This window comes from Pseudomonas brassicacearum (genome assembly GCF_000585995.1).
In the GTDB taxonomy this organism is placed as follows: domain Bacteria; phylum Pseudomonadota; class Gammaproteobacteria; order Pseudomonadales; family Pseudomonadaceae; genus Aquipseudomonas; species Aquipseudomonas brassicacearum_A.
On record NZ_CP007410.1, the window covers coordinates 4,061,958 to 4,177,300 of the forward strand.

Annotated in this window: 93 protein-coding genes and 2 pseudogenes (2 of these 95 cut by a window edge); 36 read left to right on the forward strand and 59 right to left on the reverse strand. The window is 60.6% G+C overall.

The annotated features are described in order from the left end of the window. The 5 genes from CD58_RS17085 to CD58_RS17105 form a co-directional block, all read right to left on the reverse strand. Positions 1-1,049 carry the 5' portion of an NAD(P)/FAD-dependent oxidoreductase gene (locus CD58_RS17085; RefSeq protein ID WP_025214220.1) on the reverse strand. It extends 94 nt beyond the left edge of the window, so only the first 1,049 of its 1,143 coding nucleotides appear in the window; its start codon is at positions 1,047-1,049; its stop codon lies off the left edge, out of view. Further along, positions 1,046-1,843 (reverse strand): ABC transporter permease, encoded by a 798-nt coding sequence (locus tag CD58_RS17090; RefSeq protein ID WP_025214221.1) that lies wholly within the window; start codon positions 1,841-1,843, stop codon positions 1,046-1,048. Before CD58_RS17090 ends, CD58_RS17085 begins: the two co-directional genes overlap by 4 nt. A 6-nt stretch (positions 1,844-1,849) precedes the next feature. Next, entirely contained in the window at positions 1,850-2,722 is an 873-nt protein-coding gene (locus CD58_RS17095; protein WP_025214222.1) for an ABC transporter permease, read from the reverse strand. Beyond that, positions 2,709-3,782 (reverse strand): ABC transporter ATP-binding protein, encoded by a 1,074-nt coding sequence (locus CD58_RS17100; protein WP_025214223.1) that lies wholly within the window; start codon positions 3,780-3,782, stop codon positions 2,709-2,711. The genes CD58_RS17095 and CD58_RS17100 overlap by 14 nt, the downstream gene beginning before the upstream one ends. Before the next feature lie 67 nt (positions 3,783-3,849). Then, on the reverse strand, positions 3,850-4,929 hold the full coding sequence (locus CD58_RS17105) for an ABC transporter substrate-binding protein (protein WP_038436665.1): 1,080 nt from the start codon (positions 4,927-4,929) through the stop codon (positions 3,850-3,852). Between the two features lie 225 nt (positions 4,930-5,154). On the opposite strand from CD58_RS17105, the gene CD58_RS17110 reads away from it, so the two are divergent. Continuing rightward, positions 5,155-6,048: a LysR substrate-binding domain-containing protein gene (locus tag CD58_RS17110; RefSeq protein ID WP_025214224.1), complete on the forward strand. Its 894-nt coding sequence runs from the start codon at positions 5,155-5,157 to the stop codon at positions 6,046-6,048. A gap of 37 nt (positions 6,049-6,085) precedes the next feature. On the opposite strand, the gene CD58_RS17115 is transcribed toward CD58_RS17110, so the two are convergent. From CD58_RS17115 to CD58_RS17125, 3 genes are all read right to left on the reverse strand, one after another. Then, complete coding sequence (locus tag CD58_RS17115) at positions 6,086-6,328, reverse strand: hypothetical protein (RefSeq protein ID WP_025214225.1); 243 nt, start codon at positions 6,326-6,328, stop codon at positions 6,086-6,088. A 110-nt stretch (positions 6,329-6,438) separates the two neighbouring features. Then, the gene (locus CD58_RS17120) at positions 6,439-6,870 is read right to left on the reverse strand and encodes a DUF1810 domain-containing protein (RefSeq protein ID WP_025214226.1); all 432 of its coding nucleotides are present in this window, start codon (positions 6,868-6,870) and stop codon (positions 6,439-6,441) included. A 103-nt stretch (positions 6,871-6,973) separates the two neighbouring features. Beyond that, positions 6,974-7,861 (reverse strand): LysR family transcriptional regulator, encoded by an 888-nt coding sequence (locus CD58_RS17125; protein ID WP_038436667.1) that lies wholly within the window; start codon positions 7,859-7,861, stop codon positions 6,974-6,976. Positions 7,862-7,960: 99 nt separating this feature from the next. Between CD58_RS17125 and CD58_RS17130 the strand changes: the two genes are divergently transcribed. Then, positions 7,961-8,785, forward strand: coding sequence for an SDR family oxidoreductase (locus CD58_RS17130; protein ID WP_025214227.1), 825 nt, complete (start codon positions 7,961-7,963; stop codon positions 8,783-8,785). A gap of 45 nt (positions 8,786-8,830) precedes the next feature. Here the strand turns inward: CD58_RS17130 and CD58_RS17135 are convergent, their stop codons facing one another. The 6 genes from CD58_RS17135 to CD58_RS17160 all read right to left on the reverse strand — a co-directional run bounded on the left by CD58_RS17135 (position 8,831) and on the right by CD58_RS17160 (position 14,519). Continuing rightward, the gene (locus tag CD58_RS17135; protein ID WP_025214228.1) at positions 8,831-10,153 is read right to left on the reverse strand and encodes an NTP/NDP exchange transporter; all 1,323 of its coding nucleotides are present in this window, start codon (positions 10,151-10,153) and stop codon (positions 8,831-8,833) included. A gap of 68 nt (positions 10,154-10,221) precedes the next feature. Beyond that, positions 10,222-11,274, reverse strand: coding sequence for an oxidoreductase (locus tag CD58_RS17140; RefSeq protein WP_025214229.1), 1,053 nt, complete (start codon positions 11,272-11,274; stop codon positions 10,222-10,224). 44 nt (positions 11,275-11,318) lie between these two features. Next, a complete protein-coding gene (locus CD58_RS31465) occupies positions 11,319-11,471 on the reverse strand; it encodes a DUF2790 domain-containing protein (protein WP_235195269.1) in 153 nt (50 codons plus the stop codon). A 276-nt stretch (positions 11,472-11,747) separates the two neighbouring features. Next, positions 11,748-13,121 carry a heavy metal sensor histidine kinase gene (locus tag CD58_RS17150; RefSeq protein WP_049866964.1) on the reverse strand — a complete coding sequence of 458 codons (1,374 nt, stop codon included), beginning with the start codon at positions 13,119-13,121 and terminating at the stop codon, positions 11,748-11,750. Then, on the reverse strand, positions 13,121-13,825 hold the full coding sequence (locus tag CD58_RS17155) for a heavy metal response regulator transcription factor (RefSeq protein WP_025214231.1): 705 nt from the start codon (positions 13,823-13,825) through the stop codon (positions 13,121-13,123). The genes CD58_RS17150 and CD58_RS17155 overlap by 1 nt, the downstream gene beginning before the upstream one ends. A 301-nt stretch (positions 13,826-14,126) precedes the next feature. After that, complete coding sequence (locus CD58_RS17160; RefSeq protein ID WP_025214232.1) at positions 14,127-14,519, reverse strand: VOC family protein; 393 nt, start codon at positions 14,517-14,519, stop codon at positions 14,127-14,129. A gap of 178 nt (positions 14,520-14,697) precedes the next feature. On the opposite strand from CD58_RS17160, the gene yfcF reads away from it, so the two are divergent. Together yfcF and CD58_RS17170 are read left to right on the forward strand one after the other, a co-directional pair. Continuing rightward, positions 14,698-15,330 carry a glutathione transferase gene (yfcF, locus tag CD58_RS17165; protein ID WP_025214233.1) on the forward strand — a complete coding sequence of 211 codons (633 nt, stop codon included), beginning with the start codon at positions 14,698-14,700 and terminating at the stop codon, positions 15,328-15,330. 127 nt (positions 15,331-15,457) lie between these two features. After that, the gene (locus CD58_RS17170) at positions 15,458-17,311 is read left to right on the forward strand and encodes an ABC transporter ATP-binding protein (protein ID WP_025214234.1); all 1,854 of its coding nucleotides are present in this window, start codon (positions 15,458-15,460) and stop codon (positions 17,309-17,311) included. 128 nt (positions 17,312-17,439) lie between these two features. On the opposite strand, the gene CD58_RS17175 is transcribed toward CD58_RS17170, so the two are convergent. Continuing rightward, the gene (locus CD58_RS17175; protein WP_025214235.1) at positions 17,440-18,345 is read right to left on the reverse strand and encodes a tetratricopeptide repeat protein; all 906 of its coding nucleotides are present in this window, start codon (positions 18,343-18,345) and stop codon (positions 17,440-17,442) included. A gap of 118 nt (positions 18,346-18,463) precedes the next feature. Between CD58_RS17175 and gcvA the strand changes: the two genes are divergently transcribed. From gcvA to CD58_RS17200, 5 genes are all read left to right on the forward strand, one after another. Then, positions 18,464-19,369, forward strand: coding sequence for a transcriptional regulator GcvA (gene gcvA, locus CD58_RS17180; RefSeq protein ID WP_025214236.1), 906 nt, complete (start codon positions 18,464-18,466; stop codon positions 19,367-19,369). A gap of 77 nt (positions 19,370-19,446) precedes the next feature. Then, positions 19,447-20,274: a DMT family transporter gene (locus CD58_RS17185; RefSeq protein ID WP_025214237.1), complete on the forward strand. Its 828-nt coding sequence runs from the start codon at positions 19,447-19,449 to the stop codon at positions 20,272-20,274. A 37-nt stretch (positions 20,275-20,311) separates the two neighbouring features. Beyond that, a complete protein-coding gene (locus CD58_RS17190) occupies positions 20,312-21,073 on the forward strand; it encodes an SDR family oxidoreductase (RefSeq protein ID WP_025214238.1) in 762 nt (253 codons plus the stop codon). Between the two features lie 81 nt (positions 21,074-21,154). Further along, positions 21,155-21,400, forward strand: coding sequence for a type II toxin-antitoxin system ParD family antitoxin (locus CD58_RS17195; RefSeq protein WP_025214239.1), 246 nt, complete (start codon positions 21,155-21,157; stop codon positions 21,398-21,400). Then, positions 21,393-21,683, forward strand: a complete 291-nt coding sequence (locus CD58_RS17200; protein WP_025214240.1) for a type II toxin-antitoxin system RelE/ParE family toxin — start codon at positions 21,393-21,395, stop codon at positions 21,681-21,683. The genes CD58_RS17195 and CD58_RS17200 overlap by 8 nt, the downstream gene beginning before the upstream one ends. Positions 21,684-21,824: 141 nt before the next feature. Here the strand turns inward: CD58_RS17200 and CD58_RS17205 are convergent, their stop codons facing one another. Further along, entirely contained in the window at positions 21,825-22,709 is an 885-nt protein-coding gene (locus CD58_RS17205) for a LysR family transcriptional regulator (RefSeq protein ID WP_025214241.1), read from the reverse strand. Positions 22,710-22,860: 151 nt separating this feature from the next. Between CD58_RS17205 and CD58_RS17210 the strand changes: the two genes are divergently transcribed. Continuing rightward, entirely contained in the window at positions 22,861-24,069 is a 1,209-nt protein-coding gene (locus CD58_RS17210) for an MFS transporter (RefSeq protein WP_025214242.1), read from the forward strand. Between the two features lie 79 nt (positions 24,070-24,148). Here CD58_RS17210 and CD58_RS17215 read toward each other — a convergent pair whose 3' ends face one another. Then, positions 24,149-25,519 (reverse strand): PLP-dependent aminotransferase family protein, encoded by a 1,371-nt coding sequence (locus tag CD58_RS17215; RefSeq protein WP_025214243.1) that lies wholly within the window; start codon positions 25,517-25,519, stop codon positions 24,149-24,151. A 137-nt stretch (positions 25,520-25,656) separates the two neighbouring features. Between CD58_RS17215 and CD58_RS17220 the strand changes: the two genes are divergently transcribed. From CD58_RS17220 to CD58_RS17230, 3 genes are all read left to right on the forward strand, one after another. Further along, complete coding sequence (locus CD58_RS17220; protein ID WP_025214244.1) at positions 25,657-26,943, forward strand: hydroxymethylglutaryl-CoA reductase, degradative; 1,287 nt, start codon at positions 25,657-25,659, stop codon at positions 26,941-26,943. Between the two features lie 98 nt (positions 26,944-27,041). Continuing rightward, a complete protein-coding gene (locus CD58_RS17225; protein ID WP_025214245.1) occupies positions 27,042-27,518 on the forward strand; it encodes a hypothetical protein in 477 nt (158 codons plus the stop codon). Next, positions 27,515-28,903, forward strand: a complete 1,389-nt coding sequence (locus CD58_RS17230) for a tripartite tricarboxylate transporter permease (RefSeq protein ID WP_025214246.1) — start codon at positions 27,515-27,517, stop codon at positions 28,901-28,903. The genes CD58_RS17225 and CD58_RS17230 overlap by 4 nt, the downstream gene beginning before the upstream one ends. Positions 28,904-29,048: 145 nt before the next feature. Here the strand turns inward: CD58_RS17230 and CD58_RS17235 are convergent, their stop codons facing one another. Further along, the gene (locus tag CD58_RS17235) at positions 29,049-29,990 is read right to left on the reverse strand and encodes an aromatic alcohol reductase (RefSeq protein WP_025214247.1); all 942 of its coding nucleotides are present in this window, start codon (positions 29,988-29,990) and stop codon (positions 29,049-29,051) included. Between the two features lie 96 nt (positions 29,991-30,086). Here CD58_RS17235 and CD58_RS17240 point away from each other — a divergent pair, with 96 nt between their 5' ends. Beyond that, positions 30,087-30,545 (forward strand): winged helix-turn-helix transcriptional regulator, encoded by a 459-nt coding sequence (locus tag CD58_RS17240; RefSeq protein ID WP_025214248.1) that lies wholly within the window; start codon positions 30,087-30,089, stop codon positions 30,543-30,545. 140 nt (positions 30,546-30,685) lie between these two features. After that, entirely contained in the window at positions 30,686-32,368 is a 1,683-nt protein-coding gene (locus tag CD58_RS17245) for a diguanylate cyclase (protein WP_158482158.1), read from the forward strand. A gap of 89 nt (positions 32,369-32,457) precedes the next feature. Here the strand turns inward: CD58_RS17245 and map are convergent, their stop codons facing one another. Continuing rightward, entirely contained in the window at positions 32,458-33,264 is an 807-nt protein-coding gene (gene map, locus CD58_RS17250; RefSeq protein ID WP_025214250.1) for a type I methionyl aminopeptidase, read from the reverse strand. Between the two features lie 2 nt (positions 33,265-33,266). Continuing rightward, the gene (locus CD58_RS17255; protein ID WP_038436670.1) at positions 33,267-33,473 is read right to left on the reverse strand and encodes a ParD-like family protein; all 207 of its coding nucleotides are present in this window, start codon (positions 33,471-33,473) and stop codon (positions 33,267-33,269) included. Positions 33,474-33,777: 304 nt separating this feature from the next. On the opposite strand from CD58_RS17255, the gene CD58_RS17260 reads away from it, so the two are divergent. Further along, entirely contained in the window at positions 33,778-34,197 is a 420-nt protein-coding gene (locus CD58_RS17260; RefSeq protein WP_025214251.1) for an organic hydroperoxide resistance protein, read from the forward strand. Positions 34,198-34,272: 75 nt separating this feature from the next. Continuing rightward, positions 34,273-35,043 (forward strand): alpha/beta fold hydrolase, encoded by a 771-nt coding sequence (locus CD58_RS17265; RefSeq protein WP_025214252.1) that lies wholly within the window; start codon positions 34,273-34,275, stop codon positions 35,041-35,043. Positions 35,044-35,130: 87 nt separating this feature from the next. Here CD58_RS17265 and CD58_RS17270 read toward each other — a convergent pair whose 3' ends face one another. Continuing rightward, positions 35,131-35,994 carry an alpha/beta fold hydrolase gene (locus tag CD58_RS17270; RefSeq protein ID WP_025214253.1) on the reverse strand — a complete coding sequence of 288 codons (864 nt, stop codon included), beginning with the start codon at positions 35,992-35,994 and terminating at the stop codon, positions 35,131-35,133. A gap of 175 nt (positions 35,995-36,169) precedes the next feature. Between CD58_RS17270 and CD58_RS17275 the strand changes: the two genes are divergently transcribed. Continuing rightward, entirely contained in the window at positions 36,170-36,565 is a 396-nt protein-coding gene (locus CD58_RS17275) for an ester cyclase (protein WP_025214254.1), read from the forward strand. On the opposite strand, the gene CD58_RS29345 is transcribed toward CD58_RS17275, so the two are convergent. After that, positions 36,544-37,188 carry an FUSC family protein gene (locus CD58_RS29345; protein WP_327205548.1) on the reverse strand — a complete coding sequence of 215 codons (645 nt, stop codon included), beginning with the start codon at positions 37,186-37,188 and terminating at the stop codon, positions 36,544-36,546. The genes CD58_RS17275 and CD58_RS29345 overlap by 22 nt on opposite strands. On the opposite strand from CD58_RS29345, the pseudogene CD58_RS17285 reads away from it, so the two are divergent. Together CD58_RS17285 and CD58_RS17290 are read left to right on the forward strand one after the other, a co-directional pair. Further along, positions 37,185-37,487: pseudogene (locus tag CD58_RS17285) on the forward strand (helix-turn-helix domain-containing protein); the annotation flags it as partial. The gene CD58_RS29345 and the pseudogene CD58_RS17285 sit on opposite strands and share 4 nt — an antisense overlap. 87 nt (positions 37,488-37,574) lie before the next feature. Beyond that, on the forward strand, positions 37,575-38,825 hold the full coding sequence (locus tag CD58_RS17290; protein WP_025214257.1) for an MFS transporter: 1,251 nt from the start codon (positions 37,575-37,577) through the stop codon (positions 38,823-38,825). A 154-nt stretch (positions 38,826-38,979) separates the two neighbouring features. Here CD58_RS17290 and CD58_RS17295 read toward each other — a convergent pair whose 3' ends face one another. From CD58_RS17295 to pstS, 6 genes are all read right to left on the reverse strand, one after another. Continuing rightward, positions 38,980-39,612, reverse strand: a complete 633-nt coding sequence (locus tag CD58_RS17295) for a hypothetical protein (RefSeq protein ID WP_038436672.1) — start codon at positions 39,610-39,612, stop codon at positions 38,980-38,982. Beyond that, positions 39,612-40,310 (reverse strand): hypothetical protein, encoded by a 699-nt coding sequence (locus tag CD58_RS17300; RefSeq protein WP_025214259.1) that lies wholly within the window; start codon positions 40,308-40,310, stop codon positions 39,612-39,614. Before CD58_RS17300 ends, CD58_RS17295 begins: the two co-directional genes overlap by 1 nt. Before the next feature lie 93 nt (positions 40,311-40,403). Then, on the reverse strand, positions 40,404-41,165 hold the full coding sequence (gene pstB, locus CD58_RS17305) for a phosphate ABC transporter ATP-binding protein PstB (RefSeq protein WP_025214260.1): 762 nt from the start codon (positions 41,163-41,165) through the stop codon (positions 40,404-40,406). A gap of 75 nt (positions 41,166-41,240) precedes the next feature. After that, complete coding sequence (gene pstA / locus CD58_RS17310; protein ID WP_025214261.1) at positions 41,241-42,152, reverse strand: phosphate ABC transporter permease PstA; 912 nt, start codon at positions 42,150-42,152, stop codon at positions 41,241-41,243. Next, positions 42,152-43,117, reverse strand: a complete 966-nt coding sequence (gene pstC, locus CD58_RS17315; protein WP_025214262.1) for a phosphate ABC transporter permease subunit PstC — start codon at positions 43,115-43,117, stop codon at positions 42,152-42,154. Before pstC ends, pstA begins: the two co-directional genes overlap by 1 nt. Positions 43,118-43,188: 71 nt before the next feature. Beyond that, the gene (gene pstS / locus CD58_RS17320) at positions 43,189-44,217 is read right to left on the reverse strand and encodes a phosphate ABC transporter substrate-binding protein PstS (RefSeq protein ID WP_025214263.1); all 1,029 of its coding nucleotides are present in this window, start codon (positions 44,215-44,217) and stop codon (positions 43,189-43,191) included. Positions 44,218-44,402: 185 nt separating this feature from the next. Between pstS and ppk2 the strand changes: the two genes are divergently transcribed. Then, positions 44,403-45,320, forward strand: coding sequence for a polyphosphate kinase 2 (gene ppk2 / locus CD58_RS17325; protein WP_025214264.1), 918 nt, complete (start codon positions 44,403-44,405; stop codon positions 45,318-45,320). 437 nt (positions 45,321-45,757) lie between these two features. Here ppk2 and CD58_RS17330 read toward each other — a convergent pair whose 3' ends face one another. Continuing rightward, positions 45,758-46,201 carry a PaaI family thioesterase gene (locus tag CD58_RS17330; RefSeq protein WP_025214265.1) on the reverse strand — a complete coding sequence of 148 codons (444 nt, stop codon included), beginning with the start codon at positions 46,199-46,201 and terminating at the stop codon, positions 45,758-45,760. A 420-nt stretch (positions 46,202-46,621) separates the two neighbouring features. Between CD58_RS17330 and CD58_RS17335 the strand changes: the two genes are divergently transcribed. After that, complete coding sequence (locus CD58_RS17335) at positions 46,622-47,920, forward strand: MFS transporter (RefSeq protein WP_025214266.1); 1,299 nt, start codon at positions 46,622-46,624, stop codon at positions 47,918-47,920. Between the two features lie 11 nt (positions 47,921-47,931). Further along, positions 47,932-49,605, forward strand: a complete 1,674-nt coding sequence (locus CD58_RS17340) for a N,N-dimethylformamidase beta subunit family domain-containing protein (RefSeq protein ID WP_025214267.1) — start codon at positions 47,932-47,934, stop codon at positions 49,603-49,605. A gap of 57 nt (positions 49,606-49,662) precedes the next feature. Here CD58_RS17340 and CD58_RS17345 read toward each other — a convergent pair whose 3' ends face one another. Continuing rightward, on the reverse strand, positions 49,663-50,640 hold the full coding sequence (locus CD58_RS17345; RefSeq protein WP_038436674.1) for an AraC family transcriptional regulator: 978 nt from the start codon (positions 50,638-50,640) through the stop codon (positions 49,663-49,665). Positions 50,641-50,741: 101 nt separating this feature from the next. Here CD58_RS17345 and CD58_RS17350 point away from each other — a divergent pair, with 101 nt between their 5' ends. After that, a complete protein-coding gene (locus tag CD58_RS17350) occupies positions 50,742-51,989 on the forward strand; it encodes an MFS transporter (RefSeq protein WP_025214268.1) in 1,248 nt (415 codons plus the stop codon). Between the two features lie 117 nt (positions 51,990-52,106). Here CD58_RS17350 and CD58_RS17355 read toward each other — a convergent pair whose 3' ends face one another. The 9 genes from CD58_RS17355 to CD58_RS17395 form a co-directional block, all read right to left on the reverse strand. Then, on the reverse strand, positions 52,107-52,463 hold the full coding sequence (locus CD58_RS17355) for an L-rhamnose mutarotase (protein WP_038436675.1): 357 nt from the start codon (positions 52,461-52,463) through the stop codon (positions 52,107-52,109). Next, the gene (locus tag CD58_RS17360) at positions 52,460-53,359 is read right to left on the reverse strand and encodes an amidohydrolase family protein (RefSeq protein WP_025214270.1); all 900 of its coding nucleotides are present in this window, start codon (positions 53,357-53,359) and stop codon (positions 52,460-52,462) included. Before CD58_RS17360 ends, CD58_RS17355 begins: the two co-directional genes overlap by 4 nt. Beyond that, entirely contained in the window at positions 53,356-54,372 is a 1,017-nt protein-coding gene (locus tag CD58_RS17365; RefSeq protein WP_025214271.1) for an aldo/keto reductase, read from the reverse strand. Before CD58_RS17365 ends, CD58_RS17360 begins: the two co-directional genes overlap by 4 nt. A gap of 19 nt (positions 54,373-54,391) precedes the next feature. Continuing rightward, entirely contained in the window at positions 54,392-55,336 is a 945-nt protein-coding gene (locus CD58_RS17370; protein WP_025214272.1) for an ABC transporter substrate-binding protein, read from the reverse strand. A gap of 35 nt (positions 55,337-55,371) precedes the next feature. Continuing rightward, positions 55,372-56,412 (reverse strand): ABC transporter permease, encoded by a 1,041-nt coding sequence (locus CD58_RS17375; RefSeq protein WP_025214273.1) that lies wholly within the window; start codon positions 56,410-56,412, stop codon positions 55,372-55,374. Then, on the reverse strand, positions 56,409-57,953 hold the full coding sequence (locus CD58_RS17380; RefSeq protein WP_025214274.1) for a sugar ABC transporter ATP-binding protein: 1,545 nt from the start codon (positions 57,951-57,953) through the stop codon (positions 56,409-56,411). The genes CD58_RS17375 and CD58_RS17380 overlap by 4 nt, the downstream gene beginning before the upstream one ends. Before the next feature lie 66 nt (positions 57,954-58,019). After that, positions 58,020-58,238: a hypothetical protein gene (locus tag CD58_RS17385; protein ID WP_025214275.1), complete on the reverse strand. Its 219-nt coding sequence runs from the start codon at positions 58,236-58,238 to the stop codon at positions 58,020-58,022. Positions 58,239-58,449: 211 nt separating this feature from the next. Then, positions 58,450-59,199, reverse strand: a complete 750-nt coding sequence (locus CD58_RS17390; protein ID WP_025214276.1) for a creatininase family protein — start codon at positions 59,197-59,199, stop codon at positions 58,450-58,452. Positions 59,200-59,250: 51 nt separating this feature from the next. Continuing rightward, positions 59,251-60,576, reverse strand: coding sequence for an MFS transporter (locus tag CD58_RS17395; protein ID WP_025214277.1), 1,326 nt, complete (start codon positions 60,574-60,576; stop codon positions 59,251-59,253). Positions 60,577-60,708: 132 nt separating this feature from the next. Here CD58_RS17395 and CD58_RS17400 point away from each other — a divergent pair. The 7 genes and pseudogenes from CD58_RS17400 to CD58_RS17430 all read left to right on the forward strand — a co-directional run bounded on the left by CD58_RS17400 (position 60,709) and on the right by CD58_RS17430 (position 92,906). Further along, positions 60,709-61,658: pseudogene (locus tag CD58_RS17400) on the forward strand (LysR family transcriptional regulator). Between the two features lie 182 nt (positions 61,659-61,840). After that, positions 61,841-62,536: a hypothetical protein gene (locus tag CD58_RS17405; protein WP_025214278.1), complete on the forward strand. Its 696-nt coding sequence runs from the start codon at positions 61,841-61,843 to the stop codon at positions 62,534-62,536. 648 nt (positions 62,537-63,184) lie between these two features. Further along, a complete protein-coding gene (locus CD58_RS17415) occupies positions 63,185-72,748 on the forward strand; it encodes a non-ribosomal peptide synthetase (protein ID WP_025214280.1) in 9,564 nt (3,187 codons plus the stop codon). Beyond that, positions 72,745-85,299 carry a non-ribosomal peptide synthetase gene (locus CD58_RS31470; protein WP_049866965.1) on the forward strand — a complete coding sequence of 4,185 codons (12,555 nt, stop codon included), beginning with the start codon at positions 72,745-72,747 and terminating at the stop codon, positions 85,297-85,299. Before CD58_RS17415 ends, CD58_RS31470 begins: the two co-directional genes overlap by 4 nt. Beyond that, positions 85,221-90,557: a non-ribosomal peptide synthetase gene (locus CD58_RS29350; RefSeq protein WP_235195327.1), complete on the forward strand. Its 5,337-nt coding sequence runs from the start codon at positions 85,221-85,223 to the stop codon at positions 90,555-90,557. The genes CD58_RS31470 and CD58_RS29350 overlap by 79 nt, the downstream gene beginning before the upstream one ends. Beyond that, positions 90,547-91,893: an MFS transporter gene (locus CD58_RS17425; protein ID WP_025214281.1), complete on the forward strand. Its 1,347-nt coding sequence runs from the start codon at positions 90,547-90,549 to the stop codon at positions 91,891-91,893. Before CD58_RS29350 ends, CD58_RS17425 begins: the two co-directional genes overlap by 11 nt. 203 nt (positions 91,894-92,096) lie before the next feature. Then, complete coding sequence (locus CD58_RS17430; RefSeq protein ID WP_025214282.1) at positions 92,097-92,906, forward strand: isocitrate lyase/PEP mutase family protein; 810 nt, start codon at positions 92,097-92,099, stop codon at positions 92,904-92,906. A 211-nt stretch (positions 92,907-93,117) separates the two neighbouring features. On the opposite strand, the gene CD58_RS17435 is transcribed toward CD58_RS17430, so the two are convergent. Together CD58_RS17435 and CD58_RS17440 are read right to left on the reverse strand one after the other, a co-directional pair. Further along, the gene (locus CD58_RS17435; protein ID WP_038436678.1) at positions 93,118-93,573 is read right to left on the reverse strand and encodes a hypothetical protein; all 456 of its coding nucleotides are present in this window, start codon (positions 93,571-93,573) and stop codon (positions 93,118-93,120) included. A gap of 373 nt (positions 93,574-93,946) precedes the next feature. Then, on the reverse strand, positions 93,947-94,702 hold the full coding sequence (locus tag CD58_RS17440) for an SDR family oxidoreductase (RefSeq protein WP_025214284.1): 756 nt from the start codon (positions 94,700-94,702) through the stop codon (positions 93,947-93,949). A gap of 99 nt (positions 94,703-94,801) precedes the next feature. Here CD58_RS17440 and CD58_RS17445 point away from each other — a divergent pair, with 99 nt between their 5' ends. Next, on the forward strand, positions 94,802-95,710 hold the full coding sequence (locus CD58_RS17445; RefSeq protein WP_025214285.1) for an AraC family transcriptional regulator: 909 nt from the start codon (positions 94,802-94,804) through the stop codon (positions 95,708-95,710). A gap of 52 nt (positions 95,711-95,762) precedes the next feature. On the opposite strand, the gene CD58_RS17450 is transcribed toward CD58_RS17445, so the two are convergent. Then, complete coding sequence (locus CD58_RS17450; protein WP_025214286.1) at positions 95,763-96,656, reverse strand: LysR family transcriptional regulator; 894 nt, start codon at positions 96,654-96,656, stop codon at positions 95,763-95,765. Positions 96,657-96,777: 121 nt separating this feature from the next. On the opposite strand from CD58_RS17450, the gene CD58_RS17455 reads away from it, so the two are divergent. After that, a complete protein-coding gene (locus CD58_RS17455; protein WP_025214287.1) occupies positions 96,778-97,221 on the forward strand; it encodes a GFA family protein in 444 nt (147 codons plus the stop codon). Positions 97,222-97,343: 122 nt separating this feature from the next. Here CD58_RS17455 and CD58_RS17460 read toward each other — a convergent pair whose 3' ends face one another. The 6 genes from CD58_RS17460 to CD58_RS17485 form a co-directional block, all read right to left on the reverse strand. Then, entirely contained in the window at positions 97,344-97,811 is a 468-nt protein-coding gene (locus CD58_RS17460) for a hypothetical protein (RefSeq protein ID WP_025214288.1), read from the reverse strand. Positions 97,812-97,945: 134 nt separating this feature from the next. Continuing rightward, entirely contained in the window at positions 97,946-98,728 is a 783-nt protein-coding gene (locus CD58_RS17465; protein WP_038436679.1) for a DUF4253 domain-containing protein, read from the reverse strand. A 284-nt stretch (positions 98,729-99,012) separates the two neighbouring features. Then, positions 99,013-99,813, reverse strand: coding sequence for a 4-hydroxy-2-oxoheptanedioate aldolase (hpaI, locus tag CD58_RS17470; protein WP_025214290.1), 801 nt, complete (start codon positions 99,811-99,813; stop codon positions 99,013-99,015). A gap of 34 nt (positions 99,814-99,847) precedes the next feature. Then, complete coding sequence (locus CD58_RS17475) at positions 99,848-101,329, reverse strand: NAD-dependent succinate-semialdehyde dehydrogenase (RefSeq protein WP_025214291.1); 1,482 nt, start codon at positions 101,327-101,329, stop codon at positions 99,848-99,850. A 35-nt stretch (positions 101,330-101,364) separates the two neighbouring features. After that, positions 101,365-102,906 (reverse strand): UxaA family hydrolase, encoded by a 1,542-nt coding sequence (locus CD58_RS17480; RefSeq protein ID WP_025214292.1) that lies wholly within the window; start codon positions 102,904-102,906, stop codon positions 101,365-101,367. Positions 102,907-102,984: 78 nt separating this feature from the next. Further along, complete coding sequence (locus tag CD58_RS17485; RefSeq protein ID WP_144238584.1) at positions 102,985-104,367, reverse strand: MFS transporter; 1,383 nt, start codon at positions 104,365-104,367, stop codon at positions 102,985-102,987. A 127-nt stretch (positions 104,368-104,494) separates the two neighbouring features. Between CD58_RS17485 and CD58_RS17490 the strand changes: the two genes are divergently transcribed. Further along, the gene (locus CD58_RS17490) at positions 104,495-105,448 is read left to right on the forward strand and encodes a LysR substrate-binding domain-containing protein (RefSeq protein ID WP_025214294.1); all 954 of its coding nucleotides are present in this window, start codon (positions 104,495-104,497) and stop codon (positions 105,446-105,448) included. Between the two features lie 100 nt (positions 105,449-105,548). On the opposite strand, the gene CD58_RS17495 is transcribed toward CD58_RS17490, so the two are convergent. After that, positions 105,549-106,628 (reverse strand): tartrate dehydrogenase, encoded by a 1,080-nt coding sequence (locus tag CD58_RS17495; protein WP_025214295.1) that lies wholly within the window; start codon positions 106,626-106,628, stop codon positions 105,549-105,551. Between the two features lie 108 nt (positions 106,629-106,736). Between CD58_RS17495 and CD58_RS17500 the strand changes: the two genes are divergently transcribed. Then, positions 106,737-107,648 (forward strand): LysR substrate-binding domain-containing protein, encoded by a 912-nt coding sequence (locus CD58_RS17500; protein WP_025214296.1) that lies wholly within the window; start codon positions 106,737-106,739, stop codon positions 107,646-107,648. Positions 107,649-107,727: 79 nt separating this feature from the next. Here the strand turns inward: CD58_RS17500 and CD58_RS17505 are convergent, their stop codons facing one another. The 3 genes from CD58_RS17505 to CD58_RS17515 are packed head-to-tail and all read right to left on the reverse strand — an operon-like array spanning position 107,728 to position 110,072. Beyond that, entirely contained in the window at positions 107,728-108,675 is a 948-nt protein-coding gene (locus tag CD58_RS17505; RefSeq protein WP_025214297.1) for an SDR family NAD(P)-dependent oxidoreductase, read from the reverse strand. Between the two features lie 15 nt (positions 108,676-108,690). Beyond that, positions 108,691-109,611: an NADP-dependent oxidoreductase gene (locus CD58_RS17510; protein WP_025214298.1), complete on the reverse strand. Its 921-nt coding sequence runs from the start codon at positions 109,609-109,611 to the stop codon at positions 108,691-108,693. Positions 109,612-109,631: 20 nt separating this feature from the next. Further along, positions 109,632-110,072: an ester cyclase gene (locus CD58_RS17515; protein ID WP_025214299.1), complete on the reverse strand. Its 441-nt coding sequence runs from the start codon at positions 110,070-110,072 to the stop codon at positions 109,632-109,634. 91 nt (positions 110,073-110,163) lie between these two features. On the opposite strand from CD58_RS17515, the gene CD58_RS17520 reads away from it, so the two are divergent. Continuing rightward, entirely contained in the window at positions 110,164-111,075 is a 912-nt protein-coding gene (locus CD58_RS17520) for a LysR family transcriptional regulator (RefSeq protein WP_025214300.1), read from the forward strand. A 30-nt stretch (positions 111,076-111,105) separates the two neighbouring features. Here the strand turns inward: CD58_RS17520 and CD58_RS31920 are convergent, their stop codons facing one another. The 7 genes from CD58_RS31920 to CD58_RS17555 all read right to left on the reverse strand — a co-directional run. Then, positions 111,106-111,615, reverse strand: a complete 510-nt coding sequence (locus CD58_RS31920; protein WP_025214301.1) for a hypothetical protein — start codon at positions 111,613-111,615, stop codon at positions 111,106-111,108. 592 nt (positions 111,616-112,207) lie between these two features. Beyond that, entirely contained in the window at positions 112,208-113,059 is an 852-nt protein-coding gene (locus tag CD58_RS17535) for a DNA cytosine methyltransferase (protein WP_025214303.1), read from the reverse strand. Next, positions 113,020-113,247, reverse strand: coding sequence for a Com family DNA-binding transcriptional regulator (locus CD58_RS29355; protein WP_327205549.1), 228 nt, complete (start codon positions 113,245-113,247; stop codon positions 113,020-113,022). The genes CD58_RS17535 and CD58_RS29355 overlap by 40 nt, the downstream gene beginning before the upstream one ends. Continuing rightward, positions 113,223-113,732: a DUF4376 domain-containing protein gene (locus tag CD58_RS17540; RefSeq protein WP_025214304.1), complete on the reverse strand. Its 510-nt coding sequence runs from the start codon at positions 113,730-113,732 to the stop codon at positions 113,223-113,225. Before CD58_RS17540 ends, CD58_RS29355 begins: the two co-directional genes overlap by 25 nt. Continuing rightward, on the reverse strand, positions 113,726-114,667 hold the full coding sequence (locus tag CD58_RS31255) for a glycine-rich domain-containing protein (protein ID WP_200868886.1): 942 nt from the start codon (positions 114,665-114,667) through the stop codon (positions 113,726-113,728). Before CD58_RS31255 ends, CD58_RS17540 begins: the two co-directional genes overlap by 7 nt. Beyond that, on the reverse strand, positions 114,667-115,212 hold the full coding sequence (locus CD58_RS17550; protein ID WP_025214305.1) for a phage tail protein I: 546 nt from the start codon (positions 115,210-115,212) through the stop codon (positions 114,667-114,669). Before CD58_RS17550 ends, CD58_RS31255 begins: the two co-directional genes overlap by 1 nt. Further along, a protein-coding gene (locus CD58_RS17555; RefSeq protein ID WP_025214306.1) for a baseplate assembly protein crosses the window boundary here: on the reverse strand, positions 115,205-115,343 show its 3' end. 983 nt of this gene lie beyond the right edge of the window; the window shows 139 of its 1,122 coding nt (coding positions 984-1,122); the start codon falls outside the window, past its right edge; the stop codon is at positions 115,205-115,207. Before CD58_RS17555 ends, CD58_RS17550 begins: the two co-directional genes overlap by 8 nt.

Here is a 115,343-nt window from a genome sequence, read left to right on the forward strand (position 1 = left end):
GCGATGCGCAGGGCATGGGCGGCCGCCAAGGTCACGCCGCTGTGGCACGTGACCACGAAGGCACCCGGGTGGGCGCTTGATTGCTGGTAAATGGGCAAACCGTCCGGGCTCATCACCCGCAATGCGCCCCAGGCCCGGACCAGCCCCACGTCGCGCAACAAGGGGAAGGTCGTGACACCGCGTTTGGCGATGGCGGCCAACACCTCGGTGGAAGTGCCGTCATCAAAGCCCACCTCCTCCATGGAATCGCCAAGCTGCACGGTGCCTTCATCGGTCTGGCGCACGTTGAGCGTCGGATATTGAAGAAAGGGCTGGACCCGCTCACTGACCAACACTTGTCCGCGGTTGGGCGCAACCGGCGCATACAGGCCCACCTGCCGAGCCAGCGCCGCGTTGCCCAGGCCGGCGGCCAGGACGATCCTTGGCGCGACGAAGCAGCGTTGACCGGCTCTCACACGAAATTCGCCGGGGGCACAATCAATGCGCTCGACCTGCACGCCGCCCTGCAGTCGTACACCCTTGGCCTGCGCCGAGGCGTGCAAGGCGCGCAGCAATTTCAGTGGATTGACGTGACCATCCTGGGGCGTATAGCTGGCACCGATCACCGCAGGACCGATCAACGGCAGGCGCGCTTTCAGTTCGGCGGCGTCCAACATCTCGAAAGGATAATCGCCCAACGCATCCCGCAAGGCTTGCAGTCGCGACTGGCGCTCCAACAGCTCTTCGTCGTTGAAACACATATGGAAGCCACCCGGCTGCCTGAGCTGGACATCGATACCGCTGTCGGCCATCAGCGCCTGGGCAAGCGCCGGCCAGCGAGTGGCCGAAGAACGGGTCCAGCGCGAGTAATCCGGGACGTCATGGCCCTTGCCCTGGACCCAAACCAGGCCGAAATTGCCCCGAGAGGCACGAAACGCATCATCGCCCTGATCGAGCACCTGGATGTCGACACCGTCGCGTGCCAAGCCGTAGGCCACCGCCATTCCCACCAACCCGCCGCCGATCACGATCACTTGCGACTGCACGGGATTGTGCCTGTCCTGGCTCATTTACTTTCTCCGATCAATACCCGATCCAGCCCGACCATGCGGTCGAGCACCAGCATCAATAACAGGGTGCCAATGATCAGCACCGTGGAAACCGCAGTGATCAACGGGTCAATGGTCTGGGAGATCTGGTTGTACATGGCCACCGGCAAGGTCGTGGTGCCTGGCGTGGCAACGAATACGGTCATGGTCAACTCATCGAAGCTCTGGATGAATGCCAACATCCAGCCGCCAATCACCCCCGTGCGAATACGCGGCAGCACCACCCGGTAAAAAGCGGTCCAGCGCCGTGCCCCTAGCGACAAGGCGGCTTGTTCGATGTCGCGCTCCAGGCCGATGGTCGAAGCCAGCGTCAGCCGCAAGGCATAGGGCAACACCACAATCACATGAGTGATGCTCAGCGCCCAGAACGATCCGCCAATCTGGGCCATGGAGAAAAACCGCAGAAACGCAATGCCCAACACCACGGAAGGAATCATCAGCGGCGACAGCAGAAAACCCGTCAGCGTGCTGCGCCCGGCAAACTCGTAGCGGCTGATCGCCAATGCCGCCGGGACCGCCAGCAGCGTCGCGACAGTGGCCGAAAACAGGCCCAGCTTCAACGACAGGAAGAATGCGTCGAGCATCTCCTGGTTCTCCAGCAGCGCGCGGAACCAGCGCAACGACAAGCCGTCGGTAGGCAACGACAGGTAGCCCTTATCGGTAAAGGCGATCGCCATCACCACCACCAGCGGCGCGACGATGAAAGTGATGAACAGCAGGTGGTACAGCAGCGAGAAAAATCCGTTCTTGTGCATGGCCGACTACTCGAAGACTTGCTTGAAACGACGCTCGGCCAGCTTGCTGCAACCCAGGATGATGATCAGGTTGGCGGCGAGCAGGAGCATCGCGATGGCGGCGCCGAGGGGCCAGTTGAGGGTGCCGAGGAATTCGTCGTAGGCCGCTGTCGCCACCACTTTGAGACGTCGACCGCCGATGATCGCCGGGGTGGCGAAGGCGGATGCCGCCAAGGCGAAGACAATGATCGAACCAGAAAGAATGCCGGGCATGATTTGCGGCAGGATGATTCGACGGAACACCGTCAGCCGCGAGGCCCCCAGGGACAACCCGGCCCATTCCACCTGCAAGTCCAGGCGCTGCAAGGTGGCCCACACGGCAATCACCATGAACGGCACCAGCACATGGGTCAGCGCGATGATCACGCCCAGTTGGGTGAACAACATTTTCACCGGTTGGTCAGTGATGCCCAGCGCCTGCAAGGCATCGTTGATCAACCCGTTGTTGCCGAGCAGGATCGCCCAGCCGAGCGTGCGCACCACCACCGAAATCAGCAGCGGCCCCAACACCACCAGCAGGAACAACGAGCGCCAGCGCGGCGCCATGCGCGCAATGATGATGGTTTCCGGTACCCCCAACAGTACGCAAAGGACCGTCACGGCCAGTGCCAGGCCCCCCGTGCGCAGGAAGATGTCGTGGAAGTAACCGTCCTTGAACACCTCCAGGTAATTGCCGAGGCTATAGGCCGGCAACACGCCCTCGGTGTCGCTGAACAGGTTGAGCGAGAGCACGGCGGTCAGCAGCAGCGGCACCAGCAGCAACGCGATGAACACCAGTAACGCCGGGCCGCTGAGCAACCAGGGCGCGGCACCGACGTGCTCGGCATCATACCTGGCCATGGGCAGCCTCCCGATCCAGCAGGCGTAGATCGTCGTCGGACCAGTCCAGGCCGACTTCATGACCTTCGTCGGGCGGCGGAGTGCCCAGGTTCGGCTGGGTCATGTGCACCAGGCCAAAGTGGCTTTCAACCGCGATCAACCATAGGTTGCCAAGGAATACGCGCAAGCGGATGCGCCCGTTCAAACGGCCCCTGCCGGCCTCCGTCAGGCGAATCTTTTCCGGGCGGATGTAGACATTGACTTCATTGCCCAACGCCCGGTCTTCATGGGGGACATGCAGCAGCGTGTCCTTGACCTGCACGTTGCAACACCGTTCGTTGCGGGCCTGCACGGCGCCAGCGAAAGCGTTGGTCTTGCCCAGGAACGCCGAGGCGAAAGGTGAATGTGGGCGCTCGTAGGCTTCATACGGTGTGTCGATCTGCACGATCCGACCTTTTTGCATCACGGCAATCCGGTCGCTCATGGTCATGGCTTCGACCTGATCATGGGTCACCAGGATGGTGGTGATGCCCAGGTCGCGCTGGATCGCCCGCAATTCGATGTGCATCTCTTCGCGCAGCTTGGCGTCGAGGTTGGACATGGGTTCGTCGAGCAGCAACAAGTTCGGGCGAATGGCCAGGGCCCGGGCAATGGCCACCCGCTGCCGTTGACCGCCCGACAATGCCTTGGGGTAACGCTCGCCCAGACCGTCGAGGCGCACCAGCGCCAGCGCCTCTTCGACGCGCTGGCGGCGTTCGGCCTTGGGCACGCCACGCATTTCCAGGCCGAAACTGATGTTCTGCGCGACACTCATGTGCGGAAATAACGCGTAGCTCTGGAAGACGATCCCCAGCCCTCGTTGCTCAGGCCGTACATGGGTGATGTCGCGGCCGTCCAGAACGATGCGCCCTTGTGTGGGCTGAACGAAGCCGGCAATGGATTGCAGCGTGGTGGTCTTGCCGCAGCCGGAGGGTCCGAGCAGAGCGATGAACTCACCGTGCCGCACCTCCAGGTCCAAGCCGTCAATGGCTTTGAAACTGCCATAGGTCTTGACGAGGCCTTCAAGCGTAAGAAATGCCATTGGCTTGCCACGCAGGCCGGGCCTGCGCCTCCAGAAAGGTTTCGGGAAGGATCGGAGCCCGTGGACGCTAGCGTTCGACCGTGCGGTTCCAGCGCGTCGTCCATTCGCTGCGCTGCTGGTTGATCGTCTCCCAGTCGACCTTGATCAACGCATTGACCTTATCCGGACCGTAGGGCATACGCGCGGCGACATCCGGCTCAAGGCTGACGGTTTTGTTGACCGGTGCGAAACCGTTTTCCCGCGCCTGGATTTCCTGCACTTGCGGTGACAGCACATATTGGATGAATTGCTGCGACAGCTCAGGCTGCGCGTTGGGTGTGATACCACAGGCGGCAATCTGCAGGGCGATGCCGCCCTCCTTGGGATAGATAAACTTGAGTGGAAAGCCGGTGCTCTGCAAAGCCACCGCACGACCGCTGCCATACACGGCCATGACCACATCGCCGTTCTGCATCATGCCGTCCATTTCACCTGGCGCCGATACCCACGCCAGGACGTTGGGGCCGATTTCGTCCTTCAGCGCCTTGAAGCCAGGATCGATATTCTTTTCACCCCCGCCGCGCAAACGGGCCATCTGCACCAGCGTATGCAAGCCATAGGTGTTGGTCACGGGCGGCATGCCCAGCAGTTGCCTGTAGCGGGTATTGGTGAGGTCTTCCCAGGAATCCGGCGGGGCCCAGCCACGCTTCTTGAAGGCCTCTTCGTTGTAACCGATACCGGTGGCGACCACGCCGATCCCAGTCGCTTCGGGACTGATTCGCGCCAGCGGATAGAGGTCTTGATAGACCGGCGCATCGCTGAGTTTTGCACACAGTCCCATTTGCAACGCCTGGTACATCGGCCCATCGTCCATCATCGCCACGTTGATCTGCTGGCGACCTTTCTGGGCCTGCAATTTGGCCAGGGTTTCAGTCGAGTTACCCGCAACGTAGATCACTTTGACGTTGTGCTGCTTCTCGAAGGCTGGAATGACCTTGGTCTTGTACATCTGCTCGGTTGACCCGCCCACACCGGCGACATACAGCGTCGGCTCAGCGAAAACGGCACCACTACTGCCCAACCCCAAGAGGGTCACGGTGACAACAATGGCCATGCGGGCCAAGGGACTAAACGGCGGAATTGCTGAGGTCGAATTATGGCTATTCACAGACTATCTCCGAAGTGCGTGGGGGCAGATCGAACAATGCGTCAGTTGCTTCGGCGTCAATCGAAGCCATGCAGCGCGCTGCATGTTGTCGGCGAAAACCTCACGCCGATGGCGCATCTTCAGGTGCGCTATGGGGTTGCTGTATTGGAGTATTGCGATGCACTATCCATATGGTCAAATCAGAATATTCGGGTTAGTTATTCATATTTGATATGGAAGGCAGGCATGAATCTCAGGCAAATCGAAGCATTCCGCAGCGTCATGCGACTGGGCTCGATGACTGCGGCAGCCGAGGTGCTGTATACCTCGCAACCCAATGTCAGCCGGCTGATAGCGCAGTTGGAACTGAGCACTGGACTGACCCTGTTCAAGCGCGCAGGCGTGCGGCTGGTCCCCACGCAAGAAGGCCAGGCGTTCTTTCATGAAGTGGAACGCGCCTATGTCGGCCTCGACAGCCTCAAGCATTCGGCGAAGAACATTCGCAACCTGGGCACCGGGCGTTTGCGTGTAGCAGCGATACCGTCGACTGGCCTGAGCCTGCTCCCCGCAGTGATCAAGACCTTCACCGCCACGCGCCCCGAACTCACGGTGTCACTGCACGTGAATTCCTCGCCCACGGTGGAACAATGGGTCAAGTCGCAGTTTTGTGACATTGGCATCGTGGTTCATCCCGGCGACGTCAACAGCGAGCAAATCGAATTGCTCGCCGAAAAAGCGGCCGTGTGCGTATTGCCTCGCGCCCACGCACTGGCGGCAAAATCACAGATCACCTTCCAGGACCTCGAAGGGCAGCCGTTCGTTTCACTCTGCCACGGCGACGGCACACGATCATTGGTGGACGGTTTGTTCGAGCAGGCAGGCGTCGAGCGAATAATGGCCGTCGAAGCGCAGTACAGCGCGATCAACTGCGAGATGGTCGCGCTCGGCATGGGCATCACCCTCGCCCATCCGCTGGTCGCCAAGGACTATCTGCATCGGGACATCGTGGTCAGGCCGTTCACACCGGACATCCTCTTTCCGACCTACGTGATATGGCCGACCGCACCCACACGGACGCGATTGGTCGAGGAATTCGTCGATACGTTGAAGGCGTATTATCGAGACGTGGAAGGTGCGTGATCCGGTGTCCTGGCGTTGGAGAACGCCCAACGTACCGTCACAGCTTGGGAATATCTCCCGTGGCTTCCGCAATCGTTGCCAGCAACTCTTCCATCGCGGCGACGTTGTCCAACAGCCTCGCAAACGATTGGTGAACGGCACCGTCAACATCCAAGGTTTGCTGTCCCCGAAGCTCTGTCACGTTGCCCGACTCCATTTTTTCAAGCGCCAACACGCTTTCACGCAAAATGCGAAGCTGGCCGAATATCACGGCGACTTGGTCTCTGCTTTCCATAATCATCACCCTCGCTCCAGCATCATGATGATTTCCCGCCCACCCCGTTTGGGGCGCTGGCCGAACAGCTTGAGCACGTGCTGACAGACCAGGCGAAATGTTCTTTTACTCTCCCCTCACCCTGAGTGCCCTAGCAGCAAAAGCGTTCTGCGATCTGGCTCACCGGAATAAAATTGATCGAGCGCCTGTTGGTACAGGGCGGACCCGGTCTGTGCACGCATGAACAGTGTGAGACAGGAGCGAAACTTAAGGTCGTCGGGCGAACCGAATATCTGCTTGGCACTCATGCCGCGGTGTTCCAGAACAGTTCTCACGCATTGTTCCAGCCGGGGACCGAGTAAATCGTGCTCCAGATACGCCTGGGCCTCGTCAAGGGTTGAAATGGCAAAGCGATCGGCCATCTCGGAATGACCGAGCCCCCGCAACTGCGGAAATATGAACCACATCCAGTGACTCGTCTTGCGACCTGCACGCAGCTCGTCCATGACCCGATCGAACAGCGGACGCTGGGCTTCGACGAAACGGGACAGATTGAAAGAATCGTGCATGATTGGTTTTCCTCAGCCAGTCAGTGCGCAGGGTGTCTGCCGGATAACATCATTTTGGCTTCTGGTCCCTGATCAGCAGCAACGCCACAGCCGAAGGTCGCATTCATGATTGCCTCAGGATCTTGATCAGGGCGCCAAGCGCTGCCGGGATCTGACGATGTCCCGAATAATACAGAGCAAGTCCCGGCTCCGGAGGGCACCAATCCAACAATACCGTTATCAGTCGACCCTCCCTGATCGCCGCTTCAGCATACTGTTCGGGAACGTAGGCAACACCCAACCCATCGATTGCTGCCTGGACCATCAAGGCGTTGTCATTCAGAGTCAGTTGGCCTGGCACATCGACTGTCATCGCGCAGCCGGCACGGACAAACTCCCAGCGATAACGCTTGCCACTGGGCAACCTTTGCCGGATGCAGCAATGCTGGCGGAGCATCTCCGGCTCGGTGATAGGACTATGACGGGCCAGGTACCCTGGCGATGCCACCACGACAAACCTTACGGGCGCTCCAATCGGCACCGCGATCATGTCACGCGGAACTCTGTCCATCAGGCGAATACCTGCGTCAAACCCACGCTCAATGATGTCCACCAAGGCCCCGTCGACAACCAGATCCAATTCCACACGCGGGTGCAGTTCGACGAAGCGCGGCACGGCTGTGGATAGCAATTCACGTATCCCCGACTCGTTGCCATTGATACGCAAAATGCCACGTAGCTGGCCGTCAGCATGAGCAAAATCAGACAGCACCTCATCCATGGCCCCCATGAGCGGCAGCATGCCGTTGACCAGACGCTCACCCTCTGGCGTAGGCGAAACACTGCGCGTCGTGCGGTGAAGCAAGCGCACCCCCAAGTCCCGCTCGAGTGTACGAACGGCGTGGCTGAGGGAAGACCGACTCACGCCGAGCGAATCCGCCGCTTCGCGAAAGCTGCGTCGGGCGATGATTTCGGCGAGTGCGTTCAGGTCTCCCCAAGAAGGTCTCTTCATTGGTGAAGTTTCCTCACCAGCACGTTCCGTTTATGGGGGTTTTTCCCACCTGCGATCGAACCTAGCATGAGCTCAACACCAACGAGAGGAAAAAACGACATGGCTAAGACATGGTTTATCACCGGTACATCCTCTGGGCTCGGACGCGCGCTTGCCGAACACGCCCTGCAACGCGGCGACCGCGTCATCGCGACGGTGCGCAAGCTTCGTGCCCTGGATGAGCTGAAGGCACGTTTCCCAGAGCGATTATCGGTATTGGTACTTGACCTCACCGACACGGCAAACGTTCGCCAAACCGTCGATGCCGCTTTTGGACAAGCAGGCCAAGTGGATTATGTCATCAGTAACGCGGGTTATGGGTTAGTGGGAGCCGCCGAGGAGTTGAGCGACGAACAGATTGCCCGGCAACTGGCAACCAATCTCACGGGTAGCATCCAGCTGATCCGTGCCGTGCTTCCTCATTTGCGCCGCCAAGGCGGTGGCCGAATCATGCAGGTCTCCTCGGAAGGAGGACAGGTCGCTTATCCCGGCTTCAGCCTTTATCACGCCAGCAAATGGGGCATTGAAGGATTCGTGGAGGCCGTTGCGCAAGAAGTCGCTGGCTTCGGTATTGACTTCATCCTGGCTGAACCAGGGCCGACGGATACTGGCTTCGGCGCAGGCGTCGACTATGCCCAGGCATCGCCTGCCTATGCCGATACGCCGGCCGACAAGATTCGCTTGACGTTGCAGTCAGGAATGTTTCCAGTGAAAGGTGACCCGCAGCGCACGGTGGAAACGATGATGCAGGCATTGGATCAGCCTCTTCCGCCCTTTCGCCTGGCGCTCGGCAGTACGGCCTACAACAACATTCATGCCGCACTGACGAAGCGCTTGCAGGTGCTTGACGCTCACAAGCATGAAGCCTTCGCGGCCGACAAGTGATGGTCGCTCGAACAGTCAGGCAAGCTCCGGCGCCTCATCAAGTCGTTAAGTTTCGGCGGCGCTCGCCTGCATTGGGACCGACTCGCCCTGCAAGTGATCGGCCTGCCGCCCCAACTGAAAGCCCAGGTACCCCCACAGCAATGCGCAACCGGCGCCGATCACTGCTGTCATGCCGGCCCCCTGCCCCAGCATGTCGAGCAGGCTCTTGGCCCAGCCGCTGACGGCATCCCCTGCGCGGTAAACGACGGTGTCGATCAGGTTCTTGGCCTTGTACTTGCTCTCGGCATCCAGCGGTGCAAAGAGCATTTCCCGGCCCGGTCGGACGAATGCATACTCGCCGATCCGCCGCACGATCATCAATGCCGCCAGCACCGCGAAACCCGGCGCCAGGGCGAGGCCCAGGAAGCCGATGCACATCAACAGCGGTACAACTGCCAGCAACGCCCCCACGCCCAGCTTCGGTGCGATGCGTCCGGTGATGAATAACTGAGAGAGCAATGCACCGGCTTGCACGATGAAATCAAGGGTGCCAAAGACGCGCACCTGCGTCTCGCGATCAGGAAACAACTCAGCCACCAAACGAGCCTGCTCGAAATAGAGAAAAGTGCTCACCGTCGCCAACAACACCACGAAACCTGCAATCCCCAGTAAGTAAGGCGACTTGAGCACGGCGGTCAAGCCGCTGAATGGATTGCCACCCAGTGGTTGGCGGGGGCTTTGTGTCGGCGCGGCACCGGGTCGACCGGCCCCACCCGTGGCGCGCCAGCGCATCAATGTCTGTTTCAACCCCAGGGCAGCACCTAACAGCAAGGCTGCCAGAAACATCAACCCTGACGCGCCGAGCGTTTCGATGAGCATCGCACTCAATGCTGGCCCCAGCAGGCCACCCACACTGGCCCCCGCGGCAATGAAAGCGAATAGACGTCTGGCCTGCTCACCGTCGAAGACATCCGCCATCAGGCTCCAGGCCACAGACACAACAAACAGGTTGTACACCGAGATCCATACGTAAAAGGTACGGGCTAGCCACACACTGTCCGGCTGGAACTCAAACAGCTCGACGAACATCAGCAAGTTGATGGCGAAGAACCCGTATACCCAATCAACGAGGCGCAGGCGCGGAACCCGAGAACTGAGCCAGGCAAACATCGGGACGGCCGCCAACATGACCAGAAAGGTTGCGGTGAACAGCCATTGCAAATTCTCCACGCCCGCCGTGATCCCCATGGATTCACGGATCGGGCGCAGCATGAAATAGCCAGTGAAAAGGCAGAGGAACAGCACAAACCCGCACAGTGCCGGACACAGTTCATCGTCTTGTGCGTTAAGCGCCAGACTCAGACGATGCAGGAAGGAAGGCGTACTCATGGGAACTCCTGGGAGACGACGACAAGCCAAAAGGCGGGCACGGGACGGATTCCCGCGCCCCAGGTGCATCAGCGATAGGCCACGCCGGTCAGTCGCTCAGAGACAGCCCAAAGCCGTTCGGCGTCCGCCTCCTCGGTTGCGGCGGCGGGCGTCTTGGCGAAGCCCAGCGGACCACGTTTTTCTTCGTCACCGGTCGGACCGTAATAAGCGCCGCCGACGGCTTCCGGTGCGGTGGCGGCGTACAGCGTGGGCAACGCCCCTTGTGCCGAGGAGTGGTACGCGTCGCGGTCTTCTGCCCAGCGCTGGCCGAACGCACTGTTGAGGCCGGGACCCCGCGCGACCAACTCGGTCACGGCGACGCCGGGGTGCGCAGCGATGCTGCGAATGCCCCAACGTTCGGCGTCACTGCGCCGCTGCAACGCGAATGCCCAATTCAGGATGGCCAGTTTCGATTGTGCGTAGGCCGCATACGGGTCGTACTTCTGCTCGGCCTGAAGGTCATCGAAGTTCAGGGTGCCACGCGCGGCGGCAATGCTTGAAAGGCTCACCACGCGGGCGTCCTGGCTTTGACGCAAGAGCGGCATCAACAGGCCGGTGAGCGCGAAATGCCCCAGGTAATTGGTCGCCAATTGAAGCTCGAGATCATCCGCAGACGTACCTCGTTCGGGCGGCGCCATGATCGCGGCATTGTTGATTAACACGTCAAGGCGCGACAGCTTCTGATTGAGGCGCTGGGCCAGACCGCTCACAGAGGAAAGGTTGGCCAGGTCCACGGCCTCGAACCGCACCTTGGCATCGGGCACCGACATCTGGATGCGTGCGATGGCCTCCGCGCCGCGCTCAGGATTGCGCGCGGCGATAATCACTTCGGCGCCGGCACGCGCCAGTGCCAGCGCATCCTCATAGCCCATGCCACTGGTGCCGCCGGTGATCAAGACGATTCGGCCCTTCTGGGAGGGTATATCGCCGGTCGACCAGTCGGGTTTCGGTGCAACACGAGCAGACGCTTCGATGCTCATGGCGCTCAGCAGCAAGACACCCGCGGCAAGGGTACGAGCCAACGTCCCAAATCGGCTGATGTTGTTCTCAAGGTTCATTACCGGTGTTGTTTTATTCCACATGACTGAGTTCCCTATTGGAATGATGAGTTGCAATGACAGGCTGCTCACTGGAGCACGCACGCCTCGGCCAATTTCAGAAAGCTGATGCGCTGCGTCACCCCTTGGGTATCGACGTACGTCATCTTTGCTCGCACGACCTCGCACACCTGCGATCTCGGCTCATCGATGCGAACAACCTGGGCGATGTCCAGCGGCATGCCGTATTCGTATTCAGGGGGGGGGCGATTGTTCTTCGGCGAACAGAGGCGAACCGCTCAAGGCGATCACTGCCAGCAAACCGGTGATCGATACGTTTTGAATGTTCATAGTGGACTCCACGACTGTCCTTACCGGGACGGTCGTAGCACTCTAGGAGGGGGACACTGACGTCAAGGTGACTGCTGACTGACAGGAAGATGTCAAACGCCGGCGCAGGAGAAACGCCGACGTTCACTCAGGCATGGCAATGTCTGGGTGGGAGTGGGCAGCGGCGGCTAGCGCGCGGCTTGGCTCGCCAGGGAAAATCCAAAAGTGTTGAGCCCGTCCTTGCTGTGGGCGAACACACGTCCGCCATGCATGGACGCCACCGCCCGCACGATGGAGAGTCCCAGGCCATGGTGCGCGTCGCTTCGCGCCCTGGCGGCATCAGCCCGATAGAAACGCTCGAACAAGCGCTCCAGGTGCACGTTATCGATGGGTTCCCCGGCATTGGAAACACTCACCGTGGCCTGCACTCCACGGTTTTCCAGGCTCACCGTGATGGTGCTCGCCGGCACTGCGTAGCGCGCCGCGTTTTGCAGCAGATTGGCCAGGGAACGGTGGAAAAGACGCCGGTCGATACATACGCGCATGTCGCCGTCGATCACCACACTCAACTGTTTGTCGAGCAAAACGGGCTCCAGGTATTCCACGGTCTTCGAGGCTTCTTCATAAAGCGAGACATCACTCAACTCGGTTGCCCGCTGACCGCTTTCGGCGCCCGCCAGGAACAGCATGTCATTGACGATGGTGCCCATCCGTTCCAGCTCTTCGAGGTTCGACTGCAACAGATCCTGAAGCTCATTCACGTCCCGTCCGTGGGCCAACGCGACCTGGGTCTGCCCGATCAGGTTGGTCAGGGGCGTTCGCAGTTCGTGGGCCACATTGGCATTGAATCCTTCGAGCTGGCACCAGGCGGCTTCCTGGCGAGCCAGGGCGCCGTTGAACGACACCGCCATTTCCTGCAACTCGCTTGGCAGCGCCTCGGTGTCCAGTCGTTGTTTTGAATCGCCCGGCGGCAGACTGTTGGCCTGACGGCTCAGCCGCCTGACCGGGCCCAGGCCGAAACGCGCGATCCAGTAACCCAGCAGCGTAACCAACACAACGCCCACCGCCGACGTCAGGATCAGCGTTCTGGTGAAATGGTCCAGGGTCTTCATGAATGGCGTTGAATCGAGTCCCACGATAAAGCGCAGCTCCGGACGGTTCCCCATGGGGGCGATGGTCTTGATCGACAGCACCATGGGACGATCTCGCTCCGGTATCTCAACGGTGAAAAATCCATCCGGACGCTTCGACCAATCCTGGCCGTCCGGCATCGGCCCACCATATGTGTAGTCAGGGTCTTCAACCAGAATCCAATAACGCACCCGCTCATCCGCGGGCGTCAGGCCATCGAGTTTCTGACGCAAACCGACCCAGAATGCCGGGGAATCGTATTTTGCAAGCACGGGGTCGAGGACAGAATGGCGCAGGATCAACTCGTTTTGCATCTGGACTTCAAGCGATTGCTTCAAAGAGCAGCGCAACAGTGTCGCGCTGATCGCGGTGATCAGCATGACGGCAAGGGCAAACATCAGGGCGAGTCGCTTGGCTATCGATCCTTTCATCATGGCGCCCCATTTTGCCTGCTTTCGGCTTCACGACTTTCCAGTACATAACCCATGCCACGGACGGTATGCAGCAGCTTGCGTGGATAAGGTGCATCCACCTTGGATCGCACGCGCTTGATCGCCACTTCGACCACATTGGCGTCACTGTCGAAATTCATGTCCCAGACCTGCTCGGCAATCATCAATTTGGAAAGAATCTCACCCTGGTGTCGCGCCAGCAGGCTCAAAAGGCAGAACTCCTTGGCCGTCAGATCCAGCCGCAGCCCGGCCCGGGTGACCTTGCGTGCCTGCAGGTCGACCTCCAGGTCATCGATGCGCAAGTGCGTCGGGTCGGCGGTGTCATCGGCGCGACGCCGGATCAATGCCTGGACGCGCGCGACCAGTTCGGCGAAGGAAAAGGGTTTGGCCAGGTAATCATCGGCGCCCTCTCGCAGCCCCCGGACACGATCATCCACCGTGCCCCTTGCCGACAACATGATGACCGGGGTTTTCTTGTGCAGGCGCAAGCCCTGCAGCACGCCGTAACCGTCCTTGCCCGGCAACATGACATCCAGGATCACGACGTCGTAATCCATCTCCAGCGCGTAGTGCAGGCCATCGATGCCATTCGTCGCGACATCGACAATGTAGCCGAGCTCGCTCAAGCCACGATGCACATAAGAGGACGTCTTTTCTTCGTCCTCAATGATGAGCAAACGCATCGGGTAACTCCTCTGTGGAAGCAGCGCGGGTCCTGACAGTCCCTGATTTATGTCTCAAGCGATCCGAGCAGGCGTGTAGACCATCCACCAGCCTATAGGACAAAGGTGTCCTGGGGCTGACCGCTTCCTGACATTCTTGTCAGAATTGACCGGGCGCCCGTCTGGGCCGACCAACTGCAGGTGAACGCAGCGATGGCGAATTCCTTCCTGTTGAATAGTTGCCTTTAAGCCCCACACACTTTATCGATTAAGTTTCTCTTAACGTTTAATTGATCATGTGCCGACAACAATGTGCAGTGCATCATTCCGCCTCGTGGCAACAAACGCATATTTTATTGCCTTCGGGATCTCGAAAGTACGCACCATAATAATCCGGGTGGTATTCCGGCCTCAGGCCTGGAGCCCCTTCGCAAGTTCCGTCCAATGTCAACGCCAAGGCATAAGCCGTGTTTACGCTCTGCCGATCAGGCGCCAACAAAGCAATCATTTGCCCGTTGCCTGGAGATGCTGATTCGCCATTGAAAGGCTTGCCCACCACGATCAGAGGACGTGGGGTGTCTGGGTGTTTCCAGGCCGCCCAGGGTCGCTCAAGGTCGGTGAACTTGGACTCGAGCCCCAGGGTTTGCAGGACCCCTTGATAAAACACAAGCGCTCGCCTGAAGTCATTCACTCCGATGAATACGTGTGAAATCATTTTTCTTCCTATAAGGATATTCAGTTCTACCTAATATCACTTCCAGCTCTCCGTCAAGGATGCGCAAGGCGAGCAATAAGGTATTCCGATCAGGAATACGCCCATAAAAATCATGCATTTTATTTATCGCCGGGGAACTCGTAGGGTGTGCCCTTCAATGCATATGGAGATGACCGCCGTGAGTAATTCCCGCCTGCGCCTTTACGTTGACTCTCAATTCACCAGCCCGTATGCCATGTCGGTTTTCGTGGTGCTACGCGAAAAGGGCATCGAATTTGAAATGAGCCCGATAGATCTCGAAGTCTCCGAAAACCAGACAGAGGGCTATGCCAACCTTTCGCTGACTCAGCGCGTACCTACACTCGTGCATGGCGACTTTGCCCTGTCTGAATCTTCGGCGATCACTGAGTATCTGGAAGAGGTATTTCCTCTGCCGCCGGTTTACCCACAAGACCGCCTGCAGCGGGCGAAGGCACGACAAGTCCAGGCCTGGTTGCGCAGTGACCTGTTGCCGATCCGACAGGAGCGTTCCACATTGGTGGTGTTTTATGGCCTCAAATCAGCGCCCTTGTCGTCCCTTGCCGAATCGGCAGCACGCAAGTTGATCGGTGCCGCACAAACGCTGCTGGCCGACAGCCCAGAGTACCTGTTCGGTCAATGGTCGATTGCCGATGTGGACCTGGCGTTGATGCTCAACCGACTGATACTCAATGGTGACCCAGTGCCCACGGCGTTGGTGGAATACGCGCAGCGCCAATGGCAACGACCAGCCGTCCAGGAGTGGGTCCATCTGCAGCGTCCGGCGCTGTAGCCTGCCCCCTTATCATTTCAAGCAGAGCGACTCAGCGCCAATCCCGCAGCCCTCTCCTCTGCGCAAAACCCTCAAAGCAGCCATTAAATGGCAGAATCCTCCAATCATGAATCTTTTGGAGGCCACAATGCTTCGTGTGTTTGAACGAAGACTCGACCCTTTCCCACCCGATGAAGCACCACCGCCCCCTGTCGGCCTGGTACGGTTCCTGTGGGCCTGCACCCGAGGCGCCCGTGGCTACATGCTCGCGTTCGCGCTGCTCAGTGCCAGTGTGTCGATTTATGAAGCCTGGTTGTTTTCCTTCCTCGGGCAGGTCGTGGACCTGCTCTCGACCTGGAAAGCGGGTGGCGATGCGCAAGGGCAGGAAAGTCGAGTGTTGTGGGGCATCGGCATCGTGTTGCTCACCAGCATCGGGCTGGTGGCGCTGCGCACGATGGTGCAGCACCAGGTATTGGCGATCAATCTGCCGCTGCGCCTGCGCTGGGATTTCCATCGCCTCATGCTGCGGCAAAGCCTTTCATTTTTTTCCGACGAATTCTCCGGCCGGGTGACGACCAAGGTGATGCAAACAGCGCTCGCCGTGCGCGAAGTCCTGTTCACCCTCATCGAAATCGCACCCGGAATCGGGGTGTACTTCATCGCGATCATTGCACTGGCCGGCGGCTTCGCCCTGAAATTGATGCTGCCGTTCCTTGCCTGGATCGCATTGTTCGGCCTGGCCATGCTGTACTTCGTGCCACGCCTGGGGCAAGTCGGCCAGGAACAGGCCCACGCGCGGTCATCGATGACCGGGCGCATCTCGGACGCCTACACCAACATCACCACCGTGAAGCTGTTTTCGCACTCCAAACGTGAGGCGCATTTCGCGCGCGCGGCCATGGAGGATTTCAAGCTCACCGGCTTTCGCCAGATGCGCCTGGTCAGCCAGTTCGAAATCGTCAACCAGGCACTGGTGGTCGCGTTGATCATTGGTGCCGGCGGCTATGCCCTGTGGCTGTGGCACCAGGGCCAAGTCGGCACCGGGGCCGTGGCGGCGATTACTGCCATGGCGTTGCGTATCAACGGCATGTCGCACTGGATCATGTGGCAAATGACCGCGCTGTTCGAAAGCATCGGCACCGTGCAGGATGGCATGGCGACGTTGACCCTTGGCCCCAAGGTGGTGGATGCGCCCGATGCCCGCGTGCTGGTGCCCACTGGCGGCGCGGTGACCTTCGACAATGTCAGCTTCAACTACAACGGTGAACGCCAGGTGCTCGATGGCCTGAGCCTGGATATCCGCCCAGGCGAAAAGATCGGCCTGGTGGGCCGCTCCGGTGCCGGCAAGTCCACGCTGATCAACCTGCTGCTGCGCTTCTACGACGTGGACAGCGGTGAGATTCGCATCGACGGTCAAAACATCGCCCAGGTGACGCAGGACAGCCTGCGCAGCGCCATCGGCATGGTCACCCAGGACACCTCCCTGCTGCACCGTTCCATACGCGACAACATCGCCTACGGCCGTCCGGATGCGACCGACGAGCAGATCCGCAGGGCCGCGGCCAACGCCCAGGCCGATGGCTTCATCAGTCAACTGAGCGACCGCCAAGGTCATAACGGCTATGACACCTTGGTGGGCGAGCGCGGCATCAAGCTGTCGGGCGGCCAGCGTCAACGCATTGCCATCGCCCGGGTGATGCTCAAGAACGCCCCTATCCTGTTGCTTGACGAGGCCACCAGTGCCCTGGATTCGGAAGTCGAAGTCGCCATCCAGGAAAGCCTCGATGAAATGATGGAAGGCAAGACCGTCATCGCCATCGCCCATCGACTGTCAACGATCGCAGCCATGGACCGACTGATTGTCATGGATGAGGGACGTATCATCGAACAAGGTACCCATGCCGAGCTGCTGGCGAGAAACGGCATTTACGCGCGGCTGTGGCATCACCAGAGCGGTGGGTTTCTGGGCGAGGATCGGGGGGTGGTCGAGGCGGTGGAATAGTCACGCTTGCCGATAGCGTGGTTGCAACGACAGTTCATGTGCCCTGCCACTGCAGGGCATGCTCGATATCGCGCTATGTCCTGTGTTGCTGGAGCTACTCTCCCGACGTGTTCGATCGATAAGCGCCATCAGCTACAGGACTTCTTGCCACATATTCCATTCATGCGTCGGGTGTCTCGAGGCGAAAATATGAGCGGCGCCTGGATATCCTGCACGCCCGAACTGTCAGTCAGCGGCGCGGAGTCGCCCATCGTGATCTGTTGCGCTGCCTCCATGATCCACTTGTCCACATTGGTATCGCCCGAACCCTTGATCATCGTCACCTGAGGTACGCCGCTGTCTGATTTGAAGCGATAGGACAACGTGACTTTTTTCACTTCGCCCGTGGCATTGACCGCCTCGAACACCTCACGAACAGCCAGACGGCGGCGTTGATGATTGATGAACCCTGTAAGCCATATTTGCTGATAACGCTTTTCCTGCGCTTCATTGAGCGGCTGCCCTGCTTTGCGCAATCGGTTCATGGCTTCCCACGCGTCATCACGAAAGGACTCGGTCGAATCCAGATACAACGCCAAAGCTCCAGGCAGGTCCTGCGGGCCACCCTTGCCTTCCTCCATCAATCGGCCAAGGGGCAGCGCGGCGTTCTTACCCGAGAGGCGATAGAACTCACGCGCCTTGGCGTAATCCACGGGCTCGCCTTCACCAAGCTCGGCCATCCGCCCCAGTAGAATATTGCTGCTCGGGCTCAGCTTGGCGGACTCAACGAACAGAGCCCGGGCCTTGCTGAAATCCTGATCAACGCCGTTTCCGCCCTCTTGATACAACTTGCCCAGCATGGCCTGGCACGTGGCATTGCCATAATCGGCATATCGCTCGATGTAAAGCAGATGGTCCTGTTCGAAGGGCCTCGCACCGACGAACAACATGCAGCGTAAGTTGACGAGCGAGGAGTCGAAATCATCAGGCCGGGTAAGGCTCTGGCAACCTGTGACCGCGGTGACAAGCAATAGGAGAAAGGCAATTTTGAACATGCTTCCATGCGTCCAATGAATGAGAAAGAAAACATTATGCCGTCAACCAGGCGGACGATCTATCATGAGCCAACGTTCATGACACACATTTCTGACGACTCGCCGGGAAACCGTATCCATGAGAGACCTGCCGCCGACCGCCACATTGCGTGCCTTTGAAGTCGCCACCCGGCACGCGACCTTTACCTCTGCTGCCCAAGAGCTGCACGTTACGCAAAGCGCGGTCAGTCACCAGCTCAAGCATCTCGAGGACCTTTGGGGATTGCAATTGTTCGAGCGTGGCAAGTCCTTAAGCCTCACGGCAGCCGGGGCTACGCTGGCGCCCATCGTGCGGGAATTCTTCATGAGCCTGGAGGCGACCCTGGGCGATCTGCGCGAGCAAAAAGGCAGGGTCCGACTCGAAGTCAGCACCACGTATTCCTTCGCACTGAAGTGGCTGCTGCCACGCTTGCCGAGTCTCTCCCGCCTGCATCCCGAGCTGTTGGTCTCATTGGACACCACGGACAAGATCATCCACTTCTCCAACGCCCAAGCCGATGTCGCGATCCGGCTCGGCAAGGGCATTTACCCGGGCCTGCATTCAGAGTTTCTGTTCGGCGAGCAGGTGTTTCCGGTGGCAAGTCCCGATCTTTTGCAGCGCTTCGGAACACCGCGCAGCCCTGCCGACTTGTTGCACTACCCGCTGCTGACCCGAGATGGCGCCGAGCTGGTGCCGAAATGGGAGGTCTGGTTTCAAAAGGTCGGGCTGGAGTTTTTGCCACTCAAGGAAAGCGTCAGGTTTGGGGATACCAACATGACGGTCGAGGCCGCGTTGCTCGGCCAGGGCGTCGCCTTGGTGCGCAGCGGGCATGTTGAAAGCGAAATCAGCGATGGTCGCCTGGTGCGGCTGTTCGATGTGCAGTTCCCATCACCGCTTGCCTACTATTTCGTCTGCCCAAGGGGCACCGAATCGCAGCCGCACATCGTCAACTTTCGCCAGTGGCTGATAGGTGAAGCGCTGAAAGTCCAACGAGCTTATGGGTAATGTGCATGAGGTTTAACTCATGACGTAATGAGGAGACTTCGCTGTAGTCCGGGCATCTGGGCTGCTTAAAATGGTGCATGCCTATCCATATCACCTTGCTGGTTCTTTTCGCCGCGCTCCTGCATGCCAGCTGGAATGCGCTACTGCGTGGCGGCGCCGATCGGCTGTGGTCAATGACGATCATGTGCATCGCAGTCGCCATCGCCAGTGCCGTCGCCGCGGCGTTCATGGTGCCGCCAGCGGCTGCCAGTTGGGGCTATGCGGTGCTTTCGGCGTTGCTGCATGTCGGCTACAACCTGTTTCTGGTGCGCAGCTACCGGGTCGGTGACCTGGGGCAGACCTATCCGATTGCGCGTGGATCGTCACCGGTGTTGATCACCCTGGGCGCCGCCGTCTTTGCCGGAGAAAGCATCGTCCCCGGCGCGCTACTCGGTATTGCGCTGGTGTCGGGCGGAATCATTTCGCTGGCCTTCAGGGGGCGCCAGCTATCGGTGCCCGGCCTGCCCTATGCCTTGGGAACGGGCTGCTTCATCGCTGCCTACAGCGTCACCGACGGCATTGGCACCCGGCTTTCCGGCGCGCCGCTCGCCTACACGGTGTGGATGTGCGCCTTGTGGGGCGTGCTGATGCCTGCGGTGTACATCGGCCTGCGCGACGCCCGCAGTTTATTCGCCGTCCGGCCCGGTACATTGACCGCCTTGTTCGGCGGGTTGGTCTCGTTGCTGGCCTATGGAATCGTCATCTACGCCATGAACGAAGCGCCCTTGGGCGCGGTATCGGCATTGCGCGAAACCAGCGTGCTGTTCGCGGCGTTGATTGGCTACGTGTTCCTCGGCGAGACACTCACCGCTCGCCGGCTCCTGGCGTGCGCAGTGATCGCCAGCGGCACCCTCATCATCGGCTGACACAACTCATTTCTCACCGTTGCAGGAGGTACTCTCGATGGAAAACGTCTCGCAGGCACCGCTGATTCTAATAACCGGTGGCAGTCGCGGAGTGGGTGCCGCCACTGCGCGCCTGGCCGCCGAACAAGGCTATGACGTCGCGATCAGCTACGTTGCCAACGAGCCCGCGGCGCTGGCTGTGGTGGCGGATGTGGAGGCCTTGGGACGCCGGGCGCTGGCCATCCGGGCCGACAGCGCGGACCCCGGGCAGGTCGCGGATTTGTTCGCGGCCATCGATCGCTCGTTCGGGCGCATCGACGTATTGGTCAATAACGCTGGGGTACTGGCGCTGCAATCACGCCTCGAGGACCTCGGCTTCGAGCGCATGCAGCGCATCTTCGCGGTCAACGCCATTGGCCCGATGCTCTGCGCACAGCAGGCGGTGAAGCGCATGTCTAACCGGCACAACGGTCCGGGTGGAGTGGTGATCAACATTTCTTCGGCATCCGCGCGCCTGGGCAGCCCCAATGAATATGTCGACTACGCGGCGTCCAAGGGAGCCCTGGAGACCTTCACCATCGGCTTGGCCAAAGAGGTGGCCCGGGAAGGAATACGCGTCAACTGTATTCGCCCCGGCCACATCTACACCGAAATGCATGCCAGCGGCGGCGAGCCGGGGCGGGTCGATCGCGTCAAGGACTCGATCCCCATGGGCCGCGGTGGCCAGCCGGAGGAAGTGGCGCGGGCCATCCTGTGGCTGGCCAGCGCGCAGGCGTCGTTCGTGACCGGTACGTTCCTCGATGTCACCGGTGGTAAGTGAGTGGTGGCCAGACCCGCTTGCACAAAATCGCACCAATAGTATGATAAAAATCACATCGACATAGTTTCTTAGGAGCAATCCATGGCCACTGTACGAAAAACTATCACCGTGACTGACCAGCAGGATAGCTGGATAAAATCGCAGATCGACGCGGGTCATTACACCAATGACAGCGAGTACATTCGCGACTTGATCCGTCGTGAGCAGGAACGTAGCGCCGAGGTAGACGCCATCCGCGCAGCGTTGCTTGAGGGAGAAGCCAGTGGCAGAGCTCGCCCTTTCGACCCCGAGGTATTCAAACAGAGGATGCTGAAGGTTCATGGCTGAATACCGTCTTACTCCCGCCGCCGAGCGTGACCTTGAAGATATCTGGGTTTACACGGCTGAGCAGTGGGGCCAGAAACAGGCCAATCACTACATCGATATCTTGGCAACGACACTTTCAGATCTGGCGCAGCATCCTAAAACAGCGCCCGCCTGCGACCATATTCGACTTGGCTACCGAAGACGAAGCATTGAGCAACACATGATTTACTTCCGTATTGCTACGTATGGGGTTTCTATCATTCGTATCCTGCATGACAGGATGGATGCATCACGTAAGCTATAACAGTTAACTATTGGCCGCGACGATGGTTGACGCAATCCAGGCCACAGGTCGTCGGTATATCCATCAGTGGCAACCTGGGGCATATGACATGAATCCCCTTGCGCAGTGCCGCCCCTGCACTGATCCGAGCGAGTAGCAGGCTCAACGCTTGAACAGCTCAGCGTTCATGAAATCAATGAACACCCGCAGCTTCGGTGCCAGATGCTTGCTGGAAGGCCAAAGCATTCGGAAGGTGCTCTGGTGCTGATTGAAATCGTCCAGGACGGTGACCAGCTCACCAGCAGCGAGAGCCTCGCGCACGGTGAAATCCGGTACACAGGCAATCCCCAATGCATCCCGCACCACATGAAGCAGAGCCTCGGTGGTGTTACAGAGCAGGGTCGCCGGAAGATTGAGCTCAGCCTCGCCTTCTTGCCTGACCGGCCAGACCTGCAGCCGGCCGGTGCTGGGGAATTTATAGAGCAAGCAGGCATGCTGCAGCAGATCAGTCGGCACCTGCGGCGTACCGTGTTCGGCGAAGTACCGGGGCGAACCCACCACCAACAGCTTGAACGGGCCCAATGGACGGGACATCAGCCGCGAGTCGTTCGGCTCACCGGTACGGATGACCACATCGAACCCTTCCTCGATGATGTCCACTAACCGATCGGAAAAATCCAGGTCCAGTTCAATGCTCGGGTAGCGACGCATGAAGGCGATCAGCGTCGGCATGATCAAATCCGCCACCAGCGGCACACTCACCCGCAGCTTGCCCCGTGGCGCTTTCCGGGTTTCGGACAACTCCAATTCCGCGGCTTCCACTTCGCTGAGAATGCGCCGACAACGCTCGAGAAAAAGCGCGCCCTCTGCCGTCAGCGTGATGCTCCGCGTGCTGCGATGAAACAGCCGTACGCCCAGGCGTTCCTCCAGTCGGGCGACGCTTTTGCCCACCGCTGAGGACGAAATCCCCAGCGCTCGTCCGGCCTCCGAAAAGCTGCGGGTTTCAGCGGCCCGGACAAAAAAATCAATCCCGCTTAGCGATTCCATACCCGCCCCATTACGGACATTTATTCCGATGTGTTTCGCACTCTAGCATTCTTGTCTCATCCAAGGTGGGCCCCTACCGTAGTCGGCACGTATCGCCCCCCCTGCTGACGACACCGGCGGGGGCGTCAACTGCACCACCAAAAGGTGAACCATGACGATTGCCAATACCCACATCGAGCTCCCTCCAGACGTTGCGCAAAACCCTGCGCCACTGCCTCTCGGATCACTGTTTGCCCTGGCATTGGCGGCATTCATTACGATCCTGACCGAAGCATTGCCCGCCGGCCTGCTGACCCAGATCAGCGAAGGGCTGGCCATTTCCGAAGCGCTTGCAGGCCAGTGGGTGACTGTCTATGCCATCGGCTCGTTACTGGCGGCCATTCCACTGACGGCAGCCACCCAAGGCATGCGGCGACGCTCGCTTCTGTTGTTCGCGATCGCAGGTTTTGCCGTTGCCAATACGGTCACGGCGATTTCAACCAGCTACGGCTTGACGATCATTGCTCGGATGTTGGGCGGTGTTGCAGCCGGGCTGCTCTGGGCATTGTTGGCAGGCTATGCCTCCCGCCTGGTGCCAGAGAGCCAAAAAGGCCGGGCCATTGCGATCGCCATGGTCGGTGCGCCACTGGCGTTATCCCTGGGTGTGCCCGCCGGGACCCTGCTCGGCAACCTGATCGGTTGGCGGATGAGCTTCGCGATCATGAGCTTGTTTGCGCTAGCCTTGATGGTCTGGGTGCGCCTGAAAGTACCTGACTTCCCAGGGCAAGCCGCGAACAAACGCTTTGGCTTGGGCCACGTTTTCGCGCTGCCGGGCGTTCGGCCGGTCCTGCTCGTGGTGCTTTCGTTCGTGCTGGCACACAACATTCTCTTCACCTACATCGCCCCATTCTTAAGCGCGGCCGGACTGGCCGACCGCACCGAGCAAGTCCTATTGGTTTTCGGCGTCACGTCGCTACTGGGCATCTGGATCGTCGGCGTACTGATCGACCGGCATCTTCGGCCATTGACGCTGGCCGGCACGATCCTGTTCGCCATTGCGGCGCTGCTGCTGTGGGTGATGAACGACAGCCTGGCTGCGGTCTATTTCGCGGTGGGTGCCTGGGGGATCGCTTTCGGCGGCGCGGGAACGTTGTTCCAGACTGCACTGGCCAAGACGGCGGGAGATGCGGCGGATGTCGCCCAGTCCATGTTGGTCACAGCCTGGAACCTGGCTATTGCGGGCGGCGGGATCATTGGCGGCGTGCTGCTGGATCACCTGGGTGTCGCCGCGTTTGCGCCTGCCCTCATCGCGCTCCTGGTGATCACGTTAACGGTGGTGTGGTCCGCCAGGCGCCATGGTTTTCCTGGATCCGCCAGGTAAAAAAGCGCATCGAGATCACGGGCCAGGATCTCCTCAAGAAAATCGATGAACACACTAATGCGGCTGAAGCCCGGTAATCTCAACCGCTCAATACGGCCTTGAGCAATGGATCATTCAGATACGCGACATTCAATCTCGTCCATGGATTTATACGCGACTGTTCCGGAGAAAAAATGTGTCCAGGGGCAATCATGAAGCCCTTCGGAAGCAGTCGACGGGTGAGTTCCCTTGCATCGTCAATGTGAGCAAACCTGGCCCACAAATAGAGGCTTTGCTCCGGTCTGACGAAGACTTCGGCGCCAATGTCATCCAGCATCTGCAAACCTGCCGTGGTGGCGATTTTTAGCCGCTCTTGTAAGCGGATCAGATGGCGCAGGAAATGCCCTTCCGTCAGGATGACGTCAACGGTTCGCTCACAAAGCTCCGAAGTGCTGGTGTGCAGCAGCATTTTCAGGTCGCCCAGTTCATCTATGACGTCTTTACTGCCTGCGATGAACCCAACCCTCAATGCCGCAGACACCGACTTTGAGAAGCTCCCTACGTACAGCGAGCATCGCAACTGATCCAGCGCCGACACCTTGATGGCCGATGCCGGTTTGAAATCTGCCAAAGCGTCGTCGTCCACCAGGATGAAGTTGTGCTCTTGCGCTAACTGAACCAACCGATGGGCTTTGCCGGGTGAAATATCGGAGCCCGTCGGGTTGTGCCCGACAGACTGCATGAAAAATAACTTGGGCTTATGCGCAAGCAGATGCTGCTCCAGCACGTCCATGTCCGGCCCATCGGGCAATCTGGGTACGGATAGCATCCGAGCGCCTTGTAATTGCAGCTTGCCGAATAGCGGGTAATAGCCTGGATCCTCGACAAAAACGTAGTCCCCGGGCGCTATGAACCGACGAATTATCAGGTCCAGTGCGTGATTGGCCCCATGGGCGGTGACGATCTGGCGAGGGTTTGCGGTAATTGAGTAGGTCGCCAGTTTTTGCACCAGATGTTGCCGAAGCGCTGCATTCCCCAGCCGGTTGCCGTAGCGGAAAAGCGTCGTTACGCCGATACGCATGACCTGCCGGGTGAACTTGTCCAAGCGCAAATCCATCAGCCACTCTACCGGTGGAAAACCCTCACCGAGTGGCGAGTGACCGGGCTCACGGACAAACTGCTGGCGCATGAGCCAGATGGTGTCCATCGCCCGGGTGAACGGTAGCGGCTCTTCCGGTTCGTGACTGCTCGGGGCTCCCTGCTTGACGAAGAAGCCCTGGCCATGGCGCGCTTCGACAAGTCCTTGGGAGGCCAGCGATTCATAAGCGTTGATCACCGTGTTTTTCGAATGGCCAAACAGCCGCATGCACTCGCGCAGGGAGGGCAATCGGTCACCCACCCGGTAAGTGCCGTTGCCGATTTGCTCGACTAATGAGGCCGTCAGTTGCTGGGCAAGTGTCAGCCGCGCCATCGTATGGAACCCTGGACGAATGAGTTACAGAGGGTACAGCTTAGGTACTGTCTGTCCAAACTGTACCTTTTTTACTCTGGCACATGTGAATAGGGTGACAGCCATTCAATAACAATAACTGCGCCAGGACCCTTCACATGAGTATCGACTCCCGCCTCCCCATGTTCCGCAACCTGTCGCCCGCCGAACGCCTGGGCCATTTGCAGGCGCTGCTTGAGCTTCCAGAAGCGGATGTTGCCCTTCTACGCGATGCCGGCGCCCTCCCCTTGGAAATTGCCGACGGCATGATTGAGAACGTGATTGGCAAGTTCGAATTGCCCTACGCCGTCGCGAGTAACTTCCAAATCAATGGTCGTGACGTCATCGTGCCGTTGGTGGTTGAAGAGCCGTCAGTGGTCGCAGCGGCTTCGTTCATGGCCAAGCTGGCACGCGATGCCGGTGGTTTCCAGACCTCCAGTTCTCTGCCGCTGATGCGAGCCCAGGTGCAGATTGTCGAGGTCGAAGATCCCTTCAATGCACGTCTGAGCCTTTTGCGGCGCAAAGACGAAATCATCGAACTCGCCAACCGCAGGGATCAACTGCTTAACACACTGGGCGGCGGCTGCCGCGACATTGAAGTACACACCTTTGCCCAGAGCCCTCGCGGGCCGATGCTGGTAGCCCACCTGATCGTGGATGTGCGCGATGCCATGGGCGCCAACACCGTGAACACCATGGCTGAAGCGGTTGCCCCGCTGATGGAAGAAATTACCGGAGGCAAGGTACGACTGCGCATTCTGTCCAACCTGGCGGATCTGCGTCTTGCCAGGGCCCAGATCCGCATTGCCCCTGAGCTGCTCACGACCGCAGCCTATAAAGGCGAAGACGTCATTGAGGGGATCCTCGATGCTTACAACTTTGCTGTCATCGACCCCTATCGTGCAGCCACCCACAACAAGGGCATCATGAATGGCATCGACCCCCTTATCGTCGCCACGGGTAACGACTGGCGCGCGGTGGAAGCCGGCGCTCACGCCTATGCCTGCCGTAATGGCCATTACGGTTCGCTGACCACGTGGGAAAAAGATGGCAAGGGTCATCTGGTGGGCACCCTGGAAATGCCCATGCCTGTTGGCCTGGTCGGCGGCGCCACGAAGACTCACCCACTGGCACAACTGTCGCTCCGCATCCTGGGTGTGAAGACGGCGCAGGAACTCGCCGAAATCGCGGTGGCAGTGGGCCTGGCTCAAAACCTGGGCGCACTGCGTGCATTGTCGACGGAAGGAATACAACGCGGACACATGGCTTTGCATGCGCGCAACATTGCGCTTTCCGCAGGTGCCAAAGGCGAAGAGCTCAATTGGCTGGTCAAGCAGATGGTTGAGGCGGGGGATGTGCGTTCAGACAAAGCGGCTGAATTACTCAAGCAAAAGCGCGCGCAGTGATGCCCTTCTCGCGACACATGACCTTGTAGAAACGAACCAAACCGCATCTCTTCACGTTCATAACAATAAAAGCCCGCAGGGGCAGTGGGAGAATCCTAATGAAATCCGAACTGTTTGAAGTATGGGGCGACACGGTAGACGGTCGCCACTTGATCTACTCCATTGGCATCGGCGCAATCGTCAGCCTCGGCACGTTCTTCCTGGCGCAGTATCTGTTTGTCGGCTGGGTAGACTCTCAGCAGATGGCCCGTGCATACGCGATGCTGGTGGGTATCGTGGGTTGCCTCGCAGGCGGAGCCATCAGTGCGTCGCTTTTCAAACCCAAGCGCAATGTCGTGGAACATCTGGCCGATCCGGCGTGGCGTTCAAAAATCCTGATCGAGTTGGAGAATGAATACGGCCCCCTCGGCAATCTGACTGACCTGCCGCCAGCCACGATAGCGGAGCTGCGTGAAATGGATCTTTATGATCTGTTCTCGGATTACGAGAAAGGTCAAAGCAATTGCGCAAAAAGCTTCGATGCCCCTCCCATCGCCGCTGTCAGCGCGGGAAGCCTCAAGGGTGACCGACCATGATCGCCCCCCTGCTGGATCAGATCCTGATTGCGTTGGGCATGGGTATCCTGGGGGCGGTGATTTTTGCCGGGATCGGGCTCATTTCGGGTAGCGATGAAACCACGACGCTCGCCCCGCTGACGTTGCTGGTGGTTCTGCTGGGCGTTCCTGCCGCGGGTGTGCTGACATTCTTCCTGGCGGGCGCCGTGGCCAAACATATGACCCACGCCGTACCGACGGCGCTACTGGGTATTCCGGGCGACACCATGGCAACGCCACTCATGCGCGAAGCCAACTATTTGCGCAATCTGGGCGTCCCCCACATCGCACTGCGCAAGATGATTTCGGGCGCGGTCATTGCTGCGTTGATTGCTGTTCCGATGGCGGTACTGTTCGCCGTGATGCTTGCGCCGTTCGGTGACATGATCAAGCGTGCTGCACCCTGGGTATTCCTGTGCGCAGCGGTTGCTATTGCATGGTTTTCCAAAGGTCGCATGGCGGCGGTGCTGACGCTGATCCCTTTCGTCATGGTGATCGTGGCCCTGCAAAGCATCACCGGTCAGTATGGGGTCAAGCTCAGTGTCAGCTACTTCCTCGGCATCGCCATCGGCCCATTGATCGCCGCCCTGTTCTCCACGCTCGCGCCGGCCGAGCGAGAAACAATGCGACGCCAGGAGGTGCGCACTTTCTCCTTGTCTCCCGACGTAAAAAGCGGGGGTGGATTTTTCCCTAATCCACTCAAGGTATTGGACAGCAGGCAAAGCCTGTGGACGGCCATCACTGCGGTAATCTCCAGCGCCACCTTTGTGTTCAGCCCGGTTGCCATGACCGTCATCATGGGCGAAGTCGTCGGCTCGAGGGTCAAGCACGTTTACCATCGGTTGACCACAGTCATCACCGCTCGAAACGGGGTGACCGAATCGACTTATCTCGCCGAAGCGTTAATCCCGCTGATCGCGTTTGGCCTGCCACTTAGCCCTGTCGCCGCAGGCCCGGCGGCGCCGCTCTTCAATGCTCCCCCACGCTTTAGCGTCGACAACGCAACGGGTCAGGTGCACAACCTGCACTCTCTGCTCAGCACGTGGGAGTTTCTGGGGTACGGCATGTTGGCAGTGGTCATTGCCATTCTGATTGCCTATCCATTCACCATGAGCTACGCCCACAGAGCTGCCTCCTATGTGTCGCGCAACATCAGCCACGAAGCCGTGATCTCGACATTTGTTGGCCTGATCCTGGTAATCGGCATCTGGGAAGGTGGCCTCCTGGGCCTGCTGGTTATCATCACCATCGGCCTGCTTGGCGGATTTCTCTCACGCTTTCTGGGCTTCAACATTGGCGTCCAATTCATGGGCTATTACACCGCCGTGCTCACGGTGCCGGCCCTCGTCGCCCTGGCACACCCATGATCTCCAGCAAGCACGACAATCCTCGCATCCCTGCTGTTGGTGTTGGGATGGCGATGAAGCTCGGCGCTTGAACAGCTTCGTGTTCATGCAATCAATGAACACCCGCAGCTTCGGCGCCAGAGGCTTGCTGGAAGGGCTTTTACGCTCATTTGCCTGCGAGGTTTTGCCTTGCCCACTGCTCGGCCGTGGTGACTTGAATCGAGTGCCGCTCGTTGAAAGTGTCAGCTTTAGGCCAAGCCACGCCTCTGCCTTGGGCAAACACAGCGCGGTACTTCTTGATGTGGTGAGTGGGGTCTTTTTCCAATTCCTGGATCAGGTACGGAACAGTCCACACGTTACGTTTGAATGGACGTCCCAGCACCCGCTCAAGGATGCTCGCAACCTGCCCATATGTCACAGTATCCCCAGAAAGGTAGACGATTTCATTGCGCAAGCGAGGCTCGAAGAAGACGATTTCCGCCGTCAGAGTACCGATGTCGTCGGGTGTCGTGAGCGTCACGCTGTTCTCCAGACTACCCAGGGCGTTCACTGTGTCATTTTCGAAGTCAATCACCTCAAATACAGGCTCGAAGAGAAAGCTGGTGAACATACCCGTCGAGATGATGACCCATTCAGTTTTGTCTTGGGCGCGAAGCAACTCGCGCACATCGAGCTGAGCATCGAATAGATCCTGAGGACTGCCCCGCCCAATCACCTCGAAATCGACGCCAAACTGCCACGGGAAGTAGCGCTTCACGCCGGACTCGAGAGCTGCTGTTGCCAACTTCATCGGGGTTTCTCGACCCGCGACCATGCCTGCGCAGCCTATTACGGTATCGAAACGTGCGAAGACTTCAGCCAGCTGATCGATCGAATCGTTCACCAAGTCTGCCGCAACCATCTGGATACCCAGACCACGGAGCTCCTCGATTTCCAACTTCTTATCGGGCAACTGAGTGTTGATGGTCGAGTCCCTGAGCAGGACACTGATTCGGGAACCGGGCGCACGCTTTGCCACTTGCGCAAGATTGCGCAAAACCGGGAGGCCAAGTTCTCCGGCGCCTAGAACGAGGATCGATTGGGGGGAAAACTGAGTCACTGCGGTCATCATTACTCCTGAAACCCGTTGCCTGTAAGATGAACAGATGCTGGCACGATTCGGCAGCGCTCATAAGAAGGCACACGTGTGATACCAGGGGGAGAAATGACCGATCATGAAACTCTTAGCCAGGCAGAAGCTATCTGCCAAACGCTTAGAGAAGATGATGATGGCGTCAGGCGCGAAGTCCTTGCTCACGCAGGTAGCCGCTGGTCATTGGGCATCCTGCATGCCTTGGGTGTGTACGGCAGCATGCGCCATGCCGAAATAAAAAGGCAGCTGGCCGGTGTAACACAGCGAATGTTGACCAAGACGCTACGCTCCCTGGAGCGTGATGGTCTACTGATTCGGCGAGCGTTCGATGAGATTCCGCCCCGTGTCGAGTACGAGCTGACTCCGCTGGGCATGGGGCTGTTGATCCGCATGTCCCCTATTTGGACTTGGGTCGTCGAAAACGTCGACGACTTCCGCAAGGCGCGTCGCACATTCGACAGCCAGGAGGGCAATAAACCTTCATGGCAAATCCCCACGCCGATTCCGGCAGCTCCAGAAGCGCCGGAGTAATCGTCAGCGTTGAACAGCATTGGTCGTTAGGTCCTTCAGCGGATAGGCCAATCTTTTGACCGTCTAACGGTTTTAGCGTAATACACCTACGCCATTAACCTTACTCGCCGATAACAATGAGAATCACATTGGAGCTGACGATGCCCCACCGCACGCCCAAACTTCTCATCGCGGCAGCCACTGCCACCTTGGTCATGTCCGTCACGGCTGCCGTAGGTCCGTTTACCCTGTTTTGGACGAACGAGACGCGCAACGAACGCAACCTGGTAGAAAAGCAGCTGGACAGCATTCGCACGGTGCAAGGTTTGCTCGTGGATGCGGAGACAGGTGAACGCGGGTATGCATTGACAGGGATGGAGACATTTCTTCGCCCTTATTACGTCGCCACGTCGCAGCTTCCGGGCGCGATCAAGATCCTTCGTGAAAACTATCGAAACGATCCATCCGATGAAATTTCCAAAGTGGAGGACTTCATCGAGAAGTCCACACTAAAGCTGGACCACCTGGACATGGTGATCAAGCTGCGCAGCACCCAAGGAGCTGCTGCGACGGTGGCCGAAATCGCGACGGGTAACGGCAAACAACTCATGGACCAGGTTCGCGACCTCGGGGGCGAGCTGATTCAAGCAGAAGTTGAGGAAGTTGGCGTTCTGGACAACCGGCTTAACGCCAACCTGCGTTGGGCCGTCGCCGTTTCCATTGCAAGCTTCCTGCTTACGCTTGTGCTGGGCCGTTTCATTTACGTGTCCATGCGTCAGACCATAAAACGCCAAGCCGAATCGACGGCTAGCGCGCTTTCTTCAAGCACCCAACTCAGCAAAAGCCTGAAAAACCTTGAGCGGCGCAATGCAGAGATAGGCTTGCTCGCAGAAATGGCCCGTCTACTCCAGACCGAGATGAGCCAAGAGGAAACACTTCAGCTGGTGAGCACTTATTGCCAGCAGTTACTGGAGGGCAGTAGCGGAACGCTGTACCTGTACCGCAATTCGGCTGATGCCCTGCAACCGGCCGCAAGCTGGGGCCACGTCGAGGCTCAACTAGACGCTCTCATCGGTCCCAAAGACTGTTGGGCCATACGTCGAGGCCATTCCCATGTGGTTGAACATCGCCATGAGCTGCGCTGCGCTCACTACTCAGATAAATCAGAGTTCGACGATGGCGACATTCACTGGTGCCTGCCGCTGATAGCCTATGGAGAAACACTGGGACTCTTACACATCCAGCATGCTGGCGGAAATGGCGATAAGGAAATCAGCCGCCAGTTTGCGGAAGCTGCCGCGGAGCAAACCGCGCTAGCGCTGGCGAACGGCAGGATGCGCCAGGTCCTGGAAGTCCAGTCGATTAAAGACCCGCTGACGGGTTTGTATAACCGTCGCTTCATGGAAGAGACACTCAAGCGCGAGCTCTCCAAAGCCACTCGAGACGCAGTGGACCTGAGTGTCATCATGCTCGACCTGGACAACTTCAAACAATTGAACGACATCCATGGTCATTCTGCTGGCGACGCGGTGCTGCGAAGCACTGCATCCTTGATCATGAAGTCAATCAGAGCCACCGATGTCGCCTGCCGGTTTGGTGGAGAAGAACTGATCATCATATTGCCGGATTGCTCCATTGAAGACGCTCTCCTGCGAGCCGAATCCATCCGAGATTCGCTGGAAAGCATGAGCCCTACGGATGGAATACAGACATTCAGCGTTACCGCATCCTTTGGCGTTGCCTCGACGACACGTAGCGGGACCGATCAAACCATATTGATGCAAACAGCGGACGCCGCACTGTATAAGGCCAAGCGCGAGGGGAAGAATCGCGTAGCCTCGTAGTCAGTCATACAGAGGTGAGAACATAAGCCGCCTCATAGCAACGAGCAGTCAAGCGGCAGGCCATCTTTCTCCGATCGCCGTCGCAACGCCTATATGCCCTTAGACAAAGCGCCCCTGACGCCCTCGCCTCGCACCCTCCCCAGCTCATCCGGGCGCAACGTCAACACCGAAACACCCAATGAAGTCACTGCCACGGTGTGTTCGAATTGCGCGGAAAGCGCTCCGTCCCGAGTCACGACAGTCCAACCATCAGCCTCGGTCCTGACATGACTCGTGCCTTGATTGAGCATGGGTTCGATGGTGAACACCATACCCTCACGCAGCACCAGGCCAGTTCCGGGCTTGCCGAAATGCAGTACCTGGGGTTCCTCATGCATCTCCTGGCCGATCCCATGGCCGCAGTATTCGCGCACCACAGAATAACCATTGCGCTTGGCATGGCGCTCGATGGCCGCCCCAATGTCACCCAGCCGCGCGCCTGGCCGCACCGCGCGGATACCCCGCCACATCGCATCGTAAGTGACCTCGACCAGGCGCCGGGCAGCGGCGCTGACCTCACCGATAAGGTAGGTCTTGCTGGAGTCGGCGATATAACCATTCTTTTCCAGGGTGATGTCGAGATTGACGATGTCGCCATCACGCAGAATTTTGGAAGGCGATGGCACACCGTGACAAACCACCTCGTTCACTGAGCAATTGAGTACGAACCCGTAGCCATATTGGCCTTTGCTCGCCGGTCGAGCCTTGAGGTCCTCGACGATATACCGCTCCACCATGGCATCGACCTGGAGTGTCGACATCCCCTTGAGCGCGGTTTTATCCAGCCGTTCGAACACAGACGCCAGGAGTCGGCCGGACTCCGCTAGCAGGGCTACCTGCTCCGGACTCTTGATCATGCTCAACTCACCACCAGTGGCTGGGCGCGCACGCCCGCGCTGTCGAGTTCACGGCGGATGACCTCGTTGAAGGTCAGTTCAGGATTCATCTCGCACAACATGCCTACCTTGATCCAGAAAGCGGCCTGCGCGTTGATGGAACGACAAGACACCTTCGTGGCCCGGCGCAGTTGGTCATGCAGTTCGTCGTCGATGTTCACGATGCCCATGGCTTTCACTCCATACGTTTCATATATGAATAGCATATGCTTCGCATATATAAAAACCAAGCGTAAATGTTCAATAGGGAGAGGCAAACCCGAAGCAGTAGCGGTTTTGGGTTCGGTACCGGCGAACGAGAACAAAAAAAACCTTTTAAAAAACAATTATTTATCTACCCCATAATTTATTTTTCAAAAATATCTTGCGCACTAACATTTTAGGCGATAACTTTATCTCAACTTCTTAGTGCGCAAACATTTAATGCGCACCCAAACACCCCAGCAGCATCTGGATCAATATCAGGAGCGAATCATGAAAGCACTCTATACCGCAGTAGCAACCGCCACCGGTGGCCGTGACGGCCGCGCTGTTTCGAGCGACGGCATCCTCGACGTGAAGCTGACCACGCCAAAAGAACTCGGTGGTGCTGGCGGCGAAGCCACCAACCCTGAACAGCTGTTCGCTGCTGGTTACTCGGCCTGCTTTATCGGCGCGCTGAAATTCGTCGCCAGCCAAAGCAAGCGCAGCATCCCCGCGGACGCCTCGATCACCGCCCATGTCGGCATCGGCCAGATCCCCGGTGGTTTCGGCCTCGACATCGACCTGCACATCAGCCTGCCCGGACTGGACCAAGCCGATGCCCAAGCGCTGGTCGACGCGGCCCATCAGGTCTGCCCTTACTCCAACGCCACCCGCGGCAATGTCGATGTGCGCCTGCACGTCGCCGTCTAACCCCGCTGGCCGCGTAGAACTCACTAATCACCAAACTTGGCAACCGCCCTTTTCTTCTCTTACAGGTAGTGACTCATGAAAAAGATTCTTTCTGGCTTGGCCTTCGCCACCGCTTTCGCAGCCGCTGGTTTTGCAAACGCTGCTGACGTCAAACCCACTGTGATCTTGGTACATGGCGCTTTCGCCGACTCGTCGAGCTGGAACGGCGTGGTCAAGATTCTGGAAAAGGACGGCTATCCAGTCATTGCGGCGGCGAACCCGCTGCGTGGCGTCAGCAGTGATGCACAATCGGTGGCAAGCATCGTCAAGAACATCAAGACACCGGTGGTTCTGGTCGGCCATTCCTATGGCGGTGCGGTGATCAGCGAGGCGGCATACGGCAATCAGAACGTGAAGGGCCTGGTGTATGTGGCGGCTTTCACCCCGGAAGCTGGCGAGACCGCGGCAGAACTGTCTGGACGATTCCCGGGCGGCACCCTCGCCTCGGCCTTGTCGGCGCCGGTCGAGTTGGCCGATGGCGGCAAGGATCTCTACATCCAGCAGGATAAATTCCACGACCAGTTCGCAGCCGATGTGCCTGAGGCTGAAGCGCGTCTGATGGCGGCTGGTCAACGTCCCATTACCGTCGCTGCGCTGAACGAAGCCGCCACGGATCCAGCATGGAAAACCATTCCGTCCTGGTTCGTGTACGGCGACAAGGATAAGAACATTCCCCCTCAGGCCATGGCGTTCATGGCGGAGCGTGCGCACTCCAAGCAGACCGTCGTGGTTAAAGGCGCCTCCCATGTGGTGATGGTTTCCAACCCGAAAGTGGTGGCTAATCTGATCGAGAAAGCTGCGCAATAATGCAATTGGCAACACGAGGCTCGCGCATGCGGGCCTTTTGCCGTTGCCTAAGTCACATTGAGCTTTTCGCCGGCCCGGTCGCAACGATCATCGCCCGGAGAAGAAAGCCTCCAATGCGCAAGCCAACTCGACCGGCGCCTCTTCAGCGATGTGATGACCGCTGTCAATGCCGGCGCCAGTGACTTTCTGTTCTGCCCACGGCGCCCAAACCGCAAGCACATCGCCATAGAGCTCCTCGAGGTCATCCTGCAACGACCACATAACGTGGAGCGGACATTGAAGCTTACGACCAGCCTTACGATCTTCCCTGTCATGCAGGTGGTCCAGCTCGATTCCTGCGCGGTAATCACCGAGCATCCCGATCACGGTTTCGGGATCGTGGATCGCAGCCTGAAAGTCCTCATAATTCTCTCGCCCCATCGCCTCTGCGTCTCCTCCGTACCAAGCCTTTGGGTTCGCGAGAATGGCCCTTTCTGGCTTGTCAGGTTGGGCATAGAAAAACCAGTGCCACCATTTGGATGCGAACCGCGCCCCACATCGTTCAAGCGCTTCCAGGATGGGCACGCCATCCAGGATGGCCAACTTCAGCACACGTGACGGATGGTCTAGCGCTGTACGAAAAGCAGCGTAACTGCCGCGGTCATGGCCCGCTAAGTAGAATTCATCGAACCCCAGGCTCTCCATGAGCGCGACGCAGTCCCGGCCCTTTGCTCGCTTCGAAAAAGCTTCGTAGTCATGAGGGTTCGTCGGCTTACTGGACCTGCCAAACCCTCTCAAGTCCGGGCAGACCACCGTAAAAGATCTAGCCAGCAGCGGTGCAACCTTATGCCAGGTGGTGTGCGTACGGGGGTGACCATGAAGCAACAATAATGGCGGGCCAGTACCACCGTAGCGAACGCGCAAGGTCGCCTCAGGCAAGCTGATCATTTCTAGCTGGAAACCTTCGAACATAATCACCCCGTGATGAGTGCTTTTCACTACACACAATAGATCAGGGTAGTGTTCAGGTACCGTTTACGCGGATATCTCTGCGTTTCGTCCCAAGGGTGAGCCTGACTTTGCTGTCAGCCTGACACTCGCTAAGATCGCAGAAGGCAAGAACAGACATGCAACGGAGAATCAGTCCATGACCTCGAACCTTGCAGAGCTTTATCGCGATTACATTGCCTGCCTGAACGCACAGGACTGGGGAAACCTAGCTCGTTTTGTGCACCCAGATGTAGTTCACAACGCGAGACCATTAGGGTTGCACGGCTATCGAAGCATGCTGGAAGCGGATTATCGGGCTATCCCCGACTTGCGCTTTGAAATCGAATTCTTGGTGACCGACCCACCTAGGTTGGCGGCTCGCCTGGCCTTCAATTGCACGCCGGTTGGGGAGTTCCTGGGCCTTGCGGTGAATGGGACACGGATCTCCTTCGCGGAAAACGTCTTCTACGCGTTCGAGGACGGCAGGATCCGCGAGGTCTGGTCGGTCATCGACAAGGTAGCGATCGAAGCTCAGCTCCAATCAGCGGCTTGATTGGCGAAATCGACGAAATTGTAAGAGGCGGTATCGCCGGTGCCCACCAAGGTATTGAACCCGATCAGGAATGTGCAGCACGGGCCCAGCACCGCCAGTAGCACGGGCCGTTGATCCCAACCGCTCAGATACCAGACCGCACCCGCGGCCAACGTGGCGAGCAGCGCCCTGATGCCGTTTCGCGCCGCATCTGCGTAATTGCGATGATATCCCACGGCACGTACCTGCTCCCGGCGAGCGTGATCGAGGCTGGAGAAGTTCAGCAAGGCCTCGCCCAAGTCCGCCAGTTGTTCGTCCAAGCATTCATTGAGCAACCGCGAGGGGTGGTTTGAGCCAGCGAGTTCATCCACCAAGCTACGCAGTTGCTCCACCGTATCGGCGGCGGCGCGAAAGTCGCAACGGACGTCGTTCATCCGTTCACTCAGTTGCCGCAATGCCGTGCTTATTCGAGCGAGCAACGTGGGGTCGATTCCGGGGTATGGGTCGTCGCTGTGCACATCGAGCACAGCGGACTGCAAATGCGCCAGGCCGGCCTGAATCGCCAACTGCCGGGAGCGAATCAGCGACGATTCCCCCCGCCCTATCCCCAGTTGGTCGTCCACCTTACCGATATCTAATTGCACGGCTGGCCAACGTGCTGCTCGAAGAGCTTGAACTGGCTCCCACGGAACAGCTTTACCTGCCTTTGCCCGCCTCAAACCAGCTTCGCACAATCGCCCGGGCGCTGGCGCAAGCCCCCTCCAACCGCGCCACCATGGCGAGCTGGGCACGGCATGTGGCCATGAGCGAACGCTCGCTGGCCCGACTGATAAAAAGCGAAACCGGACTTACCTTCGGTCAATGGCGCAAGCAATGGCAGATCATCGTCGCGTTGCAAAGCCTGGCCGAGGGGCAGTCGGTGCAGAGAACCGCTGAAGCGCTCGCCTGCTCGACATCCATAGTTCGACGCACCTCGAAGTGAGGAATGTGTCGAGCGAATAATCTATGGGCCAACATGGAGGAGATGGCGATGACACACACCCGCTTTTTTGGAAAAACCGTACTGGCCTGCACGTTCATCCTGGCGATTATCGGGTGGGGGGTCGGCTTCTATGGGCCGCCGATCTATATGCAAGCGGTCATGGAGCGCACGGGGTGGCCGATCGCCCAGGTCTCGACAGCCGTTACCTTGCACTTTCTCAGCGGCACGATTGTCATCGCCAACCTGCCACGACTTTACGCACGCTTCGGGATACCCGCCATCACCCTGCTGGGCAGCATCGTCCTGGGCATCGGCGTGAACATCTGGGCTCAAGCCAACCAACTATGGGTGCTGTATGCCGGCGCCGTCTGCTCGGGTATCGGCTGGGTGACACTGGGTGCCGCGGCCGTTAACACCCTGATCGCTCCGTGGTACGTCAAGGAAAGACCCAAGGCCCTGGGCAAGGCCTACAACGGTGCCAGCATGGGTGGCGTGATCTTTTCGCCGCTGTGGGTGTGGCTGATCGAGCGTTTCGGCTTTGCCACGGCGGCGCTGGTGATCAGCGTCGTTGCTGTGCTGCTCATCGGTGCCTTCGCCTTTCTGGTCTTCAACAAAAGCCCGGAAAGCGTGGGACAACATCCCGACAATGCAGACCAGCCGGAACCCGTGCCGATCAGCGCCAATGCCATGCCGTGGACCGCCATGCAGACGCTCCAGTCGGCCAGTTTCCGTACCCTGGCGGCCGGCATGTCCTTGGGGCTGTTCGCCCAGATCGGCTTGATTGCGCACCTGTACTCGATCCTGGCGGGACGCATGGGGGCGCATGACGCCTCATTCGCCATGGGCCTGGCCACCGCCAGTGCGATGGGCGGGCGATACGTCGCCGCACGCCTGATGATCCAAGGTATGAACCGCCGACAACTGGCGTGCCTCGGTTATGCTATCCAGATGCTGGGTACGCTGATGCTTCTTGGCCTGGACCTTCACCCGACAGTGGCCTGGGCGGCCGTGGTGTTGATCGGTTCGGGCATTGGCAATGCCACCTCCCTGCCGCCACTGATTGCACAGACCGAGTTCAGCCGTGAACAAACCGCCAGGGTGATCGCCCTGATGGTCGCGATCAGCCAGGCCACCTACGCCTTCGCCCCGGCATTTTTCGGCCTGGTGCGCTCTGCCTTCAGCGATCCGAATCACGCCATCGTCGCCGTCGTAACGGGAGCGGTCGTCGTGCAGGGGCTCGCCATTTTGTCGTTCTATCGGGGGGTAGCCGCTCGCCCTTTCAAGAGAACCGTTTTCTGACCTTATTGGCAACGTCGAGGTATTTCTCAGGCACAAAAAAGCCACTCATCCGAGTGGCTTTTTTCTGAATCTTAGAGCAGGAAACGAGACTCGTATCTGACGTCCGACTCGTTGAAACTCAGGGTATTTCTTTGCTTGCCGGTGCAGGAAAAGTCTAATTGAAAGCCTCCTCCCGTTGTTGCACCGACTCTTTCTGTCTGAACATTTGCTGCCAAGCGAGCTGCGCCTGGACAATGGCGACCGCATCCAGGACTTTCCGTGCCCAACGTTCATCCTCAGGATGCACCACGACAACGCGAAACCCGTGATCATGGCCTTCAATCCGCACGCCCTCGGAATCATCGACGTGCAGGTCGATATCGAATGCCGGCGGATACTTCGAAGGTGCATTCGACAGCCCATGCACCGTCAGGGCGCGGTTGTGCAGTACGCTGTTGACAACACCGTCGACGCGGATGCCGTACAGCAACAGCCAACGACGGATGTAGGACGGCGTGCGCCCGGACGACGTGTAGACCCAGATACTGCATCCCTGGCGACGTAACTCGCTGGTCAGCGAGCGGGTTCCCATACGCAACGGCTCACCCAACCAACGAAGGATACAGGCCGGCAGCTTGCTGTGTTCCACAGCGCAATGATGCAGTTGGCAAGCGAGCGTGTCGTCGATATCAAACGAAATCCGTATGCGCGGACGCCTGGACACCGACACCGGTACGACACCCCGGATGGCCTGCCCTACCCTGCTGCCGAAGGTTCGGTATTTGGCTAACGCTGGATGTTCGCTCATCAATGGCCACCTTGATAAATGGGCAAAGATTTGCCTTTGAGAAAAAAATTCATTTGATCGGGTGCCTGTTCCTCTAGGAACGCTGCGTATTTTTTCTTGATTTTGGGCAACTCGTACAATGCCTTGACTCCGTGCTTGGCGGAGTTGCGGATGACCGAAGACGGGTTGAAGTAGCCCTTGGCGTTTTCCAGCGTCAACACAAAAGGAGGCAAACCGGCGCGCATAAGCAGATAGCTGACGATGAGCGACCCAGTGCGGTTATTGCCTTCAATGAACAACTGCGGCTTGCTGAGGATACGTACATAGACGCCGGCTGCACGCTTCCAGACTGAATCGCTGCGATACGCGCAATACCAGTTGTACAAGTCCTTGATGCCCCCCTCAACGTTGTTGAAGAAATGCGCCTCGGTCGCTGCCAGGTGCTGGGTGTACTCCAATCGGCGGACCGGATCCCGGCCACAGAGCACCGTGGCATTGATCTCCAGCATCAGGTTCAGTTGCTGAAGGTCAAACAGGTCAACGCCGCGTGCAACATAGTCGTCAACCAATGCATAACCTTCAAGCACATTGTGTAGTACTTCGTCAGTCAGGGGATCGCGAGGCTCCGTGAAATGCCGGCTAAGCTCGGCGAAGCGGCTCTGCACTTCTCGCAATGCGCGTTCAATCGCTGGCAAATCAAGGCGATGCGTTACAGGCATTGATGCTCCTTGGAAACACTTGGTAAAAAGTCTACCGATGCCCGCCAAATCCGTTTGGCTTCTGCAGGTATACGGCCTTGACCAGGGTGTTGCTTAGCTGAACTTGCCGCTGATGTAATCGCCGGTCATCTGTTCTCGCGGGTTGTCGAAAATCTGCGTCGTCGGCCCCATCTCGACCAGATAACCGGTGCGCGTGCCTTGGGAAATATCCACGGAAAAAAACGCCGTGGTGTCAGCAACACGGATGGCTTGCTGCATATTGTGGGTGACCAGCGCGATGGTGTAGTCCTTCTTCAACTCGACCATCAATTCCTCGACCCGCCGGGTAGCGATCGGATCGAGTGCCGAACACGGCTCATCCAGCAGCAGCACTTCCGGCTCGGTCGCGATGGCACGGGCGATACACAGTCGTTGTTGCTGGCCACCGGAAAGAGACAGGCCGCTGACCTTGAGCTTGTCCTTGACTTCGTCCCACAGCGCGGCGCCTTGCAGCGCATGCTTGACCCGGTCCCCTATATCGCCCTTGTAGCGATTGAGGCGCAGGCCAAACGCGACGTTGTCGAAGATGCTCATCGAAAACGGGTTCGGCTGTTGAAACACCATGCCGATGTAGCGGCGCACGACAACCGGATCAACGCCCTTGCCGTAGACGTCCTGTCCAAGGAAATGCACGTGCCCCTCAAAACGGAAACCTTTCACCAGATCGTTCATCCGGTTGAGGCTGCGCAGCACGGTGCTTTTGCCACAGCCGGAAGGACCGATGAACCCGGTGATCTTGTTTTTCTCGATCGGCACATGGCTGTCACGTACGGCCATGAAGTTGCCGTAGAAAATCTTGTCCAGTTTGCAGTCCATGACTACAGGCGCCTGGGTGATAAACGGAGCTGCTATTTGCGCAGTGGATACGTTCAAGATCAGATGCTCCCGTTCTTAATACTTTGGCTTGCCGAAAATACGGCTGATGATGTTCACGAACAGCACGATCATCACCAGCACCAGTGAGGCCGCCCATGCGAGCTCGAGCTGGTTGTCGAAAGGCATGCCGGAGAAGTTGTAGATCAGCACCGCCAGTGAGGCAGTCGGGTTCATGACCTCGAGATTGCCCTGGTGGTAAATCCAGTAGTTGCTGAACAGCGCGGTAAACAGCAGCGGCGCGGTCTCGCCCGCGGCACGTGCCACAGCCAGCATGACGCCGGTCAGGATGGCCGGCATGCCCGTCGGCAAGACGATTTTCCAGATCACCTGCGAGCGGGTGCAGCCCATGCCATAGGCGGCATCCTTCATGATCTTGGGCACCATGCGCATCGACTCTTCCGCCGTCAGCACGACGATCGGCAGCATCAGCACGGCCAGCGCCACGCCACCCGCCGGCGCCGAATAGGTACCGGTGGTCATCACCACCAGGGCGTAAGCGAAAACCCCAGCCAGAATCGAAGGCAGCCCGGTGAGCATCTTGGCGGCAAAACGCGCGGCGTTCGCCAACTTGCTGTCCGGCCCCAACTCAGCCAGGAATATCGCTGCCATGATGCCGACCGGCACCGCGATCGCTGCCGCGATACCGACCATCACGAAGGTACCTGCCATCGCGTTGCCAAAGCCGCCGCCCATTTCGAAACCTGTCGGCGGCAGTTCGGTGAAGACTTCCAGGTTCAGGCGAGCACCGCCACGGGTGATCAGCATGTAGAGCACGGAAATCAGCGGCACGCTGGCCAGCAGCGCCCCCGCCCAGACCAGGGTGGTCAGGATCAGGCTGCGCAGCGCGCGGCCTTCGAACTTGCGCTGCAAGCTGGGCATCGCGCCCGCTGGCGCCGTCAAGTCTGTTGCTGCGGTGAGATCAGTCATCACTTATTACCCCGTTGGGCATACATCATGATCAACGAGCCGAAGATGTTCACGATGAGCGTAATCAACATCAGCACCAATGCGGCATACATCAACACCTCAATCTCGTTCGGCCCGGCTTCGGGGAAATTCAGCGCCAGCAAGGCCGCCAGTGTGTTGGCCGGTGCGAACAGAGAAAGGGAGATGTTGTTCGCGTTGCCTACCAGCATGGCCAACGCCATCGTTTCACCCAACGCGCGCCCCAAGCCCAGCACCAGGGAGCCGAAAATACCGGTGGCGGCGGATGGCACCATCACTTTGAGAATCGCTTCCCAGTGGGTTGTCCCCATACCGTAGGCGGCTTGCTTGGTTTTCATCGGTACGCCCGTGAGAGCGTCCTGCGAAACAGCGGCAATGGTCGGCAAAATCATGATGGCAAGCACCAGCGCCGCAGGGAGCAGCCCCGGCCCGCTCAGGGACGTGCCGAAGAACGGTATCCAGCCGAGCTCGCTGTTCAACCAGGTCGTCAGTGGACGAATCGCCGGGATCACCACGTAGATTCCCCACAGGCCATAGACAACGCTCGGGATGGCCGCGAGTAATTCGACAATGGTGCGAAAGATGGCTGCGAGCTTGGGCGGCAGGAAGTCCTGGGTCAGGAAGATCGCCATGCTGACGCCGAAAAACCCAGCGATCAACAACGCGATCAGTGCGCTGTAGAGCGTGCCCCAGATAGCCGGCAGGATGCCGTATTTGCCCTGGTTAACGTCCCAGACGGTTCCGAAAACCACGTCGAACCCGTGTTTCTCCATGCCGGGAAGCGCCTTGCGCCCCACCTCGAAGACAAGCGCAAATACCAGCGCAAGAATCAGGACCACCCCGATGCGCGCAAGCGCACGAAAGAGGCGATCAACCAGGAAATCCTTTGTCGAGGGTGGCTGGCAGGCAGAATCCGGATTAACCGGTACGACAAATGGTTTGTTCATTGGCTAGGTCCGGAGTGGGAGCTCTCTCTCGGCGTGGCTGATATGCACACACCGAGAGAGACCTCACGGCGTTACTGAATGTTGGCGGAGGCTTTGCGAACCTGCTCGACGACCGATTTCGGCAATGGGATATACCCCATCGAATCGGCGATTTTCTGCCCCTCGGTCAAGCTGTATTCGACCATTTCGCGCATGGCCTTGGCCTTGGCCGGATTGCCGTTGTCCTTGCGGAAAATCATCCAGGTGTAGGACGTGATCGGGTAGGACTTGGCACCGTCCGGATCAGGCAACCAGGCCACCAGGTTTTCCGGCATCTTCACCGCCGCCAGGGCCTCGGCACCGCTTTCGGCATTTGGCACGACGTACTGGCCGGCCTTGTTCTGCAGTTGGGCGAAGTCAACCTTGGCGAGCTTGGCGAAGCCGTATTCGATATAGCCAATCGCGCCCGGGGTCTGGCGCACGGTAGCCGTGACACCGTCGTTCTTCGGCGACTTGATGAACTTGTCGCTGGCCGGCCAGTTGACGGTGTTGCCCTCGCCCAGCGCCTGTTTGAAGTCTGGATTGATGGTTGCCAGGTGCTTGGTGAAGACTGCGGTCGTACCGCTGGAGTCCGCCCGCACGACAACCGTGATCGGCGTATCGGACAGTTTCAGGTCCGGGTTGGCAGCGACGATCTGCGGATCGTTCCAGCGCGTGATCTTGCCCAGGAAAATATTGGAATACACGTCGCGTGGCAGTTTGAGCCCCTTCGGATTACCCGGCAGGTTATAGGCCAGCACGATTTCCCCGGCGGTCATCGGCAACAACTGCACGCCTTCGGCGACCTTGGCGATATCTTCGTCTTTCATTGCCGAGTCGCTGGCGGCGAAATCCACGGTTTTGTTCAGGAAGTCCTGTACCCCCGCGCCACTGCCCTTGGATTGGTAGTCCACAGTCACACCGTCAGATTTCTTACTGAAATCCTTGAACCAGGTGAGGTAGATCGGTGCCGGGAAGCTGGCGCCGGAACCTGTCAGACGGACGTTCTCGGCAGCAAATACCGAGGTGGCACTTAGAGTAACCGCAGCGGCGAGTGCGGCAGACTTCATGAGACGTTTCATTCAGGGAATCCTTGTGATTGCGGGCTCCCGGAACTTTGCAGCAGCTTTGTTACACCTTTATGAAAGTTGAATGTCAAACAGCACGTTCGTCCCTCCTTTTCCCCGCAACAACCCATTTCGATGCAATGCCTTTGTAACAACTTGCGACTAAGACTTTGCCATCCCCCACGATGCGAGCTCCGCCCATGCCCTCTACCGCAGACAATTTGATACAGCGCATCCACCGAGAGCTGCTTGATCACAGTGACGAAGAGCTGGAACTGGAATTATCCGAAGACGGGCACGATCTGAATGCGCTTCTTGATGAGCATGTTGGGGAAAGCAGCGAGAAGGCTGCTCGAAGGCTCTACTTCAGCGAACTGTTCCGCCTGCAAGGCGAACTGGTAAAACTGCAGAGCTGGGTGGTCAAGACAGGCCACAAAGTCGTGATCCTGTTTGAAGGGCGTGATGCAGCCGGTAAAGGAGGGGTTATCAAGCGTATCACCCAACGACTCAACCCCCGGGTCTGTCGGGTCGCCGCCCTGCCCGCCCCCAACGACCGCGAACGGACGCAGTGGTACTTCCAGCGCTATGTCTCGCACCTGCCGGCAGCCGGTGAAATCGTTCTGTTCGACCGCAGCTGGTACAACCGCGCAGGCGTCGAACAAGTCATGGGTTTTTGCAATGAGGATCAGTACGAGGAGTTCTTCCGCAGCGTACCGGAGTTCGAGCGGATGCTCGCCCGCTCAGGCATCCAGCTGATCAAATACTGGTTCTCCATTTCCGATCAGGAACAGCACCTGCGCTTCCTCAGCCGTATCCACGACCCGCTCAAGCAATGGAAACTCAGCCCTATGGACCTGGAATCCCGCCGGCGCTGGGAGGCGTATACAAAGGCCAAGGAAATCATGCTTGAGCGCACCCATATCGCCGAGGCGCCATGGTGGGTGATACAAGCCGACGACAAGAAGAAGGCCAGACTCAACTGTATCCATCACCTGCTCGGCCAGATGGCCTATGAGGAAGTTGAACTCCCGGTGATTGAGCTACCGGAACGCGTCAGGCAAGAAGACTACTTCCGCAGTCCTACGCCGCCGGAAATCATCGTTCCTCAGGTTTATTGAGATACGCCAGGGGCGCCCAGCGCCAAGCGCCCCCTTTTCGCCTGACATGTTCCTGTCAGCCTCCCGTCACCCTGACGTCAGATCGTTCCGCCTAAAGTAACGCCAGGATTGCTCCTGCGGCGCCAGCGTGAACCTGCGGGAGCGAGCCTGCTCGCGCGGTAGAAAACCCCGGTCGCCTACGCGCTCAACTTCAAGGCGCGTGCCTGATGGGGGTCGCATTCGTGGCATCTGCTGAATTTGGTGTGACGGCGGCTGATCTGTGCCCGACGATCGCCCAACGACCCCGTTGGCCACTCGTCTCATGGCTGCCAGGGCACATCGCAGTACACTTGATCAACCCAACGGGCTGCATCGACGCAAGACCACCAAAAAATGCCAACTGGACATTGTTGGGCATCTGGACGCTACCGTCTTACGGTGCTTCTAAAATAGCAATTTCATACTTTCAGGGGGATATTTCGCATCGTAACCAGAGCGGTGGCGCAGAGGGTTTCCTTGCCTTGTTTCACGGCAAACAAATCGGCAGCCGCAATCGTGGTGGTGTTTGATGCATTGATGACTCTTCCCCTGGCCAGTAGTTTTTCACCATCAGCAGGGGCAATGAGTTTGACGGTGAAATCCGTAGTCATATTTATCCAGTCTGGAGGCAGAAGGGTTCCGGCGGCCGAACCTCCGGCGAAATCTGCCAATGCTCCGACGATACCACCTTGAAAGTAGCCATTATGCTGAGTGAGCTCTTTTCGCGCTGGTTGTTCGATTTCACAATGACCTGGCTTCAGATAATTGTAATGAAATCCCAGTAGTTTGGCCGCTGGCATACTGAGCACTGCGCCTTGGACGTGCTTATCAAAGTCGGGATTGCTTGCAGCGAAATCTTCCATGGTATTCACCTTCACCGCCTGCATTTATGAACGACTAACCTAGCCATCGCTTGAGTTTTTTATCGATAGATCCAAGGTTTCGATACTTAAATAAAGCGGTTGAATGCCTCCTGATAAACGATTGGCAAAGGGCACAAGCGTTGCCTCAGTAAGATTCATACCAACGCCCATTATGAGCGCATGTTCGTTCCGTTTTATTCAGTGGTAGTCAACCATTCATCTTTGTCTCTGAACACAACTACCGTCTCTCGGCGACAGCGAAGCTGTCAGTCAGCAACGCTCAATATGTTCAACGAGCACGCTGCGGGGTTTCGGACAAAACATCAAGACGATGGATCATAGATTGCCAGGATTCACCCGCCTAGACTCCGGTTTTGCAGCCCTTCTCTATCTTCGCCGATATCCATAATTGGAGATTACATGAATAATTCGACGTCCCATCAAGGACGCCTTAGGTCTTTACGCGCGGCCGCCGTGGGAAATGCTCTGGAGTGGTTCGACTGGACGCTCTATGCAACTTTCTCTGTCTATCTCGCGCGCAATTTGTTCGACAAGACCGACTCCCGCTCCGCGATGCTCGCCACTCTTGCAGTGTTCGCTGCTGGATTCATAGCCCGGCCTCTGGGCGGTTTTTTCTTTGGACGCCTCAGCGATGTCCTTGGACGTCGGGCCATTATGGTCATCACCATGATGCTGCTGGCGGCCAGTAGCCTGGGTATCGCACTCATTCCGAACTATCAGGACATTGGCCTCTACGCTTCGTCGGCACTGCTCGTCTTTAGACTTATACAAGGCCTTGCCCACGGGGGCGAAACGGGCGTTTCCTACACTTATGTGGCGGAGATTGCCCCTGCCAAGCACCGTGGTTTGTGGTCAAGTTCAGTGTACGTAGGCGTCACGCTGGGCGTCATGGGCGCGACGGCAGTCGCCGCCGCCCTAACCTGGCTACTGGGTGCCCAAGCCATGGGAGACTACGGCTGGCGTTTCGGTTTTGCCATCGGCGGGGTACTGGGTATTTATGCGCTGTTCCTGCGCCGCAGTGCCCAGGAGTCGCATGTATTCGAGCAGCAACGACAGCAGGCCCAACCACCCCGCAAGTTATCCAAGGGGGAAGTACTGCGGATGACTCGCAACATCGTGATGCTGGCTGCGGCCGCTAACGTGACCTATTACGCCTGGGTCACTTTTGGCGCTGCATCGGCCATCGCCCAGGGCATGGACGCGACCGGAGCATACATCGCCAGTTTGCTCGCACAGGTCATCTGCGTGTTCTGGTTGCCGGTTTGCGGAATGCTCTCTGATCGGGTAGGTCGCAAACCCATGGTGATCGCCTGGGGGGTCGGAGTGGTCGTGCTGACCTACCCCATCTCGATCATAGTCAACACCGAACCTTACACCTTGTTTCTTGCACAGGCGCTGGCGCTACTGGCCTGGGCTTCGATTGCAGCGATCTTTCCCGCCGTGCTTTCGGAACAAGTGCCAACGCAAACGCGGGCACAAAGTGTCGGGTTTGTCTCATCTGTATCGGTAGCCATTTTCGGCGGCACCGCTCCCTATCTGCATAGCTATCTCGTTGGCGTCGACCTTGAGTATCTGTACATCGGCTACCTGATAAGCCTGGGCCTGATCACCATCGCGGCAGGATATTTCATCGAAGAAACCGCGGGGATCGATCTCGCTGAAATCCGGGCACCAGGCGCTGGGTCAGCGGCGGTCTAGTGGAACAACCCATGCATTCAGGGCAATCTATGAATTCCAATAACTCCAAGCGAACTGCCGCTCGCGGCGAACGACCTGGCGCCGATATAACCGCCGCGGTGGCCTCTGGCCCACGCCAAGGCGCCAGGGAGATCTGGGTCGAAATTCCCGATGAGAAAGGCTCGGCCGCCGCGTGGTGCTATTCCGATCGCCGCGCCTACAGACCAGGCGAAACGGTGAGCCTGCATATGTCCTCGAACACCCCCTGGGTTGCGCTGAAGATCTATCGTGACGGCGCGGTGCCTCACACCGTTCATGAAACCGATCCACTCGCTGCAAGCTTTCATCCGGTGCCCGAACGTGCCTACGAGGTCGGCTGCCAATGGCCAGTATTTGCCCTATGGTCCATACCCTTGGACACCAAGCCAGGTGCCTATGTGGTGGAAGTGCGGGACAGTGCTGATGCCGTGCTCGGCCATCACCTATTCATCGTGAGGGCGATGCGCAAATGCCCCGAAGCATTGGTGCTGGTCGCAGCAACCTCCACTTGGGCCGCCTACAACGACTGGGGGGGCGCCAACCATTACTTCGGCATCCACCCCGGCACACCCCGCGGCCGCTCGCCTCTACTGTCAGCGCAACGCCCTTGGGCCCGCGGACAAGTCTGGCTGCCTGAAGACGCACCGCGCTCGATCAATGCATCGAGGCCGAGCAAACCGGGACCGGCGCGCTATGAATTCATCGAGTGGGCCTCTCTGCATGGCTTCAGCAAGTATTACGCCCTGGCCGGATGGGCGTCCTACGAACGCCCGTTTGTAGCATGGGCCGAAGGACTGGGCTATACGGTCGACATCGTGACTCAGGATGATCTGCATCACGACCCCGAGGCCTTGGACGGGTACGCCTGCGCGGTCTTTGTCGGTCACGATGAGTACTGGACGCGGGAAATGCGCGACAACGTCGAGGCATTTACTGAAGCAGGAGGAAAGATTGCGCGCTTCGCCGGTAACTTCATGTGGCAGATTCGCCTGGAGAATCGCGGCGAACGCCAAGTGGCCTACAAATATGACGCCGCTGAGCTGGATCCCGTCGCGGCAAGCCATGACATTACGCTCACTAGCGCCTGGGAGGATCCACGCGTAGGTCGACCTGGGGCCAGCACCTTTGGCGTCAATGCATTGCGCGGAATATACGGCAGCTTTGGGGGCATGGCCCCGCGCGGCCCGAGGGGCTTTACCGTGTTCAGGCCACAGCATTGGGCACTCGCCGATACCGGGCTGGGTTACGCTGATCTTTTCGGCGATGCAGCTAATATCTTCGGGTACGAGGTAGATGGCTTGGACTACACCTTCATCGATGGCCTTCCAGAACCTCTCGGCACGGATGGCGCACCGCCAGGGCTACAGATCCTTGCGATGGGTTGGGCGACTATCGCCGAGCACGGCCGGCCGCAGGATGCGTACTCGTTCATGCTAGGGGACGCAGATGCCAGGTTTCGTGCGTCACTGCTGGCGCCTGACATGAGTAATGCCAGCGTAAGCCAGCATAGTCGGGGGACTGGCATGCTCGTGCATTTCCAAAAAGGCAAAGGTGAGGTATTCACCGCTGCGTCCTGCGAGTGGGTCAATGGACTCAAGCTTGACGAGCACTCCACTGTGACCATCACCCGTAATGTGCTGGACCGTTTCTTACCCGCAAAAGAGTGATCTTGGCGGGTTTACCGTCAATGCCGTTGCAGTTCGGCCGGACATGCCCAGAGCTGCTCACTGCACAGGCTCACTGCTTCGGCGTACCTGTCGACTGGCCCCTGGTGGCTGGCCATTGATGCGCTTGAATGCACGGCTGAATGCTGCTTGTGAGGTATAGCCCAAGCGTTGTGCGACGGCATCGATCGACAGGTTGTCCTGCGTCAGCCATTGGCTGGCGATCCGCATTCGCAGCTCGGTGGCATATCGCAATGGCGGCACGCCAATGGTGGCCTGAAACCGCTGTGCGAACACAGAGCGTGATACGTGCGATTCGGCGGCCAGCTCGGCAACCGTCCACTCGCGCCCGGGTTGGCGATGCAGGGCAAGGATAGAGCGTGCCAGGCGCGGATCGCGCAGGGCTGCCATGAGACCTTGCGCGCTTTCAGAGCCACATTCGACCCAACCCCGTACGAATAAGGATGCAGCAACTTCCGCAAGCCGAGCCATGATCCCGGCATATCCGATGCGTCCGGCGCAGATCTCTCGCTTGATTGAGTCAAGTATCGATCCCAGCCCTGGATAACGTTGACCGCCGGTGTCCGCCACCATGACATTCGGCATCAGCTTGCCTAAGGCCCGCATGCCTCCAAGATCGAACTCCATGCAGCCATAGAACAGGATCGCACTGGGCGTGGAAAGTGTGCTCGGACAGGTGTTCACACCACTGACAGCCTCGCCCAAAGGGGCGGCATCAAGTTGGTCGATATCCTGAACCGTGGCATCCAGCGCTGATAGCAGGGCGTGCCCATGGCCTTGCGGCACCAATACCGCGTCACCTGCCGACAGGTGATGTATCGCGCCATCGCCTGTCCGCAAGATGGCCGTACCCACCGCCAGATAATGAAAGTAGGCATGGGCCGATTTGTGTTCAAAACCCAAGCCAAAGCTCGGACCCGTTTGAATACGGCGGTACTGAACGCCGCGCAGCCGCATCCCCGTTAGCAGTTCGCTAATCAATTCAGACGACAGCGCAAATTGTCCTGATTCAGTCATTTTCAGGCGTTTCGATCAAAAGACTAAGACGTAGCATCATAGATCATCCTGAAGCTCAACTCTAGACTGTGGGTCACGATCACTTCCCAAGGATTCTTGAGATGAGTAGCAATGTGCTTGATGCCGCACCTGGCAGCGTTACTGGAGCAGAGCCGGCAACCCCGGCATGGATGGCGGTTTTCTCCCTGGCCATGGGTGTCTTTGGCCTGCTGACGGCTGAATACCTTCCAGCCAGTTTGCTAACGCCGATGGCCTCGGACTTGAACGTCTCCGAAGCACTGGCCGGACAGGCCGTGACCGTCACCGCCGTGGTTGCGTTGTTTGCCGGACTATTGGTGCCAGGTCTTACCCGCAAACTTGACCGCCGCATCGTCTTGCTAGGTTTCTCCGCGCTGATGATTGCCTCCAACTTGCTCGTGGCCATGTCATCGAGTCTGGTGGTCCTGTTGCTGATGCGAGTGCTGCTTGGCATTGCGTTGGGTGGGTTCTGGAGCATGGCGGCTGCCGTGGCCATGCGGCTGGTACCGGCGAAATTTGTGCCGCGCGCGCTGTCGATCATCTTCAGCGGCATCGCCGTGGGAACAGTGGTCTCCGTTCCGCTGGGCAGCTACTTGGGCGGCCTCTTCGGCTGGCGCAGTGCCTTTTATGCGGCAGCGGTGGTCGGCGTGCTGACGCTGATCTTCCAATGGTTCACCCTACCCCGCATGGCGCCCCGGAAAATGGCACGCACAGCATCCGTGCTGGAACTGCTTCGTCGCCCTGGCATTGCCATTGGCATGCTCGGATGCGTGCTCGCACACACAGGTCAATACGCACTGTTCACCTACATCCGTCCCGCACTTGAAAGCGTTGTACCCATCGACACCGACGGCCTGGCTTTAATGCTATTGGGCTTCGGCGCCGCCAATTTCGTCGGCACACTCGTGGCGGGTTGGCTGATGGAACGCAGCTTGCGCCTGACATTGATCCTTATGCCAGCCTTGGTCGCCGTGGCCGCGTTTGCCATGATCTCGCTTCCTCTCCAGGCGCCGGGACTGGCACTTGCAGTCGCCCTCTGGGGCCTGGCTTTCGGCGGGGTGCCGGTTGCCTGGTCGAATTGGGTAGCACGCGCGGTTCCAGATCAAGCCGAAACCGCAGGCGGGATGGTCGTCGCCGCAGTCCAGTCGTCAATTGCCGCGGGCGCTGCACTCGGTGGGTTGGTCTTCGGTTTTGGCGGCGTAATGGGCGTCTTCATCATCGCAGGCGCCGTGATGCTGCTGGCAGCTCTGATGATTGCTCTTCGTGTTCGGGTGGAATTGCCGAAGCCTGCTGGAGGCGAACGATCAGGACATTCCCGACTTGCGCTTTGAAATCGAATTTCTGCGAGTGAGGCAATTCGGGGCCAGATGCCGAAAACCAGAATAATCGCCACGGGCTCTCTCATTCTTCGCAGACAGCCCCCCACAGACTGGTATTTACACTCGCGGTTATTGGATACCGTCGCAGGAGAGCAATGCTGTGCTTAGCTTGAAAAGCTCCTTGGATAGTTTCCACTTTCCTTCTACAGAGCCTGGCATTGCACACTGATAGCGCCACATCAGTTGTTCCCACTCCTGCACTTTCGGGTTGCTGCCTTCCATTGCCGCCAAGCGATCAAAAGAGAAGTCAGCGCCTGCTTCCAACAGCATGATCAAGCGATTTTCATAGCGCCAGATGGTCATGTCTTCCACACCCGCCAGGCGCAAATGATTTAACACCTCAGGCCACACCGCCTGGTGATGAATTTCATATTCAGCGATCAGCGCGGGATCATCCTTGAGGTCAAGTACTTGGCAATATCTCATTTTGGGCAGGCCGGGTGAGTGTCAATTTGTTGGTCGGGCGCGGGGCGACCGTAATCGATCCGATAAAAAAGACAGGCGTTCATGCCCATGATCAATGGGGTGCCCTCGCGTATCGATCGAGTGCCATGTTTATCCAGGTACTGGCGGGTCATCGCCCACCACTCGAAGTAATCCGAAGCTAGATTGATCACGGGCCAATCGCTGCCCCAAATCACCCGCTGCGGACCAAATAACTCGAGGACGTTGTCCATGTAAGGTTGCAATGCCTGGGCACCGTCGCCTTGCGCGCCTTCAGTGAGCAGACCCGACAACTTGCAGTACACATTGGGCAGCGCTGCCAGACGTTGGAGGTCACGGGACCAGGGTTCGGTCTGCCGACTCGCGATATCCGGCTTTCCCGCGTGGTCTATCACGATCCTCAATGCACGATTACGCTCGGCCATGGCCACTACCCCGTTAAGGTGCTTAGGCAAAACCAGGACATCAAGACTCAGATCGTGCTCTACAAGTGCATCTATAGCGACTTGGATCTGGCTATCCTCGATCCAGTTGTGGGCCGGTAGAGCTTGCAACATGGCACGCACTCCCTTGAATTTGGGGTGCCGAGCCAAGCGTGTTATCTCCTGCACAGCAGTGGTTGACGTCAGATCCACCCACCCCACTACGCCCAAGATGCTGTCGTGTTGATCAGCCAACTCCAGCAAGAAATGTGTATCGCCCAAGTGGGGGTTCGATTGAACGGCGACGGTTCCATCGATACCGCATTCGCGCAGGTGTTCAATCAAGTCGTCAGGCGCAAAGTCCTTGAAGATTGGGGCCAAGTCAGCCGAGGGCCAATCCCCATGACCGCTGTTGAGACGCCAATAATGTTGATGGGCGTCGATGCAGAGCGTCATAGGGCACCTTGGGGCAACGGCGCATCAGCATCGATCAACTCGCGCGCTTGAAGTGTCTTCCAGAAAGCCTCTGGGATGTCCTGCTCGAACCACGCGATACTCCGGTCGAGTTGCTGCGGCGTACGTGTACCCACCACACAAGACACCACCGCGGGATGCGCCATTGGAAACTGCAACGCTGCCGCGGGCAGCGGCACCTCAAACTCTTCACAGACTGTTTTCAGCGCTTGGACTTTCGCGATCACCGCAGCGGGCGCTTCGCCATAATCAAAGTGCGTACCGCCGGCAAGAATGCCTGAATTGAATACGCCACCGACTACAACAGAATTGCCCTGTCCCAGGCATTTGTTCATCAGTGGTGCAAGGCTTTGCTGATCAAGCAAGGTGTAGCGTCCCGCCAGCAATGTGCAATCCAGCTGGCATTCGTTCATGCTGTCTTGCACAACCTCCCATTCGTTCACGCCCAAACCAATGGCCGCAATCGCTCCATCCTCACGCAGGCTTTCGAGCGCTCGAAATCCGCCGCCTCTGGTCAACTGGTCCCAGTGAATCTGGTGACGTTCACCGTGGGTAAGCCGCCCGATATCATGCACGTACAGGATGTCTATCCGGCAGACCCCAAGACGTTGAAGGCTATCTTCATAAGAGCGCATGATTGCGTCATATCCATAGTCGTACACCGGCCGGAAAGGCAGTGGATTAGCCCAGCCATCGTCCCCATTGCGTACTGAACCATCAGCGCGCAGAAGCCGACCGACTTTAGTGCTCAGGATAAAATCGGCTCGCGGACGCTCAGCTAACTCAGTGCCAACCCGGCGTTCGGAACGGCTGTATCCATAAAAGGGAGCCGTATCGTAATAGCGGATTCCCCTATTCCAAGCGGCTTGCAGCGTTTGCGTCGCCTGATCCGCGGATACTTCCCGGTAGAGGCCACCCACTTGTGAGCACCCCAAGCCAAACACCCCTAACTCCAGCGAGCTTCTGGGAAGCCTTCGTTTTTCGGAGATTTTCAAGTTCGCTCACTCCTTCCGATCAATACAGGACGTTCCGAGCCTCTGAACTGTCGATGTTCGATTTATCGATCAGGAGTACGCCGGTATCGATATTCTTGGGCACTGCGGTCCCTGCGATGACCTTGGCGACCGCAGTGACCGAATCCAGCCCCATCCTGTAGGAGCTTTGGACGATGATTGAATCGAGGGTGCCGTCCTTTACAAAGTTCTGCAGGTCTTCGTTACCGTCAAATCCGATGGCCACAAGTTTTCCGGATTTTCCGGCTTGTGCAATCGCGCGCGCCATTCCTACGGCCGTCGGCTCGTTGGCCCCGTAAATACCTTTAAGATCGGGATTCGACGCCAGCACGTCGGTGGTTTGATTGAGCGCGTTGGCCATCTGGGATTGAGAATAAAATGGGCCCACGATAGTCAAGTTCGAGTGCTGCTTTATGTAGTTTATGAACCCCCCCACGCGCCCAATCTCGGATCCTGCTCCAGGGACGTAGGACATCACTGCAATCTTGCCTGTCTTCCCCACTTTTTCGATCATGCGTTGTGCGCAGAGCTCACCGGCCCTGGTGTTATCAGTCGAGAGGAAAGATTGATAATAAGCATCGCCGTCAGTAGAAATCGCTGAGTCGATGAGTACCACCGGGATATGCGCTTCCCACGCTTGTTTAATTGCAGGCACCAAGGCGTCTGGATCGGCAGCGGCCAGGACAATCCCGGAAACCTTGCGGTTGACCGCGTTGACCACCATGTTCACTTCATCCGCTACCGCCGACTCGGATGCGGGCCCCTGAAAGGTGACCGTCATGTTCGGCAATTCCTTTGCGGCCGCCTGGGCACCTTTTTGAACATTCTGCCAATAGTTGGAATTTGCACTTTTTACAATGACCGCAATTTCACCACTGCTTGCTTGCGTGGTGATGGACATGAACAAGACAGCCGTGACGATCGCAATCAAGTTTAGCTTTTTCATCGAAATCGATTCCTTATTATTGTCAGTGCTTTGGTTTATCTTTTTCGGTTTCTAAGTTGGTCGACGCACACCGTCAGCAGAATGACCAGCCCGATGATGATCTGCTGGGTAAAGCTGGAAACACCTAACATGTTCAGGCCATTGCGCAAAATGCCGATGGTGAACGCACCAATGATGGTGCCGGACACGCTGCCGATACCGCCGGACAAGGAAGTACCACCAATGACCGCACTGGCAATGGCATCGAGTTCATACATGACACCTTCATTTGGCTGCGCGGAAACTAACCGCGACATCAATACACAGCCCGTCAAGCCCGCGAGCACACCAGACAATACGTAAGTGAACAAGGTCACCCGGTTAACATTCACCCCGGACAATCGTGCTGCTTCCGCATTCGAGCCGACCGCGTAGATGTGACGCCCCAGGCGGGTACGGCTCAAGATCATCCAAAGCCCGATGGCCAAGCCGATCATGATCACTACCGGGTATGGGATGCCGGGAAAAATGACATTCGGAAAGCCATTGGCGCCGATGTTCTCTATACGAAAAAGCGTTCCATTACCCAGCGTGCCGAACCCCTTGCCCAGCCCCGAAACAGGCTGGGCATCCGTCAGACGCAAGGCGAGCCCCCTGGCAACCAGCATCATCCCCAACGTTGCAATGAAGGGTGGAAGCTTTAATCGAGTGATGAAAACACCGTTAATGGCGCCGCACGTTCCGCCCACCAGCAGGCCGACCAGGATTCCGACAGGAATCGAGGCCCCGGCTTTTATGGCCAGCGCATTGGCGACACCTGCCAACGCCAATACCGAGCCCACCGAAAGATCGATACCGCCGGTGATAATGACAGCGGTAGCGCCAAGCCCAAGGAAAGCAATAGAAGTAACTTGCAGCGCCACGCTCATGCCGTTGCCCATCGACAAGAACGCCTCGCTGGTACTCGCGAATACGACAATGAGGGCAAAAAGGCTGGCCAAGGCGCCGAACTTTTGCAAAAGCTCTTTGCGTCGATCGGTATTGATAGCGTTTACGGTGATGGATTCTGCAGGCTTATCGATACTTAGGTCATTCATTTGGAATACCCCGACGCGTAATGCATGATTTCTTCTTGTGATGTACGGCGGGCGTCAAGTTCGCCGGTTGCATGCCCCTCATGGAAAACCAGAATTCGATCACTCATACCCAATAGTTCGGGAAGCTCGGAACTGATCAGAACAATCCCTATGCCTTGTGACGCCAGCTTGTCCATCAGTTGGTAAATGGCATACTTCGCACCGACGTCTATGCCCCGGGTAGGCTCGTCGAAGAACAAAATTCTAGAGTTTCGAAACAGCCATTTACCGATCACGACTTTTTGCTGATTGCCACCCGAAAGATAGCGGGTAACCTGATTGGGCGAAGGGGTGCGAATGCCGAGGCTATCGATGTAGCCGCGCGCGGCCTTGTCTTCATCCTTGAATCGAATGAAGCCAAACGCGTTACAGACCGCCCCCATGTTTGCCAACGTAATGTTGCTTGCAAGGGACATCTTCAGGGCCAAGCCGTCACTCTTGCGGTCTTCTGACAGGTAAGCAATCCCATGCCGGATGGCGTCCTGTGGTTTTTTGATCGTAACGGGTTTGCCGAAAAGCTCCAGACTGCCTGTGTCCACAGGATCCGCGCCGAAAATAGCCCGTGCGATCTCAGTTCTGCCTGCGCCCATCAGCCCTGCAAACCCAAGAATTTCTCCCTTGCGAAGCTCGAAATCAATCGACTGGAACGCGCCTTTTCGACTGAAATTACTGACTTTGAGCAATACTTCCTTAGTAGGCACACTCGTTCGCAGAGGAAACTTTTCCTTCAGTGACCGCCCCACCATGTCAGCGACAATAGTATCGACCGTGGTGTCGCGGAACAGAGAAGTAGACACATAACAACCGTCTCGCATGACGGTGACCCTGTCGACGATATGTTGCATTTCGTCCAAGCGGTGCGAGATGTAAAGCATGCCGACGCCCTGCACCTTCAACTCGTTGATCACTCGAAAAAGCTGCGCGGTTTCCGTTTCAGTCAACGATGAGGTGGGTTCATCAAGGATCAACACTCGTGCATTTAGCGACAGGGCCTTGGCGATTTCGACCATCTGTTGCTGAGCGACGGAAAGCTTGTTAACCAACTGGTTGGGATCAATATCCACCCCTAACCGTTGAAGGCACTCACGTGTGTCTGAAAGCAGTTTGCGCCGATCAATGAGACCAAATTTCACCGGCTCTCTGGCCAAGTAGACGTTTTCAGCAACCGACAGGTGCGGCACCAAATTCAGCTCTTGGTGGATGATCGCAATGCCAACCCGCTCGGCATCACTGACCGATTTAAACGTTCGCTCTTCACCCAGGTAGGTAATTGTCCCTTGGTCGGGAGTCAGTTGCCCGCTGATGACTTTCATCAGGGTCGACTTGCCGGCGCCATTCTCTCCGCATATCGCGTGCACCTCTCCTACATTGAGGCTGAGTGAAACGCCGTTCAGCGCGAGCACCCCAGGGAAACGCTTGACGATGTTCTCCAGGCGCACACAAGGGAGAAGCGAGGCGGGTTCAACTGCAGGCCCGACGGCCCGAGATGACGAGACATTCAAGGTGGCGTTCTCATTTATTTTTATTAAAGGTCTACAGACCCATTAAGAAAATGCACTCCCCGCAATCTACGCTTGAGAAAAATTATTGGCAAGACCAATTTTGTATTTACCGAATTGGACAGACCAGTTTAAATTCTGGAAGATCAGGACGATTTCCGTGGTCGAAGTCATCGCAACGCCCTGCGACTGCCCGCAACGGATGAAACCTGGAACACGGTCGAATTGGGCCCGATTGACCAGAGGCCCGATCACGATAGCCGGATCCTGCGGATTGCCGACGACCATCGCTGCGACCAGTCTTTTTCACGCGGTCCGATTTCCCCGTGAGCGACAGACTCACTCGCTTCATTTGATGCATTGCACCGTTTCATTTCCCTGAACGGAAACGAATGATCTTCCACATCATGGCGTACCTGATCGACTGCGGTTTCCCCGCGATGAGCACCAACGCCGGGGATGCCCAGGCGTTGGCCAGGTGGAATAAAACTCGCGCGGTTCAACCCGGCATCGGCTCACGGCTGAAGGCTTGCACCTCCCGCACCAGACTTTGTGCTGCCATCATCACCAGCTGCCGGCCTTTTTCCGGTGACGCTTGCGCCGGGTCCGATCCCATGCGGCCATCCGGATGACGGGCGCGGAAATCGACAGCCTCTCGAATGGGCCCCCAATTGGCGATCTGTGGCGAGTAGTCAGCCGACTTGATGGCGTGCGGATAGGCCCACTGGGTCACGGCAATTTCCGAAGGCGTTGCATGAACACCGTGTCCTGTCGGGAACTGGTCTTTCGCCAGGTCATTGACGCCTTCCAGATCCCACCAGTTGCACAACTTCAAGGCGAAACCGGCCGGGCGACGGGCAAAACTCGCTTCGGCGTAGAGTTCCGAGAATGCCGCTTCAATCGACGCGATGTTGCCGCCGTGGCCATTGAGAAAAAAGATTTTTTCAAAGCCGTGGGCAGCCAGCGAGCGAGTCCAGTCACCGATGGCGGCGATGAACGTCGAAGGCCTGAGGGAGATCGTTCCCGGGAAACCCAGATGATGCTGCGCCATGCCGATATTGAAGGTCGGGGCGATCAGGATTTCCGCTGCCTCATGCGCCTGATGGGCAATGATTTCGGGGCACATCCAATCCGTCCCCAGCAGTCCGGTAGGCCCGTGCTGCTCGTTGGAACCAATCGGGATGACGACGGTACGACTGCGCTGGAGAAATTTTTCGATTTCGACCCAGGTCGATTGATGTAAAAGCATCTGCGTTCTCTCTCTTGAAAGGTTCCTTGCGGAACACGATGGGTGTGAAGTTCAAAGCGCCCGGTCAACCTGCGGTGCATTCAAAACCCGGTCGCGATGCGCCAGTGGTTTGCTTGCGATGATCACGAACGCGGCGCACAGAAATACGCAGCCGACAGCGACGATGCCCGGGTTCATGCTTGCCGTTGATGTCTTTGCCCAACCGATCACCGCAGGCCCCCAAAAACCGCCACAGAGACCGATGGTGTTGATCAGAGCGATACCGCCCGCTGCCGCTTCCCCCTTGATGAGTTCAGAGGGCATCGCCCACAAGACCGTGTAGGCCATGAACATCATGGCGATCGCCAGCGTCAGCAGAATCATTGATAACATCAGGTTCCCATCGGCAACAGGATACAAAAGTATCAGTATTGCCCCGACGCCTGCCGGGACCGCGCAGTGGTAGCGGCGCTCGCCGAAACGGTCCGAACGGCGCCCGATCCAGTACATGCCTGCTGCCGCTGCCACATAGGGAATGGCGGCGCACCAACCCAGCTGCATCATGTCGTGGATGCCTTGCGCTTTAAGGATCGCCGGGAGCCAGAAGCTCATGGCGTAGATAGAAAAAATGATGCAGAAGTAGGCGCACGCCAGGACGTAGATCCTGCGATCGCGCAACACAGCTCTGAACGAGTGGGAGCCGCCCTGGGAAGCGCCCAGTTCACGCTGCAGCAGTTGCTTTTCCTCCACGCTCAGCCAGCGAGCCTCGGCGGGATGGTTGCAGAGGTAAAAATAAGCAAAGGCACCAAGCAACACGCAGGGCAAACCTTCGATCAGGAACATCCATTGCCACCCCGCAAGGCCACCCACGCCTTCGAACGTGGAGATCAGCCATGCCGAAAGCGGACCGCCAACAATGCCGCCCGCCGGGCCTGCGATGAACACAATCGCGATGGCCCGGGCCATGCGCTTGGGGCCGTACCAGCAAGACAGGTAGTAAATCATCCCCGGCGCGAAACCGGCCTCAAAAACACCGAGCAGAAACCGCATGGCGTAGAACATTGGCACGTCGCGCACGAATAACATGCAGGCCGATGTGATGCCCCATAACACCAGAATGCGACTGAAGGTTTTTCGCGCTCCCACTCGCGGCAGCATCAGGTTGCTGGGTAATTCGAACAGCACATATCCCAAAAAGAACACACCTGCGCCGACACCATAAGCGGCGTCGGACAGCCCAAGATCGTTTTGCATCTGCAGCTTGGCAAAGCCGACGTTTATGCGATCCAGATAGGCGAAGACGTAGCAAACGAACAGGAGTGGCAACAGACGCCAATTCAGTTTGCGGTACAACATTGCAAGGGCGGCATTGTCTGCGGCGGGCACGAGGGTCGACATGCGAGTCTCCAACTTTTCTTGTTGATCTGACGTGTCGAAAGATGTTGCGCCGGCAGCGTAAACAGCAGCAAGAGCAACTATGTTCGTGTACCGTTGCCCTACGAGCAACACGTAATTCGAAGGACACGACTCATGCGCGAAATCAACCAGCAACGCTTGCGGTATTTTCATGAGGTGCTGACCCACGGATCCATCCGTGGCGCGGCAGACAGCATCAACACCTCCCCGTCAGTGATCACGCGCCAGATCAAACTGCTGGAACAAGAATTGGGCACGCGGCTGTTTGAACGCCAGGCTCGTGGCGTACAGCCCACCGAGGCTGCCGCGCACCTTCTGGAGTTCTGGCGCGGCTATCGATCGCACCAGGAAAAGCTTGAAGACCGGCTCCAGGCGATCAAGGGGCTACAGCTGGGACACGTGCGCATCGTCATCAGCGAAGGCTACGTCGATACATTGGTTGACCACGTGCTCGCGCCGTTCTGCAAACAGTACCCCAAGCTCGATATCAGGCTGGACATACTGCCCGTTGACGACGTCCTCAACGAGATCGCGGAAAATCGCGCGCATATCGGCCTGGCCTACACCCCCCTCCCCATGCTCACATCGACTATCAAGCGACCTCCCGTCAGCCCGTGATGCTGCTGGTTCGCCCGGACCATCCATTGGCCTTGAAAGGGGCAATGGCAACCGTCGCCGACTTGCTGGACTGCCAACTGGTGCTGACCCCGACTACCTTCGGTATCGGTCATGCGCTGAAAATGCTCGAGTACGCCGAGAAGATCGAGATCCGTCCGGCGCTGGTCAGCAACTCGTTGGCCGCCCTCAAGCGCCTTGTTGCATCCGGCGAGTTTGCGTCGCTGCTGGGCGAGGTGGCGGCCTATCGGGAAATCGCCCAGGGCAGCCTCGCGGCCGTGGCCGTCGACCATCCACTGTTCCAAGGGGTCGAGGCAAAACTGCTGGTCAAATCCGGCCGCCCGCTGGCGGCCCCCGCTCAAGAACTGCTGAACTGGATGTTGCAGCGCTTGCCGATGTTCGCTTCCGGGGGAGAAAAAAAGCAATCGATCGACTGTGCGGTGGTTTGATTTTGTCTCTGGGGTGCGGGTGTTCGTGGATTTCTTGCTGGAACATCACCGGATGTAAGCGATGGCGCCACCCCGATTCCTCCGAGCACCAGCAGTAAACGTTGTCGCTCGTGACGACAAAATGAACACCAAATACGATAACCTGCACGGCTATTGAACAGCTCATGCAAGGACGCCAATCTGTGTACCTGAACCGTTGGAGCTACACCCTATTAGCGTGCCTGCTGCCTCAGCTGAGCATGGCCACCACGCTGCAGATTGATCCTCGTGGTGAGGATCTTTACCAGCAGGCTATTCCGTACCTCCTACAAGCGGATAGCAAGCTTGAAGCAGTCACTGCTGAGACCCCTACGACAAGCGCAGAGGAGAAGAAGCGCTCCTTGGCCCTGGCGGAAGAAGGCGGCGAATTACTCAAGCCTGCATTTGCGCTGCTTGAACAAGCGGCGGCCCTCGATCATCCCATAGCCCAGCATCGCCTCGGACTCATCTACGTGATGCTGTCTCCGAGCGAAGTGATAACAGAGAAAGCGTGTCCCTTGTTTGAACGAAGCCTCGCTCAAGGCTTCGCTCCACCGGCTCTTCAAATTGCATACTGGTGCTTGGCGTTCACCGACACGCCTCAGTACGAAACGGCACTGCTGGCCCTGGAGACCAGCATGCCACTCTATGAAAGATACTTTCCGCAGCCTGTTGTCAGGCTTGAATGCAGACCTGAAGAACCCGTGGGCTTCGCCATGCAGTGGGGCAGCAGTCGTGATTACCAAGCGGAAATCTACCGACTTCTGGGCGAAAATAATCGCGCAAAACGGACGGAGTATTACCAGAAGGCGCTTGATATCAATGACTGTTACAAGGTCAAACGGCGCATGGCTAAGTAATTCCCACCACCTCAGATCCGAGGCATGCTGCTCACGTCGGAGCCAAATCAAATCCTTATGACAACGGACACCTAATACGCCGCCGTCGTCATTAAATACACGTTCAAAGGAGCTGAATGGTACTGGCGTTGCGATGAATGACCTGACCGATATCACTGATCAAGCCCATCACTTTTCGATGATCTCGCCACGCATCGGTGCCAATCGGGCGATCAGCCGATTCTTGGCGTCAGGGCTGCACCGTTCACCGTTCCATCCTAGCGACCGCCCCTACGCTCGCCTCTCTGTCCCCCGCCTGCAAGGGGCGGGCACCGCACCCACAATGATCGATCAGGCAACGCACAGGCTCAAGCCTGCGCGGCAGCTCTAGCCCGCGGCGAGGCGGGAAAATAATACCGATATGACATCGTACAACGATTAAAAAAATGCTTCCCATCTGCAAAAGCGCTGTTATTTTAAATGCGCATCGAGCCCGCCCCCCCATCGAAAGGCGCCGGAAATCCGTTTCCAGCGCGGCCATATCCGGCCGGGGGAGCGGCGTCGAGGCTTGTCTGCCGTTGTTTTTCTAAACAGGACCGGTCCGTATCGCGCAGGCCACAAGCCTTGCCGCGTCGACCCAGGGGCACGACCCCTGCACAAGGAGGTGTCATGATCGAACCGCGATGCATTTCGTTGAGTTCCACGCAACAATCCGTCTGGCTCGACCAACTGCTATCGCCCGACACCCCCTCCTACAATATCGGCGTAACCGTGGAAATCCACGGCACGGTGGACCACGCGCTGTTCGCCGCGGCGCTGCGAGCCGTGGTAGCCCAATTCGATGCGTTGCGGCTGATGATCAGCGACCGCAATGGGCAGGTGCAGCAGCAGGTCGTCGAGCACCTAGAGGTGCCGTTCTCCTTCCATGATTGGCGCGATGAGTCCGAGGGCCGGGCCATGGCCGCCATCGGGCAATTGAATCGCACGCCGTTCTCGCTTCGCGGGCAACCTCTGTGGGGCATGGAATGGTTTCAACTGTCCGACACCCATGCGCTGTGGAACAGCCGCTACCACCACCTGATCAGCGACGGCACTTCGGTGGGCCTGGTCGGCCAGGCTGTCTGCGCCGCCTATAACCAACTGCTCGTCGGCGAGCCACTCCAACTGGACCCGGTGTTGGCTCAGGGCTATCGCAGCTTTGTCGCCAGCGACCGCGATTACCTCGATTCGGCGCGCCACGCCAAGGCGCGGGATTTCTGGCTGGAGCAGTTCCCGACACTGCCGGAACCGTTGTTCCAGAGCGCTTTGCCGTCCCGCGATCCGGCCAGCGCCAGCGAGCCGCAGCCCAGTGCCCAGGCGATCTGGCCCCTGGGCCACCAGCGCCTGGCCCTCATGACCCAGTGGGCAAGAACCCAGGGCGCGACGTTGAGCCATTGCCTGAGCGCATTGCTGGCCGGCTACTTTAGCCGGGTGACCGACCAGCGTGAGCGGCTGGTCATCGGCCTTCCGGTGCACAACCGTAGCAATCCCCTGCAGAAACGGACCGTGGGCATGTTCTCCTCGGTGCTGCCGCTGACGGTCGAGGTCAACCCCGCCGACAGCTTCGTCGAGACCGTGCAAAGGGTAACCAGCCAGACCCTGCGCAGCTACCGCCACCAACGCTACCCCCTGCAAAGTCTGCATCGTGAATTGCGGGCTCGCGCCGGCCACCCCGGCCAGTTGTTCGAGCTGATGCTGTCGGTCGAACAGTACCCCGGCGACGTCAACCTTGCCTCGGCCCGCTGCGCTCTGCGTACCTGGCACAACGGTCATGAGCGCTATCCGCTGGCGATCTATCTGCGGCATTACGAAGCCCAGGCCGAACCCTTCCTGGAATTCAACTACGACCCGCGACTGTTCAGTGCCGAGCAGATGGCCACGCACCTGCGGCGCCTGGAGTTCTTGACCGATCAGGTCCTCGCCGAGCCAACCCGGGCCTTGGGCGACTGGGTGCTGCTGGACACAGCCGAACGGCAGCAGATCCTTGACGATTTCAATGCCACCAGCCGTGACTACCCGGCCGATGAACCGCTGCCGGCGCTCTTCGCCGGGCAGGTGCAACGGCGCCCCGATGCGTGTGCGCTGCTGGACGGCGCGCAGACCCTGAGCTATCGCCAGCTCGACCAACGGGCCGAGCGCCTGGCTGGGCACTTGGCGGCCTGCGGGATTGGCGCCGGTGATGCGGTGGCGCTGTGCCTGGCCCGGGGCGCGGCGTTGATCGTGTCGATCCTGGCGATCCTCAAGCGCGGCGCATGCTACGTACCCATCGACCGGGAGGCCCCGACGGCCCATCAGGCGCGGGTACTGGCGGACTGCGGCAGCGCCTGGCTGCTGGTGGCGGGTGACGATCGGCCCGCGCTGGAAAACGTCCGCTTCATTGACGTTGCAGCGCCAGACCCTGTATTGGCTGAATCCCACCCGGCCCGCGGGGCCGGCAATGTCGCCTACATCATGTACACCTCCGGTTCCACCGGCGTGCCCAAGGGCGTGCAGGTGCCGCACCGCGCCATCTCCCGGCTGGTGCGCAACAACGGCTTCGCCGAGTTCACCGCCCAGGACCGCTTCGCCCTCGCCGCCAACCCGGCCTTCGACGCCAGTACCCTGGAGATCTGGGGCGCGCTGCTCAACGGCGGCTGCCTGGTGGTCTGCCCCAGGGAAACACTGCTGGACGCGATCCGCTTCAACGAGCACCTGCTGCACCACGAAGTCAGCGTGCTCTGGCTCACCGCCGGGCTGTTCCATCAGTACGCCGAGGCCCTGGCGCCGGCCTTCGGCGCGCTGCGCTACCTGATGGTCGGCGGCGATGTGCTCGATCCGCGGCGCATCGAAAAGGTCCTGCGCCATTCGCCGCCCCAGCACTTGCTCAACGGCTACGGGCCGACGGAAAACACCACCTTCACCACCACTCACGCCATCACCCTCGAGGATGCATTGGCCGGTGACATTCCCATCGGTCGGCCTGTGGGCAACACCCAGGTCTATGTGCTGGATGAACAGCGCCGCCCGGTGCCGATTGGGGTGGCCGGCGAGCTCTACGTCGGTGGTGATGGCTTGGCCCTGGGGTACCTGAACCAACCGCAACTGAGCGTAGAACGCTTCGTCGCCAACCCCTTCAGCCAGGCACCCGGGGCACGTTTGTACCGCACCGGCGACCTGGTGCGCTGGCGCGCCGACGGCGTGCTGCTGTTCCTGGGCCGCAATGATTTCCAGGTGAAGATCCGTGGCTTTCGCATCGAGTTGGGGGAAATCGAAGCCCAGCTCAAGGCCCTGCCGGGGATCAGCGAGGCGGTGGTGCTGGCCGATGCCCAGCAGCGCCTGCTGGCCTACTTCTATGCCACCGAGGCGCAAACGCCCAACGCTCTGCGCGCCCGCCTGGCGGCAGTGCTGCCGGACTACATGCTGCCGGCGGCTTTCGTCCAGGTGGAAGGTTTCGCGCTGACCGCCAACGGCAAACTCGACCGCCACGCCCTGCCCGAGCCCGACGAACAGCATTTCGCCCTGCACTGCTACGAAGCGCCCCAAGGGCCAGTGGAAACCCGCCTCGCCGAGTTGTGGGCCGAGGTTCTCGGGGTGCCGCGGGTCGGTCGGCAGGACAACTTCTTCGCCCTCGGCGGGCATTCGTTGCTGGCGGTGCAGATGGTCGAGCAGTTGCGGGCCGAAGGCTGGCAGCTGGACGTGGGGACCTTGTTCAGCGCGGCGAACCTGCTCAATCTGGCATTGCTGCTGGAGAACCCGCTGGGTCCGGCCAAATCACAGGCGCTGCCTGAGGCACCCGCCATCGCGCCGGACTGCAAGCGCATCACCCCGGCCATGCTGCCGTTGCTCAGCCTGCCACAGTCTCAGGTCGACCTGATCGTGACGGCGGTGGAAGGCGGCGCCGCCAACGTGCAGGACATCTACCCCCTGGCGCCCCTGCAGGAAGGCTTGCTGTTCCAGCACCTGCTGCAACCGGCCGACGACGCCTACCTGTTACGCGCGACGCTGGCCTTCGACAGCCGCCCACGGCTGGACGCCTTCATCGCCGCCTTCGATCAGGTGATCGCCCGCCATGACATCCTGCGCAGCGCCGTGCTCTGGGAAGGCCTGGACGAGCCGGTGCAAGTGGTCTGGCGCGAGGCGCCCCTGCCGGTGGTCTGGCTGGCGGCAGGCGACGCCTTCGCCGAACAGCCCCTGGACATCCGACGAGCGCCCCTGGCCCAGGCCTACGTGCGCTTCGACATACCCAGCGGCCAATGGCAGTTGCAGTTGGTCCACCATCACCTGGCCATCGACCACGCCACCCTGGCGCTGTTGTTCGGCGAAGTCCGCACCTTGATGCAAGATCCCGGGCATCCGCTGCCTCCGACCGTGGCGTTTCGCCGGTTCGTCGCCCAGGCCCGCGAGCCTCGGCGCCAGGCCAGCGCCGAGGCCTATTTCCAACGGCTGCTCGGCGAGCTCGACGAACCGACCCTGCCCTACGCGCTGCACGATATCCAGGGCTCCGGCCGCGACAACCGCGAGGCCCAGCGCTCACTCGACCCCACCCTGGCCCGCCGCCTGCGGCAACTGGCCAAGACCCAGGCGGTGGGCGTCGCCAGCCTGTTCCACCTGGCCTGGGCACTGGTGGTGGGCAAGGCCAGCGGCCGCGACGACGTGGTCTTCGGCACGGTGCTGTTCGGCCGCTTCAGTGCCGGCCAGCAGGTGGAGCAGGCCCTGGGGCTGTTCATCAATACCCTGCCCCTGCGCATCGACCTCGACATGCCCCTGTACAGCGCCTTGCGCCAGACCCATGGACGACTGACCGAACTGCTCGCCCATGAACACGCGCCGCTGGCCCTGGCCCAACGTTGCACGGCGCTGCCCACCCAGGCAGCGTTGTTCTCAGCGCTGCTGAACTTTCGCCACAGCCAGGCACAACGCTCGGCCCGCCCAGAGTTCGACCTGCCCGGGGTGCGCCTGCTGGGCAGCGAGGAGCGCAGCAACTACCCGTTCTGCCTGTCCATCGATGACCTCGGCGAAGGCTTTGCCCTGACCGGACAGGTCCATCGTTCAGTCTGCGTCGACGCGGTCCTTGCGCAAATGATTCGGGCCTTGGAGGTGGTGGCACAGACCCTGGAAACCGCACCGGCCACCCGAGCCTGTGCCTTGGACATCCTCCCCCTGGAGCAACGCCAGCAACTGCTGGAAGCGTTCAACGCCACACGGCAGGCGCATCCACGGGACACCCTGCTGCACCAACCCTTCGAGCGGCAGGCGGCACTGCATCCCGACGCCGTGGCGGCGCAGTTCGAAACGGCCGCGGGAGTCCAGCTCAGCTATGCCCAGCTTAATCAGCAGGCGAACCAGTTGGCCCACGCCCTGTTGACGGCCGGGGTGCGCCCCGATGACCGGGTAGCGATCAGCCTGCAACGTGGTCCAGACCTGTTGGTCGCCCTGCTCGCCACCTTGAAGGCCGGCGCGGCCTACGTACCGCTGGACCCCAGCTACCCGCCGGCGCGCCTTGCGCACATGCTCGAAGACTGCGCCCCTCGGCTGGTCCTGAGCAGCCAGGCCGTGGCCAGTGGGTTACCGGCCATGGCGGTCGAATGCTGGCGCCTGGATGCAGCGCAGTTGCGGGACCGGTTGGCGACCCTGCCCACGGAAAACCCCAGGGTTGCGGACCTGGGCCCAGCGCACCTGGCCTACGTCATCTACACCTCGGGCTCCACTGGCGTGCCCAAGGGCGTGATGATCGAGCACCGCAACGCCTGCAACTTGCTGCATTGGGCGCTACGCAGCTTCGACGCCGAGGAATGGCGCCGCAGCCTGTTCGCCACTTCGATCAATTTCGACCTGGCGGTCTTCGAATGCTTCGTCCCGCTCGCCGCTGGCGCGACCCTGCACCTGGTGGAGAACGCCCTGGCGTTGGTGGCCCAACGCTGCCCGGTATCGCTGATCAACAGCGTACCCTCGGCGGTGGAAGAACTGGTCAGGGTCGGCGCCGTCCCGGACAGCACCCGGGTCGTCAACCTGGCGGGCGAACCGCTCAAGCCGCGACTGGTGGAGCAATTGTTCGCCCGCAGCGCGACGCAACGGGTCTGCAATCTCTATGGGCCAACGGAAACCACCACCTATTCCACCTGGCTGTCGATGGACCGTGCCGGGGGTTACCGGCCCGGCATCGGCCGGCCCCTGGACAACACCCGTGTCTACCTGCTCGACCGTCATCGCCAGCCGGTGCCATTGGGCGTGGCCGGTGAGATCTACATCGGCGGGGCAGGCGTGGCGCGGGGTTATCTCAATCGTGCCGAGCTGACCCAAGAGCGCTTTTTGTCCGACCCCTTCGTCGACGATCCCCAGGCGCGCATGTACCGCACTGGTGACCTGGGGCGCTGGCGGGCCGATGGTTCGCTGGATTACCTGGGACGCAACGATTTCCAGGTCAAGGTACGCGGGTTCCGCATCGAACTCGGGGAGATCGAAACGCAGTTGCTGGGCATGCCGGCGGTGCGCGAAGCGGTGGTGCTGGCGCAGCCCGGCCCTGCCGGTGATCCGCGGTTGATCGCTTATCTGGTGGCGCAGGTCTCGACCACGCCCGTTCCGGACTTGGCTGAAGTACGCGCCTATCTGGAAAGTCGCTTGCCGGACTATATGCTGCCCAGCGCCTGCGTCGCCTTGGAGCAGCTGCCACTGACGCCCAACGGCAAACTTGATCGCCAGGCCCTGCCGCTGCCCGAGGCGCTGGCCAGCAGTGCCGCCAGGCAGCCGCCGCAAGGGGACACCGAACGGCGGCTGGCGGCCATCTGGACCCAGGTGCTGGGCGTCTTGGAAATCAGCCGTGACGACGACTTCTTCAGCCTTGGCGGGCATTCGCTGCTGGCGGTGCAATTACTCGAACAGTTGCGCCGCAATGGCTGGGACCTGGACATACGCAGCGTGTTCGAACGCTCGACACTGGCCGCCCAGGCCCTACGCCTGGAAAACCTGGCCAGCGCGCCGGCGCCGGCACCCAGCGTGAGCGCCATCCCGACCCCGTGCGCCCGCATCACCCCGCAGATGCTGGATCTGATGCCCCTTCCCCAGGCGCAGATCGACCTGATCGCGGCGCGAGTGCCCGGCGGCGCCAGCAATATCCAGGACATTTATCCATTGGGCCCCTTGCAGGAGGGCATGCTCTATCACCACCGCGCCCAGCGCGAGGGCGATCGTTATGTGCTGCGCAGCCTGCTGGCCTTTACCGACGAGGCGCGCCTGCAACGTTTCTGCGCAGCGCTGGGCCAAGTCATCGGCCGGCACGACGCGCTACGCACCCTGGTGCTCTGGGAGGACCTGGAGGAACCCGTGCAGGTGGTGCTGCGGCAGGTCGCCTTCACGCCTCGGCGCCTGGCGCTGGAGGGTGACGACATCGCGGCGCGGCTGCAGGCCAGCGCCGACCCGCGCCACTACCGCCTCGACCTGCGACAGGCCCCGCTGATCGAGGCCCGGGTGGCCTTTGACCCGGCGCAGGATCGCTGGCTGTTGCTGCTGTTGCATCACCATGTGGTGGTCGATCACACCTCCCTGGAATTGATGATCGAAGAGATCGCCCTGATCGAGGGCGGGCGCCCGGCGGACCTGCCGCCGCCCACCAGCACCCGAGCCTTGGTGGCCCAGGCCCGGCGCCCAGAAGCGGTGGCCGCCGCCCGCGCTTTTTTCAGCGAGCAGTTGGGCGATCTGGATGAACCCACCCTGCCCTTCGACCTTGACCTGCAAACCGATCCCCGCTGGCAGGCCCTGGAACACCAGCAGCCGCTGGCGCCGGAGCTGGCGCGCCGCCTGCGTCGCCAGGCCGAAGCCCACGGAGTGAGCGCGGCGAGTGTCTGCCACCTGGCCTGGGCCCTGACGCTGGGGCGCCTGAGTGGGCGCGACGATGTGGTCTTTGGCACGGTACTGTTCGGCCGCCTGCAGTCTGGCGCCCACGCCGACCGGACCGTGGGCCTGTTCATCAACACCCTTCCACTGCGGGTGCGCCTGGACGGCGGCGTCCACGCCACCCTGCGGCAGGTCCAGGACACCCTCAACGGTCTGCTCTGCCACGAGCAGACCCCACTGGCCCTGGCCCAGCGTTGCAGCGCGGTAGCGCCGGGGACGGCGTTGTTCAGCGCCTTGTTCAATTACCGCTACAGCCATGCCGGCCAGGCCAATGTGCACCAGGCCATGCCCGGCATGACCCTGCTGCACAGCGAGGAGCGAACCCATTACCCCTTCAACCTGGCGGTGGACGATCTGGGCGAAGGTTTCCAGCTGACCGCCCAGACCCACCCCGACCATGCGCCGGAACGGCTGCTGGGCTTCATGCTGGCGGCCCTGCACGCCCTGGTGGAAGCGCTGGAACAGACCGACGATGGGCACATCCAGTCATTGGACGTATTGCCGGCCGCCGAGCAGGCCCGGTTGAATCGCCTCAACCCAGTGCTGTCCGTGTCAGCGCCCGACGGCACCCTGCACGGGCGCTTCGCCGAGCAGGCCGCTCGCCGCCCCGACGCCCTTGCGCTGATCGACGAGCACCGCCAACTGAGCTTTCGACAGCTCGATGAACAGGCCAACCGCCTGGCCCATCACTTGCTGGACCAGGGCGTACGGCCCGGGCAACGGGTCGCGGTGTGCCTGGACCGCGAAGCGCACTTGGCGATCGCCTTGCTGGCGGTGTGGAAAGCCGGCTGCGCCTATGTGCCGCTGGACCCTGATTATCCGGCTCCGCGGCTGGCCTTCATGCTACAAGACAGCGCTCCGGCGGCGCTGCTCACCCAGGAACGAGTGCGCGAGAGGCTGCCGGCATTCGACGCCGGGCCGCTGATCTGCCTGGATGCCGTGCGTGCCGCCTGGCAGCAGGCCGCAACCGACGATCCGGACATCGGCACCCAGTCCAGCGACCTCGCCTATCTGATCTACACCTCAGGCTCCACCGGCCAGCCCAAGGGCGTCATGGTCGAGCACCGCTCGGTGCTCAACCTCTGGGCCGGATTGCACCAGCGTCTGGCAGACTTGCCGGCCGGTACGCGCTGCTCGCTCAACGCCTCGGTGGCCTTCGACGCCTCGGTCCAGCAGTTGTGTCAGTGGCTGAGCGGCCACTGCCTGGTGTTGATTCCAAAACGCGTGCGCCTGGACGCGGCGGCCCTGCTCGATTACCTGCAGAGCCGGCAGGTAACCCTATTCGACTGCACCCCGACCCAGTTGCAGGCGTTGCTCAAGCATCGCCAGACGCTGGCCCTGCCCCAGCCGTTGCCCCGCCGCCTGCTGCTCGGCGGGGAGGCCGTCCCCGCAGAGCTCTGGCAGCAACTGGTCGGCGAGCCCGGCGTGCGGGTGCTGAACGTCTACGGCCCGACCGAGTGCACGGTCGACACCACCAGCGCCTGGCTGGATCAGCATCCGCTGCCCAGCCTTGGCCAGCCCCTGCCCAATACTCAAGTGCAAGTGCTCGATCATCACGGTCGGCGCGCGCCGCTGGGGGTGGTGGGTGAAATCCACATTGGCGGCCGAGGCGTGGCCCGTGGCTACTGGCAGCGCGAGGCGCTGACCCGGGAGCGGTTCATCGCTGACCCGTTCTCGACCCAGCCCGGCGCGCGACTGTACCGCACCGGCGACCTCGGCCGCTGGGAGCTCGATGGCAGCCTCAGCTACCTTGGCCGCACCGACTTCCAGGTGAAGATCCATGGGCACCGCATCGAGCTGGGGGAAATCGAGAGCCATCTGTTGGCACTGCCCGGTGTTCGGCAAGCGGTGGTGGTCGGTCGTGCCGATCGCCATGGCGTGGCCCGACTGATCGCGTACCTGCTGGGCGACGCGCCACCGACGCCGGCACAGGCGCGGACGGCCCTGGCCGAACGCTTGCCCGAGTCGATGTTGCCCAGCGCCTATGTGCGCCTGGATAGCCTGCCGTTGACGGCCAACGGCAAGCTCGACCGCAATGCCCTGCCCGAACCCGACGCCCAGGCGTACGTGCAAACCCGTTACGAAGCCCCCCAAGGCGACATCGAGATAGCCCTGGCGGCCATCTGGTGCGAACTGCTGCACGTCGAGCGGGTCAGCCGGCACGACAATTTCTTCGCCCTCGGCGGCCACTCGCTGATTGCCATGGGGCTGGTGGAGCGCATGCGCCAGCACAACCTGCGGGTCGACATCAGCCAATTGTTCACCGCACCGACCCTTGCCGGTCTGGCCGCGGCCACTACTCCATTGAAGGAACTGCTCCTGTGACTGCGGATCAACTGCTGGCTTTGCTCAAACACCGCGGCGTGACCCTGTCATTGCGCGGCGACCAACTCTCGGTGGTGGCCGACGATGAAGTTCTGGCCGACCAGGCGCTGATCGCCCTCCTGCGCAGCCACAAGCCGGCGCTGATCGAAGCCCTGCGCCAGCCCGCAGCGCAGCCCGCCGGCACCAGCGGACTGCCGGCGGGTACCACCGCCATCACCCCGGCGCTGCTCGATCTCTGCCAGCTCGACGCGGCTCAGATCGTGGGCATCGTCGCCAGCGTTCCGGGCGGTGCCGCCAATATCCAGGACATCTACCCGCTGGTGCCCCTGCAGGCCGGCATCCTCTTCCACCACCTGCTCCAGGAGCGTGGCGATACCTACCTGCTGCACGTGCTACTGGCCTTCGATGACGAACCGCGCCTGCGCCGCTTCATGGACGCCCTCAACCAAGCCATCGCCCGCCACGACATCCTGCGCACCGCGCTGGCCTGGGAAGGTCTCGACGCGCCGGTCCAGGTGGTGTGGCGTCAGGCCCCGCTGACGTTGGAACTGTTCAGCCCGCCCGCGGGCGACGTGGCCACCGCGCTGCGCACCTGGACCGATCCCAGGGAGCATCGGCTGGACCTGCGCCAGGCACCACTGATGCGCGCGGTGGCCGCAGCAGATCCGGCAAACGGTCGCTGGCTGCTGCAACTGCTGCACCACCATGCGGTGATGGACCATACATCGCTGGAGCGGCTGGTGAGCGAGGTCGCAGCGATCCAGCAGGGCCGCCTGGCCGACTTGCAACCGCCACGCCCGTTCCGTGATTTCGTGGTGCGCGCCCGCCAGGGCCTGAGCGAAGCGCAACACGCGGCATTCTTCACCGAGCTGCTTGGCGATATCGACGAGCCCACCGCGCCTTGCGGGCTGCTCGATGTGCGCGGCGACGGCAGCCAGGTGCAGACCCTGGAAGCGCCGCTGGCGCTGGATCTGAGCCGACGCATCCGCGAACTGTCGCGCCGCCTGGAAGTCAGCAGCGCCAGTCTTTTCCATCTGGCCTGGGCCCTGGTGCTGGGCAAGACCAGCGGCCGTGACGACGTGGTGTTCGGCACGGTGATGTTCGGTCGCCTGCTGGGCGCCGCCGAAGCAGCCACCGCCATGGGCCTGTTCATCAATACGTTGCCGTTGCGAGTGCGCCTGGCGGTGCCGGTGAGACAGGCCCTGCGCGACACCCATGGGTTACTCAGCCGGTTGATCGCCCATGAGCACGCGCCCTTGGGCCTGGCCCAACGTTGCAGCGCGCTGCCCAACGGCACGGCGCTGTTCTCGGCGCTGCTCAACTACCGGCACAGCACGGCCCAGGGGCATGCCCCGGTGCTCGATGGCATGCAGGTTCTGGGCGGTGAGGAACGCACCAACTATCCCTTCAACCTGTCGGTGGACGACCTGGGCGATGGGTTTTCGCTGAGCCTGCAAATCGATCCCCTGGTGGGCGCGGCCCCGGTGCTTGGCTGGCTGCAAACGGCCCTGGATAACCTGCTCGACGCGCTGGAAGACTCACCCCAGCGCCTGGCCTGCCATCTTTCGATACTCCCGGAGGCGGAGCGTGAGCAGCTGCTGCGCACGTTCAACGCTACTGCCCGGCCGCTGCCCGAGCGGGACCTGTTGCACCTGGCCCTGGAACGCCAGGCGGAACGCCAGCCCCAGGCCATCGCCGCGCGTTTCGACGCGGCCGACGGCGCCAGTCCGTTGACCTATGGAGCGCTCAACGCCCAGGCCAATCGCCTTGCCCACCTGTTGCTGGGCGCAGGCGTGCAGCCGGACAGCCGAGTAGCGATCTGCCTGGAGCGTGGCCCGCATCTGCTGGTCGCCCTGCTCGGCATCCTCAAGGCCGGCGCGGCCTATGTGCCGCTGGACCCGGCGTATCCGCGCGAGCGGCTGTCGCACATGCTCGAAGACAGCGCGCCCCAGGCGTTGCTGACCACCACCGCACTGCAAGCCAGCGTGACGGCGCCGGCGGGTTGCGCCGCCCTGTGCCTGGATGATCCGCAGACCCAGGTCCGTCTGGCCGAGCAACCGGCCGACAACCCGGACCCGGCGCGCCTGGGCCTGACCGGCGCGCACCTGGCCTACGTGATCTATACGTCGGGCTCCACCGGCCTGCCCAAGGGCGTGATGATCGAGCACCGCAATGCTTGCAACCTGTTGCACTGGGCGCTGCGCGCCTTCGACGCCGAAAGCCTGCGCGACAGCCTGTTCGCCACCTCGATCAACTTCGACCTGGCGGTCTTCGAATACTTCGTGCCCCTGGCCGCCGGTGCGACCCTGCACCTGGCCACCAATGCCCTGGCCCTGCTCGACCGGCCGGTGCCGGTCACCCTGATCAACAGCGTGCCCTCGGCGCTCGATGCACTGGTGGGGGCCGCGGCGATCCCGGCCTCGACGCGGGTGGTCAACCTGGCCGGCGAACCACTCAAGCAGGGCCTGGTGCAAAGGATCTTCGACCACAGTGACGTGCAGCGCCTGTGCAATCTGTATGGACCATCGGAAACCACCACCTATTCGACTTGGGTGACGATGGACCGCGCCGAAGGCTTCGTCCCGGGCATCGGTCGGCCGCTGGACAACACCCAGGTCTACCTGCTCGATGCGCACCGGCAACTGGTGCCCCGTGGCGTGGTGGGCGAGCTGTACATCGGCGGCGCCGGTGTCGCTCGGGGTTACCTGAATCGGCCGGCGCTGACCGAGGAACGTTTCCTCCCGGACCCCTTCGCAGCCCAGCCCGGCGCGCGGATGTACCGCACCGGCGACCTTGGTCGCTGGACCGAGGATGGGCAACTGCTCTACCTGGGGCGCAACGACTTCCAGGTCAAGGTGCGCGGCTATCGTATCGAACTGGGCGAGATCGAAAGCGCCCTGGCGCGTGTCCCGGGGGTGCAGCACGCCGTGGTCGTGGCTCGTCAGGAGCCGAGCGGCGATGCGCGGCTGGTGGCGTATTGGGTGGCCCAGCCGGAAGCGGCGCCTGACGAGGCGATACTGCGCGACGCCCTGGCGGCGGTATTGCCCGAGTACATGCAACCCAGCGCCTATGTGGCCCTGCCCGCCCTGCCACTGACGCCCAACGGCAAGCTCGATCGCAGCGCGCTGCCGGCACCGGAACAGGCCGCCAGCGGACACTTCGAAGCGCCCCAGGGTCCGCTGGAAAACCAACTGGCGACGATCTGGGGGCGCCTGTTGGGCCGGCCACGGATCGGCCGCGACGAGCATTTTTTCCAGGCCGGTGGCCACTCTCTGCTGGCGGTGCAACTGGTTTCCCAACTGCGTCAGCAATTGCGGATCGAACTGCCCTTGGCCAGTGTCTTCGATCACCCGACGCTGCAACGCCAGGCACGGGCCATCGAAGCCCTGGGCGCGGCCGGGCTCCACGGCGCGGCGCCGATCCCGGCCGGTCCACGGCCGGCGCGGCTGCCGTTGTCGTTTGCCCAACAACGCCTATGGTTCATCACCCACCTGGATGCCCAGGCCAGCGCGGCCTACCACATGGCCGGTGGCCTGCGGCTGCGCGGTGAGCTGAATGAAGCGGCCCTGGGCGCCGCGCTGGCGCGCATCGTCGAGCGGCACGAAGCCTTGCGCAGCCGTTTTGTGTCCGACGGCGGCGAGCCGTGCCAGGTGGTGGAACCCGGGCATTCGCTGGTGATGCCGTGCCACGACCTGCGGGATCAGTCGCCGGCACAGTTGCAGGCCCATTACACCGCTGAAGCCCAGGCGCCTTTCGATCTGGCCGGCGGCCCGCTGTTTCGCACCCGCCTGTTGCGCCTGGCCGAGCAGGAGCACGTCCTGCTGGTGACCTTGCACCACATTGTCGGCGACGCCTGGTCCCTGGGCGTGCTGACCCGGGAGTTGAGCGAGCTGTACCAGGCTTTCTGCCGGGGGCAAACCGATCCGCTGCCACCACTGGCCATCCAGTACGCCGACTACGCCCTGTGGCAACGCTCCCCGCGCCAGGCGCAACGCATCGCTGAGCAACTGAACTACTGGCGCACCCAGCTGGCCGACGCGCCCCCTTCGTTGAACCTGGCCCTGGACCGGCCGCGCCCGGCCCGACAGGACTTCACCGGTGCCAGCCTGGAGCTGAGCATCGACGCCGCGCTGGTGCGGTCCCTCAAGCACTTGAACGAACGCCACGGCACGACGTTGTTCATGACCGTGCTGGCCGCGTGGTCGGTGGTCCTTGGCCGGTTGTCGGGTCAGGATGACCTGGTCATCGGCTCGGTGCTGGCGAATCGCACCCGTGCCGAGGTCGAGCCGCTGATCGGCTTCTTCGTCAACACCCAGGCGTTGCGGGTGCGCCTCGACCGGGTCAGCCAGGTCGGCGAGCTGCTGGCCCAGGTGCGACGCACTGCGCTGGATGCCCAGGCCCATCAGGAGCTGGCTTTCGAGCAATTGGTGGAAGCCTTGAACCCGTCGCGTTCGTTGGCTCACAGTCCGATCTTCCAGGTCATGCTGGCCTGGCAGAATGCTCCGCAGCCGAGCCTGGCGCTGGGCGACCTGGAAGTGACGCCGCTGTCCACCGATGAGGACAGCGCCAAGTTCGACCTGACCCTGAACCTGTATGAGCGCGACGGCGTGATCGGCGGTCGGCTGACCTACGCCACGGCGCTGTTCGACCCCGGCACCGTCGAGCGTCACTGGCAGGCGCTATGCGCCACCTTGCAGGCGATGGTCGAGAACGACCAGCAGCCGCTCCAGGCGCTGTCGATCCTCGGCGCGGACGAACGTCGGCAGGTGCTCCACGGATTCAATGAAACCACCCGCGATTACCCTGCCGACGAGCCCCTGCACCGTCTGTTCGAGGCCCAGGCCCAGCGCCGGCCCGACGCCACCGCGGTGCAGGACGGCGACCACTTGCTCAGTTACCGCCAGCTCGACCAACAGGCCGAGCAACTGGCCCACTGGTTGGCCGAGCACGGCGTCACCCCGGGCACCCGGGTCGCCCTGAGTCTTGCGCGCGGCCCGCGCTTGGTCACGGCGGTCCTGGCGATCCTGAAAAACGGCGCGACCTACGTGCCCATCGACACCGCCACCCCGCCGCAGCGTCAACGCGCGTTGCTGGACGACTGTGCCAGCGCCTGGCTGCTCTGTGACAACCCGGACGCGCCGGTGCAAGGTAGCGGTTACCAGATCTTGTGCCCTTGGGATCGCCTTGCGACCGCGGGCGAACCCACCCCGCCGCGTCAGCCTGTCACAGTGTCGAGCGAGGCGCCGGCCTACATCATGTACACCTCCGGTTCCACCGGAACGCCCAAGGGCGTGCAGGTGCCGCACCGCGCCATCACCCGGCTGGTGCGCAACAACGGCTTCGCCGAGTTCACCGCCCAGGACCGCTTCGCCCTCGCCGCCAACCCGGCCTTCGACGCCAATACCCTGGAGATCTGGGGCGCGCTGCTCAACGGCGGCTGCCTGGTGGTCTGCCCCAGGGAAACACTGCTGGACGCGGCCCGCTTCAACGAGCACCTGCTGCACCACGAAGTCAGCGTGCTCTGGCTCACCGCCGGGCTGTTCCATCAGTACGCCGAGGCCCTGGCGCCGGCCTTCGGCGCGCTGCGCTACCTGATGGTCGGCGGCGATGTGCTCGATCCGCGGCGCATCGAAAAGGTCCTGCGCCATTCGCCGCCCCAGCACTTGCTCAACGGCTACGGGCCGACGGAAAACACCACCTTCACCACCACTCACGCCATCACCCTCGAGGACGCGTTGGCCGGTGACATTCCCATCGGCCGGCCTGTGGGCAACACCCAGGTCTATGTGCTGGATGAACAGCGCCGCCCGGTGCCGATTGGGGTGGCCGGCGAGCTCTACGTCGGTGGTGATGGGCTCGCCCTGGGGTACCTGAACCAACCGCAACTGAGCGTAGAACGCTTCGTCGCCAACCCCTTCAGCCAGGCACCCGGGGCACGTTTGTACCGCACCGGCGACCTGGTGCGCTGGCGCGCCGACGGCGTGCTGCTGTTCCTGGGCCGCAATGATTTCCAGGTGAAGATCCGTGGCTTTCGCATCGAGTTGGGGGAAATCGAAGCCCAACTCAAGGCCCTGCCGGGGATCGGCGAGGCGGTGGTGCTGGCCGATCCCCAGCAGCGCCTGCTGGCCTACTTCTGCGCCACCGAGGCGCAAACGCCCAACGCCCTGCGCGCCCGCCTGGCGGCAGTGCTGCCGGACTACATGCTGCCGGCGGCTTTCGTCCAGGTGGAAGGTTTCGCGCTGACCGCCAACGGCAAGCTCGACCGCCACGCCCTGCCCGAGCCCAACGAACAGCATTTCGCCCTGCACTGCTACGAAGCACCCCAAGGGCCAGTGGAAACCCGACTCGCCGAGTTGTGGGCCGAGGTTCTCGGGGTGCCGCGGGTCGGTCGGCAGGACAACTTCTTCGCCCTCGGCGGGCATTCGTTGCTGGCGGTGCAACTGGTGGAACAGCTGCGGGTACAGGGCTGGCCGCTGGATGTGCGCACGCTGTTCAGCGCCCCCAGTGTCGCCGCGCTGGCCGACTGCCTGGCACAGCCCTCGGCGGTCCCGAGTCTTAAGCTTGCATCGCTGCAGGCGACGATACCTCCCGGCTGCAGCCGTATCGTCCCTGAGCTGCTGCCCTTGGTGGAGCTGACCCAGGCGCAGATCGACGCAATCGTAGCCCAGGTCGAGGGTGGCGCCGCCAACGTGCAGGACATCTACCCCCTGGCGCCTTTGCAAGAAGGCTTGTTCTTCCACTACCTGCTGCAGGAAGAAGGCGACACCTACTTGTTGCACACCACCCTGGCCTTCGACGACGAAGCCGGCTTGGACGGTTTTTGCCAGGCGCTGCAACAGGTCATCGCCCGCCACGACATCCTGCGTACCGCCCTGGCCTGGGAAGGTCTGGAACAGCCGGTGCAGGTAGTCTGGCGTGACGCGCCGCTGCCCATCGAGGTGCTGCCTATCACCGAGGCCGACGCCCTCGCCCAGTTGCAGGCGCACACCCATCCACGGCAGCGCCGCCTGGATATCCGCCAAGCCCCCCTGCTGCGGGTGGTCAAGGCCTTCGACGCCGCCGGGCAACGCTGGCTGCTGCAAGTGCTGCACCATCACCTGGTGCTGGACCACACCACCTTGGAGCGGATGGTCGAGGAAATCGTGCTGATCCAGCAGGGTCGCGCCGCGCAACTGCGCGAGCCGGTGCCGTTCCGGGCCTTTGTTGCCCACGCCCGGCACGGCCAGGACAGCGCCCGCCAACAACGGTTTTTCGAAGCCATGCTGGCGGACGTCAGCGAACCCACCGCGCCGTTCGGCCTGCTGGACGTGCAGAACACCGGAGCCCTGGACGAAGCCCGGGGCGTCCTCGACCCGACGCTGGCGCTGGCCCTGCGGCAAACGGCACGCCGCCACCAGGTGAGCGTCGCCAGCCTGTTCCACCTGGCCATGGCGTTGGTATTGGGCAAGGCCACGGGCCGCGCCGACGTGGTGTTCGGCACCGTGTTGCTGGGTCGTCTGCAGGGGATCGAGGGGGCGGACCAAGCCTTGGGGGTGTTCATCAACACCCTGCCGTTGCGCATCGGCTTCGCGCAGACCTCGGTAATCGACAGCCTGCAGCAAACCCATCAGGCGCTGCTGGGCCTGCTTGAGCATGAGCACGCGCCGCTGACGCTGGCCCAGCGCTGCAGTGGCGTGCCGGCGGGAACGCCGCTGTTTTGCGCGTTGCTGAATTATCGCTACAGCCTGGAGGACACGCCCCACCAGAGCGTCGCTGGCATGCAGGTGCTGAGCACCGCCGAGCGCACGAACTACCCCTTCACCTTCTCGGTGGACGATCTCGGCCAGGGCTTTGGCATCACCGCACAGATTGCCGGTTCGGTGGGTGCGCAGCGGGCGCGGGGGTTTCTGGAACAAGCCCTCGCCAGCCTGGTGCAAGCCCTGGACAGTAGCCCGCAACGTCTGGCCCGGACCCTGGATGTGCTGCCGCCAGCGGAACTCGCGCAACTGGCCCGGTTCAACGCCACTGCGCGTCCCCAGCCCCAACGTGCCCTGCTCCACGAGCGCTTCGAGACCCAGGCCCGGCAGACCCCGCAGGCCTTGGCAGTGCACTGCAAGGGCCGCCGGCTCAGCTACGCCGAGCTCGACCGCCAAGCCAATCACCTGGCGCGGCGCCTGCAAGCGCTGGGCGTCGGACCTGAGGTGCGGGTCGGCATCCATCTGCGCCGCACTCCGGAACTGATCGTCGCCCTGCTCGCCGTGCTCAAGGCCGGCGGTGCCTACGTGCCGCTGGACCCGGCCTATCCGGCGCAGCGCCTGGCCTACATGCTCGACGACAGCGCCCCGCTGGCGCTGCTGACCCTGGCCGACGCGCCGTTGGAGCTGGCGCTGGCCGACGATTGCCACCGCGTGAACGTCGATGAAGTGCTGCGCGGCAGCGAAACCGCGACCAGCGACGCGCCGCTGGCCCTAGGGCTGGAAGGCCAGCATCTGGCCTACATGATCTACACCTCCGGCTCCACCGGACAACCCAAGGGGGTGATGATCGAACACCGCAACGCGCGCAATTTCCTCGACTGGGCCCTGGGCAGTTTCACCCCGCAAGTGCTGAGCCAGAGCCTGTTCAGCACCTCGATCAACTTCGATCTGTCGGTATTCGAATGCTTCGCGCCGCTGTCCTGCGGCGGCACCCTGGAGCTGGTGGACGATGCCCTCGCCCTGCTCGACCAGCGTCCGGAGCTGAGCCTGCTCAATACGGTGCCCTCGGCCCTCGATGCGCTGTTGCGCGCAGAAGCCCTGGCGAACTCGTTGGAGCACGTCAACCTGGCTGGCGAGGCGCTGCCCCGGACCCTGGTGCAGCGTCTGTTCGAGCAGAGCCGCGTGCGTCAGGTCAACAACCTCTATGGCCCGACCGAGACCACGGTCTATTCGACCTGGGCTGCGATGGACCGCGAAGTCGGCTTCGTTCCGCACATCGGCCAGCCCATCGACAACACCCAGGTGCACGTCCTCGATGACGCCATGCAGCGGTTGCCCGTGGGCGTACCGGGCGAGCTGTACATCGGCGGTGCTGGCGTTGGACGCGGCTACCACCGGCGGCCCGACCTGACCCGTGAACGCTTCCTCGCCGACCCCTTCAGCGACCAGCCCGGGGCGCGGCTGTACCGCACCGGCGACCTGGGCTTCTGGGACGTCCACGGCCAGCTCCACTACCTGGGGCGTAATGACTTCCAGGTCAAAATCCGCGGCTTCCGCATCGAACTGGGGGAGATCGAAAGCGCCCTGTTGGCGCTGCCGCAAGTGGCCATGGCGGTAGTCCTGGCGGTCCCGCGCAATGGCCGCGAGCCGGCGCTGGTGGCTTACGCCGTGGCCAGTCCTGGCCACGGACCGTTGGCGCCGGCGGCCCTGCGCGATGCCCTGGCGAACCGGCTGCCAGGCTATATGGTGCCGGCGGTCATCATGCCGCTGGACGCCCTGCCGCTGACACCCAACGGCAAACTCGACCGCGGCGCCCTGCCACTCCCCGGCGAGGAGGCCTGGAGCAGCCAGGCCTACGAAGCTCCGCGGAGTGAGCAGGAAACCCTCATGGCCGCTATCTGGCGCGACCTGCTGGGGGTCGCCCGGGTCGGCCGGCACGACAATTTCTTCGAATTGGGCGGCCATTCACTGTTGGCGGTGCAATGGGTCTCGCGGGTGCGCCAGCGCCTGGGCCTGGAATTGCCCCTGGCGACCCTGTACGCGAACCCGACCGTTGCAGCCCTGGCCCCGCTGATGGCGGGCGCGGCGCGCTCTGCCCTGACGGCGATCGCGGTATTGCCGGACACTGCCGAACGGCCGCTGTCGTTCGCCCAACAGCGGCTGTGGTTCATCAGCCGCCTGGACGCCCAGGCGAGCGCCGCCTACCACATCAGCGGCGCCCTGGCCCTGGATGGCGAACTCGACGAAGCCGCCTTGGACCAGGCCCTGACCCGGATCGTCGAGCGCCATGCGGTGCTGCGCACCCGGTTCGTTGAACAGGACGGTGAAGTCCGGCAGGTCATCGAGCCAGAGCCGCGCTGGGGATCCTCGCGCCTGACCCTGGAAGCCAACGACGACGCCGGCTTGCGGGCGGCCCTGGCCAGCGAAGCGGCGCAGCCGTTCAACCTGAGCGAAGGGCCCTTGCTGCGGGCTCTACTGGTGCGACTGCAGGACCAGCGTCATGTACTGCACCTGACGTTGCACCACATCATCGCCGACGGCTGGTCCATCGGTGTGCTGGTGGACGAACTGTCGGCCCTCTACAAGGCCTTTCGCCGGGGCACCCCGGACCCGCTGCCGGCCCTGGCGATCCAGTACGCCGACTATGCCGCCTGGCAACGCCAGTGGCTGGCCGGCGAGCGCGGTGCCGAACAGCTGGCCTACTGGCTCGCGCACCTGCGCGACGCACCAGCACGCATCGACCTGCCCAGCGACCGGCCGCGGCCGCCGCGCCAGGATTTCAGTGGCGCGCGCCTGGCGGTCGCCCTCGATGAATCCACCAGCGCCGCGCTCAAGGAACTGGGCCGGCGCCACGGCACCTCGCTGTACATGACCCTGTTGGCCGCCTGGGCCGTGGTGGTCGGGCGCCTGGCCGGCCAGGAGCAGGTGGTGATCGGGACCCCCGTGGCCAACCGCACCCGCGCTGAAGTCGAGCCTCTGATCGGCTTTTTCGTCAACACCCAGGCGCTGTGCGTCGACCTGCGCGGGGAACCGGACGTTGGCCAATTGCTGGCCCAGGTTCGCGAGCACGCCTTGGGGGCCCAGGCGCACCAGGACGTGCCGTTCGAGCACGTGGTGGAAGCGCTCAATCCGCCGCGCACCTTGGCCCACAGCCCAGTGTTCCAACTCATGTTCGCTTGGCAGAACGCGCCGCGCGGATCCTTGGACCTTGATGGCCTGAGCCTGACCAGTGTCGTCGGCGAGCAGATCACCGCGCCGTTCGATCTGTCCCTGGAGCTGTACGAGGCCGATGGACGCATCATCGGAGGACTGAACTACGCCACCGCGTTATTCGATCCCGTCAGTGTGCAACGGCATTGGGACTACCTGACCAATGTGCTGCGCCAACTCTGCCTGGACGACCGCCAGCCGGTGGCGCGGCTGTCGCTGGTGGACGACCGGGAGCGCGAGCGCCTGTGGCACCAGCTCAATCCGCTCCCGACGCCGTTCTCAGAAGCAGGCTGGGTCCATCGGCCGTTCGAACGCCAAGCACGGCAGCAACCCGAGGCCCTTGCCGTGGAGCTGCATGGACGCGGTTTGAGCTATGGCGAACTCGATCGCCAGGCCAACCAGCTCGCCGCGCAGTTGTTGGAACTGGGCGCAGGCCCGGGCCAACGGATCGCCATCCACCTGCCCCGCAGCCTGGAAATGATTTTGGCCCTGTTGGCCACGCTCAAGACCGGCGCGGCCTACGTGCCCCTGGATCCCAGCCAGCCCATCGCCCGCCGGCAGGCTATCGTCGACGATTGCCAACCCTGCCTGCTGCTCTGGGATGCCCAGCGCCTCGAAGCCCTAAGGCTCGGCGAGCGCTGCCCCGCGCTGTCGGTTCGCCTGGCGGCCACCGTGGGTCCGGCGTCCGTCCTGCCGGAACTGGCGCCGCCGCGGCCGGATGACCTGGCCTACGTCATGTACACCTCCGGCTCCACCGGAACGCCCAAGGGCGTCGCCATGGGTCACCTGGCCTTGGGCAACCTGTTGGCCTGGCAGGCCGCCCAGGCGCTGCCCGGTCCGGCGCGGACCCTGCAATTCGCCGCGCTGGGCTTCGACGTGGCGTTCCAAGAGATCTTCTCCACCTTGGGCAGCGGGGGCACCCTGGTGCTGCTGGACGAGACCCAGCGCCTGGACCTCGCCGGCCTGCCACAATGGCTGGCGCAGACGCGGATCGAGCGGCTGTTCCTGCCCTACATCGCCCTGGCGACCCTGGCCGACAGTTGGGCCGAGGCGCCACTGGCGTTGCCGATGCTGCGGGACGTGATCGTCGCCGGCGAGGCGCTGCGCATCAACGGCGCCCTGCGCGCGCTGTTCGAGGCTCATCCCCAGGCCCGCCTGCACAACCACTATGGCCCCACCGAAACCCACGTGGTTTGCACCCACACCCTGTCCGGTGATCCTGCGCTCTGGCCGGACTTGCCGGTGATCGGCCGGCCGATCGCCAATACCCAGGTGTGCCTGTTGGACGGCACCGGCCAATGGGTGCCCCAGGGCGCGGCCGGCGAACTGCATGTCGCTGGCGTGGCCCTGGCCCAGGGTTACCTGAACCGGGCGCAGCTGACCGCCGAGCGCTTCATCGAGCACCCTTTCGACACCCCCCCGGCGCACGGCTGTACAAGACCGGCGACCTCGCACGCTGGACCGCCGAGGGTACCCTGCAGTACCTGGGGCGCAACGATTCCCAGGTCAAGATCCGCGGTTACCGGGTCGAACTGGCCGAAGTGGAAAGTCGCCTCGATCAGTTGCCCGGCCTGCGCGAATCGGTGGTGGTTGTTCTGCCGGGCGACAGCGGTCAGGCGCGTTTGGTGGCCTATTACAGCGCCAGCGAGACTCTCTCGCCGCTGACCCTGCGTAGCCAACTGAGCGAGCGCCTGCCCGAATACATGCTGCCCAGTGCCTTCGTGCAACTGCCGGCACTGCCGATCACTGCCAACGGCAAGGTCGACCGTCAGCGCTTGCCGGCCCCCTCCGCCGATGCGTTCGCCCAGGGTCAATACAGCGCGCCCCAAGGCGAACTGGAAACCACCCTGGCAGCGATCTGGAGCGAATTGCTCGGGGTCGAGGCAGTGGGTCGTGACGATGACTTTTTCGCCCTGGGTGGGCACTCGTTGCTGGCGTTGCGCTTGCTGGCCAAGGTGCGCCATCGACTGGACCTGGAAATGCCGCTCTCGGCGGTCTTCGCCCAGCCGCGCCTGCACGCGCTCGCCTCCGCCCTGGGCAACGCCGGACGCAGTCGGCTTGGCCCGCTGCTGGCCAGTGACCGCAGTCAGCCACTGCCGCTGTCGTTCGCTCAGCAGAACCTCTGGCTGATCCAGCAGCTCAATCCGGATTCCACCGCGGCCTTCAACATGCCTGCGGGCCTGCGTTTGCGCGGGCACTTGGATATCGAAGCGCTGCGCCGGTCGCTGGACCGCATCGTGGCGCGGCATGAAAGCCTGCGTACCCGCTTCGTCAGTGTGGGGGGACAGGCGCGCCAAGTGATCGATTTGCCCCGAGCGCTGGCCCTGACAACCCTGGACCTGAGCGCCTCTGGCGCGACGGACTGGCAATCGATCTGCGCCGAGGAAGCCGCTCGGCCGTTCGACCTCACGCGCCAATGGCCGATCCGCGCCAGCCTGCTGCGTCTGGACCACGACGACCACGTCGTCCTCGTCACGCTGCACCACCTGGTCTCGGACGGCTGGTCCATGGGCATCCTCACCGACGAGTTCTCCCGCCTGTATCAAGCGTTCAGCCAGGGGCGGGTCGATCCACTGCCGGCCCTGGATCGCCAATACGGTGATTACAGCCTCTGGCAGCGCGATTGGTTGCAAGGCGACGAACTGCAACGCCAGCGCGCCTACTGGACCCGCCATTTGCAGGACGCACCGACCTGCGTGACCCTGCCCACCGACCGGCCGCGGCCAGCACGGCTGGACTACGCCGGCGCCAGCCTGCCGGTGCACATCGACGCTGAGCTGACCCACGGCCTCAAGGCCCTCGGCCAGCGCCACGGCACCACGCTGTACATGACCGTGCTGACGGCCTGGGCGGTGGTGGTCAGCCGGTTCTCGGGCCAGGACCGGGTGGTCATCGGCTCGCCGGTGGCCAACCGCAACCGGGTCGAACTGGAGCCGCTGATCGGTTTCTTCGTGAACTTCCAGGCGCTGTGCATCGAAGTGGACGACGCCCCGGCGGTGGACACCCTCCTGGCCCGGGTCAAGGACCTGGCGCTGGCCGCCCAGGAACACCAGGACCTGCCGTTCGAACAGGTCATCGAGGCGCTCAATCCGCCACGTTCCCAAGCCTACAATGCCGTGTTCCAACTGATGCTGGCCTGGCAGAACGCTCCGACGGGCGAACTGGACCTGGGCAATGGCTTGCATCTGGAAAGCGTCGGTGCGCCGGTGACCACGGCCAAGTTCGATCTGGCGCTGGATGTGCACGAGGTGGACGGCGTGATCGAAGGCGGCTTCAACTACGCCACCGCGTTGTTTGACGCCGATACCGTGGCTCGCCACTGGCAGGCGCTGCTCTCGGTGCTACGGGCGATGGTCGCGGACGACCGTCAATCGGTGGCCGACATCGACCTGCTCAGCCAAACCGAACGCGAGCAACTGCTCCATGGTTTCAACCCCGCCGTGGCGCTCCCAGCGACCACTGGGGAGCGTCTGCACCAACGTTTCGAGGCCCAGGCGGCTCGTCGCCCGGATGCCGTTGCGGTGGAGTACGGTGAACAACGGCTCAATTATCGAGCGCTCAACGAGCGCGCCAATCGCCTGGCCCATCGCTTGCGTGGGCTGGGGGTCGGCGCGGACAGCCGCGTGGCAATCCATGTCGAACGCAGCCTCGACATGCCCATGGCCATTCTCGCGACCCTCAAGGCCGGCGGCGCTTATGTGCCGCTGGACCCGGTCTACCCGGCCCAGCGCCTGAACTTCATGCTGGACGACAGCCAGCCGCGGGTGCTGTTGACCCTGGCTGATCTGCCGGTTGAACTGCACCTGCCGGCCGGTTGCGAAGTCCTTTCCCTGGACCCGGATCGCGGCGGCTGGCGCGACCTGCCCTGCACCGATCCGGCAGCCGATCCGCACGCCAGCGACCGCGACCTGGCCTACATCATCTATACCTCCGGCTCGACCGGCATGCCTAAGGGCGTGATGGTCGAGCACCGCTCGGTGTTGCGGCTGTTCAGCGCCACCGATGCCTGGTTCGGCTTCGATGAGCGAGACGTCTGGACGCTGTTTCACTCCTACGCCTTCGACTTCTCGGTCTGGGAGCTCTGGGGCGCGCTGCTGCATGGCGGCCGGCTGGTGGTGGTGCCTTACCTGACCTCGCGCAGCCCCGAAGACTTCTACCGGCTGCTGGTGGAGACCGGCGTCACCGTACTCAACCAGACGCCAAGCGCCTTCTACGCCTGGATGAAGCAGACCCGCGCCGAACCCCATCGCCTGCGCTGCATCATCTTCGGCGGCGAGGCCCTCGATGGCGCGGCGCTACGGCCTTGGTTCGAACGTCCGGACAGCCAGGGCACGCAGTTGGTGAACATGTACGGCATCACCGAGACTACGGTGCATGTGACCTACCAGCCCATCGATGCCGCCCACTGCCACGCCGGGCTAGCCCCCATCGGCCGGCCGATCCCCGACCTGCGGGTCTATCTGCTCGATGAGCGGGGCGAACTGGTGCCCCGCGGCGTGGTGGGCGAACTGCATGTCGCCGGGCCGGGCCTGGCCCGCGGCTATCTCAACCGTCCAGCGCTGGACGCCGAGCGATTCCTGCCGGCGCGTTTTGCCGGTGGCGAGGGCGAACGCCTCTACAGAACCGGCGACCTGGCGCGTTGGAGCAGCGACGGCACCCTGTACTACCTGGGACGCAACGACCAGCAGGTCAAGGTGCGCGGCTTCCGCATCGAGTTGGGGGAAATCGAAGCACGCCTCACGGCGCTGGACGACGTGCGTTCGGCACTGGTCCTGGCACGCCAGGACGAACCCGGTGATCCGCGGCTGGTCGCCTATCTGCTCGCCGAACCGGGCCGCCAGCTGGAGCCAGCGTCGCTACGGTTGGCACTGGCCGAACAGTTGCCAGCACACATGGTGCCCGGCGCCTATGTGCAACTGGAACGATGGCCGTTGACCGCCAACGGCAAGCTCGACCGCGGCGCCTTGCCGGCGCCTGACCGGCAAGCCCTGCAACAGCGCCCCTACGCTGCGCCCCAAGGCGCCACGGAAAGCTTGCTGGCACAACTCTGGGCACGGTTGCTGGGGGTCGAGCAGGTGGGTCGCGAGGACAATTTCTTTGCCCTCGGCGGGCATTCGCTGCTGCTGGTGCAAATGCTCGACGCCCTGCGCGAACAAGGCCTGGGCGTGTCCGTGGGCGACTTGTTCAACGCTGCGGACCTGGCGGCACTGGCTCGTGAAGTGCTGCCCCTGGATGCCCAGGACGTCGACCAGCAGGCCCTACTGTGTATCCGCGCCGGCACGGGCCAACGGGCCCCGCTGTTCTTCATCCACGAAGGCACCGGCGAGGCGCTGCCCTACGCTCGCCTCGCCCGCTACCTGGACCCGGCACTGGGGATATACGCGGTGCAAGCCGCCGCCGAACTGGAGCAAGGCATCTGCAACGAGGCCCTCGCCAGCCGCTACATCGCGCTGCTGCGCAAGGTCCAACCCGAGGGCCCATACCGGCTCGCCGGCTGGTCGGCGGGCGGCCTGCTGGCCTATGAAATGGCCCGCCAACTGCGAGGCGAGGATTGTCCGGTGGCGTTCGTTGGCCTGATCGACAGCAGCCAGCCGGGCGCACTGCGCGCCGCGCCGGTGACCCTGGACTTAGACGATGACGCACTGCGCCAGCAACTGCTCGCTTATCTGATGCAGCAGTGGCGCAATGGGGCCGACCAGGAACCGGGCGACGCCTGGCACGCTGGCCTCGACCTCGATGCGCTGATCACCACGGCCCAGGAACGCGGCTGGCTGCCCGGCGGCTTTGACCGCCAGGCACTGGACCGTCGCGCCCGCCTCAACCTGACCCTGCGCAACGCCATGGTCCGCTATCGGCCGGCGCCCCTGGGCCTGCCGGTGCACTTGTTCAGCGCCACTTCGCCTGTGTCGGGGTTGTCCAGCCCGAACGGGATTGGGGCCGACTGGCAGGATCTGCTGGGCAACGATCTGGTGGAGCAACGCATCGAGGGGGATCACTGGTCGATCATGCGTGACCCCGAGCCGCTGCGACACCTGGCCCAAGCGCTGGAGCAGGCCTTGAGCCAGGCCGAACGGGATGTCGACGAACCGCGCGGCGGCCGTAGCGGCTTTGTCTTGCAGACCGGCGCGGCGCAGGCGCCTTGCCTGTTCATGATCCCCGGTGCCGGGGCCAACGTCGCCAGCTTCGTGCCGCTGATCCAGCAGCTGGATGTGCGCTTGAACGTGGTCGGCCTGCAGGCCCGCGGCTCCGACGGGCGCTGCGAGCCCCACGGGACGGTGCAGGCGGCCGCCAGCGCCTATGTGAAGGAGATCCGCAGACAGCAGCCGGATGGCCCGTATTACCTGCTCGGCCATTCGTTCGGCGGCTGGCTGGCGTTCGAAGTGGCCCGTCAGCTGCTGGCCGAGGGCGCGTTGGTGGCGCCGGTGTTGCTGCTCGACAGCCGCGCGCCCGGCCCGCGTCTGGCCAGCGACGCGCGCCACGCCCTGGCCCGTTACGTCGGCTTGCTGGAGATGGATGCCGGGCGCGACCTGGGCCTGGACATCGACCGCCTCGCCAGCCTCGAAGTCGACGAGCAATGCGCTCAACTGCTGGCGAGCATGCAAGCGGTCGGGCTGATGCCGGCGCAGGCCCGGGCCGATGCGTTGCGCGGGCCGCTGCGGGTGTTCCAGGCCAACCTGGCGACGCAGTACCAGCCAACACCGCCCTACCCCGGGCCCGTGGTGCTGGTCGAGGCTGGCCAGCACAGCGCCGAACCGGACGACCCGGCGCGACGCTGGGAGGCATTCGTCCCCAACTGCAGGCGGCAAGTGCTCGAGGATTGCAATCATTTGTCGATTCTCAAGTCCCGCGCGGCGCCGGCCCTCGCCGGTTTGCTGCGGCACCATTGGCCCGCGATCGAGGCGCTGCCGAACCATGACGATTGAACCTTCGCTACGCCCCTGGCTGTGGGCCTGGGGCGCCCAGGTCGCGTCCACCCTGGGCTCGGCCCTGGCGGCGTTCAGCCTGGGGATCTGGTTGCTGCAGCAACACGGCAGCGTCACCGACTACGCCTGGGTCATCGCCCTGTCAGCCTTGCCCGGACTGGTGCTGGCGCCGCTGGCCGGGTGGCTGGTGGACCGCTGTGAAGCGCGTGCATTACTGTTGGGCGTGGAAGCTTGTAGCGGCGCGGCGGCGCTGGCGCTCTGGTGGCTGTTCGAATCCAACGCCCTGGACCACTGGCAGGTGTACGCCTTCGCCGCAGTGAACTCCAGCACCCTGGTGGTAAGCATGCTGGTGTGTCAGGCGGCCATCCCGCGACTTCTGCGCAGCCCCCAGGCGATCGGCCGGGCCAATGGCCTGATGCAAATGATGGTGGGCTTGCCACAGCTGATCGCCCCTACCCTGGCGGCGCTGCTGCTGGGTAGCGTCGGGGTCGCGGGGGTGCTGTTGCTGGACCTTGGCGCCGTGCTGTTTTGCGCCACCGTCCTTGTCTGGATCGGCCTGTTCGTCAGCGCCGTGCGCGGCACCGGCCAGGGCCGCATCGACGTCAAGGGCGGATCGTCAGTGGTCCTGACAGTGCTGCGTGGGCGTCCGGCGTTGTGGGCGTTGCTGGCCTACCTCGGGCTGGAGCACTTGATGCTCGGCCTCGCCTCGGCGCTGTTGTCACCACTGGTGCTGGAACGCCACTCGGTGCTGGTGCTGGGCACATTGATGACCTGCGGCGGCCTGGGCATGCTCGGTGGCTCGCTGTGGGTGGTGGCTCGGCCGCCGGTGCGGCTGATCCGCACTGTATTGCTGGCCGACCTGCTGCTCGGTGCCGCCGTCCTGACCATCGGCGCCAGCGCTTCGCCGGTGGTGCTGTATGTGGCCGCGTTCGTCGCGTTCGGCTGTTTTTCCCTGAGCACCAGCAGCGACCAAAGTTTCTGGCAACGCAGCCTGCCCGCCGACGCCCTCGGCCGGGTCTTGTCGGCCCGGCAGATGGTTTGCCTGCTGGCAATGCCCATTGGCGCCCTGGGCGCCGGCGCATTGGCCGACGGCTGGGCGATCACATTGATGAGCACAGCCGGAGAGTGGCAAGCCAGGCTGGCGCCGCTGTTGGGAACGGGCAAGGTGGGCGGCCTGAGCCTGCTGTTTGCCGCGGCTGGCCTGTTGTATGTGCTGCTGGCCAGCCTGGGGTTGGCCTTCGGCCCCTTGCGGCGCCTGCAGCCAGGGTTGCCGTTATCCGGCGCGAAGCTCGACCAAGGACCTGGGGCAAGCGGCGCGACAGAGCCGACTGCTTAGAGCCCATTAAAAAGTCAGCAGCCGCAGCACTTCATGGCGCTGCGCTCGGCGCAATAATGGGTGGCTAGGGTGATGATGAAACTCGGAACTGCCCGGCGGAATGCGTGGAATTGAGCTTATCGAGCAACGTACATTGCACAACCGGCCCCTAACACGTCGCCCCTCGCCATAAAAAGCATAACTTTCAAAGGAATTGGATTGTCATGACCACACTGGATAACGCTTTTCACAATCTGCATCAAAACGGACTGCTGGTCTTGGCCAATGTGGCCGATGCGGGCGGTGCGCGTATCGTCGAACGCTTGGGCGGCAAGGCTGTAGCGACCAGCAGCGCGGCCATGGCCTGGTCCCATGGTTATCAGGATGGCAACAAGCTGCCTCTCGACCTGCTGAGCACCACCGTCAAATCGATGGTACGAGTGCTCAACGTACCGCTCACGGTGGATATCGAAGGTGGCTACTCGGATGACCTGGAGCGGGTCAGTCAGGTGATTGACGCCGTCATCGCCGCTGGGGCGGTCGGGATCAACATCGAAGACGGCCTGGGCTCTCCAGAGCTGCTTGTCCGCAAGCTCGACGTCGCGAGAAAGGTGGCGAACCAGGCGGGCGTCAAGCTGTTCATCAACGTACGGACCGACGTCTACCTGAAAAACCTGTTCCCCGCCGAACAACGCCTGGAGGAACTCCTGAAGCGAACTGCACTGTATGCCAGCGCCGGCGCGGACGGCCTGTTTGCCGCTGGTGTGGTCGATTCAAACGAAATTGCCACCCTCTGCCAGGAGACCAAACTGCCAGTCAACCTGCTGTCCCGGGACGGACTGCCCTCCCCTGAAGAATTGAAGCGTCTGGGCGTTAGACGACTCAGTGCGGGTTCCAGCATCGCCGAGTTCCTGCACGGTGCCATGGGAGCATTGGTCCGCAGTTTCTTGGACAACGGCCAACTCGACACCCAAACCTTGAAAGCCTATACATACGGCGAATTGAACGCTTTGATGGCGGCGAAAACCGAGTAATACCGATCCACGAACGAAGCTTGTCCGACCTCGGCGCCTTGATGACACAAAAAGCCAATCATCTGCAGGCTGTGTGAAAACCTACCGGTTGAAGAAAATGCCCGTACCGCAAGATACGAGCATTTTTCTTATGCGCTATATCCAAGGTGAAAATCGCTTCCAGAGCCCTCTGTTTCCAGTATCGCTGGACGAACTTATTGCCGACCACCACTTACCGTACCTGGTACAGCACAGCAGCCCCTGGCTTGGGTTCGAAAGCCGGCACAGTGCGCTGCTCGAGTGGCGTACCCTTGGCATCCCAAACCAAGGTGTCCGAGGGGTACTCGTCCTTGCGGGTCATGGCGTCGATCTGCTTGGCGATCACCTCCGAGCTTGCAGGCACTTCGGGGTTCCATTCGAATACGCCAACTCTACCGTAGAACACAGCCGGCGCGTCGACATCGAGGCGCCGGTCGGGACACATGACTAGGCCGCGATCAAGCATAACCCGCAACGCGCCGACAGGCACCGCCTTCACCGTGGGCGTGGTGCGCTCGGTGCTGTGGCCCGGGCAAACATTGGCCGAGCGAGTAACCATGTCCTCGACCACTTGACGATCGGATTGGGCCTGCGCCGAAAAGGCAACGGCAGACAGGGTGAGCACTACAAGATTTGACTTCCAGGACACGCGAAACCTCCTATGGAAAACCTACTCCAACGTTGCGGACCGTCCCCATGTAACCCATGTAACCCATGTAACCACAGTCCGTTGCCAGGGGGGCACACTTGAAGACAACCACGACGTTAATCTGTTCCACTTGCCGATACACCCCATGGTGATCACTTTGGAACAGCTGGGGCCTTACGAAATCATTGTGGTCAGATCCCTCACGGAAAGCCGCCGACTTTCAACATTTTGAGAGGTACTGATCGAACGACGATGCGCCCACAAAACGACGACGCACTCCCATATAGGTACTCGGGCGCCTTCGCGGGCAATCGCTCCTAGAGTCGATGGGCAACGGATACAAGTTCAATAACGAGTTTCATCAATCACCCATTTATGCAGAGGTGCTTTGCTCACTTTCCAGAGCAACGGCGTCAGCGCCAGCAACAATGCGCATTGGCGAGACCGGGTCATTCGCTGCACGCCATATCGCTTCAACGACGTCTTGTGCCTCAGTGACTACGGTTGATAGCGACCACTCTGCAAACACCTGCTGCGCCAGATCGGAGTAAGCCTCTGGGATGCTGCCTTGCATCCGTGGTTGTGCATTCTTACCGAAGTCGGTCGAGGGTGCGCGCCCCGGAAGCACCAGCCTCATCCGAACATTAAACGGCTCAAGCTCAAGCGCAAGAGACTCGGTGAACGCATTCACCGCAGCCTTGCTTGCTGTGTAGATGCTGAGCAGCGGTAACGACTTTATCGTTACGCTTGAGGTGACGTTGACGACAACCCCGGATCTACGCTGCCGAAACTGCGGTAGCACCGCCTGGATCATCGCCATGGTGCCAAAGGTGTTGGTCTCGAAAATGCTACGAATCGCTTCCATCGAGATGCCTTCGAGGGCGCCGAGCAAACCGATACCGGCATTGTTGACCAGCACATCGATGGGGCCGGCGGCCTCTATTACCTGTTGGATACTGCTCGGATCAGTGACGTCCAGGGCAAGCACGCGCAGATGCTCGGATGCTTCAAAGAGCCTTTCGTTTGGGCTCCGCATCGTCGCGATAACCTTCCAGTTGTGCTCGAGAAAATATCGGGCGGAGGCCAGACCAAAGCCAGAGGAACAGCCAGTAATCAGCACAGTTTTCATGGGTGTTTCCGTTGAATGATTGACAGGATTACAACGATAGGCTGTCGTACCCGGACTTAATATCATCGCCAGTCCGCTAATCTTTCGCAGGAGTCCGAGATGTTCGATCCGCTCGCGGAGGTAGTCACCCTGCTGCAACCGGGTGCCTCATTTTCCAAGGTCGTCAGTGGTGCCGGAGCCTGGCGTATTCGCCGCTCGGTGTACGGTCAGCCCTTTTACTGCGCGATTCTTGAAGGTGGATGTCGGTTTTCAGTAGCCGGGAATCCGACGATAAGCTTGAAGACCGGCGACTTCGTGCTGGTCCCGGCCGCCTATGATTTCACGATGATGAGTCTTCAGCCGATGGCAGTCGAAGACACCGATACCGTGCCCGTCGAGGTACGGCCCCGTGACATTCGTATCGGCACACCCGACGTCGCGGCTGATGTTCAATTACTGGTAGGTCACTGCACCTTCGGCTCGCCGGATGCTGCGTTACTGGTAGCGCTGCTGCCCCAGCTGATACACGTTCGCGGCGAACGCCGGCTGGCAGTGCTGGTGGAACTGGTTACCGAGGAAGCGCGCGGGCAGCGCCCAGCGCGAGATGTCATCCTGGCACACCTGCTTGAAGTGCTGTTCATCGAAGCCCTGCGTTCCACCGCGACCGAAGCCGCACCGGCCGGCCTGCTGCGCGGACTCGGCGACGAGCGTCTAGCTATGGCGATACGCCGAATTCACGAGTTTCCGAGCCAGCCATGGACAGTGGTGCAGCTAGCCAGAGAAGCCGCCCTCTCGCGCTCCACCTTCTTCGAACGCTTCAAACAAGCAGTGGGCATGGCGCCAATGAAGTATTTGCTGACGTGGCGAATGGCGCTGGCCAAAAATCTGCTACGTACTCAAGACGACAGCATTGCTGAAATCGCGCAACGGGTCGGTTATAGCTCCGTGAGCGCCTTCAGCGTGGCATTTACACGCTATACGGGGTTTACACCGGGACGTTATTCACGGGAAGTAATCGCTACTCCATGATTCCCATACAACTGGCCAACTGGGTCAACGCTGCATCGGCCCCAACATCATTTTAAGCGCCGGCTAAAAAACGTGACAACGATTGCGAGAGCGCGTCAAACACCAGCGAAACACGCCGCACCCGCTTCAGGTCGTGGTGCATCGCGATCCAGATGTCAACCGGGAAGTCCACTTGCTCGGGCAGCACGCGCACCAGATCATGACGGCGCGCCAGTTGGCTTGAGCACACGCCGATCCCCAGTCCGGCCCGCAGTGCTGCGAACTGGGCCAGGTGATCGTCGCTGCGAAAGACCACCTGTTCCCCGCTACAAAGAAAACCCTGCTGTGCCAAGAACGCCTGCTCAGTCAAATTGCGGTCCGGACCGATGATAGGGTATTCGCTCAGTTCATCTGCGCATCGAGGCCGACCTCGGTGCTCGAGCAACCCCGCCGTCGCATACAGGCCCACGCGCAGGTCACCCACATGGCGAGTGATGATGGAGGCCTCCACGGGGCGACGAATGCGTACGGCCACATCCGCTTCCTGCAATGCCAGATCTTCCAGGCGATTCGATACGCTCAGTTCGAGCGCCAATTGGGGCTGAGCAGCGCGGATCTCGCGCAGCATCGAAGGCAGTACCTCCACGGCCAGCAACTGATTGCTGGTGACCCGTACAATTCCGCCAGACACATTGGCCTGCGCGGACGCCGCGCGGGCAAACGCTTCGGCGGCCAATGCCATCGATTGAACATGACCAGTCAACTCTCGGGCGTTGTCCGTGGGCATCAATCCCGCTGGCGAACGGACGAACAGGCTCGTTCCCACGCTACGTTCCAGCGCGTCGATACGTCGTCTGGCGGTGGCCTGAGCGATACCCAGCGCTCGTGCGGCTGCGGACAAGCTTCCCGTTCGAAGAACGGCCAGGAAAACACGCTGGGTTTCCCATTGAAGTTGCGGGAGGTGCATACATTTCCTATGTGCCGGTAGAAAGGTTTGATCAATTTTACTCAAGCCAAATCTTGTGCATGCTTTACCGAAGTGATGCGCTGCTTCAAGCGCCCAGTTGTTCAAATACGAGACTTTGCTTATGAAACTTGCCGGTGGTTGCCGTTGCGGCGCCGTATCGTATCGTTCAATCAGCGACCTGCAGGTCGCCATCTATGCTTGTCATTGCCAGTCTTGCCAGACCTGGAGCGGCAGCAGCTTCGCGCTGCATGCCATGCTCCCCGATAACGCGTTTATCCTGGAAGGCCCGACCCTCGAATATACCTATGAAGACCAAAGGCAAGTCGCGCGTCACTGTCTCTGCGCGACTTGCCATACGCGCATCTATAACACCACTTCGGTCGCGCCTGGTTTCTGGATTCTGCGCGCAGGCACGCTCGACGACAGCGCATCCTTGAGCCCCGTTGCGCACATCTGGGTCAAGCACAAACAGCCTTGGCTGAACCTGCCCGTCAACATCGCAACCTGGCCAGAAAGCCCCACGCCCGAGGCGTTCGCGGCAGCTTTGAACGCGGGGGATCGATGACTGAATTAAGGTATCCAGCCGCCTGAGCAAAATGATTCAGGTAAACGGGCATTTGCCGAAAGCGCGACCAACGCATTATCCAGGCTTGTTGCGGTGTCCGCTTCTGGCCGATAGCGGGCTTATCAAGCCCTGCCCATTTCCTCGTACCAGGCATCAACGAGCTGGCTCCGCTCGCTCCACACCAAGCGCGCCACTTCTTGAATGATGTCGGCGAGCGACTCAACGTCCACACCAGTGGCCTCCAGACAAGCCAACCGACCTCTCGACCAATCGATAACGCTGCACTGAGGATATCTTTCAAGCAGCGCCGCCAGCACTTGCTGCGGATCCTCATTAGCACCGTACATAAAGTCAAAGTACGGCGCCTCCGCCCCCTGAACCGGGTATAGCGACACCCAGCCATTGGCGGAACCGGCGAAGCACAGCGTGACATATCGGTACGCCCATTCAGATCCCCCCTGCTTGATGCTGCGAAGCACGGCCGCGAGCGGCTGGCTTTCGCAAAAACGGATGCATGCGGCTCTAGAGTCAGACTCCAAAGTCGCGTCGGGTTTGGCTGAATGCGCAGGCCTCTTATCTTCTCTCGTCATGATTCACCGCGTGCGCTCGCTTTGCGTAACGATATGAGCGTTTGGCACTTTTCCGCCACTTCCGGGGTAGCCTCGGCGAGCATGCGCTTGTTGTAGCGACGGCTGCATCGGGTCACCCTATGGTTCTAGGATTGTCACTCCACATAACGCAGCCAAAGATGAGTCCGACCCGAGACCGCCTGAGCGACTGCAAAAATGCGTGCTTGTAGTTTTTCAACGCTAGTGTTGTAGAGCGCGCAAAAGTCTTTCGCAACGAGATTGGCCAGAGATAGGTCAGGCGGCTCAGCACGAATGAAGCCGATGTAAGAGGCGCCTACGCCCATTAGCTCATAGCCATGCGCTTCTGAAAAATGACGCGCAACCGCAAAATTTTTCGCAGGATCTAAATCGCAAGTGAAATAGCCGTTGGGAAAAGCAGCGAGTGCCTGGTAAGACTCCTGAACGGGTACCAAAAGCGCTGACATGGGCTGGTCGATTATCGATACAGGTTTTTCCTGATAATCAATCCACTCCTGCAGGGCCTGCTCATCAAGCGTCAAACCATGAGCACAAGCCTCTTCGAAAGACGTAGCTGCTACCAGGTTCGTGAAATTGCGAAGGCAGATTGCGAACTCCGCTTTCGTGGTCGGATATCCTATATATTCACCGTTCTCAAAACATTCTTGAGGCAGCCCCGCGATGTCCTCCTCGGTGGCGTCATCCATCCCTAAATTACTGCGAGCATGGCCCGACGTGTACCGAGCTTGGTGCAGATCATCGAGCGAGAACAGAGGTTTAAGGCCTGGGTGCGACTCAGCAATCTTACGGCGAGCCTCGGTCAGATCGTCAAAGCTGGTAATCCCGCTCACACCGTACTCATCGCATGTACCTACAGACGGGTTTTCACGCATGCCATTACCGCGAAATTCGATATCCATAAAGCGTGGCTTGCTCCATGTTGTTACTGAATTGAGTGGGTAATCCCAAGCGCTCCAAGATCATCATAGGAAGGTCCGCTTCCAAGCTACAACAGGACCAGTAGCATGCGACGCACACTGCATGTGGCCATTGCCAATCCCCGCCGCAAGTTCAATCAAAGCGCCGCCACCTCGATGTCCGACATGCACCCTCATACCGGATTCAGCGTCCTGCCCTCTGTGCTGTTGCGATCCTGGGTATTGGCCAGGGTAATCAGGCTTTCAGGCCACTATCGTAATCGTAGTCAGTAGGGTGAAGCACCGCTGGCGGGGGATGCCGATAAGGCGCCGAGACCGAAGTCGTTTGCCAATCCGCGGGTCGCCCGTGCCAGCAGGGTTAGATCCAGCCCCACTGCGACGAAGCTGGCGCCCAGTTCGAGATAGTGCCGAGCGAGTTTGGCATCGCCTGTCAGCGTGCCAGCAGCTTTGCCACTGGCAACAATGGTGCGTATGGCTTTCTCTATCGCTTGCTGTACTTCAGGGTGCTCAGGATGCCCACGATGCCCCATTGAGGCAGCTAGATCAGCCGGCCCGATGAAAATGCCATGTACGCCGTCGACGGCGCAGATGGCTTCAAGGTTCTCGAGTGCAACCCTGGATTCAGCCTGCACCAACAAGCATACATCGTCATTGGCTGTCTCCAGGTAGTCCGTGTGGCCTCCCCAACGCGAAGCACGCGCTGCCGCGGCACCAACGCCTCTTGTCCCTTGCGGTGGGTATTGGGTCGCGGCCGCTAGAGCGATGGCTTGCTCGGCGGTATCGACCATGGGCACTAGCAACGTTTGAACGCCAATGTCGAGCATCTGTTTGATCATCGCCGGATTGCCATCGACCGTGCGGGCCACGGGATGGGTCGGGTAAGGCGCAACGGCCTGCAACTGTGCAAGTGTGCTACGCACATCGTTTGGCGCGTGCTCACCGTCGATCAGCACCCACTGGAAGCCCGCTGTGGCGCAAATTTCGGCGCTGTAGGCATTGGCAAGTGAAAGCCAGAGGCCGATGACCTTATCGCCTCGCGACAGCGCGGTCTTGAACGGATTTCCCATGATTGCCTGTACTCCTTTGTCGTATTTGTCGGAACTAGTTCAGGCCGCCCTGACACAGGTATTTGATGTGCATGTAGTCCTCGAGGCCGTAGCGTGAACCCTCACGGCCATATCCCGACTCTTTGACACCCCCAAATGGAGCGGCCTCTGCGGCGAGAGCACCTTCGTTGATGCCCACGATGCCCGACTCCAGCGCCTCAGCTACGCGCCAGACGCGTTTGACGTCCTGGGTGTAAAAGTACGCCGCCAACCCGAATGGCGTGTCGTTGGCCAGTTCGATCACTTGCGCTTCAGTCGTGAAGCGGAAAATGGGTGCCACGGGGCCGAATGTTTCTTCATTGCAGAGCTCCATCTGCGAGGTCGCATTGATCAACACTGTCGGCGCGTAGTAGTTCGGACCGTCTGCGACAGCGTCGCGGATACGTCGACCGCCGGTGGCAATTTCTGCGCCTTTTGAAACAGCGTCATCCACGTGGCGGGCGATCTTGTCGATGGCGCGCGCGTTGATCATCGGACCAATCTGAGAATCGCTGTGGGAGGCTGGCCCAACCTTCAGCGCGCTGACCCTTGCCACCAGCTTTTGAACGAATTGATCGTGAACCGCGCTCTGCACATAGATCCGATTGGGGCACACGCAGGTCTGACCGCCATTACGAAATTTGGAGACCATGAGGCCGTCCACGGCAGCGTCGAGGTCCGCATCGTCAAAAACAATGAAGGGGGCATTACCGCCCAGTTCGAGCGAGCATTTTTTCAAGGTGTCGGCTGACATCCGCGCCAAGTGTTTGCCCACTGGCGTCGACCCTGTAAAGGTGATTTTGCGCACCCGTGAATCAGCCAGCCAAGCGTTTACCACTTCAGGTGTACGCTCCCGCGAAGCGGTGACGATGTTCAGTGTTCCTGCCGGAAAGCCTGCTTCCTCAGCCAGACGCACGAGCGCAAGAGACGTCAGTGGCGTGTCTTCGGCAGGCTTGCAGACGACGGTACAACCGGCCGCCAGTGCCGGCGCGATCTTGCGGGCAATCATCGCCGCCGGAAAATTCCAGGGGGTGATCGCTGCGACCACGCCAACGGGCTCCTTGATTGCAGTCATGCGGCGACCCGAAACCGGCGCCGGGATCACATCGCCATACGAGCGCGTCGCTTCCTCGGCAAACCACTCAACATAGCTGGCGGCGTAGACCGCTTCGCCCCGCCCTTCTGCCAGCGGCTTTCCCTGCTCCAGCGATATGAGTCTGCCCAGGTCTTCCTGGTGCTCCAGAATCAGATCGTTCCAGCGCTTGATCAATTGCGCGCGCTGCTTGGCAGGGGTGCTTCGCCAAGCGGCAAAAGCCGAATGAGCGGCATCGACGGCTTCACGGGCGTCAATGGCGTTGCTGTCGGGCACTTGGGCGATATAGCTGTCGTCGGCCGGGTTGGTGACGACCAGCAGCGCCTCCGGATCTCTGGTGCACCAATGGCCGCCAATGAAATTCTGCGTTCGAATCAGGTCAGTGCGGGTCAGTTTCAAGTTCATGTCGAGGTTCCTTAAATGTGTGCAAACAGGTTGGATCAGCTGACGATGCCCAGGTGCCAGGGCACGAACTCGTGATCCCCAAGCCCCAACAATTCGCTCTTGGTCGAGGCGCCTGAAGCGGCCTTCAGAATGTGCTCAAAGATGCGCTCACCCATCTGCTCAACCGACAACTCACCGTCAAGAATGAGGCCGCAATTAATGTCCATGTCTTCTTCCAGACGGGTGAACATCGGGGTATTGCTGGCGAGTTTGATCGTTGGTGCCGGCTTGCTCCCGAACATCGACCCCCTTCCCGTGGTGAAACAAATGAGGTTTGCACCGCTGGCGATTTGACCGGTTGCCGCGACAGGGTCGTAGCCCGGTGAATCCATGAATACAAACCCTGCCTTGTCAATCGGCTCGGCGTACTCGTACACCGCCTGCAGCGGTGTCGTGCCGCCCTTCATGGCGGACCCCAGCGATTTTTCGAAGATATTGGCTAGACCGCCGGCCTGATTACCGGGGCCTACGACGCCATTGAACTGCCCATTCTGACCTCGCGTGTATTCTTCCCACCAGGCCAGGCGGTCCAGTAGCTTCTGGCCCACCTCGGCGCTGATCGCACGGCGCGTCAGCATGAACTCCACACCGTGGATCTCGGGTGTCTCAGACAAAATAGCCGTGCCGCCATGACGCACGAGAATATCCATCGCAGCCCCCAATGCCGGGTTGGCGGTGATGCCTGAAAAGCCATCGGAACCGCCGCACTCCAGTCCGATCTTCAGGTGCGCCGCACTGACCGGGACACGTTTGACAGCGTTGGCTTCGGGCAGCATCGCTTCGATCGCCGCAATGCCTTGAGCGATGGTTGCACGCGTGCCGCCGGTATCCTGCATCACGAATGTACGCAGATTGCGATCAGGCACCAGGTGCTGAGAATCGACGAGACTGGCTACCTGGTTTCGCTCGCACCCCAGTCCGACGATCAGTACAGCCGCCAAATTGGGATGGCGCGCGTACCCGGCAATGGTGCGCTGCAGCACGTCGAAATGATGGCTGGGGGACGACATGCCGCACCCGCTTGTCTGAGCGAATGCGACGACGCCATCGACATTCGGGTAGGCGGCGAGCCGCTCGGGCGTGAAGTGTTCGGCGATCTTCTTGATCACGCTCGACGAGCAGTTCACCGACGACAGGAGCCCGATGAAGTTGCGCGTGGCAACACGGCCGTCTGCTCGCACGATACCCATGAAAGTCGCGCGTTTATCGGGTGCTATGTAGTCCACCGGGCGCACATCCTCACAGAAGCCTGGGTCTCGATCGAAATCGATGAGCGCGATGTTGTGGGAGTGAACGTGCTCGCCCTTGAGGATATTGCGCGAAGCGACACCGATGATCGTGTCGTACTTACGCACGGGTTCACCGGACATGATGTCCTGCGCTGCGATCTTGTGCCCGCCCGGTACTTGCGCCCGAATGCGTACGCCCAGTTCCGGCAGCTCGTCCCCGAGGCCGATCAATTGACGAGCGATGAGCACGTTGTCATTGGCATGCAGGCGTATCAGTCTGTGAGTGGCATGGGGTGTGGTAGTCGTCATAAAACAATCCTGGCATCCAGATTACGGCGTCGAAGAAGTTGAAATGCAGGTGTCATCCTCGCCTCGGCGCTTTGGGCTTTAACGGCTATAGGGTTCATTCAAAACCTGCGAGGAGACTGGGGCTTGCTGAGGCTCGGTCGGCATGGACGCAACGATGGGCTCGACCTTCTTCAGCAGCAGGGCGTAGTTCAAGATGCCCAGCATTCCGAGCACCGCCGAGAAGACCAGAGCCATTTTGAACGACCCGGTCGAGGCAACGATGAATCCGGTAATCACCGGCCCCAGTACGCCACCGAAGTTCGCCACCATGTTCTGCAATCCGGCTACGGTGGACGTCATGTTCTTCGGCGCGACGTCGCCCGGCAGAGCCCAGACTTGCGAGGCCGCGACGGTGGTTCCGGCCTTTGCGATGCACAGCAGGAGGACAGTAAGCCCGACCGATGTGGTCAACGGAGCCAGACCGATACACAGCGCCATTGAAAGACCCACGATCAGAAACAGTTTGCGTGTCGCGGTCAGCGACAGGCGTCCACTGTGGACCACCCTGTCGGAAAGCCATCCGGCAGCGATCTCGGCGAAGAGGCCACAAATCAGCGGAAGCGAAGCGACCATGCCCATCTTGAGCAAGCCCATCCCCTGTTCCTTTACAAGGTAGGTGGGCAGCCAGGTGATGAAGAAGTACGAGATGTAGTTGATGGTGAAGAAGCCCAGGCACATCGCCCAGATATTGCGGTGCTTGAGCAGTTCGTACCATTTCATTGGAATCGCGGCATCGACACCGTGCTGCTGGGTCTGACCACCCCGGATGTATTCCACCTCGGCGGCGTTGGCGCTTCTATGTGTCTCCGGCGTGTCTGAGAAATACCACCACCAGACCAGGCTCCAGACCAGGCCGGCCAAGCCCACGATCACGAACGTCATGCGCCAGTCGAACGTCATCATCAATGTCACGATAAGCGGCATCGCCACGGCACCGCCGAATTTCGAGGCACTGTCAAAAAGCCCGGAAATAGTTGCCCGTTCCTTGTCCGGGAACCATTTCGACGCGATGCCTGCGTTGGCCGGATAAGCGCCGGCTTCACCGACGCCGAGTGCCACTCGCAGGCCAACCAGGGAGGCAAAGCCTGTCGCAAGTCCTGTCGCCGCCGTCGCAAGCGACCATGAGCCTACGGCTATCCCAAGCCCCATTTTTTGCCCGAATTTGTCTGCTACCCAGCCCGCAGGGATTTGTAGCAGCGCGTAGGACCAGAAAAACGCGGACAAGACGATACCCATCATCTCGGGGGTCAGGCTGAATTCTTTGATGAGCTCGGGGGCTGCGACTGAGAGAACGGTGCGATCGATATAGTTGATAGCGATGGCGAACCACATCAGACCTGCCACAACCCAACGAGCGTTGGATTTCTTGCCTTGATTCACCACAGCGTCATTTAACGGTTTTGCGGTCATTGGAGTGCGCATTGCTTGTCTCCGATCATTGTTTTTGTTCTTCGATACTGACCTACGCCTACATTGCTGAACAATGAATAAGCGGACATACTTCATAACCTTTTTGACATCTAAGGTTCTTCTGCCGGGGACAAAGCTGGTGAGCGACATCGATAGAGTTTTGCGTTCCAACCTCAAACTCAAACACCTGCAGCTGATCGTCGCGCTGGATGAATTCCGTCATCTAGGGCGGTCAGCGGAATTTCTATCGCTTACCCAGCCGGCAGTCAGCAAATCGCTGGCGGAAATCGAAAAGATGTTCGGGCTTGAGTTATTCATCCGATCAACGCGAGGTACCCGGCCTACTGCCCATGGCGAGCAAGTTGTCCGATTTGCGCGCTCGGTGCTGGTCGATTTCGACCGTACCTGTGACGACATCGCGTCAGTCGCCAGCGGCGGAGCCGGCCGTATCCGTGTCGGTGCAATGGTCGTCGCCACACCTGGATTGCTGGTAGGAGCCGTCGCCCGCCTCAAGCTCAACTCGCCACACACGACGGTGTCGATCGAGGAAGGTGATCTCACGCGCCTGTTGCCGAGGCTGCGTACAGGCGAGCTCGATTTCATCGTGGGTAGGCTGGAGCCAGGCTACAGCTCTCCGGACCTTGAAACGGAGGCGTTGTACACCGACTCAATGCGAGTCGTCGTCGCCGCCGATCATCCACTGGCCACAGTGGCCCGACCCACTTGGCATCATCTGGCGACGCTTCCCTGGGTCGTTCCCCCGACGTGGGCATCCTCGCGGGTCAAGCTGAATCAGATGTTCTATAAGCACAAACTGCAACCACCCGCCGACATTATCGAAACCTCGTCCTTTTTGGTGACGATGACGTTTATGAGGAAAAGAAGCTGCGTCTGTTTCGTCGCCAGTAAAGTCGCGCATTACCTCGAATCCATAGGCCTGGGTCATACCTTGCCGCTGGAAGTGCCGATCGAGTTACCGGCGGTGGGCATCATTTTGCTACGTAACGGGCTGAGAACCCCCGTTGCAAGCACCCTCATCAACGCTCTGCACGAACAGGCGATGGACATCAGAGGCGAGACCGCGCCTGAGTGAATGCACAGGCGACGGCTGTAGTGAGGAGATGAAAATCTGATGACGTAACAATCTCCCGATTCACCTGAAGGGAATGGGAGATTGCACGCTATTCCAGGCTTCAGACCGCAGCAGCGATGGCCTTGCCCAGCGATTCAGTGTTGCCGGTGCCACCGATGTCGGCGGTCAAGGGCGCATTCTCCGGGCCCATCGCAAGCACGCTTTCGATCGCGGTCAGCACTGCGGCGCCTGCTTCGGGATGGCCCAGGTGCTCGAGCATCATCGCACCGCACCAGATCTGTCCGATCGGGTTAGCGATGCCTTTTCCGGCGATGTCGGGCGCCGAACCATGCACCGGCTCGAACAGACTCGGGAAGTTGCGCTCCGGGTTGATGTTGGCCGAGGGGGCGATGCCGATCGTGCCGGTGCATGCAGGGCCCAGGTCGGAGAGGATGTCGCCGAACAGGTTGCTTGCCACCACCACGTCGAACCAGTCCGGGTGCAGGACGAAGTTCGCAGTGAGAATATCGATGTGGTACTTGTCGACGTTGACGTCGGGATACTTGTTGCCCATTTCCGCAACGCGCTCATCCCAGTAGGGCATGGTGATCGCGATGCCATTGGATTTGGTGGCCGAGGTCAGGTGCTTCTTCGGACGACTTTGCGCCAGATCGTAGGCGAACTTGAGGATACGGTCGACGCCGACGCGAGTCATCACGGTTTCCTGCAGCACGATTTCGCGATCGGTTCCGGGGAACATTTTGCCGCCGACACTGGAGTACTCGCCTTCGGTGTTCTCGCGCACCACCCAGAAATCGATGTCGCCGGGCTTGCGGTTCGCCAGTGGGGCCTTCACGCCGGGCATGAGACGACAAGGGCGCAGGTTGACGTACTGGTCGAATTCACGACGGAACTGCAGCAGCGAATCCCACAAGGAAATGTGGTCAGGCACCACGTCCGGCCAGCCCACGGCACCGAAGTAGATCGCATCGTAGCCCTTGAGGGTGTCGAACCAATCGTCCGGCATCATCTTGCCGTGAGCCAGATAGTAATCGGCGCTGGCGAAGTCGAACCAATCCCATTGCAGTTCCAGATTGAACCGGGCAGCCACAGCGTCGAGCACACGCACGCCTTCGGGCATCACCTCCTTGCCAATACCGTCGCCGGGGATCACTGCAATTTTGTACTGGGTTCTGCTCATGGATTCGACTCCTGGGTTGATTGGGGCAGGGATCTCAGTGTATGCAGTGTCTATGAATTAATAATTAGTCCTTCCGGAAAGCCATTCTTAGTTTTAAGGAAAGAATCCATGAGCACGATCGATGACCTGAGTTTCTTTCAGCAGGTGGCTACGCGCGCCAGCCTTACGGAAGTGGCACGCCATCTGGGGCTGTCGCTGCCTGCCGTGAGCAAACGGCTCAGCCAACTGGAGGCCAGGCTCGGGGTGCAGCTGGTACAGCGCACCACTCGCCGATTGTCGCTGTCTCCCGAAGGGGTGCTGTACCTGGAGGGAAGTCGCCCGATTCTGCGCCAGCTCGAGGAACTGGAGAGCGCGCTCAGCAGCCGTCAGCCAACCTTGCAAGGCCGGTTGCGGATCAATGGCACGCTGGGTTTCGGGCGGCAGCACCTCGCACCCGTGGTATCGAGCTTTGCCCGGCTGCACCCGGAACTTGAGATTTCTCTCGAGCTGACCAGCCAGCCACTGAGCATGCTGGACGATCAATTCGATATCGGCGTGTGCATGGGCGAGCCGCCGGACTCACGGTTGATCGCCATTCGTCTGCTGGAGAATCCACGTATTCTCTGCGCCTCTGCGGGATACCTTGAAGCCATGCCTGAACTGACCCGTGTGGCGGATCTGGCGCAGCATAACTGCATTGTTCTGCGGCAGTTCGGCAGCGACTATGCGATCTGGCGCTTCCGCAAGGATGGCCAGGATTATTCACACAAGGTCAGCGGAACGCTGTCAAGTAATGATGGCGAGGTCGCGTTGAGTCTGGCGCTGGACGGGCACGGATTGATTCTGCGGTCACGCTGGAATGTTCAGCAATATCTTGAAAGTGGCCGCCTGCAGGCGGTACTGACCGATCACCAGGCACCGAGGGCTGACATTTTTGCGGTGTATCAGCACCGACGGCATATCCCCCGGCGCATCTCGGTCTTCGCCCGCTACCTTGCGCAGGCGCTGGCGGAGCGTTTGCCCTTCGCGGCCCTCAAGTGAGCGACCATTTTGATGATTTGCATGGCCGTCACCCGCGTCACCCGCGTCACCGAGAGGTTCCGCGTTTAGGCGATGAGGCTCATTTCCGGGGGCGTTGCCCGGCATCGTCCCCAGTGCCAGCGAGCGGGGCCGGCAAGATCATGTCGTCCAGGCCCATCTGGCGCAGAAACTCCGCTTGCTTCTGGTAGTACACCGCATCGACTGTTTCGGTGCCCTTATGCTGACCATCAACAGTCACGCGTAAAGGTCGTTGGCCGCGAGGCATTGCAAGCACTGCGGCGGCAGCCTCACCCACCGCTGAAACATCCAGCGCACCGCCATTGGCCCGATCAATGGCATCGAGCTTCTCGCCCAGACTGGCCATACGCGTGGCCAGCTCACCGTATTGATGCTCAATGGCCTGGTAAGCCGGAACCTGCGCATCGGCAAAATGTTCGGTCCCCGAGGTGAACGCGCCCGGCATCAGGATGACGCTTTCGATGCCTGACGGCCTTACCTCCATGGCCATGACTTCGGCCAGCGCATCACCGGCCACCTTGCTCGCAATGTAGGGGCCCAGAAAGGGTTCGTGCAGCCGAGAGGTCGTACTGCCAACGTACATCAACAACCCCTGCCCCTGACGCCGCATGGCCGGCAGCGCCGCGCGATTGACCCGCAACCACGACAACGCATTGGTGTCGATAATTCGCGCGACCTGCTCCACTGAAAACCCCTCGGTCAATCCGGTCATCAACATTCCGGCGTTATTGATCACGACGTCCAGGCGGCCGTGTCGTGCAAGGATCAGATCGACTGCCGCACGACAGGCGGTTTCGCACAGCACATCGAGCTCCAGCATTTCTAAAGCGAGGCTTTCCTGCCGGGCCATCTGCTCCAATGCCTGACTGCGCTCCCGATTTGTCTTCTTGATATCACGCTGGCTGGCATAGACATGGTGCCCGTCCCGGGCCAGCGCCAAAGCAATCGCCTTGCCAATGCCCGAACCAGCCCCCGTGATCAGAACCACCTGTTGTGCATTGAGCGTCATGTTGTGGCTCCCGAATCAATGGCCGGTACGGATGATGACCTTTCCACACGCATGCCCGGTGGCCACTTTTTCCAGCGCGGCGCGGGTCTCGTCCAGTGTAAAGATCGAGTCGGTGATGACCTGCAACTGCCCCGCACTGAATTGCCGAATGGCTTCCTGGAGAAAAGGCGTGGCACTGGCGAAGAACACCGCCTGGCCGGCATGTCCTTCACGGGATTCGATGTCGAATTCCACCAAGGTCGCAATACGTCCGCTCATACCCAGCACCGACCAGGAGTTCTCCAGGGTGGAGCCGCCCAAGCTGTCGAGCACCAGGTCGATGTCACTCAGCGTGGTGAAATCCTGGCTGCGGTAATCGATCACTTCGTCCGCCCCCAGGCTCTTCACCCGTTCAATATTGCGCGCGGAGGCCGTGGCGATGACGTGGGCGCCAGCCATATGAGCCAACTGGACCGCCATGCTGCCTACGCCACCCGCTCCCGCATGGATCAACACCCGCTCGCCGCCTTTCAACTGCCCGACCTCGAATAATGCCTGTCGCGCAGTCCCGAACGCCGTAGGCAGCGCCGCGGCCTGCTCGAAGCTCATGGTGGGAGGGATCACGCAAAGGTCGGCGGCAGCGACTGTCAACTGCTGGGCAAACGCACCACCAGCACTGGGTGAGCTGCGGCCGAACACGCGATCACCTGGTTGCAGGTGCGTGACTTGCTCACCGACACTGCTGACGACGCCGCTGAAATCGGTGCCGGGAATGTACGGCAGCTTGACTGGAAACACCGGCTGCATATACCCGGCGATTATCTTCAAATCGAGCGGATTGACGCTCGCGGCCTCGACATGCACGACGGCCTCGTCTGCGCCTGGCGGCCGTGGGCCGACGTTGTGGAAAGTGACGACCTCAGGGCCGCCAAATAAAGAGATGGATGCTGCTTTCATGGTGAGCCTCTCGCGGTGGTTCAAGCTTGGGCGGGGAATTGGCCGAGTTGCAGGAACAGGCCAAACCAGTCCTCCATGTGCCAAGTCGTTACGACACGCTCGCCGTCCAGCGCATGGAACTCATGCAGACGCAAGCTCACTTTTTTGCCGGTGGCAGCAATGCCAAACAACTCGCCCAAGTGGGTGCCCGTTATTTCAGCGCGAACAGCGATCTGACCGGGGACTTGGATCATGTCGTGGATAACGATGTGCACATCCGGAAATGCCTCGCCGAAGCTGCGGATAATCAGCTTGATACCCTCCGGACCTGGACCTTGCCCAGGCGCCAAAGGGATGTCGTCCCAGTCGGCGGACAGAACGCTGTCGACGAGGTCCGGATTCTTTTCGCTGAAGGCGCGATACAGCGTTTCAACTGCCTGGCGTTCGGTGTTGAGGCGCGCGGTAAGTTCGCTGGAAGTCATTGCGTTGCTCTCGTCGTGGGGTATGACGAAAGTGTCTGTTATGGGCTAACATCTGTAAAACAAATGATCTGTATAGGCGTTTATTTGAATTATGGATTTTCATGGCATCGATTTGAATTTGCTGGCCGCGTTTAACGCCTTGATGACCGAGCGCAATGTGACTCGAGCGGCGACTCAAGTCGGCGTCAGCCAACCCGCCATGAGTGCAGCGCTTTCCCGTTTGCGCAAATTGTTAGGCGACCCGCTGTTTTTACGCAGTGCTGACGGCCTCCTGCCAACACCTCGCGCGCGCGAGCTGGCCCAACCCATCGCACTGGCATTAAGACAAATCGAAGACGCACTGGTGACAAAACCCCTTTTTGCGCCCGCCGATGCCCTGCTCACGATGAACCTTGGCCTGTCGGATTACCCCGCGTTCGTGCTGCTGCCAAAGTTGTTGCAGGCGCTGGCAGAACACGCACCGAACCTGTCGATCAACGTCCACGCCTTCAACGACCGCGACCAGGCGGTAGACTTGCTCGATGCTGGGGTTATCGACGCCGCCATTGGCGTATTACCGAGCCATCAGGATGGCCGCATTCTGACGCGCCCGATCCTGCGCGATGCTTTCGTCACGCTCATCGCCCACGACCACCCAGCGGCCCGAGGCGGGATGGACATGGATACGTACCTTGCGTTGCCCCATGTGCTGGCCTCGCCGGAAGGCGAGCGACACGGCCTGGTGGATCAGGCGTTGGCGCAACTGGGTAAACAACGCAAACTGGCGCTGACGCTGCCGCAGATGTTCGCGGTGCCAGCGATCATCGCCGCTTCTCATATGACCGCCACGGTCTTGAAACGAATAGCCCTCAGCTCACCCAGCGGACGAAAACTCGCCCTGTTCCCCCCACCAGTGGTGCTACCGGAGATTGTTTTTCATCTGATCTGGCATCGTCGTGGCAATGGGAGTCCGGCTCAAGAATGGTTCAGGGCGATGATTGAGAAGGTCGCGTTGGAGCTGTGACGGATGGGCAGATATGGATCAGGTCGTGCCCTAAGTAGTCGAAGAGCCATAGCCCTCAGCAGCGATCGCGACAAGGCGCGGGATCGCGACATTGAAACCATCTGGTGCGGCGAATTCCGCCTTAACCCTTCCTCCAAATCGATAGTCCCCGCTCTTTTCTTTAGGTCTCTCCATATCCCTCGCCTCCTCCCGGGTACTGGTCAACGTAATGAGAAGGTGACACCGCTCCTCCAGATAGCGTTGCCGCCCGATTTCGGTCTGCAAGTCATAGCCCAAAACCGGCGGTGAGAAGTAAAGGTGCTTGGCGAGGATTGATTGTTTGCTGATGACGTCAGCCGGGTTGCGCCAGTCGCCTCCCTCCTTGAGTTTCAGGCGAGACTGTTTTGACTGTCGATGCTGTATCAGCCTCTTACGAAGATTACCGCTGATGCCCACCTTCAGGAGTTCGCCCTCGTCAGTGATGATCTGATAAAGGCCTGGGGTCGTAGGCACAGCTGTTTCGACATCAGAGAAGCGAATTCCAGGAGTTTGGTGAGTCATGATTTAGATTCTTGAGCAATGGTAGCCCCATCCGACCTGCAGATAGAGCACCGATCCGTAGAGCTGAGTGGACGGGCACGTTGTGTATGTTGGAGAAGCGCACCCACCAGGAGCGCTTTCATAAGAAAAACCCAATGCATCCGAGCCCTTCGCGAGGAGCGTAGAACACTTCGCCATAACCGTTGACGTTTAGCAGGATTGATCGCCTTTGATCCAAGAACGAAGCTTGTCCAACGTAGGCGCCTTGACTCCAATCGTGCTCCAACCCTTGAGGGTACATAGCTTTATTTCAGCGATACCCTCAGGGGTAGGCTCGACAGTGATGATCGCCAAACTGAGCCTCACGCCTTGGGCCACCATACGCTGGGTGATTTGGCCGCTACCGAGTTCTGAATCGAACTCGCCTTCTGTTGTGACTGGGGTCCCCAAGGGGGAGTGTTCCAAACAGATTCTGCTTGCTTGATGATGCCGAGCGCGAAAAACTCGGGCTCTGGCGCGAGGTAAATAGGGTTTAGGTTTTTTGCGGCTGGTGCAAGGGAATTTCAGAACTGAGGTGGGTAGGCAGCGAGGCGATGTCCTCGCTGCCATGTTGTTAGCCTGCTTTGATTAGCTTTTCGGCAATCCATTGCGCGATTTGCGTAACGACGGCGTTTCCGGCAGCGAAAGCCTCTGCAAGGTTGGCCGCATCCAGTCCGAGGCAAAGCCCATCATTTTCAGACGTTCGCTGCCGCTCAGCCATCTGATGCCATCCGTTCGGGTGAGCGATGAAAGTTGTACAGCCCATAGCGATTTGTGAGCCTGCTTTGTTTGCCAATAGAGTATTGGCAGCCCATGCATCCGCTGGCCGTGGCCACTGGATCTTGCTAGACGCTGGAGGTATTGCTTCCACTGGCGCAGCGTCAGCCAGCAGCTCGATGGGGGGCATTCGTCGATGACCTGCGACCAGGAATATGCGACGACGTTGCTGGGGGACTCCGAAATATTGAGCATTAAGCACTCGCCAGCATCCCACATACCCGCATTGTGCAAGGGCCCCGATGACTGTTTCAAAGTCTTGGCTATCGTTGATAGCGAGCAGGTTAACGACATTCTCAAGCACCACCCAGCGAGGTTGTGTCTCTTTGAGGATTCGTATGACTTCCCAGAACAGGCCGCTTCTTTGGCCGCGCAGGCCTCGGGTGTCTTTGTTGTTGGGTCTTGAGCCAGCAATGCTGATGTCTTGGCAGGGGAATCCGGCGGTGAGGACATCGACGGGGCTGAGGTTGTGGGCACCGCAGTGGCGCACGTCTTCGAACTGGGTGGCGTGTGGAAATCGGTCGGCAAGGACAGCCCGGTTGGTGGGGTTGAGTTCCACTTGCCAGGCGGTTCGGTAGCCTGTGTTTTCGAATCCGACATCAAAACCTCCTATGCCTGCGAACAGGCTTCCAATGGTGGGCTGGGGCATGTCTGCTCTTTGGTGGGCAGATGCTCAGGGCATTCGGATAGGAGGCTCGGGGCCTTCAGGTGATTGAGTGTCCGACAGCGCGGGCACTTGATTTGTAATTCGATGAAGCTGCGGACGGTGGCGAGTTTGCGGTGGCACTCGCCACAGCGAATTTCTTGCATGGTTATGTCCCTTGTATCGCCGGCCATCCGTGATCAAGCATGTCGACCGTGTAGGTCCCTTCGGCCAGTGCCGTTAGTAGCTGACACTCCCGATCAAAACAGGCCTGGACGTGCGCTCGTACGGCTGTGGCAATCTCGATTATCTGGACTGCCGTTAGCGTGACTGGGCCGCTTAGTGCTTTCCAAACGCACACGTAGGTCGGGTCCATGACGGCAGATAACGCCGCTGCTGTGATCAACGCTTGGCTGTCACGGTTGGTATCGATATTCACGCCGTTGACGGTGATGCCTGCCGTTTCGTGTTGGTAGCGCACGTGGGCTATGTGTGCGGCATGGTCAATGGGCTCTTTGCGTTTAACCGTGAAGATTCCGTCCGCGTACTGCATGCCTGGCAGCGTGTCGTCGGGACACGTTATCCAAATAAGAGATGGAGGGAATCTGTCTTGGGGGTCGATGTTTGTCACTTCGATGACTGTTGCGTTTTCTATTCGTGCCCACGTGTTCGTTACCATTGAATGGTCACCTGTCCATCTGCGCCATCGGGGGCGGCGCTGCCGCCTCGTCCCCCACCGCCGTGTCCCGGTGTTAAAGGTTTTACATCGTCTTTCCATGAAGGAGGTGACGTTCCTCCACCGCCAGCGCCGCCGAGAAAAGTGGCACTGAGGCCAGCAATAGCGTGACCGGCTGATCCGATAGTATGGTTCTCGTCTCCGCCATGCCCGATTCCTCCGCGCGCGCCAAATCCATTGGTTAAACCGCCACCGCCGCCCGTGGCCGCTAGGGCAGTCCCGAATGATGAAGTGCCGCCAGCAGCCCCCGTTCCCCCGTCAACCAAAGCGCCGATACCGCCTGCGCCCACCGTGACTGTCACCGAAGCTTTGCCACTGACATCATAAAGTTTTCGAGCTATGCCGCCGCCAGCGCCACCGGATGGACCTGGAAGGGTTGCGAGCCGCGCTCCACCACCGCCGGCGCCGATGATCTCTACCCAGACTTTGGTTACGCCTGAGGGTACTTTCCAAATAAATACCCCCGGCACTTTAAAGATCTGCCGACCGCGAAACGGGAACGCCGCTGCGAGGCTATATGGCGTCACTATTGCGTGGTAATCGGTTCCTTCTATGACCATGGAACTGGTCGCTATCCGTGCAATCCCCGGTGTAACCAGCGTCGCTTGAACCACCTTGGCGTTGATCGCTTGGAATACTCTGAGCGCATTCATGTTTTTTTTTGTATCGCTTCCCTTTTCTGCTTCACGTTGGCTCGCAAAGGTAATCCCGGAGCCATCAAGGAAAGACTCGATTTTTTTCTTCAACCAGCTCGTTCGGTTCGCCAATTGCTTGGCTTGTTGATTCGATATGCCTTCCGGCCCGCCTAGTACCGGATCGGAGGTTTCGAGCTGGTAAACACCTGGCGCCCATTCTTGGGATTCGGGTAAATCGGCCATTAACTGCTCCCATGGTTGTATTGACCGTCGTAGCACGCAACTGCGTTGTAGCGGATGGCAACGGACTGATAGTCGAGCGATATCAAGCGACAGCGCGCCGGGGCGACGGATAGAAGAAGGCGGCGTATGAGTTCCGCCTGGTCATTGGTGATGACGCGTTTTAGAACGACCCGGTACAGCGGCCAGACAGAAGAGTCATTGCTCGGCTGCGCGTGTCGCCCTTCCTTAAGGGTGATTTCACCAAAGCCCAACAACCGAATGACCTCGCGGATCGCCCAGGGCGTGCCTTTGAAGCGGTGCAGCTCGCCAGCACCTTTAATCAAATTGCGTTTGGCTTCTTCGGATTCGGCCAATAGCCAGGCTGCTTCGTCCAAGAGTGAGAATTGGTCGGCCAGGACCGGTAGCAGCGACGGCTTCACCAGGTCGATCAGGTAAACCAGCATCACGTTAAGATCGAGGTCGGTCAGTGCCTGGTTAAGTAGCTCGCACAGCAGTGCAAAACGTTCATCGCCGGCCAATGCAGGTGGCAGCGGCTGGTCAGTCATAGGCCACCCCGGCATCGATCAGTTGAATGGCGGTGCAGTTTGCCCACTCGTTGCCCTGCAGTTCCCGTAAGTCTGCCGGCAGCAACAGATGGGCGCGGTATACGCCAGTTACTTGAAGCAATGCTGTGAGT

Excerpts from the sequence above, each read along its gene's own strand:
- CD58_RS17090 (WP_025214221.1), bottom strand. The coding sequence starts at position 1,843 with ATGCACAAGAACGGATTTTTCTCGCTGCTGTACCACCTGCTGTTCATC.
- CD58_RS17095 (WP_025214222.1), bottom strand. The coding sequence starts at position 2,722 with ATGGCCAGGTATGATGCCGAGCACGTCGGTGCCGCGCCCTGGTTGCTC.
- CD58_RS17100 (WP_025214223.1), bottom strand. The coding sequence starts at position 3,782 with ATGGCATTTCTTACGCTTGAAGGCCTCGTCAAGACCTATGGCAGTTTC.
- CD58_RS17110 (WP_025214224.1), top strand. The coding sequence starts at position 5,155 with ATGAATCTCAGGCAAATCGAAGCATTCCGCAGCGTCATGCGACTGGGC.
- CD58_RS17115 (WP_025214225.1), bottom strand. The coding sequence starts at position 6,328 with ATGATTATGGAAAGCAGAGACCAAGTCGCCGTGATATTCGGCCAGCTT.
- CD58_RS17120 (WP_025214226.1), bottom strand. The coding sequence starts at position 6,870 with ATGCACGATTCTTTCAATCTGTCCCGTTTCGTCGAAGCCCAGCGTCCG.
- CD58_RS17125 (WP_038436667.1), bottom strand. The coding sequence starts at position 7,861 with ATGAAGAGACCTTCTTGGGGAGACCTGAACGCACTCGCCGAAATCATC.
- CD58_RS17130 (WP_025214227.1), top strand. The coding sequence starts at position 7,961 with ATGGCTAAGACATGGTTTATCACCGGTACATCCTCTGGGCTCGGACGC.
- CD58_RS17135 (WP_025214228.1), bottom strand. The coding sequence starts at position 10,153 with ATGAGTACGCCTTCCTTCCTGCATCGTCTGAGTCTGGCGCTTAACGCA.
- CD58_RS17140 (WP_025214229.1), bottom strand. The coding sequence starts at position 11,274 with ATGTGGAATAAAACAACACCGGTAATGAACCTTGAGAACAACATCAGC.
- CD58_RS31465 (WP_235195269.1), bottom strand. The coding sequence starts at position 11,471 with ATGCCGCTGGACATCGCCCAGGTTGTTCGCATCGATGAGCCGAGATCG.
- CD58_RS17150 (WP_049866964.1), bottom strand. The coding sequence starts at position 13,121 with ATGAAAGGATCGATAGCCAAGCGACTCGCCCTGATGTTTGCCCTTGCC.
- CD58_RS17155 (WP_025214231.1), bottom strand. The coding sequence starts at position 13,825 with ATGCGTTTGCTCATCATTGAGGACGAAGAAAAGACGTCCTCTTATGTG.
- CD58_RS17160 (WP_025214232.1), bottom strand. The coding sequence starts at position 14,519 with ATGATTTCACACGTATTCATCGGAGTGAATGACTTCAGGCGAGCGCTT.
- CD58_RS17170 (WP_025214234.1), top strand. The coding sequence starts at position 15,458 with ATGCTTCGTGTGTTTGAACGAAGACTCGACCCTTTCCCACCCGATGAA.
- CD58_RS17175 (WP_025214235.1), bottom strand. The coding sequence starts at position 18,345 with ATGTTCAAAATTGCCTTTCTCCTATTGCTTGTCACCGCGGTCACAGGT.
- gcvA (WP_025214236.1), top strand. The coding sequence starts at position 18,464 with ATGAGAGACCTGCCGCCGACCGCCACATTGCGTGCCTTTGAAGTCGCC.
- CD58_RS17185 (WP_025214237.1), top strand. The coding sequence starts at position 19,447 with ATGCCTATCCATATCACCTTGCTGGTTCTTTTCGCCGCGCTCCTGCAT.
- CD58_RS17190 (WP_025214238.1), top strand. The coding sequence starts at position 20,312 with ATGGAAAACGTCTCGCAGGCACCGCTGATTCTAATAACCGGTGGCAGT.
- CD58_RS17195 (WP_025214239.1), top strand. The coding sequence starts at position 21,155 with ATGGCCACTGTACGAAAAACTATCACCGTGACTGACCAGCAGGATAGC.
- CD58_RS17200 (WP_025214240.1), top strand. The coding sequence starts at position 21,393 with ATGGCTGAATACCGTCTTACTCCCGCCGCCGAGCGTGACCTTGAAGAT.
- CD58_RS17205 (WP_025214241.1), bottom strand. The coding sequence starts at position 22,709 with ATGGAATCGCTAAGCGGGATTGATTTTTTTGTCCGGGCCGCTGAAACC.
- CD58_RS17210 (WP_025214242.1), top strand. The coding sequence starts at position 22,861 with ATGACGATTGCCAATACCCACATCGAGCTCCCTCCAGACGTTGCGCAA.
- CD58_RS17215 (WP_025214243.1), bottom strand. The coding sequence starts at position 25,519 with ATGGCGCGGCTGACACTTGCCCAGCAACTGACGGCCTCATTAGTCGAG.
- CD58_RS17220 (WP_025214244.1), top strand. The coding sequence starts at position 25,657 with ATGAGTATCGACTCCCGCCTCCCCATGTTCCGCAACCTGTCGCCCGCC.
- CD58_RS17225 (WP_025214245.1), top strand. The coding sequence starts at position 27,042 with ATGAAATCCGAACTGTTTGAAGTATGGGGCGACACGGTAGACGGTCGC.
- CD58_RS17230 (WP_025214246.1), top strand. The coding sequence starts at position 27,515 with ATGATCGCCCCCCTGCTGGATCAGATCCTGATTGCGTTGGGCATGGGT.
- CD58_RS17235 (WP_025214247.1), bottom strand. The coding sequence starts at position 29,990 with ATGACCGCAGTGACTCAGTTTTCCCCCCAATCGATCCTCGTTCTAGGC.
- CD58_RS17240 (WP_025214248.1), top strand. The coding sequence starts at position 30,087 with ATGACCGATCATGAAACTCTTAGCCAGGCAGAAGCTATCTGCCAAACG.
- CD58_RS17245 (WP_158482158.1), top strand. The coding sequence starts at position 30,686 with ATGCCCCACCGCACGCCCAAACTTCTCATCGCGGCAGCCACTGCCACC.
- map (WP_025214250.1), bottom strand. The coding sequence starts at position 33,264 with ATGATCAAGAGTCCGGAGCAGGTAGCCCTGCTAGCGGAGTCCGGCCGA.
- CD58_RS17255 (WP_038436670.1), bottom strand. The coding sequence starts at position 33,473 with ATGGGCATCGTGAACATCGACGACGAACTGCATGACCAACTGCGCCGG.
- CD58_RS17260 (WP_025214251.1), top strand. The coding sequence starts at position 33,778 with ATGAAAGCACTCTATACCGCAGTAGCAACCGCCACCGGTGGCCGTGAC.
- CD58_RS17265 (WP_025214252.1), top strand. The coding sequence starts at position 34,273 with ATGAAAAAGATTCTTTCTGGCTTGGCCTTCGCCACCGCTTTCGCAGCC.
- CD58_RS17270 (WP_025214253.1), bottom strand. The coding sequence starts at position 35,994 with ATGTTCGAAGGTTTCCAGCTAGAAATGATCAGCTTGCCTGAGGCGACC.
- CD58_RS17275 (WP_025214254.1), top strand. The coding sequence starts at position 36,170 with ATGACCTCGAACCTTGCAGAGCTTTATCGCGATTACATTGCCTGCCTG.
- CD58_RS17290 (WP_025214257.1), top strand. The coding sequence starts at position 37,575 with ATGACACACACCCGCTTTTTTGGAAAAACCGTACTGGCCTGCACGTTC.
- CD58_RS17295 (WP_038436672.1), bottom strand. The coding sequence starts at position 39,612 with ATGAGCGAACATCCAGCGTTAGCCAAATACCGAACCTTCGGCAGCAGG.
- CD58_RS17300 (WP_025214259.1), bottom strand. The coding sequence starts at position 40,310 with ATGCCTGTAACGCATCGCCTTGATTTGCCAGCGATTGAACGCGCATTG.
- pstB (WP_025214260.1), bottom strand. The coding sequence starts at position 41,165 with ATGGACTGCAAACTGGACAAGATTTTCTACGGCAACTTCATGGCCGTA.
- pstA (WP_025214261.1), bottom strand. The coding sequence starts at position 42,152 with ATGACTGATCTCACCGCAGCAACAGACTTGACGGCGCCAGCGGGCGCG.
- pstC (WP_025214262.1), bottom strand. The coding sequence starts at position 43,117 with ATGAACAAACCATTTGTCGTACCGGTTAATCCGGATTCTGCCTGCCAG.
- pstS (WP_025214263.1), bottom strand. The coding sequence starts at position 44,217 with ATGAAACGTCTCATGAAGTCTGCCGCACTCGCCGCTGCGGTTACTCTA.
- ppk2 (WP_025214264.1), top strand. The coding sequence starts at position 44,403 with ATGCCCTCTACCGCAGACAATTTGATACAGCGCATCCACCGAGAGCTG.
- CD58_RS17330 (WP_025214265.1), bottom strand. The coding sequence starts at position 46,201 with ATGGAAGATTTCGCTGCAAGCAATCCCGACTTTGATAAGCACGTCCAA.
- CD58_RS17335 (WP_025214266.1), top strand. The coding sequence starts at position 46,622 with ATGAATAATTCGACGTCCCATCAAGGACGCCTTAGGTCTTTACGCGCG.
- CD58_RS17340 (WP_025214267.1), top strand. The coding sequence starts at position 47,932 with ATGCATTCAGGGCAATCTATGAATTCCAATAACTCCAAGCGAACTGCC.
- CD58_RS17345 (WP_038436674.1), bottom strand. The coding sequence starts at position 50,640 with ATGACTGAATCAGGACAATTTGCGCTGTCGTCTGAATTGATTAGCGAA.
- CD58_RS17350 (WP_025214268.1), top strand. The coding sequence starts at position 50,742 with ATGAGTAGCAATGTGCTTGATGCCGCACCTGGCAGCGTTACTGGAGCA.
- CD58_RS17355 (WP_038436675.1), bottom strand. The coding sequence starts at position 52,463 with ATGAGATATTGCCAAGTACTTGACCTCAAGGATGATCCCGCGCTGATC.
- CD58_RS17360 (WP_025214270.1), bottom strand. The coding sequence starts at position 53,359 with ATGACGCTCTGCATCGACGCCCATCAACATTATTGGCGTCTCAACAGC.
- CD58_RS17370 (WP_025214272.1), bottom strand. The coding sequence starts at position 55,336 with ATGAAAAAGCTAAACTTGATTGCGATCGTCACGGCTGTCTTGTTCATG.
- CD58_RS17375 (WP_025214273.1), bottom strand. The coding sequence starts at position 56,412 with ATGAATGACCTAAGTATCGATAAGCCTGCAGAATCCATCACCGTAAAC.
- CD58_RS17385 (WP_025214275.1), bottom strand. The coding sequence starts at position 58,238 with ATGGTCGTCGGCAATCCGCAGGATCCGGCTATCGTGATCGGGCCTCTG.
- CD58_RS17390 (WP_025214276.1), bottom strand. The coding sequence starts at position 59,199 with ATGCTTTTACATCAATCGACCTGGGTCGAAATCGAAAAATTTCTCCAG.
- CD58_RS17395 (WP_025214277.1), bottom strand. The coding sequence starts at position 60,576 with ATGTCGACCCTCGTGCCCGCCGCAGACAATGCCGCCCTTGCAATGTTG.
- CD58_RS17415 (WP_025214280.1), top strand. The coding sequence starts at position 63,185 with ATGATCGAACCGCGATGCATTTCGTTGAGTTCCACGCAACAATCCGTC.
- CD58_RS17425 (WP_025214281.1), top strand. The coding sequence starts at position 90,547 with ATGACGATTGAACCTTCGCTACGCCCCTGGCTGTGGGCCTGGGGCGCC.
- CD58_RS17430 (WP_025214282.1), top strand. The coding sequence starts at position 92,097 with ATGACCACACTGGATAACGCTTTTCACAATCTGCATCAAAACGGACTG.
- CD58_RS17440 (WP_025214284.1), bottom strand. The coding sequence starts at position 94,702 with ATGAAAACTGTGCTGATTACTGGCTGTTCCTCTGGCTTTGGTCTGGCC.
- CD58_RS17445 (WP_025214285.1), top strand. The coding sequence starts at position 94,802 with ATGTTCGATCCGCTCGCGGAGGTAGTCACCCTGCTGCAACCGGGTGCC.
- CD58_RS17450 (WP_025214286.1), bottom strand. The coding sequence starts at position 96,656 with ATGCACCTCCCGCAACTTCAATGGGAAACCCAGCGTGTTTTCCTGGCC.
- CD58_RS17455 (WP_025214287.1), top strand. The coding sequence starts at position 96,778 with ATGAAACTTGCCGGTGGTTGCCGTTGCGGCGCCGTATCGTATCGTTCA.
- CD58_RS17460 (WP_025214288.1), bottom strand. The coding sequence starts at position 97,811 with ATGACGAGAGAAGATAAGAGGCCTGCGCATTCAGCCAAACCCGACGCG.
- CD58_RS17465 (WP_038436679.1), bottom strand. The coding sequence starts at position 98,728 with ATGGATATCGAATTTCGCGGTAATGGCATGCGTGAAAACCCGTCTGTA.
- hpaI (WP_025214290.1), bottom strand. The coding sequence starts at position 99,813 with ATGGGAAATCCGTTCAAGACCGCGCTGTCGCGAGGCGATAAGGTCATC.
- CD58_RS17475 (WP_025214291.1), bottom strand. The coding sequence starts at position 101,329 with ATGAACTTGAAACTGACCCGCACTGACCTGATTCGAACGCAGAATTTC.
- CD58_RS17480 (WP_025214292.1), bottom strand. The coding sequence starts at position 102,906 with ATGACGACTACCACACCCCATGCCACTCACAGACTGATACGCCTGCAT.
- CD58_RS17485 (WP_144238584.1), bottom strand. The coding sequence starts at position 104,367 with ATGCGCACTCCAATGACCGCAAAACCGTTAAATGACGCTGTGGTGAAT.
- CD58_RS17495 (WP_025214295.1), bottom strand. The coding sequence starts at position 106,628 with ATGAGCAGAACCCAGTACAAAATTGCAGTGATCCCCGGCGACGGTATT.
- CD58_RS17500 (WP_025214296.1), top strand. The coding sequence starts at position 106,737 with ATGAGCACGATCGATGACCTGAGTTTCTTTCAGCAGGTGGCTACGCGC.
- CD58_RS17505 (WP_025214297.1), bottom strand. The coding sequence starts at position 108,675 with ATGACGCTCAATGCACAACAGGTGGTTCTGATCACGGGGGCTGGTTCG.
- CD58_RS17510 (WP_025214298.1), bottom strand. The coding sequence starts at position 109,611 with ATGAAAGCAGCATCCATCTCTTTATTTGGCGGCCCTGAGGTCGTCACT.
- CD58_RS17515 (WP_025214299.1), bottom strand. The coding sequence starts at position 110,072 with ATGACTTCCAGCGAACTTACCGCGCGCCTCAACACCGAACGCCAGGCA.
- CD58_RS17520 (WP_025214300.1), top strand. The coding sequence starts at position 110,164 with ATGGATTTTCATGGCATCGATTTGAATTTGCTGGCCGCGTTTAACGCC.
- CD58_RS31920 (WP_025214301.1), bottom strand. The coding sequence starts at position 111,615 with ATGACTCACCAAACTCCTGGAATTCGCTTCTCTGATGTCGAAACAGCT.
- CD58_RS17535 (WP_025214303.1), bottom strand. The coding sequence starts at position 113,059 with ATGCCCCAGCCCACCATTGGAAGCCTGTTCGCAGGCATAGGAGGTTTT.
- CD58_RS29355 (WP_327205549.1), bottom strand. The coding sequence starts at position 113,247 with ATGGCCGGCGATACAAGGGACATAACCATGCAAGAAATTCGCTGTGGC.
- CD58_RS17540 (WP_025214304.1), bottom strand. The coding sequence starts at position 113,732 with ATGGTAACGAACACGTGGGCACGAATAGAAAACGCAACAGTCATCGAA.
- CD58_RS31255 (WP_200868886.1), bottom strand. The coding sequence starts at position 114,667 with ATGGCCGATTTACCCGAATCCCAAGAATGGGCGCCAGGTGTTTACCAG.
- CD58_RS17550 (WP_025214305.1), bottom strand. The coding sequence starts at position 115,212 with ATGACTGACCAGCCGCTGCCACCTGCATTGGCCGGCGATGAACGTTTT.